Below are 115,343 nucleotides of genomic sequence, written 5' to 3'. Positions count from 1 at the left end.
GTGACATTCAATTGATTTTTGACATGTTCCCAATCGCCATTAACAAATACTTCAGGTTGGGTCTGTAAAATACAAGCGGCCAGTGATTCATCATGACCTTGAGCTCTTAATTGTAAAAGTAGACACTCCGTCAAGCCCCGAGCACCTATACCGGCGGGATGCAAAGACTGCAATATATCTATCGCTTGGTCAATCGTCGCTTCATCTTCATCCAACATCGATGATAATTCCGACTCACTCATCATAAGATACCCCGACTCATTCAATGCTTCAATTAAATATTGAACCGTTCTCCGTACAGCGCCGGACAGTGACAGAAGGCGAACTTGTGCCGATAAATCTTCTCGAAAGTTTTGCTGATTGGACACCGTTGCTTCAAGGATATCCGTCCGACTATCCGCTGTTCGATCCCACCCTCCAGACGGTATTGGCTGTTCATACCGATCAAATGGACGTTCAAGTTCTATCAGCGGATTATCAAGCGCTCGTTCCTCAATATATTCCGTTAGCTCTTGGTGGTTATATTGTAACAATGTAATGGCCTGAAAAAGCGCCGGGGTCATTTTTAATTGTTGCTCTTGCGTTTGAACTAATTCTAACGCCATGGTTATCACCCTCTAAATAAAATTATAAGCGCTTACATAAAGGAATGCCATGGTAAATATTAAGAATCATTGAAAGGATAATTTTAACACCCTTTTGTTAAAAAGGCTCCGTTAAACGTGATTGTTGATTTCCGGCCGCAGGCGTCTCACGCCTTCCTCTCCAATCAAAGAGTAAAGCATAAAAAAGCCCTTCTGTAATAAGATTACAAAAGGGCTTTCTTCAATCATTATTATTAAATAGTGCGCTCGGGAGGATTCGAACCCCCGGCACGTGGAACCGGAATCCACAGCTCTATCCAACTGAGCTACGAGCGCATATATATTGCTTCAAATGTTTGATGAAGACAATCTCTGTCTCACGCGCAATGAATAGTATACGACAAATGCCTATGTAAAGTCAAGGGTTAATTGCTAAATTGTTTTTATCTGCAAGACAGTCAGGCAACGACTCACTGTGGTTCTATGAATAGAGATGCATGTCTCATGAAAAACTAAGACAAAATCATAGAACATGGAGGATTGACATGAGAAAACATTATGCCGTTCTTATAGTAAGCGCCATTGTGCTTGCCTTTGGCATTTTTTTCGTTAATAATGACACTAGTACTGAAGCTAAAAGTGACAATCATGCGGTGATTACCAGTGTCAACCTTGATTGTAAGCAGTGTATGTCAAAGGCAGAAGCCGCCTTAGGTAAAATGATTGGCATTAAAGACTACAAGTTAAATGAAGATGAACAAGCGATATCAGTAACATTCAACCCTCATTCTATGCAGCCTGAATGGATTGTTCAAGCACTGGAAGCCGCTGGATTTAATCCTGGAGACATTCAATAACAAACAAGCGCTTATGGGCGCTTGTTTGTTAAGAGTGGATCAATCCACCTTTTGTTTTAAATTCCTGAGCAAAGGGTAAAATGGTCATAGAAATCGCCATGCATTTTCATTTGACCTTTTTTGACCTTTAATGTATGATGAAGTCATTAATTAAAAGGAGGAGACAATAAAATGCCATTAATTCCTACGGTCATTGAACAAACCAACCGCGGAGAACGTGCATATGATATTTATTCCCGTCTATTAAAGGATCGGATTATCATGTTGGGAACAGCGATTGATGACAACGTTGCTAATAACATTGTTGCACAATTATTGTTCCTTGCAGCCGAAGACCCTGATAAAGATATCTCACTCTACATAAACAGCCCGGGAGGCTCCATTTCCGCTGGTATGGGTATCTACGATACGATGCAGCACATTAAGCCAAAAGTATCCACCATTTGTGTTGGCATGGCTGCTTCTATGGGTTCATTCCTATTGACAGCAGGTGCTGAAGGAAAACGTTATGCTCTGCCAAACAGTGAAGTCATGATTCACCAACCTCTTGGTGGAACACAAGGTCAAGCAACGGACATCGATATTCATGCCCGTCGAATTGTTAAAATGCGTAAGAAATTGAACCGTATTTATTCCGAACGTACTGGTCAACCGATTGAAACCATCGAACACGACACTGAACGTGACAATTTCATGGATGCGGAAGACGCTAAAGCCTACGGTCTCGTCGACGAAGTTTTAACACCAGACCAAAAATAATCGTAAACAAGAGCCGCCTCTATTGAGACGGCTCTTGTTATTGGTTTGGAAAGATGACTGCTTTTAAATACGGAATTAAAAGTTGGATGCCGAGCATTTGAATTGATGCACACTCCCATAAGCAGCAAAGTATATATCAAATGCAGCCAAAAGCAACAATCCCTACGAAGAAAACTATTATTTAAACCTGTTCCTGTGATAAAAACTCATCTAATGTTGCAACAGCCTCATCAGCGTCAGTACCTTCAGCAGTGACTGTCACATCCATACCAAATCCGACAGCTAGACTCATAATACCCATAATACTCTTTGCGCTCACCTTTTTGCCATCTTTAATAAGACGGATATCGGAATTGAACCGGTTCGCCTCTTGAACAAACAAGGCAGCTGGACGGGCTTGCAAACCGTTTTTCAGTTGAACCGTCGCTTGAATTTCTTTCATCATCTCGTTTCTCCCTTCTTTTAGGACTTGATTGTCGATGGGTCATGGTTTCCCTTTCGAATTCGATCGGCAATGTCGGCAAGTTTCCGAAACCGGTGATTAATCCCCGATTTACTAATCGTTCCACCCTCATATAAATCCCCAAGTTCTCGCAATGTGACATCAGGATGTTTAACACGCAGTTCAGCGACCACTCGTAATTTGTCCGGAAGTTCATCAAGACCAATGACCCCGTCAATTAATTTGATATTCTCTACTTGCTGCATAGCAGCACTGACTGTTTTATTTAAATTGGCAGTTTCACAGTTCACCAGTCGATTAACCGAGTTGCGCATATCTTTGACAATGCGAACATCTTCAAAACTAAATAATGCTACATTGGCTCCGATAATACTTAGAAATTCGGTTATTTTTTCGCCCTCTTTCATATACAAAATATAACCGTTTTTTCTTTCAAGGATTTTCACATTAAGATCAAAGCGATTCATAAGCTCAGCGAGTGACATGGTATGATCCTCATAACTAGAGAATATCTCTAAATGATAAGATGACTCCGGATGATTAAGAGAACCACCAGCAAGAAAGGCTCCTCGTAAATATGCGCGCTTGCCATTTGAATCCTTAATCAGATCATTAGCGATTGCCCGTGTGAACGTAAAAGAATGATCGACAATTTTCAGATTACCTAGGATCTCACGCGCTTCACCGTGCAACCGGACAATATATACGTTGTTTTTCTTAAGACGCATTTTTTTACGCACTAGCAATTCAGCAGAAAAACCATACACATGCTTGATTAAAGAATAAATTCTTCTTGCAATGGCAGCATTCTCAGTCGATATATCTAAACCCAGCTGCTTATTAACGATGGAGATTGAGCCATTCATACGTATTAAGGCCGCCAATTCCGCGCGCGCGCAGCCATCATCCAATGCCAACTGTGTGAGTTCCTTCTTTGTTTCTGCGGCAAATGACACTTCATACCACCCCTCTTTTACACGGTTGGGTCTGATAAACGGAGAACACTCATTAAATTTTTAGCAATTTTGTCTTCATCATGACGAATGATAGAACTGTCAAATTTAACGAGATGGTCACTCACAAGATTAAAACCAAACGATTCGAGGCGTTGTCTGTCATAGAGAACAGGGGTAGCGCCTTCTAAAGCATAAAGTTTTAAAATGTCATCAGGGACTTCACGGTTATTCACGAATACATAATCAATACAACTACCGGGGTTAGGTAAATGATTAGATAAAGCTTCAATATGATCGGAAGCTGTATAAGCATCCGTTTCTCCTTGTTGCGTCATCACATTACATATATATATTTTTTTCGCTTCCGACCGGCAAATTTCCTCCCCAAGTTGAGGAACAAGTAAATTCGGAAGCACACTTGTATATAAACTTCCTGGACCTATGACAATTAAATCCGCTTCACGAATCGCTTCTAGACTTTCCTGCAATGGATGAACATCACTTGGGGTTAAAAACACGCGTTCAATTTTTTTATTATGTGTAGGGATCGCCGATTCACCTTGAACGACTGATCCATCCGTCATAACTGCATTTAAAAGAATACTCTGATTAGCCGCCGGCAATACCCGGCCTTTAACATTAAGAACACGGCTTAATTCGCGAATGCCTGTCGCAAAGTCCCCGGTAATATTCGTCATCGCAGCGAGAAGCAGATTCCCGAGTGAATGACCGCTCAAGCCATTGCCGTCAGTAAAACGGTGCTGCAAGAGCTCTTCAAATAACGGTTCCGTTTCAGCTAGTGCGGCTATCACGTTTCGGATATCCCCAGGCGGCGGCATTTTCAGCTCATGCCTCAGGATCCCGGAACTGCCACCGTCATCAGCAACGGTGACAATCGCCGTGATATCGAGCGGATGTTGTTTTAAGCCCCGGAGAATAACTGACAAACCGGTCCCTCCGCCAATCGCGACGACTTTAGGATTTTTTTTGATCATGATCGGTTACCTTTCCTTTTCTCATGTCCCTATGTGACACCGTGGTTGGATAATCATCAGAAATTTGTTCACCGATATGTTCCGCTAAAGCCACTGACCGGTGTTTACCTCCTGTACAACCAATAGCAATCACTAACTGAGTTTTTCCTTCCCGTTTATATTGCGGTAAGATGTATCGCAATAGATCCATGAGTTTTTCTAAAAACTGTTTTGTTTCTGTCCATTTAAAAACATAATCAGAGATATCTTTTTCCAAACCAGTACGGTGCCGCATATGTTCAACATAGTGGGGATTAGGTAAAAATCTGACGTCAAACACGAGATCACTATCGATCGGCAGACCGTGCTTATACCCGAATGAAACAACGTTAACATTAAAGACTTGATCATTTTTCTCGGAAAACGTGTCAATTAATTGGTCACGCAAATCACGCGGCTTAAGATTGGTCGTATCAATGTTATGTTGTGCCCGGCCTTTAAGTTCTTCAAGCGTCCGGCGTTCTTTCTTAATCCCATCCAAAGGCAAACCGTTGGGTGCCAGTGGATGTGAGCGACGCGTCTCCTTGTAGCGACGGACAAGACTGTCATCACTCGCATCTAAAAACAAAATTTGTGGTTTAATTTTATCTCGATTTCCAAGAGCATCAATCGAGGAAAACAACGACTCAAAAAATTCACCGCCGCGGAGATCCATAACTAAAGCCAACTTATTCAATGTATCCCCTGATTCCTCGACCATATCAATAAACCTTGGAAGCAATGTCGGTGGTAAATTATCAATACAGAAAAAACCGAGATCCTCAAAACTTTGAGTTGCCACGGTTTTGCCTGCTCCTGACATACCTGTAATGATGATCACTTGAATGTCTTTCTTGCTCATAACACCACAACCTTTTGTGGAGGGATTCGTTTTATGTTATAGCTGTTCATGCGAATACTTTTTAAATGCACAACTACTTGCCTATATTATACTACGATTGTTAATCACTCACAAAAAAGAAACAATGTCTTTTATGTGAAAAAATAGCATGGGCTAGGCCCATGCTCATCAGAAATTTTTATTAAAAAGGGGGTCAATTTCTTACCCTCCATACTACGCGAAGATTATTTCACACGTGTTACACTGTTTTTAAATGTAAATGACGTTTAAGAGGTTTGCTGCTTGTCGTTTAGTGTTTCAATATATTTCTGTGCCGATTGAGCTGCGATACTGCCGTCTCCCGTCGCTGTAACTATTTGCCGCAATTCGGTTTCACGAAGGTCACCGGCCGCAAAAATCCCGGGAACTTTGGTTTCCATTTGATCATTCGTTTCCACATAGCCTTCTTCGTTCGTAATGCCCAAGTTCAAAACAGCTTGATTCAGAGGCAGCATGCCAATATAAATAAATACACCGTCAATCTCTTTTTCGCTTTCAGTTCCATCTTGAGTATTAACAAGCGTCACTTTGCCGACTTTTCCATCGACATCATGGATCTCTTTAAGCGTATGATTCCAAATGAAATCAATTTTATCGTTATTGAAAGCACGTTCCTGTAAAATCTTTTGCGCACGCAACTCATCACGGCGGTGGACGATAGTTACGCTTTTTGCAAATTTTGTAAGATATACACCTTCTTCAGTAGCGGAGTCACCGCCGCCGACAACAATAAGGTTTTTATCTTTAAAGAATGCCCCGTCACAGACGGCACAATAAGAAACACCGCGTCCGGACAATTCTTCTTCACCTGGTACACCGATTTTCTTGTATTCTGCTCCTGAACTTACAATAACGGTTAAAGCTTTGTACTCCTTGTTTCCGGCCACAACCGTCTTATAATCGCCCTCATCGCGAATATCTTTAATATCGCCATAAGCATATTCAGCACCGAATTTCTTCGCATGTTCAAACATTTTATTAGAAAGATCGGGGCCAAGAATGTGGTCAAAACCTGGATAGTTCTCAACATCTTCGGTATTAGCCATTTGTCCACCAGGGATCCCGCGTTCAATCATGACAGTGTCTAGGTTAGCCCGGGAAGCGTAGACAGCTGCCGTCATTCCTGCAGGACCCGCACCGACAATAATGACGTCATAAATTTTATCTGTGCTTGCCATTCCAATCATCCTTTTCGTTAGTATTCAATGATTGTTATCGTTAGTATTTGTTTAGAACCTTATTATATGCTAATAAAGACCCTGGCTCAGCGTCCACTATAATGCTCATGATTCAACTGTATGGATGGACGCTTCTGATACTTTATTAATGTACTTCTTGAGTCGATAGCGTGTCACTTGGTAACGATCAGCGATTTGTTTTTGTGTGACCGTATTTTTATTTTGCTTCTTCCAAACATAATCAATTGCCGCCGCAAAAGCAAGCACATCGTCATCAGCATGCATGGCACCATCCTGCATCATTTGTTTCCAAAAGCCGTACATCTTATAATATCGAAGATCGGGCTTACCGCCATCCATGTGTTGTTGAATTGTCAGCATCACGTCAATCGCAGTCGTCTCAAAGTGATTACCGCTCAAACGATTTAACAGTTCCTGAGCAATGGTCTTGGTGTAACGGTCATCAAGATCATGGCGCCCGGCTTCATAACTAAGTAAGGCCCTTGCTTGATTGTCACCAAAATCATAAAGCATGAACATCGAAAACGTCTGCGATTCATAATCCCCTTCCAATAATTGTTGCTCCAACAATGAGCGAACAATGGGATTAATAGCTGCATCATCGGCACGAAACATTTCCCTTATTTTACCATATTCAAAAGCGTGAAAAGGGCTGTCCTTAAAAAAGTTGACCTTCCGCCAAGCAACCATAGCCTCTGATTCCCTGCCCACTTTATAAGCTGTGAGCGCTAACCAATAATAAAAAGCCGTTTCTAGATAACGATCATTCTTCTGAGCTTTTTTTAACCAGTAATAGGCCGCATCATACTCACCCATGAGAAAGAAAGTCGATCCCAATTTGCTTTGATGTTCTGGAAACATAGGATACAATTTTTTAAGCACCTCAGCTGCTTCAACCATGGCTTCGCGCCGGTCCAATTGAAAATAAAACGTCGCTAAGTTACATAAAGCATGGACATTACCCGAGTCAGCGGCCAAAACCCGATAAAGGGTATCTAGAGCTTTATCCACTTGTCCTTGAGAATAATAAGCGACTGCAAGATTATTGTATGCCGCCCAAAATTCAGGTTTATCATTAATAATTTTATCAAAAAAATAAATAGCTTTTTCGTAATGGCCGTTTTCCAATGCTTGCCGACCTTTCTCATGTTCAGTGACGTGCGGTTCTTCTTCAACTTGTTCCTGGCCTGATTCTAAAACTAACAATTTATATAATTCACGGGCTTCATTTATAAAAGTCCCATTTGGTTCCAACGCCATATACCGCTGTACCTCATGAATCGCCTCATCATAGTTTCCTAGATAGGCATGATTATTGGCGATAAAAAAGAAGCATTCGGTAATGCTATCATCAATGTCATCAACAACTTTTTTTAACAACCGAATGGACTCTTGATGGTTCTCAAGTTCAGCAAGAATGGCTGCTTGTTGACATAAATATTCAGGTTCATTAGGTTCAAAGGCAATCGCACGATTAACATATTTGCTAGCCCGGTGTAAATCGCCTCTATGATAGGCCGTCATCCCTTTTTGGTAATAATAATCACCGTCAGGGTTAAAAGCGATGACCCGTGCCTTCTTTCTTTGCTCGTCAATACTCATGGGCTCCCTCGTTTCCAATATATCTCCTTCTAAAGTATAACATATCTGTCCTACTTCACCAGACCTGTAAATGCGATATGCCATCATTTCGCGACATTTGCATTTTAAGGGTAATCCATGCTGAAATCAAGACCATTGTACTATAAGCCCGTCATAAAAAAAGTTCTCGCTGACCGGCAGCAGAGAACCCTTCTTTATTGATGGCGTACCTTCAATGTCGCCAAAACCTGATCGATGCTGATATTTTGTTCACGTAACAAGACCAGTACGTGAAAAATTAAATCACTAACTTCCCATTCCATCTCTTCCACCGACCGATTTTTGGCAGCGATAATGACTTCCGAAGCCTCTTCACCGACCTTCTTCAATATTTTGTCAATACCTTCAGTAAATAGATAGGTTGTGTAGGCGCCCTCAGGACGTTCCGTTTCTCTTGAAGCGATCACAGACTCCAATTGATTTAAAATCGAATAGCGTCCACTCTCATTGGGCACTGGCTCTTCTTGTATGAGTGAATCATTAAAGCAACTATAGGCCCCCGTATGGCATGCCGGACCTTTTGGCTCAACAAGGACCACCAAAGCATCCTGATCGCAATCAAAACGAAGATCCTTAACGGTTTGCGTATGGCCTGATGTTTCTCCTTTGTGCCATAATGCTTGCCTTGAGCGACTATAGAACCAAGTTTCACCGGTTGCCAATGTTTTTTCCAAGGACGTCCGGTCCATATAAGCTAAAGTCAGAACATCCTTCGAAGCCGCATCTTGGACAATAGCCGGTATTAGTCCGTTTTCATCGAATTGCAAGTGTTCCAGATTCATCGAATCCGCACTCCTTTTTTACTAAGATCGTCTTTAACATGTCTAATTGCCGTTTCTTTAAAATGAAAAATGGACGCTGCTAGCGCTGCATCCGCATGACCCTCGGTTAACACGGACTCAAAATGGTCTCGACTGCCCGCACCTCCGGAAGCAATAACGGGCACCGTGACCTTGTGACTTACCGCCCTTGTTAAAGGAATATCAAATCCTTCTTTAGCGCCGTCACAATCCATACTCGTTAATAAAATTTCCCCAGCTCCTAACGCCACAGCTTCCTCGGCCCACTCCATCACATCCCGTCCTGTTGAACGCCGTCCGCCGTGAGTATAGACTGTCCAACCACCTCGTTCAGGTTCATAGCGGGCATCAATGGCAACCACGATGCACTGGGACCCAAAATAATCGGCACCTTGTTGAATCAAATCAGGATGCTGAACTGCCGCCGAATTAATAGACACCTTATCAGCGCCTGCGCGTAACATCTTCTTCATATCTTCAAGGGTGCGAATCCCGCCTCCAACTGTAAAAGGAATTGCTAATGTCCTAGCTACTTGCTCGACCACATGCACCATCGTTTCCCGACCTTCATGCGTTGCTGATATATCCAAAAAGACAAGTTCATCCGCTCTTTCCGAATCATAGTAAGCCGCAAGTTCAACTGGATCACCCGCATCACGTAAATCTAAAAATTGAATCCCTTTAACGACACGACCGTCTTTAACATCCAAACATGGAATAATCCGTTTAGTAAGCATCTGCTTCCGCCACCTCTAGTGCTGACATGAATGGTATCTGCTTCGTATAAAGGGCTTTTCCAATAATCGCACCAGAGACCCCAGCAGCCTGATGGGCCTTCAACGCTTTTACATCGGCCAACGACGAAACGCCTCCGGAAGCAATGACTCGCTGACCCGTTGCTTCCGCGATCTCAACAATACTATGGATATTAGGCCCTGATAGCGTCCCATCTTTTGCGATATCTGTGAAAATAAATGTCTTTGCTCCGAACGCTGTTAATTCTTTTGCGAGCTCCTTGGCTGAAGTCGTAGATGTCTCTAACCATCCTTCAACCGCCACCATTCCCTCTTTCGCATCAATACCAATTGCTATTTGCTCACCATACTTTTTTACCATCGATTTTACGAAAGACTGGTCGGATATAGCTGCACTACCTAATATAATACGGTCAACACCAGCTTCTAAATAAGCCTTAATTGTTGCTTCGTTACGGATACCACCACCCACTTGAACGTTCATGGATAAGTTTTTAGCGATTTCACCAATGATCTTGTCATTAACCGGACGACCCTCTTTGGCCCCATCTAGATCCACCACATGCAGCCATTCTGCACCCTGGGCTGCATAGACTTTGGCCACATTAAATGGCGAGTCTGCATACACCGTTTCTTGATCATAATCACCTTGGAATAAGCGAACGCAGCGGCCGGAGCGAATATCGATCGCCGGATATATTGTGAATGCCATGTTCAACCACCTTTCAAAGACACAGTGAACAAAAATTATTTAAAATCGTCATACCTAAGGTACCGCTTTTTTCAGGGTGAAACTGCGTTCCAAATATGCGGCCTTGACCAATGACCGCTGGTACATCACCGTGATAATCGGCCGATGCCAAGCAGGTAGCGGATTCGGCCATGACTGCTTTATAAGAATGAACAAAATAAACATACGTTTCCTCGGTTTCTGCATATAGTGGTGAATCTTGTTGATGCCACTGAATGTGATTCCACCCCATGTGCGGCACTTTATAACGATGCCCCGTCTGTTCATCAAAACCAGCAAAGCGGACAACATGACCTGGCAATAGTGCCAACCCATCGGTTGTTCCATTCTCTTCACTTGTTTCTAACAATAATTGCATGCCTAGACAAATCCCTAATAATGGTTTATGCCGAACGTACTCGTCAATGAAACGATCGTGGTCTTGGTCCCGCAGGATGGCCATCGCATCATGGAAAGAACCCACCCCGGGAAGAATTAATCCATCTGTCCTTGCTAATTCATCGTGATTGGGACTGACAAGGTGTGGGATATGCAAACGATCCAATGCTGCACTCACGCTGAACAAGTTGCCCATCCCGTAGTCTAATACACCAATCATGATAGTTTTCCTTTCGTGGACGGAACACCTTGGACACGATGATCAGCAGCAGAAGCTTCATCCAATGCACGACCGAGTGCCTTGAATACGGCTTCAATAAGGTGATGCGTATTGTAACCATAATGGACAATGACGTGGAGATTGATTCGAGCTTCCAAAGCTAATTTCCATAAAAATTCTTGGACGAGCTCAGTATCAAAAGTCCCGACTTTTGCCGCAGGCCAATCTCCTTTGAATTCAAAATGAGGCCGATCACTCAAATCAACCACCACTTGGGCTAAGGCATCATCCATAGGGACAAATGCATTGCCATACCGTTTAATACCTGCTTTGTCTCCTAAAGCATCCTTCAAGGCTTGACCTAGACAAATCCCAATGTCTTCCGTTGTATGATGATCATCAACCTCTGTATCACCGCCAGCCTTTAACTTAATATCAAATAAGCCATGCTTGGTTAATAAGTCCAGCATGTGGGTCATGAATGGCACTGGTGTTTGAATATCTCGATTCCCATCTCCATCAATACCCAGTTCAAGACGAATATCCGTTTCACCGGTTGTTCGTGTAACCTGACTTGTCCGCATGCAATCGACCTCCTTTAACACGGGTTTCTACCGCTCTCGCGTGAGCTTCCAGTCCCTCAAAGCGGGCGATATCAGCAACTTTGTCTACATGTTGTAACAGAGCCGACTCACTATATTCAATGAGGCTGGAACGTTTAAGAAAAGCTTCCACATTGAGCGGGCTGGCATAGCGGGCCGATTGATTAGTTGGAATGATATGGTTCGGCCCAGCGAAGTAATCACCAATGGGTTCAGAACTATATGGCCCGATAAAAATCGCTCCGGCATGCTTAATGTTTTGAAGGGTCTCATATGGCGCACTTGTAACAACTTCCAAATGTTCAGGAGCTATTTTATTCACCAAATCAATACCGGTCGCAATCGATTCCGTTATTAAGATTTTTCCGTTTCGACGAATCGCTTCGGTGGCAATCGCATAACGGGGCAAATCCTTGACTTGTCGTTCAACTTCATCATTAACAGCCTCAGCCAAGCTCCGGTCCGGGGTTACTAATACAGCCATTGATAACTTATCGTGTTCGGCTTGTGATAGTAAATCGGCCGCCACCCATTTCGGTTTGGCTGTCTGATCAGCTAGCACAACCACCTCGCTGGGACCTGCGATACTGTCGATGTCACAAATACCGAACACTTCTTTTTTCGCAAGAGCAACGTAAATGTTACCTGGTCCGACGATTTTATCAACAGCCTGAATCGTCTCTGTTCCATAGGCTAAAGCACCAATCGCTTGGGCACCGCCAATCTTATAAATATGATCAATGCCAATTTCATGGGCGGCAACCAACACACCAGGGGACAGTTTTCCTTCGGGAGAAGGTGGTGACACAAGTGCAATCTCTTGAACGCCTGCTGCCAGTGCCGGGATGCAGCCCATAAGCACAGAAGATGGATAAGCCGCCGTGCCTCCTGGAACATAGACACCGACCCTATCCAGCGGCGTCACTTTTTGACCAAGCAAGGTTCCTGAAGCATCCCGTTCTGACCAAGACTCCGGAAGTTGTTTGACGTGAAAAGCCTTGATATTCTGAGCAGCCGCTTGGATCGTTTGTACGAAATTAGCCGGAACGGCATTATAAGCGTTCTCTATTTCTTCCGGTGTGACCCGAAAATCGTCATCAGTGTTATAAGTCACTTGGTCAAAGGTTTGTGTATACCTACGAACAGCCTTATTACCCTCAAGGCGAACGTCACGTAGAATCGCCTGGACAGATGTTTGTTGTTCATGCGTTCCAGCAATGTGCCGGTCTTTTAAAAATGACAGCTCACCTTTAGTGATCACGTCCATCAGTTAATCTCCCTTCAAAGCCGCGGCAATCTGCTCAATGAGCGGATCAATCCGGTCTTTCTTTATGCGATAACTCCCCGGATTCACAATTAACCGCGAAGTGATATCCATGATTTTAGCTGTTTCCACCAGCCCGTTCTCTTTAAGTGTCTGTCCTGATGAAACAATGTCAACGATACGGTCAGCCAATCCAACGAGAGGAGCCAATTCAATTGATCCATTTAACTTAATAATTTCGACCTGTTCGCCTTGTTGCCTGAAATAGTCAGCGGCCACATTCGGATATTTCGTTGCGATTTTTGGAGCAAATACCGGTTCTTCGGCATTTAAACCGGCAACCGCTAAATGACATGAACTAACCATTAAATCAAGAAGTTCATAGACATCTCTTTGTTCTTCTAACATCACATCTTTACCCGCGATGCCGATGTCAGCAACGCCATATTCCACATAGGTCGGAACATCCATGGGTTTTGCCATAATAAATGTTAGAGACTCGTCAGCGGTTTTCAAAATCAACTTACGAGAATCCTCAAACTGATCAGGCACATCGACACCAGCCTTTGATAAAATGGCTGTTGCTTCTGTAAAAATCCGTCCTTTAGGCATGGCTAGAGTTAACGGGAGCATTGACTTCCTCCTCTCGCCTATCTGTGAAATCAACGATATAATCAAATTTTTTCGCAAAAATATCAAGATCTTGGATACCACTAATGTTCTGCATCACCACATGAGTACAAGTAGCTCTTGTTCGTTCGGCATATTGTAGAGCCTCAGACCGCTTACTCTTTGTAAATAAGATACAAGTGCTCGATGTCTTTTTCTCTGGAACATCTAGTGCTTCTGTTAACCGATCCATACGGATTCCGAAACCAGTTGCAGGCGCAGGGCGATTGAATTTTGATAACAACCCGTCATAACGACCACCGTTACTGATAACAAAACCATTTTCACCGCCATAGCCTGCAAAGACAACGCCTGTATAATAATCAAGCTCACCAGCAAGCGTGATATCAATATCAATATCGTCGGCAACCCCGTAATCCTTTAAGGCTGCCAATACGTTAGACAAATGGTCAAAGACTTGCCTTCCTTTATCACCAGGTAGCAAAGCTTTAATGAGCTGCAATGTATCATCATTCGGTTTCATTCTAGACTGTAAAAACTGCTCAAGACTATCCAAAGTCGAGGCCGATAACGACAGTTCACGAATATGTTGCTGGAACCCAACATCATTTTTTTCATATAAGTAACGTCGCAGGATGTTAGCCTCTTGCGCATTATCAAGTAGATGGTTAAACAACGCTTCTATAAAACCCGCATGACCGACAGCTACTTTAAAACGATTCAATCCTGATGCTTTTAAAAGCTGAATCATTAAAGCCATCACTTCCGCATCAGCATCAGGGGTTTCGTCACCGATCAATTCAACCCCTGTCTGCTCAAACTCAGCGGGACGTGCCCCTTCATATTGCTGCTTGCGGTAGACAGAAGCTTGATAACCTAAACGGATCGGTAATGGTTCGGTCTTCAATCCGGATGCAGCCATTCGGGCAATCGGTGAGGTCATATCGGGCCGCAGCACGACAGGACGCCCCTGTCGATCATGAAATTTAAATAATTGTTCATCTCGTATCGCGGATGCCTGACCGACTGTTTCACTGTATTCCAAAGCCGGTGTCTTAACAAATGGATAACCCCATTGTTGGATCATCGCATTCAATGTTGTTTTTAAAGTCTGCCCGGCTTCATATACTTGCGGCAACGTATCACGCATGCCTAAAGGCTTTTCAAACATATATGTTGTCATATAATCACCTAATATAAAATTTACTTTAATTCGCTAATGTGATAACGGAATAAAACTTATGATTTACTTTACACAAAGTTGACTGCATCGTCAAGACTTTTTTCATAATTTATATAGTGGTTTAACGGAATTTGATTGATACACATAAATAAAAGATCTTGATTTAACTCAAACTAACCGGAGATTAACATCCTGTATTTGTATACACCGTCTGTGCTGGGAGTAAAAAGTGGAAGGAAGGGTGAGATTTTGAATATCTTCTTTTTGGTTATCACTGTTATCAGCGTTCCTGTAGCTGTAATCGGTGGTTTTATGGATTGGCCAGCCTTATTAATGTTTATCATTGACAGCGTCGCCGTTATAGGTTTGGCTTTTTATATAGGAAAGGCAACAGAAAACTTGGCGGTTGTCACGGGACCAAGTATTGGCGGACTGCTTAATGCCTCCTTTGGCAATGCCGCTGAAATTATTATTGCGGTCTTTGCTTTAAGCGAAGGGTTAACGCAAGTTGTTTTAGCTTCGTTAACAGGTTCTGTTTTAGGCAATCTGTTATTAGTCGGCGGGTTGTCTTTTTTTGTCGGTGGTTTACGAGCCAAGCGACATCAATTAAATGTCCACGAGGCAAGACATAATGCTGGACTCCTTTTATTTGCCATTGTTATTGCGTTTGTATTTCCCTATATATTTTCGAGCAGAGTTGAAGATAACGATACCCAAATCATGAGTATCATCATATCAATTGTTTTAATCATTATATACTTAGCAGGACTGTTCTTTAAATTAGTAACCCATCGTGGCGTGTTTAAAAGCAGTAGCCCAAAGGAAAATGAAAAAAGTGAAGCGGAAGAGGAGCCAGACTGGAATTTGTGGATGGCCATTGGCGTTCTCGTCGCATCTACTGCTGCAGTTGCTTATATAAGTGAAGACCTTGTTCACCGGATTGAACCTGTTGGTGCTTCATTAGGTTGGTCCGATCTCTTCATCGGGGTGATTATTGTTGCCATTGTCGGCAATGCTGCCGAGCACTCTTCAGCTGTTATGATGGCTTACCAAAAGCGTATGAACGTTGCCGTAGAAATTGCCGTTGGATCATCATTACAAATAGCAATGTTTGGCGCACCTATACTCGTTTTGATTTCTTTACTGTTAGGCGACTTCATGCCGCTCGTCTTTTCATCAACAGAGTTAATCAGTATGGTACTAAGTGCTTTACTCGTGATTAATTTAACGTCTGATGGCGATACCAATTGGTTTGAAGGTGCGATGATGTTAGGTGCCTATATTATCATGGGTGTCGGTTTTTACTTGCTTTAAGGCCCTTTTCGTATGGAGGGTTACATTTATAAAAACAGCCTAGTTTTAAGATAATAAAAAGGGATGGTGACCTCTAACGTTTTTGGATCACCATCCCATTTTTTTATGTATCGCTTGTTTGACGCGGGGTTTCGGATCCCAACAATTAAATTGCCAATCAGGCTGAGTATCATAACCTAGCCGCCTGCAAATAGGAACTTGTTTACCCTGCCTGTCGTCATGGCCAAAATGGCGGCATGATGCACAGGCATGGTAGTGATTGATTATGGCTTGCCGCTCATGTTCTTTCATCATCATTCCCCTTATTATCGCGATGGTCCCTCTCCTCTTTGGTGGAAACAATCGTCATTGGGTTACCGCCGACAAACGCACCAGCAGGAACATCCTTATGAACCAGCGTTCCTGCTGATATAATGGCGCCATTCCCGATCGTGACTCCGGGTAAAACCGTACAGTTCGCACCAATCATTACCTCGTCCCCGATTTCAATCGCCCCAAGCCGGTATTCATCAATGAGATATTCATGCGCTAAGAGCGTTGAATGATAGCCGACAATCGAATTCCGGCCGATGCTAATCATCTCTGGAAACAGAATATCAGGCATCACCATCACAGCAAGCGCCGTCTTTTCACCAATAGTCATACGCAGGCATTTCTGATACAACCAACGTTTAACACGCACTGATGGCGTATAGCGCCCCACCTGGATAACGAAAAAATTTTTAGCCACTTTAAAAAACGGAACGGTTCGATACAATTGCCAGAGCGAATTGGCCCCCTGTACTTTATAGCGCTTCGTTCTCCTCATTCGCATGCGGCCTCACAATCTCAAGAATCTCGTACATATCATCAATTAAATAATCCGGTGATTGGTCACTGATAACATCTCTGCCTTTAACGCTCCAGGAAACACCTATAGTATTTACACCTGCATGCTTTCCGGCCTGGATATCATGCGGACTGTCACCAATCATGTACACGCACGCCTGACTTGAACCCAATTGTTTCAATGCCAAATCAATCGGTTCCGAATCAGGTTTTGCATGGTTAACATCATCCATAGTTACGATCACATCGAAAAAGGCATCTAATCCTGTGAGCTTAAGTCCCATATCTACCGTTTTCCGACGTTTTGTCGTCACAATCCCGATTGGATACCCCTTTTCCGATAACGTTCGAATCGTCTCATAGACATTTGGAAACTCCGTCACTAAGTCATCATGATGCTGGATGTTATGCTTTCGATAAACCTGCACCATTTCGTCAGCTGATTCCGGGCTAACTTTCTTAAAACTATCTTCAAGCGGCTCTCCGATAAAGCCGACGATATCTTGTCTGGTAAATTGCCCAGGACAAAATCGATCAAGCGTATAAGTAAACGAAGCGATGATCAATTCGTTGGTATTAATTAATGTACCATCCAGATCAAATAGCAATGTTGGTTTCAAGTCATTGGCCTCCCTCTACAATGATGTTTCGACGCACAGGACATGCTAGGCATCGGTGTTCGCAACTTCTTGAGCCGGTGTTCCTTAATGACTTCCTGCTAAAAAATAGGCCGAACTTCGTGGAACGGCTAAAGTGCCCTCAATAGCTGCTGGCTTTGGCTTGCTTAGTTGCCGGTCGTTTGCGATTCCAAACAAAAGCAATCGCTCCTGTTAGAATCACCGCAACAACAAATCGGATCAGTAGCAACGGCCAAACAGGAATGCCTAATGGAACAAACACGAGTGTATCTTCAATAACAGCATGACAAGAAACGAGAAAAATAAACGCTAAATACAGGCTTCTCCGATCGACCCCATCGTCTTTGACCGCCTGTATCATGACTCCCGAACCATAAGCAAGACCGAACAAAAGCCCCGCTGCGAGCGTTGTTGATGTCTTCGAACTCATACCTAAAGCCCGAGTGATCGGTGCCATCCAGCTGGAAAACACCTTTAACCATTGCCTATCTTTTAAAAACTGAATAAAAATCATTAGGGGAATCACGATAACAGCCAGTTGAATAATGCCTGCGATGGCTTTTTCAATGCCTGACCATACGATCATCCAACCAACTGGGTCGGTTGTTTCACTCGAGGAAAGCATACCGTATTCAGCCATGTCCCCACCGCCATCCCAAAAATTTGCAATCAAAATTGCAGATACGATGGCTAGCCCGATACGAACCGCAAACATCACCCACAGTCTGACACCAACCTTAGCTGCGACCCCTGATTCTATAAAAAGATTATGAGAAAAGGACATCATCACTGCTAAAATAAGCACACTCTTAACTGTTAAATCAAGAGAAAGCACAGCACCGATCCCAGCATATAGGTTAAGACAATTCGCAAAAACCAAAGGAACAGCTGCTTCACCCGGTAGTCCGAGCCAATGCATCGCCGGGCTGATCCAGTGGATCAACTGATCAAATACAGCAGTATAACTTAATATCGTCATAATCAGCGTAATCGGAAATATTACTTTTCCTAACGCCCAAGTTGTTTGCAAGCCATTCTTTAGCCCGACTTTTAATGTGTTCATCAGGATCCTCCAAGATGTCTCTTTACTCATCCGAGATGTTTGTTTTCGAGTAGCCTTTCATACGTCGATAAATCCAAAGTACGATGGCTAAGATGATAAGCGCAATGGAAATGGCCTGAGCCATCCTAAGAGTGTCAGTCAACATTAAACTATCCGTCCGCATGCCTTCGATAAAGAAGCGGCCGATCGAATACCAAATAATATAACTCAAAAACACTTCTCCGCGCCCCAAATTCACACGCCATAAAATGACTAAAATAACAAAACCTAAAATATCCCATACGGATTCATATAAGAACGTCGGCGCATAATAGGCCCCATCAATAAACATTTGATTAACTATAAAATCCGGTAGATGAAGATTTTCTAGAAAAGCACGTGATACTTCACCACCATGGGCTTCTTGGTTCATAAAATTGCCCCAGCGTCCGATCCCTTGACCAAGGATGATACTCGGAGCAGCAATATCCGCCAATGACCAAAACGAATAGCCTTTCACTTTACAATAAATAATTGCAGTCAACACCGCACCAATTAACGCTCCGTGAATAGCGATACCACCATGCCAGACAGCAACGATCTCACTGAGATGATGGCTATAATACTCCCACTTAAATACCACATAATATGCACGCGCACAAATAATTGAAATCGGAATAGCAAACAATACCAAATCAACAAAGGCATCTTGTGGAAAACCACGGCGGCGCGATTCTTTAACAGCTATCAATAGCCCCAACAAAGCACCAAAAGCAATAATAATACCATACCAATAAACTGAGATCGGCCCAAGTTCAAAGGCGGTCCGATCCAAGGGTTCGATTTGATTCACGGTGACACCTCCAAATTATTCGTGATTTTTAATCGCATCGTTAAGACGTTCATTAAATTGCTTAGCTGTATTAATCCCCATTCGCTTTAGACGGAAGTTCATAGCCGCTACTTCCACAATGACAGACAGATTTCGTCCTGGTCTAACAGGGATCGTCAGGCGAGGCAGCGTTGTGTCGATGAAATCAATTTTGTCTTCCTCGAGACCCAAACGGTCATACATTTTTTGCTCATTCCATAATTCAAGTTCCATGGTAATTGAGATTTTTTTATAATTCCTAATGGCGCCTGCTCCAAACAAAGTCATTACATTAATGATACCAAGCCCCCTGATTTCCAATAGATGCCTGATAAGATCTGGAGCATTACCCACCAAATCATTGTCGCCTGTCTGCCTAATTTCGACGGAGTCATCAGCCACTAACCGGTGACCCCGTTTCACAAGCTCAAGCGCCGTTTCACTCTTTCCGACACCACTTGCTCCTGTAAGAAGTACACCGATGCCATAGATATCAACTAGAACGCCATGCACCGATGTCATTGGAGCTAAGCGTGCTTCCAAATAATTGGTCACTCGACTGCTTAAATGGGTTGTTTTTGATTTAGAGCGAAGCACTGGAATTCCTGCCTCATTAGCTGCCGATATGAGTTCTTCAGGTATATCCAAATTGCGGGTGATGATGATGCATGGTGTTTCTAATGTACACAATCGGTCCATCCGTGCGTTTCGCTCACTATCGGGCAAGGAATTAAAGAACGATAATTCTGTTTTGCCTAACAGTTGCACCCGTTCTGCCGGATAATATGTAAAAAAACCAGCCATTTCCAATCCTGGTCTTGAAATATCACTGGTCACAATTTCTCTATCAATACCCGAGTCACCCGAAATCATCTCTAAATCAAATTGATCTATAATCTCTTGAACGATGACAGTTGCCATATTCTCCCTTACCCCCTTCATAACTGTATTGCCCAATCATTATTTTATAACATTAATTAAGATTTGACGAGACTATGGTTAACCGTGTTAACCTCAGTCTCCTTTACTTTTCTTTTCAAAAATTGGTTTGATAATTAGGTTCTGCGTGATAAGATTAAGCACGGACATAACAATAGCAGCTATAATGGCACTGCCAAAACCGTCAATCATAAAGTGATTGCCCATAATGCCAGCCGTTAAGGACAAAGTCACCGCATTGATAATAAACAAAAACAGTCCCAAAGTAAACACGGTGACAGGCAAAGTCAACAATATTAAGACCGGTTTAACAATGACATTTAACAAAGACAGAATAATACTAGCAATGATGGCTGCCGTGACCCCTGAGAGGTGAAAATGATTCATGTAGCCGGCAATGACCATTAACAAGATTGTATTTACAATAATGGATATCAACCAATGTCTCAACATTTAATGCGGATCCTCCCCTGGAATAATAAATAAGGAAGCAATATACAATATGCCTAACGGAATACCCCCTGTCATGACAAATAAGACAAGGTAAATGAGTCTTATGACCGTCGGATCAACATGCAAGTATTCGCCGATTCCACCCAGAATACCGCCAAAAATCCGATTCTGCCGTGAACGATATAACTTTCTCATTTTTTAATCTCCCCTCCATACACTAGCCTGTACTTAATTCTATACTAATACAACAAAAGCCATGATACCAATTAAATATAGAATAGTGTTTAAACGTTGGAAAACTTATTAATCCATATTGTCATACTTCTTATCAGCAAATGCATCATGCAGGAACCGTGTCTGCTTCGTAAATCGTTAACTAATAGAGGGTCAGTGATAACAAAAAGGGTGCCCAAAAGTGTTATTCAAAACTTTTAGGACACCCTCCCAAAATTATAATGCCGTTTCTTTGCTTTTTATTCGCTCTTCCATTCGCTTCTTATCCCGCTCTAAGATAGGCTGCAGATATTGACCTGTATAGGAGCTTGGCGTTTCAGCAATCACTTCAGGGGTGCCAGTAGCCACAATGTAACCACCGCCGTCACCGCCTTCAGGACCGAGATCAATGAGATGATCAGCTGTTTTAATCACATCAAGGTTATGCTCAATCACCAAAACAGAGTCACCGTTCTCCACCAAACGCTGTAAAACCTGCAGCAATCGATCAATGTCATCGACATGCAGCCCAGTTGTCGGCTCATCAAGAATGTATAAGGCCCGGCCTTTTGTGCGCCGGTACAGTTGTGAGGCAAGCTTTACGCGCTGAGCCTCACCGCCCGATAGTGTTGTAGCCGACTGACCAAGCGTCATATAACTTAGCCCGACATCATTGAGCGGTTGTAGGCGGCGCTTAATCCTTGGAATGTTTTTAAAGAATTCGAGCCCTTGCTCGACAGTCATATCCAAAACATCTGCAATTGTTTTGCCTTTATATGTCACTTCCAAGGTTTCTTGATTGTACCGTTTACCATCGCAAACCTCGCAAGGGACATAGACATCAGGCAAGAAATGCATTTCAATTTTGATAATCCCATCACCACGGCAGGCTTCACAACGCCCGCCTTTAACATTAAAACTAAATCGTCCTTTCTTATAACCGCGAACTTTAGCTTCGTTCGTCTGGGCAAAGACATCACGGATCATGTCAAAGACGCCGGTATAGGTTGCCGGATTCGAGCGCGGTGTTCGCCCAATTGGGGATTGATCAATATCAATGACACGGTCGAGCTCGTCAACTCCCTTGATGGTTTTAAATGATCCTGGTTTTTCTTTGCGGCCATGAAGCTTCTGTGCCAAGCTCTTAAATAAAATATCATTGACGAGCGTACTTTTTCCCGATCCAGAAACACCGGTCACACAAGTAAAGGTTCCCAGAGGAAAATCAGCGCTGATATTTTGAAGATTATTTTCTTTAGCCCCCGTCACGCGTAAAGCCCTTTTCGTTGCTTGACGCCGTTCTTGAGGAACCGGGATGAACTTCTTGCCATCCAAGTATTGCCCAGTTAGTGAGGCATCATCTTGCTTTAATGCCTCCGGTGTCCCTTGGGAGGTTACCCAACCACCATGATCCCCTGCTCCTGGTCCAATATCAATGATTTGATCAGCCGCGAGCATCGTATCTTCATCATGTTCGACAACCAACAAAGTATTCCCTACATCACGCATATTTTCCAGTGTTCGAATCAACCGGGCATTGTCACGTTGGTGCAAACCAATTGACGGTTCATCTAATATATACAAAACACCCATTAAACGTGATCCGACTTGCGTTGCTAAACGAATGCGCTGGGCTTCACCGCCAGATAAAGTGCCCGCTGAACGGCTAACTGTGAGATAATCCAATCCGACATCGACTAAGAATCCTGTCCGGTTCGTAATTTCCCGTAAAATGAGCTGTCCAATAGTCTGCTCTTTTTCAGTTAAAGACAGCGATGAGAAAAAATCGCGGGAGTCTTTAATCGACAAGTCCGTTGCCTCACCTATATGTTTGCCTCCAACTTTTACCGCAAGTGCTTCCGGCTTCAAACGGTGTCCACGGCATTTCGGACACACTTTTTTTGACATGAACCCTTCCATCTGTTCACGAATAAAATCGGAACCTGTTTCGCGATAACGACGACTAATATTGTTTACGACACCTTCATAGTAAATCATATTTTCTCGAACTTGACCGCGATCGTTAGTATAGCGAAATAGAATACGTTCTTTGCCGCTTCCATATAAGATCTTATCCATTTGATCTTTCGGTAAGTTTTTGACCGGTTCGTCCATATCAATACCGAAATGGTTGCAAACACTTTCCAGCATTTGCGGGTAATATTGCGAACTGATCGGTTCCCAAGGGACGATCGCATGATTGCGCAGGGTCTTGTCTTCATCAGGTATAACTAAGTCCAAATCAACTTCTAACGTTGCCCCTAGACCGTCACAAGCAGGACAGGCACCGAAAGGACTATTAAATGAAAACAGACGCGGTTCCAATTCACCGATGGAAAAGCCACAATGTGGACAAGCATGGTGTTCACTAAACAGGAGTTCATCACCATCAATAATGTCAACAATGACTCGCCCTTCAGACAATCTTGCCGCTGTCTCAAGTGAATCGGCCAACCGTGATCTTATGCCGTCTTTTACAACAATCCGGTCGATAACGACCTCGATATTATGCTTCTTATTTTTTTCTAACTTAATGTCTTCAGCAACATCACGAATTTCGCCATCTACCCGTGCCCGAACATAGCCTTGTTTCTTAATGTCTTCCAATAATTTAACATGCTCACCCTTACGCCCGGACACAAGCGGTGCCAGGACTTGCATTTTTGTCCGTTCAGGCAGTTCAAGCACGCGATCTGCCATTTCACCGATGGTTTGCGAATCAATTTCAACGTCATGATAGGGACAAATGGGCCGGCCAATTCGTGCATACAGCAAACGGAGATAATCATAAATCTCCGTAACCGTACCAACCGTTGACCGAGGGTTTTTACTTGTCGTTTTTTGATCTATCGAAATTGCTGGCGACAGACCTTCGATGGCATCAACATCAGGTTTATCCATCTGACCGAGAAATTGACGGGCATAGGCTGATAAAGATTCTACATAACGGCGCTGCCCCTCAGCATAGATCGTATCAAATGCTAGTGAAGATTTACCTGAACCAGACAGACCCGTCAGAACAATCAGTTGATCACGTGGTATCGTAACATCAATATTTTTTAAATTGTGGGCTCTCGCCCCTTTAACGACGATGTTTTCCAAAGCCATTCAGGTCATCCTTCCGCTTTGAGCTCAATCATCATATCACGAAGTTCAGCAGCACGCTCAAAGTCCATATCTTTGGCCGCATCCTTCATGTTCTTTTCGAGATTATCTATAACTTTTTCGCGTTCCTTTTTACTCATCTGCTTAGGATCTAATTTAGATTGTTTTTCTTCATAACCTTGCTTATCTTCAGCTACCTGTGTAGCGCTAATCAAATCAGGAATTGCCTTTTGAATCGTCTGTGGTGTAATATCATATTTTTCATTATAGACCCGCTGAGAATCACGACGTCGATCCGTTTCTTGGATTGCGACATCCATTGACTTAGTGATGCGATCCGCATACATGATAACATGTCCACTCGCATTTCTCGCTGCGCGGCCAATTGTTTGAATCAAAGAACGTTCAGCTCGCAAGAACCCTTCTTTATCAGCATCCAATATAGCAACCAACGATACTTCTGGAATATCTATGCCTTCTCGAAGCAGGTTAATGCCAACCAGGACATCATATGTTCCCATGCGCAAATCTCTTATCAATTCATGCCGTTCAAGCGTCTTAATTTCGGAATGCATCCAACGAACACGAACGCCCATATCACTAAGGTAATCCGTTAAGTTTTCTGCCATTTTTTTCGTTAGGGTTGTCACAAGCACACGTTCATTCTTCTCAGCACGTTTGTTGATTTCCCCTAACAAGTCATCAATTTGGCCATCAATGGGTCGTACGTCAATGGTTGGATCAAGTAAACCGGTCGGACGAATGATTTGCTCGACTACCTCTGGGGAATGCTCCAACTCATAAGGACCCGGGGTTGCCGATATATATAAAATTTGGTTGATATGGTCTTCAAATTCTTCAAACTCTAACGGCCGATTGTCTTTAGCCGAGGGAAGACGGAAGCCGTGATCAACTAGAACTTGTTTTCGCGCTTGGTCACCCTTATACATACCGCGTATTTGTGGCAGCGTCACGTGTGACTCATCAACAATCATAAGAAAATCATCCGGAAAATAATCCAGTAAAGTATAAGGAGTCGAACCTGGCTCACGTAAGGCAACATGACGGGAATAGTTCTCGATACCCGAGCAGAACCCCATTTCTTCCATCATTTCCAAATCATAACGTGTGCGCTGCTCAAGTCGCTGAGCTTCCAATAATTTATCCTGCTCTTTTAAAGCTTTCAACGTATCTTGTAATTCAGCTTCAATATTTTTAATTGCCTTTTTCATCTTTTCTTCACGTGTGACAAAGTGTGAGGCTGGAAAGATGGCAACATGATCACGCGTCCCCATGACTTCGCCTGTTAACGCATCAATTTCCGTGATCCGGTCGATTTCATCACCAAAGAATTCAACTCTAATACAGTGTTCATCCCGGGAAGCCGGGAACACTTCAACGACATCACCGCGAACCCGGAATGTCCCACGGACAAAATTCATGTCATTACGTGCATATTGAATATCAACAAGTTCACGCAACATCGTGTCACGGTCTTTTTCCATACCCGTTCTAAGCGATAATAACATGGATCCGTAATCGGCTGGAGAACCCAAACCATATATGCAAGAAACACTAGCAACAATAATCACATCATCACGTTCAAACAATGCACTTGTTGCCGAGTGTCGTAATTTGTCAATTTCGTCATTAATACTAGCGTCTTTTTCAATAAATGTGTCTGTCTGTGGTACATAGGCTTCAGGTTGATAATAGTCATAATAGCTAACGAAATATTCAACAGCATTGTTCGGAAACAACTCTTTGAATTCACTATATAACTGTCCTGCCAACGTCTTATTGTGAGCAACTACAAGAGTTGGCTTATTCACTTCTTGTATAACGTTTGATATCGTAAACGTTTTACCTGTACCTGTAGCCCCCAGCAATGTTTGATGCCTTTTTCCATTATTAATCCCATCCACTAGCTCATCAATCGCTTGTGGTTGGTCACCTTGAGGCTTATATTTGGAACTCAATTCAAATTCCATGGTCAATCGCCTCCAATCTTTACTTACAGACATTATTATACCATAGCTTTCAGAGCAAATTCCAAGACATGACATCTATGTCCCATGAATATAACCTAATTATAGAACAAGCGTTCGAGATTAGCAACCTTTTTTAAAATACTTGTTTAATACACGATTGTTGCTTTGGGGCCGCATCCAAAATTTATAATTTTATAAAGCAGCCTTAATATAAAACAAGGATATCCCAGAAGTATAAAAGCGACTTAAGGGATATCCTGCTATTAATCTGAATGAATTTGCTTAGATAACCATACACCTATTAAGATGGATAGAATGGCGGGAAGCAAATACCATAAAGGATAATTAAGTTTATAAACCACTATACCAAATAATGCCAGAGCCAATAAAGGACCGACATAAAAATTGAAAGTGACTCTAATCACTAACACAGTCGCTATTCCTGGTACAAACAAAAATAATAGAAACGCCCACATGCCCATAATACTCCTCTATCTAAATTAAATCCTTTACGCCGATTTCACCCGACGTGAGGGTTCCAAAAACAACAAACCTATGTGATGCCAATCATTCTGATAAATCGTCCGTCTAACAAATCGCCGTTCATTTTGATAATCAATCATCTCCAACTGACAATAGGCCGCATTTATTTGTAAAGCATGATAGAATTCTTCTTCCGATTGAATCGGCACACCGTTAACTTTATGAACCACTTCTCCTATTTTAACCGCCATTTTTTCAGCAGGGGACCCCGGTACAATCCCAACAACCCGAAGACCGTTGCCTTCATCGACAAAGTAAAACGGCTGATTTTCCCGCTCATAATGGTGATAATAGACAAGCAATAGATGAAAGATAAGCGCAAACCCAGCTGCACAAGCAATCAAGACATGAAATTCGAAGACGATTCCTATCAAGACAGTAACGGTTGTTATCAATGTTGCCAGTCCCATCAAAACCCCTGTCCGCTTAACAGCTTGTTCAGGTAATGTATGGACAATAAGCTGCTGTAAGCCAATACCTACAGGGAACAACAGAAAACTAAACGAATCCCCTGATGCTAAAGGCCACCAACCTATATCCAAACCAACTGGCCCCCCTGGCACAAGGAATACCATAGGCACCACCCAATAATGGCTCACCTCATAAGCCCCGACTTTCTTCCCCCTTCTACTATTAATCAAACGAGGTGAGGGGAGTTTGCTACCCCAAATGATTGTTAAAAGACATTCAGATAGCAGAATAACGACCAAAAAGCCACCCAATGACTGAAGGCCAGTGTTCTGAATACCGTCAATCAGATGATTAAGCCAAGCCATATGGGTTGTCCAATCTGGAAGCAGCATAGACACAAATATCGTAAGAGCAAAGGCGACAGCCGGTGACGCCAGCCTAAATTGTAAAACGAGGATTAGAAACATATAGAATCCCATAAATAAGATAAATACTCCTGGCGCTAAGGCAACACCAAGCCCTATTAAAACAGCTGTCGCGAACATTCCAACCAATAATCCCGGAATCAGGTTCGTGAACACGACATTAGCTGCACCATAGACTTTTATCCCAAATGATAATCGTTCCCGCTTCACACGCTGGAAAGCTCCCAAAAATGAAATGAGAATTAGCAAATAGAAAAATGGATTGATGAAGATGGATAGTAACCCTTTAATTATATCTATAAACATGTTGTCTCCTCCGTCAAGCATTGTCACTAAGTTTCTTAAACGAAAAAAAGATACCCGTACACATGCTTACGGATATCTTTCGACACACAAGAGCTAACATCCTTCTTAGCCTTGATTAATTTTATCTAGCAAAGTATTAACCCCTTGTTGTAGCTGCATATCATTCTCAGGTTGATCAATCGCGTTAAGGACCTTCATTTCTAATTTGCTGGCCGTTTTCTGATCAACTGAACCATTAACCTCCAAGTCATTGACTTTTTGAAAGGCTCGAACAGCATCTGCCGTATCTTTACTATAGTAACCATCAGTGCGACCTGGACTATAGCCAAGACCTTTCAGCATTTTTTGGATGTTGCTGACTTTGTCATTTGTATCGTCATAACCGAGTACTTTGCCCTCTTTTATGGAGGTAGGATGTGTGTAATACATAGCCGATTGCTTGAACTTATTCGTTGGTTCGATCCCTTTTTCATGAATCCAATGGCCTTTTGGCGTTAACCATTTACGAACGGTTAATTTAATTTCACTGCTATCTTTAAACTGGGCAGCCAATGTTTGTACCGTTCCCTTACCAAACGATTGTGTCCCAATAACGGGGTAACCGCCGGCCTCTTTTAGAGCTCCTGCTAAAATTTCGGATGCCGATGCACTGCCTTTATTTATTAGAAGTGCCATTGGATAAGATTTACCTTCACCTGATTCAACTTTATAGGATTGCGTCTGACCCGCACGATCTTGGGTTTTGACAATGGTTGAACCTTTAGGCAATAGGATGTTACCTATGTTCAGTACACTTTCTAAGTAACCTCCGGGATTGCTCCGGACATCGATGAGCAGCCCTTTGATATCCTGACTTTCAAGTTGTTGTAAGTGTTCTTTAAATGCTTCATCAGTATTTTCATTAAATGAAGTGATTTCGATATAACCAATTGGTTCCTTCTCTTTCGTGATCACACGGGATTTAACCGTCTCCACTTTGATCTTGCCCCGATCGATATCAAAGTTGATAGGTTCACTAACACCCTTTCTCTTAATACCCAATTCCACAGTTGTCCCATTTTTCCCTTTAATTTTCGAAATAGCCTTGTAAAGACTCATACCCTTGATAGAGTCACCATTCACTGTGACAATTTGGTCTTGCGGTCTGAGACCTGCTTTATCAGCAGGGGTTCCCTCCATTGTAGTCATAATAGTCATGGCACCATTAATCATCTGGACTTTAACACCAATCCCTGAGAATGAGGATGATAACTGTTGTGAAAATTGTTTCGCTTCTTTAGAATCCATGTACGTTGAAAACGGATCATCCAACGATTCAATCATGCCTCTAATCGCCCCGTTATACAGATCTTTTTTGTCCACTTTCTGAAAATACTTTTCAGAAATGACATCAGCCGCCGCTTCAACCTTCTGCAAATCAAATGACTCTCCATCCTCATCACTTAAATGAATCTCGGATTCAGAAGATTGACCTAAGTCGAATACATTGATGGCCGCATACGATCCCGCTGCACCAACGATAAGACAGACTACCATTAGCAGGGCAACAATCTTGCCGGTAAATCTCATATCTCTGCCACTCCTTGTAAGAAAAAGCATCACATCCTAACAGATGCGATGCCTACCGTATTCAATCAGCCCAAGGCTGTCCAACTATTGATATTATACTATATGACGAATGGTTGAAAAGTATGACGCTGATTACGGAAGATAATTCAATGGATTAACCGTACCTGGATGTGGTGGTGGCGTCCACTGACCTTTATAGATTTCAAAATGTAAATGTTGACCCGTCGACTGACCTGTCGATCCCATCCATCCTATTTGTTGACCTTGTTGTACCTTCTGGCCCTTGCTCACCATTGGGCGACTACGCATATGAGCATAGACTGTTGTATATATGTTCCCATTTATTCTATGGTTAATAAATGCAACATTGCCATAACTACTAGAATGATAAGCTCTAGCGACAACACCGGATTGGGCAGCTTTTATTTTAACAGCACCATTAACCGCAATATCAATACCTTTATGCGTTCCGCCACGTGCTCCGTAATAATCACTAATAGCACCACGATTTCCGGCTGGCCAAATAAACATGCCATTACCTCCACCGTCAGATGATGATGCCGAATAAGCTTCAGGTTTCGATGGGCTATTGTTTTGCTTGTTGGCTTTTCGCCTTTGTTCTCGTTGCTTGGCTTCCTTAATTAATTGACGTACCGCAGCCTCTTGACCCTCAAGGGTTTTCTTTTTCTCTTTTTGAGTCATGATCATCTTTTCAATATGGCCCTGTTCTTCCTCAAGTTTCTTCATAAGACGTTTTTGTTCCGCTTTTTGATCGCTCAGCTGGGAATTGAGAGATTCTAAGGATGCCTTTTTCGATTGATTTTCTTTCAGTTTCTTTTGTATCGATGCTTGCTGTTTCTCGACTTCGGCTTTATCTTCTTTCTGACTCTTAATAATCTTTTTGTCTTGATCTGAGATTTTGTTTAGAAAAAACACGCGATCCAAGAATTCACCGAAATTATTAGAACCGAGCAGAACGGATAAGTAATCAACTGATCCACCATTTATGTACATCGATTTAATCCGGTCTTTCAAAATCTTCGTTCGTTTTTTGATTCTTTTTTTGATGCTTTTAATCTGCTTCTTCATTCTAGAGATATCTGCTTTGTTATTCGCAATCGTGTCTTCAATATCAGTTATTTGCTTTTTAGTTGTCGAAATTTTGCTTTTAATTTGGTCGATTTTTGCCTGCTTGTCCTTTTGCTTTTCTTTATTTTTCTCTAATTGGTCTTTGGCACCACTAAGTTTCTCGTCACTCTTATCTTGCTTCTTCTCAATATTATTAAGCTTATTATTTAATTTCTTCTTCGATTCAGCATGACTGACGCTTCCCCAAGAAAAGCTCGTAAACATAGAAACGATCACCGCGCCAACCACGATGTTACGCCAAAATTGTCTCATCTTCCTCCCCCTATTCTTCCATTGCCTTTTACACACTTAAAAACTTACGAACCGACTGCATACTGCCAAGAACGCCAATCAAGGCACCGAGTACCAATAAAATACTACCTAGCATTATAACCAAATCCTGGTAAGGGATCATTTCAAACATGGACATCATCCGGTCATTAAAATGCTGGTAAATATATTGATAACCGACAGCGACAGCCGCGACCGGTAATACAGCACCAAGAATCCCCAAGAAAAGCCCTTCCATGAAAAACGGCCATCGAACAAACGCATTCGTTGCACCCACTAGTTTCATAATTTCTATTTCTGTTCGGCGAGCAACAATTGTAAGTTTGATCGTATTCGTAATCAAAAATATGGATGTAAATAACAAGCCTACAACTAGGACTAGACCAACACTCTTAGCAATATCAACTACAGAGAATAGTTTTTCAACCTTGCCTTGGCCGTATTTCAATTCACCTACATGATTGAACTGTTTGATTTCTTTAGCAACTTTAGGTACTTGTTCAGGATTTTCTGTTTTAACAACATAATAGTTTGGTAGAAAACCGATATTATCCAAAGACTTAACATAGGATTCGGTTTCGTCACCCAAAGCGAGATTATTCAATCCTTCTTGATTTGTTTGATACTGGATGGACTGAACTTGATCAATTTGCTTAATCTGTTCTTTTAAATGCTTTTCATCACTACTATTCGCTGTGACATCAATAAAAGCGTGAATTTCCACGTCATCTTTCACCTGGTCGGCCATACTATTTAAATTCAAGATGACCATCATGAACAGACCAACCAGAAGCAGCGATACGGTCACAGCACTAACGGAAGCAAAGGTCATCCATCCGTTTCTTCCGAGATTTTTCAGACCTTCTTTAATGTGTCTGCCTAGCATTCTAAGCTTCATAGCTGTATTCACCTCGTTGTTCATCACGAACAATCATACCGCCTTCAATTTCAATCACACGGCGCTTTAAATTGTTTACAATTTCCCGGTTATGTGTGGCCATAACAACCGTTGTTCCATTATTATTAATTCGTTCAAAAACCTCCATGATCCCCCAAGCGGTATCGGGATCGAGGTTCCCTGTCGGCTCGTCAGCAACAACAATGGAAGGATTATTAACAATCGATCGGGCAATCGAAATTCTTTGTTGTTCACCGCCGGAAAGTTCCTGCGGAAGAAAACGCGCTTTATGTTTAAGCTTGACCAAATCAAGAACGTCCATGACTCGTCGGCGAATATTGCGTGGATGCTCTTCAATAACTTCTAAGGCAAAAGCAACATTCTCATAGATTGTTAGTTTTGGTAACAATTTATAATCCTGAAATACTACACCTAATTGACGTCTTAAGCTGGGAACGTGGCGGCGCTTGAGCTTGGCCACATCTTTTCCATCAACAATAATTTGACCCTTTGTCGGTTTTTCCTCACGGTACATCAATTTAATTAATGTCGATTTCCCTGACCCACTTTGCCCGACAATATATACAAATTCTCCTTTGGCGATATCCACATTGATATTGTTCACTGCCATAACACCATTGGTATAGGATTTCCAAATATCTTTCATCTGAATCATCAAATTATCACACCTTAATGACCGTTGGTTTCTTCATGTTGTCCATATGGGAGGTTTCTATTTTAATTTCGGTTATATTTTTCGTTGTTTTTATAGAAAAAATGAGAATGAAAGTGAGAGACTTTTATTTCAACTGGAGATTATAAGAACTTTAACTCTTAATGAACATTATAACACCACTATTAGACAAGTTAAGACAAATTTTTATTACATTTTCATTTCATAACATTAAACGTTTGTAATTCGAATGATGACTTTCTCAAAAATGATTCGTATATTTTTGATTGATTGGCGGATCCTATATAAGAGCACTATATATACTCGAAGTTAAGTGGTGATTGTGTTGTTTCGATCTTTCTTTCGACGAAGTAACCCTAAAATAATGGAGAACGCCCATTCATATACCAAGAAACAGCAGACACCATCATTCGAAGTCACCATTTACAAGGATCTTCAAAAGAATATCAATAACATTCAATCAATGATGGATAATCCCAGCGATCTTATTGTAAAGAAAGCTTCTTTAGGTGGATATGACAGAGATTGCGCAATTATTTACATAGATGGTCTTGTCAAAACCGACTACATATCACAAAGACTTATTAAATCGATTCATTCATTCAATAAGTATGTTGACGATAATATATCAAAAGATGATGGTGAAGCCATTATTAATGCCTTACAATATGATGCTTTGCCAGCGTCTGAGGTGGATCGAGTTAGAACTTTGGATGATGTCACTTTACCATTGTTATCCGGTAATACAGCGATCTTCATTGATGGTCTTGACCAAGTCATAATGGTTGATACCAAAGGATGGAAATCAAGAAGTATTGAACCTCCAGTTACTGAAGCGGTTGTTCGAGGTCCCCGTGTGGGTTTTATAGAAAATATTCGAACAAATACTAGTATGATCCGTCGGAGTATCCGTGATCCCAACTTACGGATGAAATCCATTAAGGTGGGCCGTCGATCCAAGGCGGATGTTACGATAACTTATCTTGACGGCGTGGTTAATCCTGCGCTTGTTAAAGAAACTGTCCGGAGACTTAAATCAATTGATTTGGATGATGTAGAGTCATCAGGTGATATTGAGCAATGGATAGAAGATAGTTTTTTATCTCCATTTCCACAGGTTCAACATACCGAACGGCCTGATCGAGTCAGGGCTGCACTTGTTCAAGGACGCGTTGGCATTCTTACTGATAATTCGCCATTCGCATTAATCGTCCCAGTGACATTTGGACAATTGTTCCATTCGGCTGAAGACTATTATGAACGTTGGCTTTTGGCGTCATTCATCCGGATGTTACGCTATATAGCTGCCTTCTTTTCAGTATTTCTTCCGGGGCTATACGTGGCCCTCGTGGCCTATCATCCAGGTATGATTCCGACAAAACTTGCCTTTTCGATTGCGGCTACACGTGAAGGGGTACCCTTTCCATCACTCATTGAGGCTCTCATCATGGAGGGAATTATGGAGTTGCTCCGTGAAGCGGGGTTACGTCTTCCCCAACCCATTGGTCAAACCATTGGTATCGTTGGTGGTCTTGTCATCGGAGAGGCTGCTGTTACAGCAGGCATTGTCAGTCCCATCATGGTGATCATTGTTGCTTTGACAGCTATTTCATCTTTTTCCTTACCATCGTACAGTCTAGCGATTTCATTGCGCCTACTTCGATTTGCAATTATGTTTGCAGCGGCCATATTTGGTTTATATGGCCTCGTGCTTATCTATATCATGATAAATGTTCATTTTACTAACATGAAAAGTTTTGGTATTCCCTATGCCACACCATTTGCGCCGCAACTATATAGTGACTTTAAAGACTTAGTTGTTCGCGTGCCTTTAACCATGATGAGTAGAAGGCCAAAGATGACACAAACTGGGGATCAAGACCGGTCTAATAGAAAGCGGGGTCGCCGCTAATGCGTTCATTTGAATACGGTGATCAAGAAATTAGTAATAAAGAACTCTTTTATGCTGTCGCGTCTATGGCCATTGGCGTAGGTATCTTAAACATGCCGCGTTTAGTCTCCTCATCCACGGAAAACGGAGATGGCATGATTTCTATTATTATTAGTGGCCTTTTCGCTTTTTGTATCGTGTTTTTAATTGCAAAACTGGCGACCCGTTTTCCAGGTGAAAGTTTCTATACTTACAGTTCACGTATTGTTACGAAGCCAATTGCAATAATATTAACAGTTTACATGACGATTAATTTTATTTTCATATGTGGCTATGAAATTCGAGTGATTTCCAATGTCGCCAAATTATATATATTTGATAAAACACCCATGGAGGTTATTGCGCTCATATTTTTACTCGTCGTCATCTATGCTGTCGCCGGTTCGTCTGTTGCTCTCCTCCGTTTAAATATGATGTTTATACCCATTATCCTTGTTATGATTATTATCATTCAGCTACTTAATATCAACTATATTGAAATTAAAAACCTACGGCCAATGTTTGTGACACCCCCAAGGGACATGATCAGGGGATCGTTGAATGCCTTTACGGCCATAGCAGGTTTCGAGGTCATTTTATTTTACATCGCATTTATTAACCGACCTGATAAGGCACCTAAATCAGCATCTCTTGGTATTCTTTTACCACTGCTGTTGAATTTAGCAACATATTTTTTCTGTGTGGGTGTATTTTCAACAACTGTTAAGGAAATTCTCTATCCTACCATTGAAATAGCTAAAGAAATTGATGCGCCTGTTAGTTTCTTTGAACGATTTGATTCTTTATTTTTTACAGTTTGGATTATGGCGATTTACACAACAGCAACTATGGCCTTTGACGTTGCCACGATTGCGATGAAGTCAATCTTTAATATTAAAAAATTTAGTTGGATTCTGGTTCTAGCTCCTATGATCTATTTGGTGGCCATGGCTCCGCAAACATTCCCGGAAATTGAAACTTTAGGCGTATACACGTCCATTTTAAGTTTCAGCTGTGGCACAGTAATCCCGTTACTCTTACTCTTAATTGCCAAGGTAAGGGGGGTTAAAAGTGGAAAGACAACCCGTCATGAAAAATCTTAAACGTATAGGTATTGCATTAATGATTGTCCCAATTCTTTTTTTAAGCGGTTGTTGGGATCGTGTTGAGATTGAGGATCGGGGCTTTGTTACCGGAGTTGGATTAGATCCAGTTGAAAATGTTCCACCTGATGAACAATTTAAATTAATCCAGCAAATTGTGGTTCCCGGTGGCGTGTCTACAGGGGCTAGCGGAAGCAGTGGCAGCGGGTCAAAGACCAAACCGTTTGAAAACATGGTGAGTAGCGGTGAAACCGTTATGGAAAATATTCATAACGTCGCTGCTAATACAAGTCGTTCACCCTTTTATGAACATCTAAAAGTCATACTCATTTCTCAAGAGGTGGCCCAAAGTATGGCCTTTGAAAATACGATTGACTACTTTATTCGGTCACCGGAAATGCGCCGGGGCATTAAGATATTGATTACAAAGGATCCAGCTCAAGATATTCTTAATTTAAATCCGCCAAGTTCTGATATTCCCGGCCTTTTTATTAATTCAATCACAGAAAATAGCTATAAAAACATGCAAATGTTACAACCCTCTCGGATTAGTGATATTAATGAAGACTTATATAACAAACAAAGTTTTATTATCCAGACAATCTTTTTACAAGGCTCTGACTTAAAAGTTGAAGGAGGAGCTGTCTTTAAAGGGATTTCCAACAAGCTTATTGGCTTTCTGACCGGTCAAGAAGTCGCCGGTTTAAAGTTTATTCGAGGTAAAGCAAGTGGCGGTGTCATCCGCCCCCCTTTTAACAACAAACACGTCTCATTTAAGATTGAGCGGGCCAAAAGCCAAATGAGTGCCAGTGTCAAAAGTAAAAGGGATATCACCATGAATCTTACTATTGGAACAGAAGGAGCGATATATGAAATTGGTACTTCTGTTAACTTATTATCAAAAACGGTCCTTAATCAAATTGAGAAAGCGATCGGTGAAAGCATTAAGAAAAAGGTCAAGCATACCATTACACGGCTTCAAGATGATCTTGTTGCAGATATACTCGGAGTTAATGACTATTTAAAAGTTCATAACTGGAAGCTTTGGAATAAAATACAGGGAGATTGGGAAAATGGTGACAAGTTGTTCTCGAAAGTTAAATTTAATATTAATGTGAATGTATCCTTGCGGAATATTGGTACAGAAAATCATACCGATGTTGAAGAACAATACAAAGCAGGAGGACAGAAGTAAATGCTATCCCATCTTATCGGAAAGTACCCGCCGTACCTTATTTTAATCTGTACCGTTCTTTCTTTTGTCGTTCCATATACGATCTATAAAATCAACCACTATCTTCATCAACTCGGCGATCCACCTTGGAAAATTGCTGAAAAAGAAGATGAACAAAAAAATGAGAAAAACCAGGTAAAGCAGAGTAAGGACAACACCTCATGAGATGTTGTCCTATTTGAATAAAAAAAATCGATCCGTCAAGAATAAAAATATTGGAGCCTATAGTCTTCCAAATATCAAGAACCAGCCAAGCTTTATCGACATAAATTAATTTTAAGTCAATGACTTTGGAAGTGTTAGGCCAATATCATTCGACTTTATAGCAAAAAAACTGTCATACCTTGCTTTAATTTGCATATTATATGTTATGGAGGTGTTCTGCTGTGAAGCAAACACATAAAGATCACAACTTTTGGCAACCCGATATTCCAACGGACACAGCTTTAAATCCCAACATGACTATCATGTCAGAAAAGTCGACCAACGGGCGGCCCTTTAACCAAGATAGCGATGAACAATCAAAGTCTGATGGCTGAGATACCCAACCCACAGGAGTTGCTAATCTTGGTGTTCGACAAGACATTGCGGTGTTCCCATTGGGGGACTCATCCCCCTCCCCTTGCAATCATTTGCCGGCGCAAGAAAGCAGCAAATGTCAGCCGCTAATCTTTTATTCCTCAAAACCTTCACCGACAATTTCCACAGCATTCGTTACAATCATAAAAGCGGTCGGATCTACAGCCTTCACCGTATGCTTCAACTTTGTGATTTCGCTTTGAGACACAGCACACATCAACATGGGCCGTTTATTCTCTGTAAACCCTCCATGAGCATCAATTCGAGTAATGCCCCGATCAATTTCTGTCAAAATGACCGATCTTAGAGTCGTTTGCTGATCAGAAATAATGTAAACTAATTTTGATGTATTGAATCCCATTTGGACAACGTCAATTAATTTTCCTGTCAAATACATACCTATCAATGCAAACAAAGCACTTTCAATCGATAAGTAAACCGCTGAACTGATAACGATCAAGCCATCGATACAGGCAACACATGTCCCCAATGAAATACCGGTATATTTATGAATGACTTGGGCCGCCAAGTCCGTCCCACCTGTTGAGGCATTGCCACGAAAAACAATCCCTAAACCAAGTCCAACACCAATTCCGCCGAACAAAGCCCCCAACAACTCATGGTGAGTGGCTGCGTCCCAGCCAGAAGTTATGTAAACGATAAACGGAAGAAAGATAGTGCCTACTAATGTCTTCAAAGCATACTGAAGATAACCAAAGGTACTCCCCAAGAGCGCCACACCTAAAACAAACAACGGAATATTAAGCGCCCATTGAACATAAGAGGCTTCCCACCCTAACGTCCAATGAACAATTGTACTAATTCCGCTGACGCCCCCGGAAGCTACCCGGTTTGGCAGTAAAAAAACATTAAAAGCAATGCCGACAAATGCTGATCCAATTAAAACATAGATGTAATCCATGAAAAGGCGTAAAACAGGCGATGTGCTCTGTTTCCTTATCCACTGACTGATAACCATCAACCCCTTACACGCGAATCATGCTCATAGTATAGCCAAAAACTATGATAACATAAAGCAACCTTAAAATAGGATGCTTTACGTTTCGTTCATGAGCGACCGTAAGTAGGCATCGATCAACGGATCCAAATCCCCATTAAGAACCCCTTGAGCATTACCGATATCGAGGCTCGTCCGGTGGTCTTTAACCATGGTATAAGGATGAAAGACATATGAACGAATTTGACTGCCCCATTCAATACTTTTTTGTTCGCCACGAATGTTTTCAATTTCTTGTTGTTGCTTTTCCAATTCTTGCTGATAGAGCTTGCCTTTCAGCATTTTCATGGCCTTTTCACGGTTTTTAATTTGTGAACGTTCCGACTGACACGTCACAATTGTGTTCGTTGGCAAGTGCGTCATCCGGACGGCCGAATCAGTGGTATTAACGTGCTGTCCACCAGCCCCGCTTGCCCTATAAGTGTCAATTTTCAGTTCCTCAGGTTTAATGTCAATATTAATACTATCATCAATCTCGGGTGTGACGTCACAAGACACAAACGATGTATGCCGGCGCCCAGAAGAATCAAACGGGGAAATTCGAACTAAACGATGAACCCCTTTTTCCGCCTTCAAATAGCCATAAGCATTATTGCCTTTTATATGAAGCGTCACGCTTTTGACACCCGCTTCATCTCCCGGAAGATAATCCAATGTTTCCACCGAATAATCTTTATCATCGGCCCAACGTTTGTACATACGTAACAGCATAGCTGCCCAATCTTGAGATTCTGTCCCCCCGGCTCCTGGATGAAGTTCAAGGATGGCATTGTTTTTATCATGGGGTTGATTTAAAAGCATGTTTCGTTCAAATTTGTTAAAAGCATCACGTAAGGAAACAAGGTCATCAGCAAGCTCACCTTCTAGATCAGCATCATGTTCTTCTTGTACTAATTCATAGGTCACTTTAAGGTTCTCAAAGCCTTCTGCAAGGGTTTGAAAATCATTGACAACCTCTTTTAAAGCATTAACCTCATTGATGACAGTTTGAGCTGTATCCTGTTGATCCCAAAATCCCGGTGCTGTCATTTGCTGCTCAAGTTCAGCAATCCGATTTTGCTTATCTGTTAAGTCAAAGAGACCCCCTGAATTCTTCAAGCCTATCCCGCATCTGAGCGAGTTCATTTTTAATATCTGCAAGTTCCATGATCATTTCCTCCAGCACCTTATTTAATTTAGGCTTTTTTCGTATAGATTGTTGCTATTTAGTCATATAAAGCAACAATCTTTTATAAAACAGCCTTTTACTTTCCGTGGCAATGCTTATATTTTTTTCCGCTTCCACAAGGACACGGATCATTACGACCGGTCTTTTCGCCTCGTTCAACCGGTGATTTCTTTTTCGTTCTTTCTTCTCCGTCTTCCTGTGGATTGACCGCCTCACCTTCGGCCACTTTCTGACGTTCAAGATTATTTTCAATTTCCGCTTTCATAATATAATTAACGACTTCTTCTTCAATGGATGCAACCATTTCTTCGAACATTTCGAAGCCTTCCATTTGATATTCACGGAATGGGTCATTTTGCCCGTATGCACGAAGATGAATGCCCTCACGCAATTGTTCCATGGCGTCAATATGATCCATCCATTTTGTATCAACCGCCCGAAGCATAACTACTCGCTCAAATTCCCGCATATGCTCACTTGTGAAGCGTTCTTCTTTTTCTTGATACTTTTCAACGACCTTATCATACAGGAGTTCAATCATCTCTTCCGGATCCTTTCCGTTTAGATCCTCGACGGTGATAACCCCATCATCAAAAAAGGTCCCATTAGCATAATCCGCAATCGGCTGCAAGTCCCATTCTTCCGGCACTGAGTCTTCCGGTGTGTGAGCATTAACAATGCGTTCAATGACCGATGTGATCATATCTTTGACAACATCACTAAGATTCTCTGACTCCATAACATCAGCACGTTGTTTGTAAATAATATCACGCTGCTGCCGCATAACATCGTCAAACTGCAGCACTTGCTTACGAGCATCGAAGTTATTACCTTCGACTCGTTTTTGCGCGGATTCCACAGAACGACTCACAAGCTTACTTTCAATCGGCTGATCGTCCTGCATGCCCAGACGTTCCATCATTGATTGCATCCGTTCTGATCCGAAACGCCGCATCAACTCATCTTCCATGGAAAGATAAAATTGCGATTGTCCCGGGTCACCTTGCCGGCCGGAGCGACCTCGAAGTTGGTTATCAATTCGACGTGACTCATGCCGCTCTGTCCCAATAATATAAAGACCGCCAAGCTCCTTGACACCATCGCCTAGTTTAATATCCGTTCCGCGTCCAGCCATATTGGTAGCAATCGTTACGGCATTAGGTTGCCCCGCGTTTTCTATAATTTCTGCCTCACTGGCATGATATTTGGCATTCAATACATTATGCTTAACACCGCGCTTCTTCAATAAATTTGAAATCAATTCGGAAGTTTCCACGGCGACTGTACCAACGAGCACCGGTTGTCCTCTTTTATGAGCCCGTTCAATCTCATCAGCAACGGCTTTAAATTTGCCTTCTTGTGATTTGTAGATTAAATCAGCATGGTCAACACGAACAACAGGTAGGTTTGTCGGTATAGAAATAACATCCATATTATATATGCTTTGAAATTCTTCTTCCTCTGTTTTAGCGGTACCCGTCATACCGGATAACTTATTATACCTTCTAAAGTAGTTTTGGAAAGTGATGGTCGCAAGGGTTTTACTCTCCCGTTGAATCGGAACACCCTCTTTAGCCTCAATCGCCTGGTGCAAACCTTCACTAAACCGGCGTCCCGGCATCAAGCGACCTGTAAATTGGTCAACGATCACAATTTCCTCATCTTTGACAACATAATCCGTATCCCGGTGCATGATGGCATGGGCTTTTAATGCTTGGTGCACGTGATGATTCAATTGAACATTACTGTAGTCATATAAGTTGTCCACATTGAAAAAATTCTCCGATTTTGTTATTCCTTCTTCGGTCAGTTGCACTGATTTAGTTTTGATATCAATGGTATAATCATCATTTTCCTTTAACAAACGGACAAACTGGTTTGCTTGCGTATAGAGCAACGTCGATTTTTCAGCATTGCCAGAAATAATTAGCGGTGTCCGTGCTTCATCAATCAGTACAGAATCGACCTCATCAATAATCGCATAGTTAAGCTCACGTTGAACTTTTTCCTCTTTATACAGCACCATGTTATCGCGTAGATAATCAAAGCCATACTCATTGTTTGTCCCATAAGTTATATCTGCATTATAAGCCTCTTGCTTCTCCTCATGAGACATGCCGGAAACGTTGAGGCCAACCGTTAGCCCGAGAAAATCAAACAATTCACCCATTTGTTCGGCATCACGGGACGCTAGATATTCGTTGACTGTGACAAGGTGAACCCCTCTGCCGCCAATCGCATTCAAATACATTGGCATCGTGGCAACAAGCGTTTTCCCTTCACCTGTCTTCATTTCCGATATATTACCGTCGTGCAAAGATATTGCACCGAGCAACTGGACGTAGAACGGGGTCAGACCGAGCACGCGCGTTGAAGCTTCACGAACAACGGCGAAAGCTTCAGGCAAAAGATCATCCAGTGTCTCACCTTGATCTAACCGCCTTCTGAATTCCTCAGTTTTTTCCCGGAGTTCAGCATCACTTTTTTGCTTCATTTCATCTGAAAAACTTTCAATTTTATCTGCTGTTTTTCGAAATTTATTTAATTTCCGTTGCGCCGGATCACCGACGATCTTTTTCAATAAGCCCATGATTGAACACCTCTAATATTGTAGAAAACTCACCATGATCACAATTTATGAAATATACGATACGTCACTCTATCATTTTAACAATTCCCGGGGGCGTTTACAATTCGCAAGGGATAAGTATACAGCTATCTATTTAAACATTCATCCATAAACAAGGATTTTAACGTCACATCAATGTTGCACAACTTCATACAACTGTATGGCTTAAGTTCATGCACTGAAAAAAGGAAGCAGGTTTGCCCTGCTTCCCTTAGCCATATCACTATTTTTTTGTTTTCAAATGACTATTGCTGACCGCCGAATTGTTGCTGTGATTGAGCAACAAGACGTTTGGTGATTTCTCCGCCTACAGAACCGTTGGCGCGAGAAGTGGTGTCAGCACCAAGTTGAACACCGAATTCACCGGCAATTTCAGTTTTCATTTGATCAAGTGCTTGTTCAACACCTGGCACTAAGATTTGGTTACTATTGTTGTCTGCCATCAGTGTTCACCTCCCTTTGTACATTAACTATTGTGTGTTTTTTTCAAGAAACTATGCGCTTATCTTCAAAGGTATTTTTTTCCCTCTCAAAAAAAGCTGAGGACTTATTTAAGTCCTCAGCTTTAATCTTATTCTGATTTAAGGTCTTCGATGGAATCAACATCCATATATTCTGGTACGGTAAGACCCAATTTTACACCTTCAAGATTAGCACCTAGATCTTTAACGTCGTCTTTATATTGCTTTTGGTAATCAGCATGGGTGATTGGTAGCCATGCACATACCGTTGCATCAGCACCGCTATCGCCACCTTTTGAGACGGCTGACCACATAGCACCTGCTGCCAATTGCTTAAGTTCAACCTTATATCCTAAATCTTCTAATGCAACTTTGACTACATTGTTACTCGCAATGGCTGATGCCCATGCAACATATGCAAGTCTAATGTTTTTACCATCAACCTTCTCGACGTCTTTCTCCCATGCCTTAACTTTATCTGGATGATCCTTAATCCAAGCCTTCGCTGCTTCTGCTTTAGATTTGCCATCCTGAATCGAAAGCATAACAGAGTTTAAATCTTCCATTGACATTTTAAACTGATCTAAAAATTTGTAAGCATTTGGATTTTCTGATTTGTAACCTTTTGTAACAACTGTGTGTATAGCTTCAGACTCACCAAAAACTTTCTTAGGATCTTTCAAGATTTTCAAGTCATATTTACTAAACATCCAATGTGGCTTCCAACCTGTTACCACAATAGGCTTTTTATTTTTAAAGGCCTTGTCAAGTTCTGCTGTCATGGCTGAACCGGAACTTGTCTTAACGTTCCATTTATCCAAACCGTATTCTTCGACCGCTTTTTGAGAGTTTTTGACAACACCAGCACCTGGGTCAATACCTGTGATGGTGTAATCAACCTTTTCACCAACGGATTCTGAGCTTGAACTATCACTATCGCTTCCCGAATTTTCGTTTGAACCGTCATCAGATCCGCTGTTGCCGCAACCAGCAAGCGCCAGACCTAGTACCATGAAGACGGCAAGAAATGCTGTAGTGAATTTCTTCATAAATTGTTTCCCCCTTAATTAGTTTTGTTTTGCTATATTTTGTGAAATCCGGTCTAACACAATTGCGATAATAACAATCGCTAAACCAGATTCAACACCAATGTCAATACGCAGCTGTGTTACAGCTAAGTAAACTTGCTCCCCAAGTCCTGGCGCACCAACTAGTGATGCAATAACAACCATGGACAAAGCAAGCATAATCGTTTGGTTAATCCCTGCCATAATCGTTGGCAGTGATAATGGCAATTGAACTTTAAATAACTTCTGCCAAGTCGTTGAACCAAACGCCTGTGAAGCTTCCATTAGATCTTCAGGCACTTGTCGGATCCCCAAGCCCGTTAATCGAATTGTAGGTGGAATCGAGAAAATAATTGTCGCAACAACACCTGGTGCCATACCAATACCGAATAAGAATATCATCGGAATTAAGTAGACAAAAGCCGGCATCGTCTGCATGAAGTCCAATATAGGTGTAATAATCTGTTTGGCCCAGTCATTTAGTCCAACCAAAACGCCAAATGGAACACCGATAATGATGGAAAGAATCACTGATGAAAAGACGAGTGCCAGTGTTTTCAACGTGTCATCCCAATAACCTAAATTAAAAATTAAATATAACCCAATGATTGTAAAAATCGCGACACCCTTGCCACTGCGCCAAAACGCAATCGCTGCGATAATTAATATAAATACAAAAGGATGGAATAATCCGAAAAAGCTTTCAATACCTCCAACTGTACCCTGTATAAAGCTCGCCAGCCACTCAAAAAATCCACCGAAACTGGCTACGACCCAGTCAATAAAGTCGGATACCCATGATCCAATTTCTATCTTTGGCAAAAATGGTGTTTGATCGTTCATTCGTTCACCTCATCTCCGTTCGTGATCTCACTGCTGTCAGCCATCACATCGATAATAGCACTACGCTTAACAATCCCTCTTAAGCGGCCGTCTTCGACAACAGGGACTGGTACGTTAGAATTAGAAACGACATCGAACATATCATTAAGTAACGTATCCGGTGTCACAGATTCAACGTCCTGTACAACCTCTTCTAACGATTTGCCAGTTTCAGCGGCCTTTTTAGCATCATCAGCAAAAAGAACACCCAGAAATTGCTTGTTTTTATCGATGGCGTATATTGAAGACAGACCTTCGTCTTTCATCAACCTAAGCGCCGTACGCGGACCGCGATCAACATTAACCCGTTCAGCCCGTTTCATAACATGCTCGGCTGAAAAGACCTTAGTGACATCAACATCTTCAACGAACTGCTCAACATAGTCATTGGCAGGATTCATCATGATTTCTTCCGGTGATCCAATTTGAACAACGGAACCGTCTTTCATCAATGCAATACGATCACCAATTCTTAAGGCCTCATCAAGGTCGTGTGTAATGAATACGATCGTTTTTTGCATCCGCTCTTGAAGGTCAAGCAGTTCATCCTGCATATCTTTTCTTATTAGTGGATCCAATGCGCTAAACGCCTCATCCATAAGCAGGACATCGGCATCATTAGCCAATGCACGTGCCAAACCAACACGTTGTTGCATACCGCCACTTAACTCATCTGGACGTTTGTCTTCATAACCTTTCAATCCAACGAGTTCAAGTGAATTCACAGCTTTTTCATTCCGTTCAGCTTTCGTCACACCTTGAATCTCAAGTCCATATACAGTGTTCTCAAGTATGGTCCTATGCGGAAATAAAGCAAAATTTTGAAAAACCATGCTCATTTTCTTTCTTCTGAGATCACGTAATTGCTGTTTACTCATCTGTGTGACATCTTCATCATCAACCAATATCGAACCTCCAGTCGGCTCGATCAAACGGTTCAACATTCGAACCATTGTTGATTTACCACTACCTGACAACCCCATAATAACGAAAACTTCGCCATCTTTGATATTAAAGTTTGCCTTATTAACCCCGACAGTCATTCCGGTTTTATCAAGAATATCATCTTTGGAAAGGCCATTATCTAGTAACTCAATACCTTCTTTAGGGGCTTTACCGAAAACTTTCGTAATATCACGAACTTCAATCTTATCCATTGGTTCACCTCAATCCTAAACGCACTCATTCATTTTATACTTTCATATAAGTTCCCCAAAAAAGATTTAATAAACATATTTTTTGTTCGACTTACTTTATCTATTTTACATATAAGTCGTTATATTAAACAAACAGCATATAAAATACTAATAGTTCATTTAAAACATACAGTTCATACTGAACAAAAATATAATACTAATTCCTCAATATTGCTCCAAATTACCCAAAATTCCTCGTCTATCTCATGGTTTTCATATAAAAAAAATACGGTATTATAAAATTAGACGATTATAAAGCTTTAGACGGGTGTGAGTGAATGAGCATACAGAAACCGACAGATAATCAAATGGCCATTAAAAAAGCGCGGGAACGAGTGATTGAAACCATTTCGCAAAATATGTACTTATACGGGGTAACTCCTTCGATTGGTCGCTTATATGGCACCTTATTTTTTGAAGACCGGCCGCTGACACTCGATGATATGAAAGAAGAGCTACAAATGAGTAAAACCAGCATGAGCACTTCCGTCAGGGCACTAACCGATTTGAACATGGTAGAAAAAGTATGGCAAAAAGGTGTCAGGAAGGACTTGTATACAGCTAAGAAGGACTGGTATCAAATATTTATTGATTTCTTTACTCACCAATGGCGGAAAGTCATTCAATCTAATCTACAGTCTATCGATGAATCATTGAGTGAACTGCAACAAATCATCGACCATCACGATTTAACCAGCGTTGAACAACAATTGGCCATGTCCGACATCGAAAAACTCCAATCCTCTAAGGAATACTATTTGTGGCTCGACAAACTATTTGATTACTTTGAATCACAAGAAATTTTTGAAACAATTGAACGAATGGAATAATAGAAGCGATTGATAACGGTCTTGGAGAACCAAGACCGTTTTGATTTGCATGATTATACTTGCCTATGCAAAATGGGTAAAGAAATAATAAAACAAGTACCGATTCCTAATTGACTTTCTGCCGTTACTGACCCGCCATGTTCCTCAATAATATCCTTACAAACAGATAAGCCCAAGCCCGTTCCGGATGACTTTGTTGTATAAAACGGTTTAAAAATATAATTTAATGTGGATTGATCCATACCAGCCCCATTGTCATTGATATAAATATGGATAAAACCGCGATTTATTTTGGTATGTATGTTAATTTCTCCATGGGTATCGCTGGCATTCTCAGATGTTGCCTCAACGGCATTTTTTATCATATTGACTAAGACTTGCTTAATTTGCTGTGTATTGACTTTAACATTAACATGTTCGACAGGTAATTGATAGTCAAGTACGCATTTGGCATTTAACGCTACACTTTCACATAGAATAATGGTGTTTTTAACCAGTTGACATACAGAGACAACGGTCCTTTCTTGATCAGACGGTTTGGAAACGCACAAAAATTCACCAATAATTTGATTAGCACGGTCCAACTCTTCAAGCGCCACATCGGCATATTTATTATATGTATCATCTTCAGTGTAAGATTGCAGTAATTGGACAAACCCCTTCACAGTTGTTAATGGATTGCGAACTTCATGGACAAAGTTTGCCGCCATTTTTCCGATATTAACTAGGTGTTGATCTTCCTGCACGCGTTTTTCAATATCATGAATATGTCGCTTCAATTCATCAATGGTTTGTTTCATTGCCTTTGATTGATTGTCTATTGGAATACAAAATAGTTCAATCCTTTTTGGGCCAGAGATTTGCTTGAAGACGTTAAAAGGTTTGAACCCCGCTACAGTTCTTAACATTAACTCAATCGGGACATCGGTATCATCTTGTGACAAATGATCATAAAATGCTAATTCATTACGGTTGATAATATCACTTAAATCATCAATATCCCCAAACTGTTGCCGGGCTTTACCTGAACAGCTTATAATGTTGGCATTCAGATCAAGTAGAAAATAAGGAAATGGATACTGTGATATCTGCTTCACCGGGCTTTCACTTATCATTTTCATGGTATTTTTTAACCCCCTTATTTCTCAACTTTTTAAAACGTATGTCTTGCTTAAAAAAATAGTTTTCAACGTATTTCATTTACCCGAATGTGTAGCAAGCCAAACTCATTTTTATGCACTTTTTTTAAATAGGCTGTTATACCTAATTTATGATAACTAAAAAACCTCTCTTCTACTTTCTCTGAAGGATAGAAAAGAGGTTTAACCGCTTAGGATATTTTTTTGTCTTTAAATTGGCGGATAAGCCTTTCAAGCTGATCCCTCGCCTTCGTTATCGCTTGCCATTTTTCTTCCCTAGATCCCTCTAAATTATATGGTTCTGGGAATCGCCAATAAAACTGATTCACATCCCTTGGTTTTGGACATTGCAATTCGGCTTCTTTTGACAATGTGATCATAGAGTCGGCGTTCATCAATAATTCCATATCAATCAACTTCGATGTCTGATCTGTGATATCAATATTAATATTCTCCATCGCTTTGACTGCCCTTGAATCTATACTATGTTTGTCAACACCTGCTGAAAAGATATAGTATTCTTCCAAATAGTACCGGGCAATACCCTCTGCCATTTGACTAAACATTGAATTGCCAATATCAATAAAATATAGAATAGGTTTCTCCATGTATTGACTCCTTTCTGCTGAAATTGATTTAAAATTTTAAAAGAAAAAAATGTCTAAGGACGGAACATTATCCACTCCTTAGACACTCATTAGCAAATCATATTATTAAAATTGAGTTGCATAAGGACAAAATTGCCACTTCTAGATAGTAGAGATGCCATAAAACCAAACCCTGATTTTCACTATAGTGTTCCGAGACTAACTTCAGCATGATTTCTGAAATCTTAAAACAACGAATGCCCTACCTCTCATTCGTCCTTACGGCTCCGATGACCGTGCCAGTGTGAATTATTCTTTCAAAAACGTTCTTAGTCTAAATAATATAAGGAAATTTTAATTATGGGTGTTTCCAGAGAGGAAAAAAGATGGTTTCTACTGGAGGAAAATATTACTTAACTTATCTAGATTTTAATTATAGCTTACTTTATTTAATTTGTCAATTTAAACTTTTTAATAGTCAAGGAAACCAAGCTGGTATAAATCTAAAATAGGACACTCAGGAAGCCGAACAATAAGATATAAAGCCAGTTCTAAGCGTCGTCAAAATTCGTAGACGCCTGCGGGAACAGCACGAACGCCTTAGAATGCTTTTTTAGACTGCGACGAAGCATCTTGCTTCTCTGAATAGGCTTGAAGATGCAGAAGCACGAACCGAAGATCCACTTGGTCAAGCGGTTTTCTTGACCAAGTTAGCTAAGGCCGTGCCCCGCGGCAAGCGAAGGATTTTGACGAAGCGATGACAGGAACGACCCTTTAAACAAATCATCCGAACGGATTAATCAACACGTTCGGATGATTCTGTGACTATTATACTTTTGTTCCAGCCTCATTCCCTTTTGATAACTACCCAAAAAATTGACTGAATGATCTAAAGCGTTAGTCCAACCGTTTCCGATGTACTTTTTCCCCGTCAGCTGTAAACAGAACGCGATGATCCTCGACCGTTGTTTCCAAGTTAACCGTTCGTCCCCAAAGCTGATGGATGAGTCTCAGCACCTTCTCTAAATACTTGATATCTAATTCCGTCCCTTCATAATAATGCTTGAGATAAAGTTCACCGTTTTTTAGGTAATCACCGTCTTGAACCGCAATATAAGGGAACCCACCGTTGACACGCGTAGCCACTAATTGATCCCGAACCTCCGTCCAATCTTTGCTCGTAATTTTGTATTCATCACCCTGCTCTTCATATAAAAATAAATCCTCACGTTCAACCAAGTCTTTATTCATGTAATTACGGATAAAGGACTGATCGGATTCCAATTCACGAACTTCGAAAATTTTCTCTCGTCCTCTGTTCGGTTTAATGCCCATGTTCCGCATCTCTTCCGTTGGGTTATCATACCGTTCTTCAATATCCTCTAAAATCTTTAATCCCATATAATAAGGATTAATTTGATTCTGGCTTGGCTGGACGATATTGGCGTTTAACTTAGCGAAGTCGATCGCTTCATCACTTGTTAAATCAAGCTCTCTTAATATTCGCTGATGCCAATATGACGCCCAGCCTTCGTTCATGATTTTTGTTTCCAGCTGCGGCCAGAAGTAAAGCATCTCTTCGCGCAACATGGTCATAATATCACGCTGCCAATTTGTCAGTTCACGACTATGTTCTTCAATAAACAGGAGCAAATCTTTCTCCGGCTGTTCAGGAAACCGTGGAGAAACTTTCGCGGGCAGAGTTTCTTTTACATCCTTATCCATCGTCAACAAATCTTCGTAGGACGATTGAGGATGAGATTGCGTCTTATGATTCTTAGTATGGACCGGTTGGGCAGCTGATTTCACCAATGATGGATCAATGTGCTCATTAATGGAAAGTACAGCGTCTATAAACGTTTCGACTTGCTCTTTACCATACTCATATTCGTAATGCTTAATGCGTTCAGCCGTCGCGCTCATGCTTTCGACCATGTCACGACGGGTATTCTGAAACCGGATGTTGTTTTTGAAGAAATCACAATGGGCAAGGACGTGAGCGATAATCATTTTATTTTGAATCAAACTATTGGTATTTAATAAAAAAGCATAGCACGGATTGGAATTAATCACGAGTTCATAAATCTTACTTAATCCAAGGTCATATTGCAGTTTCATTTTGTGATACTGCTTACCGAAACTCCAGTGTGAAAACCGCGTCGGCATCGCATAAGCACCAAATGTATAAATAATATCCGCGGGACAAACTTCATAACGCATCGGAAAAAAATCAAGACCAAAGCCATCAGCAATCTCCGTAATTTCATCAATTGTTCGATCCAATTCCTGACGTGATTCAGGTTTCAACACGACCATCCCCTTATCACCTTTTAACACAATGTATGTTGATGTCATTATATGAATGAATAGGGTTAGGCGTGTCTACAACTGCTCTGTCTCTTTCGTTTATTAAATAAGGACAAAAAAACACGCCACCTCAGTGGCGTAACAGAAAAATTATTTTAATATATCATCATTGCAGTCGTTTTGGCGGTGTATCATTATGCCCTTTTTGCTGAACTTCTTTAAAGATATCAGACTGGTCACTAGACTGTGCTAAAGTCTGATTCATTCGATTTAGCTTTTGATTCAGCTCCGTTAACAAGTCATCATCATTTAACAAATGGTTAAGGGCTTCCTTTAATTCACTTATATCTGTAGCCAATGATTGCAAATCCTTCTTGAGCGCAGGCTGATAGTCCTGTTTGAGTTCATAGCCCAATTGGCCGTTTGGTTCCAACGTGGCCCATTTAACATGGCTCACCTTCTTAATATTTTTCTGCCTCAACTTCATTTCAAGTTGATCAACTGTTAACCGTAGATGGCTCAAGTTTTTTTCATTGAGTGTTCCGTTCTCAATTAATGGAACAGACTTTCCTGTTATGAATTTTTCAATACTATCTGATTTGAGTTGGCCAAATTCCATAGCGATGAGGGTCACCACTAATACAGCACCTACGCCGAAAGTCACCCATAAGTTTTTTCCAGAAACAGGTTGAATCAATAAGGAACCAATCGCAATCATCAGCACGGTTTGCGCAAGCGTCATTTGAGCGATTGATTTGCGACCGGCAATCCGCAAAAGAAATGTGCCTACGATGACCATCAAAACGGCTTTCCAAATCCAATTAAAATCTGCCATACAGAATACCCTCTCTTAATTATAAATTCTTTCATTAGTCTTTGCTCATTTATTTAACTTATCCATTTAACTTATCCCTGAAAAATCTCGTTATTTCAAGTGTAAATTAGGGTAAACTAATTGTACGATGAATATCATAAACATGAAGGTTTGATTATAGGAGGTAAATTATGGCATTTAATGTTGCTCAAAAACTCATTAAAGACCACCTTGTTTCAGGTGAGATGACGCCCGGAGAAGAAATTGGACTGAAAATTGACCAAACCTTAACCCAAGACGCAACGGGAACCCTGGTTATGCTTGAACTTGAAGCCATGGGTTTAGACTACGCCAAAACAGAGGCTTCGGCTCAATATGTTGACCACAACTTAATTCAGGAAGATAGTAAGAACCCTGATGACCACTTATTCTTGGAGAGCTCTACACAACGATTTGGTCTCCATTTTAGCCGGCCAGGTAACGGCGTGAGTCACCCAGTGCATATGCAAAGGTTGGCCAAACCCGGCAAAACATTACTTGGCTCTGACAGTCATACATGTGCCAATGGCTGTATGGGGATGTTGGCCATTGGCGCCGGTGGTATCGATGTCGCTATGGCTATTGCTGGTGAACCCTTTTATGTAAAAATGCCCAAAGTCTGGGGCATTAAATTAACAGGAGAGTTACCTGATTGGGTCAGCGCTAAAGACATTATTTTTGAATTATTACGTCGCCATGATGTTAAAGGCGGTGTCAATCATGTCATCGAGTATTATGGACCTGGGTTAAAAGATCTAAGTGCTATGGATCGCCACGTTATTGCGAATATGGGCGCTGAACTTGGAGCGACCGGAACAGTCTTTCCTGCTGATAACGAGGTCAAACGCTTTTTAAAAGAGCAAGACCGTGAAGATGAATGGACAGAGCTTTTGGCCGACAATGGTGCAACCTATGATGTAGATGAGGAAATCAATCTTTCCGAATTGGAACCGCTTATCGCAAAACCGTCGAGTCCAGGTAATGTCGTTCCAGTCCGAGAAATTGCTGGTGAAACGATTTATCAATCTTACATCGGTTCATCCGCCAATCCGGGTTATCGTGATTTTGCGATTGCTTCCGAAATGGTGGCTGGACGGCAAATCGCCAATCGTACATCATTCGATATTAATCCAACCTCAAGGCAAATGTTGACAGACCTTGCCCAAGATGGTCACGTGGCAAACTTCTTAAGTGCAGGAGCTCGTTTGCACCAAGCTGGATGTAATGGTTGTATCGGCATGGGGCAAGCACCAGCGACCGGACGAGTTAGCTTGCGGACGACACCGAGAAACTTCCCGGGACGTTCAGGGACAAGAGAAGACAGTGTCTACTTATGTAGCCCTGAGACCGCAGCGGCTTCGATCTTAAAAGGTGTTATCACAGATCCGCGTACTCTTGATTTTGATTATCCAAAGGTTAAGGAACCTACGGATCCAACTGTCAACGATCAACTCTTGGAACAACCTTTGCCGGCCGAAGAAGCCAAGAAGGTTGAACTTATTAAAGGACCGAACATCGCGTCTATTCCAGAGATGGATAGCATGCCTGATCAATTAGAATTACCGATCTTATTAAAAGTGGGCGATAACATTTCAACAGATGAAATTCTCGCCGGCGGCGCCCGTGTGCTACCATACCGGAGTAACTTGCCGGAGATCAGCAAATTCACCTATGAAATTGTTGACGATACCTACTATGATCGGGCTATGGATATTAAAGAAGAAGGCGGCCATGCCATTGTTGGCGGCTTTAACTATGGGCAAGGATCCAGTCGTGAACATGCTGCGCTTGGCCCAAGATATCTCGGATTACGTGTGGCGCTTGTCAAAGACTTTGCCCGGATTCATTGGCAAAACCTCGTTAACTTCGGCATTTTACCGCTGACATTTACAAATGAAGATGATTACGACAAATTAGAGCAAGGTGACGTCCTTGAATTCACTGATTTGAGAAATAAGATACAAGAAGGTCAAGCATGGGACGTTAAGATTAAGGGCAAAAACCAAACTGTCAATGTCAAACACGCATTATCCGAGCGACAGAAGGATATGATGTTAGCCGGCGGTTTAATTAACTGGGTTAAAAACAAACAAAAATAACCATGAACCTCTCGTATCATTTTGATCTTCACGTGAGAAACTAACGTGGAAACGGATCATAAGGAGAGATGGTTATGCCGCACAAAGATAGGATCTGTAAAGCTTGTGATGGTGAAGGCTTACTAATGGATGACGAGGAATGGCGTTACACATGCTCTGTTTGCGGCGGTGACGGCATTATCGATCCAGGAGAAAGTTTGAAACCATCAGAACCGTTTTCTGTTGACGAAATGAACCGGACATTGGAATAAGATTTTTGCACCAGCATAACGCTGGTGCTTTTTTTGCATGATTTTAATGATTGTGGGCAAAATAATTCTAATCTTATACGAGGTGCTTATCATGTATAAAATTTTAGCAGCATTGGTCTTATTGATAGGAATCAATGGAGCGAACAACATTCCCCAGGTAGATGCGGAGACCCAACAGGCACCCGCGTATGCTAAGTGGGGTAAAATTGCGGTAAAAAAAGCGCAGGAAAAATACTCAAACGCTCAAGTCGTTGATTATCTTCACATTGGCAGAGAAAAGCAATCAAATGACGAGGCCGTTGAGAAATTTAAGTTGTGGTTGAAGCAACAGAATAAAGAATTTGGCGTTTATGTTAATGTCACATTCAATCCGATGAGTGGACAGTTTATTAACATCACTTTTAAGGAAACGGGGCATTGATACAAATCCCATTTGTCCCATTGAAAAGCTTTCAATGGGATGAATGGCGTTTTATGTTGATTATTCGGTCATCTGCTCTTGATAATACTTCGTAAGTGTCACAACCATGGCCCCCATCTTCGGCTTATCCGGTTGAATAATTTGCTTAATTCCCAATTGACTTAATGCTTGAGCGGTTACTTGACCGACAGCGACCCCCAACACTTTTTCATTAAAGGACTGAATGAGGGTATCTTGGTGCTCAGAATCAGCAAAAAGATTCCGTACCTGGGTCTTACTCGTAAAAATGACTGCATCCAAAGATGCTGTCATGATAGCCTCCCGTAAAGCACTGAGGGTTTGAATATCAGGGGATAAATACTGATAAGGTTGTGAGAGATAAACGGTCATGTGTTCATGTTCCAGTTGATCACGTAACACAGCATCATCTTGGTTGTACGATTGTAAAAACACGCGACGGTCGCCAAGGTCTTCAAGCATCAATGCTTCGAACAATGTATCCATTGTGCCGTCTTCGGATACGAGTTCCGGTTGAATTCCCCATTCTTTTAAAACAGCGTTCGTCTTACTGCCTCGTACAGCCAGGTTACTCTGGTGAAGCACATGGTCAAACGCCTCTCGATGGTCAAGCTGATCAGCGGCCGCCCGCAGCGTTTCAATGCCAATCCCTGTAGTTAGAACCAGCCAATCAAATCGACCTTCCAAAAGCTGCCTAACATCCATTTCTGCAACTTCATGTTCCAGCCATTGTTGACCTTGAATCGGGAAGCTTAACGAGGTGCCCCCATTTTTACGAATCAATTCAGATATGGCATCTGTCTTCCTCGTTGCCGCCAATCCAATCAAGCGACCTTCAAGCCCTTTCATTTTTCTGCCTCCACTCTTAACCAATTAAGGGTTTGTGTTTGTTTCTCCGGCTTCATATAAACTTCAGACAAGAGAGTTGATAGGATTTGATGTTGTTTATCTTGAGATAATGATGATGACTGCAGTAGCTGACGACACTCATATAAAAAGTCAAGATATGCCACATAACGTTCATCATATTTGGCTGCTAAATCGTTTTTTATGCTTTTTGCTAACAACGGACTGGCACCGCTCGTTGACACACTTATCGATAGTTTTCCTCGTTTAAAATGAGAAGGAACATGAACATTCCCAAGCTTTGGGTTATCCACGACATTAACTAAAGCTTGTGAACCTGCTGCTTCACAGACGGCACAATTCACTTTAGGGTCATTCGTTGCAGCAATGATGATAAAGGCGGCTGACACGTCCTTCTCTTCAAAGAGCTTGGGCTGCCAATCGATTAAGGCTTGCTCATATAGCTCCCATATCCCATCAGTTACATTTGGACTAATAATGGTTAATGTTACACCTGTTTCCAATAGCGTCTTAGTTCGTCTTTCGGCAATCCGACCGCCGCCGACAATAACCGCCCGTTTACCAAATAAATCAACAGTTAATGGTAAGGGGCTCATGTTATAAAATCCCGATTAAACTGAAACGATTCGTTAACCCGATCAACCAATGCATCCTTAATATTTGGATGATCACCTAGGTGACGGCACAAAACGATATCTTGTGATAAATGGTTCAAGCCGTTAATGGTTTCTTCCATTGATTGCATCAGTAGACCTGTAAACCATAAGTACGGAACGACAAAAACCTGTGATGACCCATGGTCAATCGCATCACGAAGGCCCTCGTCAAACGAAGGAGTACAGGCAGCCAAATAACATGTTTTTATCCGTTCAACGTTCAAGGTATCCGCCAGGGTGAACGCGATTGATTCAATCTTCTGTTTGATTGCCGGATAACGGCTTCCCCGCCCCACAAGTACAATCGAAGCGTCCTGATGAATAACAGAGCGCTGTTCCCGTATACGTGTCACCAAGATATCCGTCAAGCGTTTCTGAACGCCAAGCGGCTGACCATATGTGAATGAAATATTAGGAAATTGTTTTTGCGCCGCAGCCACCTCATGAGGAATATCAACGTAATAATGTTTCGCATCAAACAATAGGACCGGAACAACCGATATAGCCGACGCGCCCAAACTCACTAATCTTTCAATTCCTTGTTGAATTGTAGGATCGGCTAATTCCAAAAAACAGATGTCTTGTAATGATGCATTAATACGAGGCTTAACGGCATCAATAAACGAAATAGCTTCTTTAAGCGCTTCAGGCAAGCGACTACCATGACTAACGTATAAGACACCTTGCATACAAAGCCCCCTTCGATGATTTAAAATCGTCCATGTTGACTTTCTATCAAATGCCCCGATCTGAAAGCTTTACTTCAGGATGTTGCTGCCTGAACCATTGTAATGAAAATTCATTTTCAAAAATAATGACCGGGCGATCCTGATGGTCATACACAAGGGTGCTACGTGATGAACGGAGTGCTTGTTCAGGAACGTCAGTATCAAGAAGCCAACGCGCAAGCTCATGCGGCATTTGATCCATTACGAGTTCAACGCCGTATTCAGCCTCCATCCGGTAGATAAACACATCAAACTGCAATTTTCCGACGGCTCCAAGAACATACTCTTCAAATTTAGGGGTCTTATATATTTGGATCGCGCCTTCTTGAGCGATTTGTTCCAATCCTTTTAGGTAATGTTTTTGCTTTAACGCATTTTTCGGTCGAACTTTAGCAAAGTGCTCGGGTGGAAATTGAGGTAACCTGCCGAAATTGAAGGTTTCCTTCGTTCCACATACTGTGTCGCCAATTTGATACATTCCCGGATCATATAATCCGACAATATCACCGGGATAAGCATCATCGATGACTTCACGGCTTTTGGCAAAAAATTGTTGGGGCTGTGCCAACTTATTTTGTTTCCCTGTTCGATCCAGCCACGTCGTCATACCTCGCTCAAATTTCCCAGAGCAAATCCGCAAGAAAGCAACACGGTCGCGATGGGCTGGGTCCATGTTTGCCTGAACCTTAAAAACAAACCCAGAAAATACCGGATCTGACGGTTCAAGATACCCTTTATTGGTTTCACGACCAGATGGTGCGGGTGCGATCTTCAAGAAATGCCGCAAAAAAGTCGGTACGCCAAAACTTGATATAGCACTGCCAAAAAACACCGGTGTTTGCTTACCAGCCATTACAGCATCCATATCAAACGTATTTCCAGCTTCTTCGACCAACATCAAATCTTCAGTACATTGCTCAATCGTGTCCTGATCAACCACACCATCAAGAGCGCTCGTCAAATCATCATAACCCGAGACCTTGACTGTATCATGTTCATCCGATTCATGGTATAACTCAATTTGTTTATTTAGACGATCATAAACGCCAGCGAAAGATTGCCCCATGCCAATAGGATAATTAATCGGCGTCGATTCAATCCCCAAAACCTCTTCAATTTCCTCAAATAGTTCAATCGGTTCTTTTCCTTGCCGATCGAGTTTGTTCACAAAGGTGAAAATGGGAATCCCACGCTCACGACACACCTTAAATAATTTGATTGTTTGCGGCTCAACGCCTTTGGCCGCATCAATAATCATGACAACGCTATCGACGGCCATTAACGTCCGATACGTATCTTCACTGAAATCTTCGTGCCCCGGTGTATCGAGAATATTTATTTTGTAGTCATCATATTCAAACTGCATGACACTTGATGTAATAGAGATGCCACGTTGTTGTTCAAGCGCCATCCAATCAGAGGTTGCAAACTTCTTTGATTTCCTTGACTTGACCGTTCCGGCCGTTCTAATCGCTCCGCCAAGTAACAATAATTTTTCCGTTAACGTCGTTTTGCCTGCATCCGGGTGAGAGATGATCGCAAATGTTTTCCGCCTGTCAGCGGCTTGTTTCAATTCTGTCATAGGGCCGACTCCTTTTCGTCTTCCTATAATCTTCTCATAAAATATAAATTATCACTGTTGTCAAATTTAACATATTTACTGTTCCATTTGTAGCTCTGCCTTCTTAGCGCAAATGATTTGAATCAAACCATTCATTAAGATAAAATGAATATAATGAATCTAAATTATTTTAAATTTAACACATAAGCGGTGAAAGATGTTGTTAGAATACACAGGTGAACGCGTCATACCTGACCAGATGAAGCCGACAAACGGCCTTTACCTTGAACACATTGCACGCTATTACTTTTCTAATCCCTATGCCCACGGACGCGTGCTTGATTTCGCTTGCGGCTCCGGCTATGGCACCCAATTCATTGCCAAAACTCGAAGGCGTGAAGTATCAGAAATCATCGGTGTCGATATATCTGAAGAGGCTATTCATTATGCTAAAGGACGTTATAACCATCCCTTAGCCTCCTACCAAATAGCCAATGTTTTAGACCCCGACTTACCACAAAAACTCGGTACATTTGATACCCTATTAAGTTTTGAAACGATTGAGCACGTGCCTGACGAACAACAATTCATAAAGCAAGTTTGGCATTTGTTAAAACCCGGCGGAACCCTTGTATTATCAACGCCGTTTGGTCAAGGGAAACACAAGCCTTCAAGCGAGCCATTCCATTATTTTCAATTAACACCCGATGAATTTGAAGCCCTGTTCAAAGATTTTGATGATGTTGAAATCTATCACCAACGAGGCGTAACAATCGAACCCCCGAGGAAAGGTGTCCGTTATTTTCTAGGTGTAGCCGTCTGTCGAAAGCCATGCTCATAAACCAAAGAGGCCTTGTTCACACTATTCATAAGGAACGGAGGATTGGAGTCGACACCTATGGCTATCAAAACGTTATGTAAGAAGTGTAACGGCACAGGCACTGTCGCAAAAAAATTTTTGTTCTTTAATCGGTCTAAGGGAGAATGTCCCTATTGTAAAGGTGAAGGGACGCTCGATCGCAAACATTTATCACATCCACAATATCACTAACCCTCTGAACATACCGCTCAGAGGGTTTCTTTTGGCTTCCAGCATTGTGAGTCAGTTCAGCATGCAACAGGGTTCTTAGCCCCCTCCTTGCTTAAGTCGAAATCCCTTACGTTACCTGGCGTCCCCACGCCTATATATACTAACAACATTTTGCCAATCATAAGCCTCATAATACCCCAAGCTTGTATCGATATGATTCACCACTTGCCTTGCGTTCTTTCCATTCTCATTTGCCATCCAAATCTTCGCTTTCTTACGGTTGGAACGTACCCACAATAGCTGATCGCCATCACGTAAGTAAATTGGAGCAAAGTCCCCCCAACCTTTCTGCGGTTGAACAAACTGCTTTTGTTTCCCTGACTGACTGTCAATATAAAATAACGTCGGCAAGGCTCGTTGGTCTGGATCGTTCTTCCACTCCTGTTCCTTAGCTCGAGCGACAACAAATTCATTCGAACCTATCCAAGTAAAGTCGCGATCCACAAATCCCTTAGGTGTCAATGTATGCTGATTAGCTGCCGGCATTTCCTTAACAGATAACTGCTTATTTTTTACCGCAAACCGGCCGGTACCATCTATATACGCCAATTTGTCACCCACCGGTGCCCACTTAAACCAATCAGGATTCAGTAACATTTTGTCTAGCCGAATAAATGTATCAGCATTCTTAGATAAAACAGCTAAGGTGTTACTGTCTGCCGAGGCTGACGCGGTTGGGTGAGCAATAAAAGCGATCCAATCACGTGTCGGGGACCATTTAAACTGACTTGTTCCAACGGCAAAAAAATCAGTTGATTGCTTAGGCAGGGAGTAAAACAACTGGGAGCGACTTTGATTCATATTGGCATTTAACGGGACTTTGAATAATTTAACCGAATCCCAGCCCGTCGGTAATAGGCGTGACTGAGAGGATACCAAAAAACCCTTTCCGTTTGGCTCCCAAGCGTAATTCGCCACCCCTAACGAAACCCCTAAATTTTTAAAATCATTCCCAGGTAAATGTTCAGTTTTGGCCACCTTTAAAATATTATTTGACTGGTAAGCTAAAATATCGGCTGTCGGTGACCACCTTAGATTGCTACCATGGCTTGTAATTGTTTTCAGTTCTTCCGTACGTAAATTATACACTTTGATCATACCACCAGGGCCACCGTCTTGAAATGCAAGCCACCGGCCATCATGCGACCAAAGTGGATGAGAAGCTTTGGCATTTTCGGTAACTTGTGTCGTTTGTCCGTTATGATGAATCCAAAGATTCTTTTGATAAATATAGGCAATTTTTATATTAGCATCACGGGCTTTCGTTAAATGAACAGGAACCAAAACAATGGCAATCACCATCACCAGTAAAGTTAATACCATCCTTCTGTCATGTTTCGTCATACCACACATCCTTACTGAATGGGCTTACCTTTATAGATTGCCATTGTGGTCCTCTGATTATGAATTTAACGCTTTAAAATTGCATCCACACTTGCCATGACGGATCCCTTCACTACTTGGAGATGATCTTGAGCGATTTGTAAGTTCGAGCCTTTAACACCAAAGTAAAATTTAATTTTTGGTTCGGTCCCTGATGGACGCAGGCAGAACCATGAGCCATCCGTCAGCTTATATTTAAGCACATTGGACTTCGGTAAATCGATGGTTTCAACGGTTCCTGACGAAATCAACTGCCGTTTTGAGCTTTGATAATCTTCAATCACCTCAACCGTTTGACCCGCCACTACTTTTGGCGGCTCGCTTCTAAATTCAGACAAGATGTTACCAATCCTTTCAGAGCCCTCTTTACCTTTTAACGTCAAAGATTCAAGACCTTCTTGGTAATACCCGTATTGTTCATAAATCTCCATTAAGGCGTCATATAAGGTCATCCCTTGCTGCTTATAAAAAGCCGCAGCTTCTGCCGCCATCAAGCAAGCTTGCACTGCATCTTTATCACGGACAAAATCACCGATTAGATAACCATAGCTTTCTTCATAGCCAAACAGGAATTGATGGGACTGGTCTTTCTCATATTGACCAATTTTTTCACCGATAAATTTAAACCCGGTTAAAGTGTCAACAGTCGGGATATTAAAACTAGCGGCAATATCACGTCCGATTTCCGACGTTACAATCGTCTTAAGAACAATCCCATTATCAGGCAATGCGCCTTTAGATTGCTTTTGCGTTAAAACATAGTGTAACAAAACGGCACCTGTTTGATTGCCAGTTAATACCGTGTACTCGCTTTGGTTATTTTTTACGGCAACCCCCACTCTGTCAGCATCTGGGTCGGTTGCTAACAACACATCAGCATTAATAGTTTGACCTTCAGTTATCGCATATTTAAACGCTTGATGCTCTTCGGGATTAGGCAAATCAACGGTTGAAAACTCAGGATCGGGATCCGCTTGTTCCTTGACAACAGTGACATTATTAAAGCCCCAGTGAGCTAATCCCCGGGTTACTGGGTGATAAGCAGTCCCGTGAAGCGGTGTAAAAACAATCTTTAAATCATCGGCCATTTCTTTAATGATATCAGGATTCATCGAAATCGTTTCTAATTGCTCTTGATAGGCCCGGTCAATGGTGTCTCCAATTACCGTTAACAGGCCTTTTACTTTGAGATTCTCGATGTCACCTGCAGTTACAGCTAACTCATCTTTAACACCATTAACATACTCAATAACCTCATTGGCTTCGTCTGGAGGTAATTGCCCACCTTCCTGATTATAGACCTTATAACCATTATATTGAGGTGGGTTATGGCTTGCGGTAATTACAATGCCGGAAAATGCGTTTAGGTAACGAACGGCGAAGGACAACTCCGGTGTCGGGCGTAGTGATTCAAATACATGCGTTTTAATCCCATGTTGACTGATCGTTGCTGCTGCTTCATAAGCAAATTCCTGTGAATGGTAGCGGGAGTCACAGGCGATCACAACTCCATCTTTAACTGCCGATTCACCTTTGCTTAATATGTACTGGGCCAATCCCTCGGAAGCTTTGCGAACCGTATATATATTTAACCGGTTTGTTCCCGGGCCTAGTTCACCGCGCATACCACCGGTTCCGAAAGTTAAATTTTTATAAAAGCAGTCTTCCAATTGCGATGGATCATTAGCCATTTGGTCAAGTTGGGCCTTTAATGTTGGATCTAAATCCTCAGCAGCCAACCATCTTTGATAAGTTGATTTCCAGTCCATTGATGTGAATCCCCCTTGAGCGGTTTAATGATATTTCCATTATAAAATAAACTCAAAAATCATGGAATAGCCGCCGATATAAAAAAGAGAACCCATAGCGGGTTCCCTTTTTGTTGAGGGCCATGTTATTGAGGCTCAGATGGCTTAGAAATACTTGATAAAGCTTGACCGGCATCATTTGGTTCGTTATCTTGCGTTAAGTCCCCAAGAGCTACCATGCCGACAAGTTCGTTGTTTTCCGTAACCGGTAAACGGCGGAGCTTATGCTCGGCCATCATGGTTGAAGCCTCATTAACATCCATGTTGGCGTCACCCATTCTTACGTTGTTTGTCGACATACATTCGGAAACCTTTGATTGCTCATTATTTTCCTGTGCTGTCGAACGCAAAGTAATATCACGGTCAGTAATCATACCTTTAACTTGACCGTTCTCAACAACTGGTAACGCTCCAATATTATATTGACTCATCAACTGTGCAGCCTGCTGAACAGATTGCCCAGGTTCGACAGAAATGACATCTTTTGTCATGACACTACCTAATTTTTGTCCCATGATGAGTGCCCCCTTTCACCTATATTGTGTTCGATTACTCTGGTTTTCATTTATCTTAAGCGCGATTTTTTTATGAAAAAAATTGTGACTACCAGCAAATTATTTTGCGCAATGAATGCTATCTGTCATCATCTTGATCATGAATTCCTTCATTATCGATCTCAATACTTTGACCATCACTCACAGCGACAATCGTTCCCATTAAATCAGTACGGTAGGTCGGAATCTTTAAATACTTAAGCCGTTTGATAACCGCTTTTGAAGGAAAACCGTAACGGTTATTCCTCCCAACCGAAATCACTGCATAATCAGGATTAACCGCCTTAAGAAAGGGCAGTGTGGTGCCCGTGTTGGCGCCATGATGTCCGATTTTGATCACATCAGCCCGAATGTCGACATTTTTTGTGAGTAATTGGGTCTCACTCTGTTCCCCGGCATCCGCCATAAACAGAAATTCATTTTTGCCATGAATGAGTTTCATCACATAACTATAATCGTTCATCTTGTCATACTTGCCCTTTAGAGGAGCAATGATTTTCATGGTGACGCCTTTTTCAATGTTAATTTTGTCGCCCGCTTTAGCTTGGAAGACCATAATTTTCTTTTCATCAATCACTTGTTTCAGACGATTAAAGGTTTTCGTCTTATTTTTTAAAGGGGGCATGTAAAACGACTGAACTTTGATTTGCTCAAGAACATCAGTGACACCGCCAATGTGGTCATGATGAGGATGTGTGATCATTAAAGCGTCAAGCACATCAACATCGTTGGCTTGTAAATAATTTACGATCTGTTCTCCGGAATTTTCATCGCCTGTGTCGATTAACAAGTTCTTATGCTCAGACTGTATAAGAATACTGTCAGCCTGTCCGACATCAATAAAATGGACTTTAACTTTGGACGACTCTGCCGCTACCGCAGCATTGGGCATCATTAGGCACAGCAGCATAAATACCAGAAATATTCGCGACAACCACATCATATTTTAATTCCTCCTAGGTTTAGACTACCCACCGAGAATTCATTTTTATATGAAGATGATTATAGAAAAATTTGGAATTGACATCATCAAAAAAAGCCCGCCTTTATGCGGGCTATTGATGAACCGATGGTTGCTTAGCGAAAAAGTATTTCATCGCATGATAGACATCACTTTTTTGTTTTAAAACATAATGTTGAAAAGTCTCGTCTTGGATGTTTTGAAAAGCTTGCATGAGTGCTGACTTCCTATTATAAGGGTTGATTTCACCGTAACCGAAAAATTCAGCCACATCCATCAACTCTCGTACAAGTTGAACGCACTTGGAATTGTCTGACGTTAAATTGTCACCATCGGAAAAATGAAATGGATAGATATTATAAACAGCTGGTGAATAACGATCTTCAATCAGCTCCAATGCCTTTCGATAAGCTGATGAACAAATTGTTCCACCACTTTCACCTTTCGCGAAAAATTCCTCTTCTGCCACCACTTTAGCTTCTGTATGATGAGCAATAAAGGCAATCTCGACCGTTTCATATTTTGTACGGAGGAACCGCGTCATCCAAAAGAAAAAACTCCGGGCAATATACTTCTCCCATATCCCCATTGAACCACTGGTATCCATGAGAGCCATAACGACCGCTTTACTCTCCGGGGCTTGATGTTCTTCCCAAGTTTTAAATCGCAGATCGTCGTCCGTAATGGGTTGAATTGTTGCCTGACCTTTCATGGCATTACGTTTGACCGCTGACAAAATTGTTCGCCGTTTATCAATATTGCCCATCAATCCTTTACGACGAATGTCGCTAAATTCGATATCTTGGACAACAACTTGATCCTGTTGTTTCTTTTTTAAATTCGGTAATGCCAGTTCTTTAAAAAACATATCCTCGATTTCCATCATCGATACGTCAGCTTCATAATAATCAACCCCTGGCTTTTCACCTGCCTGGCCAGCTTTATCTTTTCCTGATGATTTCTGGTTTTGCGGAATGCGTCCGAGAACATCGCCGACCTCACTTTCACCGTCGCCTTGACCGACTTGCTTCGTTTTCTCATGGTTATAACGGATTTTATATTCGTCTAATGATCGTATAGGCAATCTCGTCAGATTTTTTCCATTCGAATACACGATATTTTCTTCACTAATTAAATCAGGGAGATTCTGTTTGACAGCTTCCTTGACTTTATCAGCGTGCCTTTGTTGATCATCAAAACCTTTCCGGTGTAGATCCCAGTTTTCTTCTGATATCAAATAATTACCCAAGATGGCTACCCTCCTTAATTGGTGACTGTCCAAACACTGTAACATTCAGTATGACTTGTAAAAGGAGATTATTTTATCTTATGCAATTAAAGACGTGGTTTGCTCTAGGTACCAAAATTTTTTGGCTAAAAAAAACTCCCGGTTATACCGGAAGCATGTCCTTGATATTAATGCATAAATTCGAATTGACGGATGGGCCAGTATCTTAAATTAACTTTACCAACGACTTGATCCATATCAACAAAACCAAATACACGACTATCCGAACTCACACGCCGGTTATCACCCAGCACAAATAATTTTCCCTTAGGTACTTTCTTGTGATCGGTATAGTCTTTCAAATTGAAGTCCTCCGTCAAATGACCGCTCTTTATTTGCTCTTTGTAAGGTTTTAAATAGGGTTCTTTAACGGCTTTGCCATTGACATAGAGCACATCATTCTCATAACGAATTGTATCTCCAGGCAGTCCGATTACTCGTTTGACATAGTCCTCTTTATCATTATGATGGAAAATCACCACATCAAATCGATCCGGCTGACTAATGTCATAGTCAATTTTATTGACAATTAAACGATTACCATCCTTTAATGTTGGCATCATTGATTTGCCTTCTACAATATAATTTGTAAAGAAAAACGATTTAATTACAATGGCAATAATAACAGCAAGTCCTAATGCTTTAAACCATTCAACAGCTTCACTCTTGCTTTTTTTCCGTGTCATTGGCAAAACCCTCCACATATGTTCCTTCTCTATACTTTACCACCGGTTCTATTAAAAAAACAAGGAACCAGCGGACGGGACTCACTTTGGTGAAGCCTGCAAAGTGACGTCCGCTCCGCTATTAATGTTTACCGGTTCAATAAGCTTCCGACATACTTTAATAATTCGTTAGCTGATGTTAGATTGTAACCATACTCTTCAACTAACCGGCGAGTAACCTCGTTCATGCGCTTAAGCTGGGTTTCATCCGGTGTTTTGGACGAGGTTGTTATTTTAACCACATCTTTCAAATCAGCGAACAGCTTTTTCTGAATAGCTTCACGTAACCGTTCATGGGACTGATAATCGAATCGTTTTCCTTTCCGTGCGTAAGCGGAGATTCGAATGAGAATTTCTTCACGAAAGGCCTTCTTAGCATTCTCAGAAATTCCGATTTGCTCCTCGATTGAGCGCATGAGTCTTTCATCTGGATCCATCTCTTCACCTGTGATCGGATCATGTATTTTGTTGTTATTACAATAAGCCTCCACGTTATCTAAATAATTATCCATGAGGGTTTTTGCAGATTCTTCAAATGAGTAAACAAAAGCCTTTTGTACTTCTTGCTTGGCAACTTCATCGTACTCTTTTCGCGCTAAGGAAATAAAATTCAAATATTTGTCTTTATCTTCTTTTGAAATGGATGGATGTTGATCAAGACCTTCTTTTAAGGAACGCAATACATCTAACGCGTTAATTGACGGAACATCTTTTTTAATCATCGCCGACGAAATCCGGTTAATCACATAGCGGGGGTCAATCCCCGTCATTCCCTCATCAGCAAATTCATGTCTTAATTCTTGTCGATCAACATCATTGAACCCTTCCACGTTTTCACCATCATATAGACGCATCTTTTGTACCAAGTCAATTCCGCGCACATTTGGTTCCTTCAAACGTGTTAACACGGAAAAAATAGCTGCTGTCCGCAAAGCGTGTGGAGCAATATGAACTTCACCTGACAAATCACTGTCATGAATCATTTTTTCATAAATGCGTTCTTCATCACTTACCTTTAGGTTATACGGGACAGGCATGACAATCATCCGTGACTGCAAAGCCTCATTTTTCTGATTGCTAATAAATGATTGGTACTCTGCTTCGTTCGTGTGAGCAATCACCATTTCATCGGCACTAATTAAGGCGAAGCGCCCCGCTTTAAAATTACCTTCTTGGGTTAGTGAGAGTAAATGCCACAGGAACTTCTCATCGCACTTAAGCATTTCTTGAAATTCCATTAATCCACGATTGGCTTTATTCAATTCCCCGTCAAATCGGTAAGCACGAGGGTCTGACTCAGAACCATATTGAGCGATTGTTGAAAAATCAATGCTTCCCGTAAGATCAGCAATATCCTGTGACTTAGGATCAGATGGGCTGAACGTTCCGACACCCACACGTTGATCCTCCGAAAAGAAGATGCGCTCAACAGGAACATCTTCAATTTTTCCATCATAATCTTTTTCTAGGCGCATAGCGTTTAATGGTGATAAGTGCCCTTCTACCTTTATACCATATTCTTGGTAAAATTCATTTCTTAGATGGTCTGGGATTAAATGTAAAGGGTCTTCATGCATGGGACAATCTTTGATGGCATAAACGGCTCCTTCTTCTGTGCGTGAAAATTGTTCCAACCCTCGTTTGAGCATCGTGACAATCGTCGATTTACCACCGCTTACTGGCCCCATTAGCATTAAAATCCGTTTCTTAACATCCAACCGTTTGGCAGCTGGATGAAAGTATTCCTCAACTAAGCGTTCGAGCGTCTCTTCCAATCCATATATGTCATCATCAAAAAAATGATAATGATGATGACCGTCCTTTTCCGTCACACCCGCCGACTTAATCATATTATAGACCCGGGCATGGGCCGGTTGGGCAACCCAAGGTTTTTCCTTCAATAATTCCAAATAATCAGCAAAAGTGCCTTCCCACTTCAATTGTTCCTCATTGTTACGGTGCTGTTTGACCTGATCCAGAAACTCCATGAAATCCCCCCGGTGTAAAGCGGTGTATTACATCCTATGCATCAGGGGTGGAAAGGATTAAAATAAATTGCTAAATAATTTAGGATAGGATTAGACAAACCGGGCTTTAACCGCTTGCTCCAGTTGGGACATCGCCCGCTCCAATATGGATCGTGGACAGCCGAAGTTTAAGCGGGCAAACCCTTCACCTCCCGGACCGAACCATATGCCATTATTTAAACCAAGCCCCGCCTCATGAATCAAGAATTGATCCAGTTCATCAGCTGATAATCCTAATTCGCGGAAGTCCATCCAGCCAAGATAAGTCGCTTGCGGCATCTTCATCTTAATTTGTGGAATACGGTCAGAAAGAAACTGATGGACAAACTTAGCATTGCCCTGCAAATAAGTCAAAAGTTGATCAAGCCATTCATCACCATCATTATAAGCAGCTATTAAAGCCTCAATACCAAAGATATTTAACTTATCTTTGACGCCTGCACGTTCGGAAGCCGCCTGGAAGTCTGATAATAACTGCTTATTTTTAATCAGAGCGACAGATGAAAACAGACCAGCGAGATTAAAGGTTTTACTCGGTGCAATAAACGTTACTGTACGGTCTGCGATAGATTCAGACAGTGTGAATAACGGCGTGTGAGCTTCTCTGTCAAAAACCAGATCTGAATGGATTTCATCGGAAATGATGATGATATTATGTTTCTGACAGATGGCTGCCAATCGTTCTATCTCATCCTTCGTCCACACCCGTCCAATCGGGTTATGCGGACTGCATAAGATAAGCAGCTTGGTCCGGTCATCGATCTTTGCCTCCAAATCGGCATAATCCATATAGTAGGCCCCATCCGACTCAATCAATGGATTTTCCACAACACGTCTACCCTTGTTTTCAACCGCTGAAAAAAATGGCTTATAGACAGGCGGTTGAATAATAACTTTATCTCCAGGTCCCGTAAAGGCATCAATCGCATAGGAAATGCCAGGTACAACTCCGGGCGTTGCCGTGATCCAATCTGAAGCCACAGTTGCTCCGAAACGCCGGTTCATCCAACCTATAATTGCATTATAAAAAGCATCTGGCAACCCGGGATAACCAAAAATTGGATGTTTCGCACGTCTTTGAATCGCCTCTATGACCGATGGTGGACTGGCAAAGTCCATATCAGCAACCCATAACGGTAATATATCCTCTTTTCCAAATATGGATTGACCATAGTTCCATTTAACAGAATTCGTGTTAGTGCGATTGATTTCAGTATCATAATCAAAAATCAAAGTGAATCCCCTCCAATTAAGTGACATACCCGTCTATGTAAGCATCTACGTCTACTTTTTACTTTATCCCAAACCATACAAATGGTCAACGAATAGCGCTGCTCTCCGTCCTACAAGTAAAAAGGGATTCAATTCCAACATGTATACTTTTTTTATTAAATTCGGTATAATAGAAGTAGGTATAGGCGATTTATATTGGAAAGGGGCTACCGTCATGAAGACATTTTTGATTTTAGCCGTTACGGTTAGTTTCCTCACGGCAATTTTCACTGCTGGGTACAATGATAAACCTGAGTCGCACGAATAATGATGTGAGGCAAAAAAGCTGCCCCGCTTATTGGCGGGACAGCTTTTTTACGTTTACGACAAATCGGGAAACCCTTGTTGTCTTAAAGCTTCATAAAGCATGATGGCGGCTGTATTAGATAGATTGAGTGAGCGCATCACGTCAGACATTGGTAAACGTAAACACCGGTCTCTATTGTTCTCAATCACTTCATCTGGCAATCCATCCGTTTCACGTCCAAAAACAAATAGAAAGTCTTGGCTAGTATCTGAATAATCGAATTGAGTATGAGGAATGTCACCGAAATTCTCTACATAGAAAAAACGACCATCTGGAAAGTTGCTACACACCTCTTCTAGTGAATCATGATATCGAATGTCAACGTGCTGCCAATAATCCAACCCAGCGCGTTTGAGCATTTTATCATCCGTTGAAAATCCGAGCGGACGGATCAAATGTAATGTGGAATTAGTCGCTGCACATGTACGTGAGATATTCCCTGTATTCGACGGAATTTCAGGCTGATATAACACAACGTGTATGCCCATTTGTTTAAACACCTCTTTAACTGAACCTGTCAACCTTCATATTATAACACTAGCTTTCCTTATATAAAAAGCTTAGTCATCCTTAATGTGAAAAAATTGATATTGAATGTTCTCCGTCCATGCCGTGGAATCCTCGTAGGACCAGTACCGATGCCTTGAATCCGTCGTGTGGGCATTCACGAGCGGCATATCATTAGCATCCTTTTCAGTCACAATAGTGGTATGATCAAACCGACCGTCACCTTCAAAATCATAGCAGACCACATCGCCCGGCATCAGCTCTTCAGGCCGATCCACCGTAACCACTCCCAGTTGATTATTAGGGGAACCAAGATACCAACGTAAGGCATGAGCTACGCTCCAACTGTAACTCCAATTTGTATCGGTACACCACCATCCTTTTGTGCGATTATATTGTCCATGCATCGGCGCACCACCTGCTTTTAAACATTGAGACACATAGTTAGTGCAATCCACATCAAACGACTGATAGGCCGGATTATGGGTATTCCACCAGCGATCCGCATATTTCACTACCTGCATTCGATCATAACCCGGGAATCCCCCCTTCTGCTTTTTTCGATCATTCAGTACCGTGGACCGCTCTCCATCTTCTCGATTATTATTTTGATCACACTTATGAACATCAACTTTCAAATCACCGACTAACTGTTCATCCTTGAATTCGGCTCGCCGGGGAAGCCACTGCTCTTCGATATAAAACTGATCTTTTTGTTTAACAACAAATTGAAGATGACGCATATAACGAACAAACCTTAAATTTTGGAATTGTTGAACACCTAAAATTTGACCTCGGATGTTAGCCTTGGTAATTTCTGCTTTCCGTTCTTTCAACAACTGTTTTTTTCGAACAATGCTGCTCTGTTCAGCTTCATCTAAGAGCTGATACCGGTCATATGCTTGATCGACCCAAAATTCACCGGTTTTTTTGAGATGCGATCTTAGTGCTTTCATCCATTCCATATGCCCGCCCCCTTCCATTGCTATAAAGTATGCTTACATGGGCCGACATGATGACTCACCTCAGCAATACTGCGGAAGTATGAACCGTTAAACAAACGTTTGATTAAGTTTGGAAAGGGGTGGAGCCAGGAGGCAACGTGCTCTCTGCGGGAAACCGTTTATGGAACACCACACCGCTCATGAGCCCATCAAAAAGAGCTCCCTCAGGGATATATGAGAAAGCTCCAATGACCGTATTCATATCCTATTTTTTCTTCGCCAACCAAGAGGCGACTTTTTCCGCTTTATCATCTGATATTAAGCCCGGAGGCATTCCACCGCCACCATTTTTAATTTGGTCTGAAATTTCATCCTGAGATAGCTCGCTGCCGATGTTTTTCAAAGCCGGTGCGGAAGCGCCTTCCAAATTATCGCCATGGCAACTTGTACAATTATTACTAAAGATTTTTTCAGCACTCGCTGAGGAGGTTGATTCAGAAGTTGATCCGTTAGAAGAATCTTCAGATGATGATTCATCACCACTACTTCCACAACCTGATAAAACTAATCCAAGGCTGGCTATACCAATGACCAATAACTTTCTTATCATATCCTTCCTCCTCTATCTATTTCTACATTACCCGAAATAGCCCTAAAATATTATGTTATATCACGATTATCATAATAAGAATTTCCATTTTAGGACGCTTTTCAAATGGCCTTCTCTAATTGTAGTAACTGATGTTTTATGTCTAAGCCACCGCCATAACCGACAAGTGAACCATTGGTTCCAATGACACGGTGACACGGAATGATGATCGGTATCGGATTGCGGTTATTGGCTGATCCAATAGCGCGAACCGCCTTAGCTTGACCAATGGATTCCGCAATATCTTTATAAGTTTTGATCTCGCCATAACCAATCTCCATGAGTACTCGCCATACTTTTTTCTGGAAGGGGGTCCCCATCAGTTCTAAGTCAATTGAGAAAGTCTGCCGATCGCCATCAAGATATTCCTGAAGTTGTTCAACGATCGGATGGGTGCACCCTTGATTAACAGCAATTTCGTTATGCAACATATGATGTTTCGCCCAGCCCTGAATCGTAGGTAAGGTTGCGTTAAGATCACCAAACGCAATCTTACATAACCGTGTATCGATACTGGTAATCGTCAAATGGCCGATAGCACTATCCATTTCTTCAACATTAAGACAAGGTCTTTTACTCATAGGATATCTCCTCTTTTCCTTGGCCTATTGGTTCGTCCGTTTCCCTTCAATAGACACGCTGGCTTGCTTACATTCATCAATGACGGTCTCATCTTCCTCAACCGTTAATGCTTGTTCTAATGCGTCCTTAATTGTTGCCCGTTGCACGCTATCAGCCGCTTCATAGATACGCCCTAAGGCCCACGCTGCCGTTCCGCGGATAACCGGCTTGGGATCCTGATGCAGACGCTGGGTTAAATCATCAATGGCACTCACTTCTTTATAGTTACCTAGCGCGATCACGGCATTTCTTTGAATCGGCTTTTTGCCGCGCCAAGATCCTGACATGGTTCCAAACTGTTTTTTAAATTGCTTCTGACTAATAGTGAGCAGAGAAATAAGCTCTGGTTTGACGCGTTCCGGATCAGGTTCCATTTCTTCATGATTGTGAACATTAACCCCGCGGTTATACGGGCACACTTGCTGGCAAGTGTCGCATCCATAGACACGGTTGCCGATGGATTGTCGATAGGGCTCCGGAACATAGCCTTTCGTCTGGGTTAGATAGGCAATGCACTTTTGCGCATTCAGCTGTCCCCCTTGAACAAGGGCTCCTGTGGGACAACGATCAACACAGAGATTACAGTCACCGCATAAGTCTTCTAACGGTTCATCCGGTTCAAACGGAATGTTGGTCACCATTTCACCCAAGTAAACATAAGAGCCAAATTCCTCCGTAATTAAATTTGTATTTTTCCCTGGAACACCGACGCCGGCCCGTTCAGCTACAGCCCGATCTGACAGTTCACCCGTATCAACCATGGATGTCACCTTCGCCCCAGGGACCTTGTCTTTAATAAAAGTTTCTAACGCTTCTAAGCGGTCTTTTAAGACATAGTGGTAATCTGTCCCCCATGAGGCCCGGCAAAAGCTTCCTCTCCGATCGCCTCGGATATTCTCCGGTTTTTCATCCATTTTTGCCGGATACGCCAAGGCAACAGAAATAATGCTCTGTGCGTCATCCATTAGCAATTCCGGCTCCGTTCGTTTTTCAATATCTTTTTCTTCAAATCCGGTATGATAGCCGAGATTTTTTTGTTGATAGAGACGCCGTTTCAAACTCGTAAAAGGGTCGGCCGTCGTAAAGCCCACTTTATCTATTTGATGATTTCGACAAAATATTTGGATATCCTTTTTTAACTGCTTAAAATCTGTCACGACACAACCCTCCTCTTCTCGTCCTTTTAAATTGAAAGGTTAGGCATGTTATGATTAAGGTAAAAGTATGATTCAGGGGTGTAAAGTGTGACAATTGATATTGAAATTGACCAAGCTATCAAAGCACAAATCCCACAGTTTAAAATCGGTGCAATCACCTACCATGATATCGCGGTCAGTGCCTCACCGCAAATGTTTCAAGGGCATTTTCAGCTTTATCAAGAGGAAATGATGTTGTCATTAGAGGAAAAAAATGTAGCTGACATTGGTGGTATCCAAGAATGGCGGCAAGTCTTCAAAACATTAGGGACGGACCCATCACGATACCGGCCCTCTCACGAAGCCCTGTATCGGCGTTTAAAAAAAAGGGATCAGCTCCCAATGATTCATTCAGCTGCCGACGTCAACAACTTCTTTTCCCTGCAATTTGAGATACCACTAGGGATTTACGATGCAGACAAGCTGGATGGCGACATTGCTATTAGGATGGGGACGGATGAGGATATGTACGAGACCCTTAACGGCCGAACAACATCCATGACTGGAAAAATATTAAGCGCAGATACACAAGCTCCCTTTGGCAGCCCAATAATTGACAGCAAACGCACAATGACGACGGAAACAACCACAAACGCATTACAAATCATTTACCTGAAACCATCCATGTCTGAAAAAGAAGCACAAGACATGTTGGCTTCAATTGCCGACATGTTCATTCAAATTAACGGCGGCAAATCTGAGCAGCATATTATAACTTAAAATGAAGGCTATAAAAAAGGATGGCAGCCAGTGTGCCATCCTTTTTTGATTCAATTGCTTATTATTCATTAAGGTCTTCTAAATGCATAAGTTTCTGTATCGGTTTCGTTATGCATAATAAGACTACCCCTAAAATCATGGCGACAATACCTACATAAAGGTAGATTTCAAAGTAACCTAACTGTGTCGTGAGAATGCCGACTTTAGCCGCCAAATAGTTAGCTGCTGCATTACTTAGAAACCATATCCCCATGAGAAATGATGCGTATTTTACCGGCGACATTTTACTAACTAAAGACAAACCAATCGGTGATAGACAGAGTTCACCTAATGTGTGTAATAGATACGTGAAAACCATGAATAAGGCACTTGCTTTCATGGTAATGTTGGCTTCATTACTGCCTGTAATCGAGACAGCTGTAATCATGACCATAAAACCTAAACCAAGAAGCATCAACCCGAAGGCCATTTTAGTTGGAATCGAGAAGTCACCGCGTTTTGTTTTAGATAATTTAATCCATATGGCTGAAACAACCGGTGCTAGTAACAAAATAAATAGTGGGTTCAATGACTGAAACCAAGACGTCGGTACTTGATAACCCAAGATGGTTCGATCAATAAATTTTTGCGTATATAGAGTGAATGAAGCACCTGCTTGCTCAAAACCAACCCAAAACATGATAACAAACACAGCCAGTATAAAAATAACGCCAATGCGATGTTTCTCATGTTTTGTTAAAGGTTGAGCTTTACTGGATGTTTCAGTAGCATCCTTTGAACGTGCAGGTTTTTTACCTAAATCACCTAAATATTTTTTCCCTAAAATGTTAAATAGCAATTGACCGATAATCATACCAATCGATGATGCTAAAAATGCAAAATTATAACCAAAGTGTTCAATACCGTTGCTCGTCGAATGAAAAAGGTCACCATATAAATAACCTGCAACTAATGGAGAAAATAACGCACCTAAGTTAATACCCATATAAAAAATTGTAAATGCTGAATCCTTACGAATATCATTTTTACTATAAAGTTCGCCAACCATTGTTGAAATATTTGGTTTAAAAAAGCCGTTACCAATAATCAGACATGCTAGTCCAAAATACAAGCCCCATTCAGAATGGAAAGCAAATAGAGAAAAGTCACCTATGGCCATAACTGTACCACCGATTGTGATCGCTGTGCGTAATCCCATAAAATGGTCGGTTAAATAGCCGCCAAGCAGCGGAGTTAAGTAAACAGCACTTGTGTAAAGTCCATATAACCCCAAGGCATGTTCATCCGACATACCCAATCCACCACTAATAAATTGGGCTGTTAGATAAAGGACAAGTATCCCTCTCATGCCATAATAACTATATCTTTCCCACATTTCTGTCATAAATAATAAATATAACCCGGGTGGATGTTTCTTTTTCGCAGGCCCTTGGTTAGAATTTATGGTTGTATCCAAGATAACTCCCTCCAGATCATTGAATGATGTTTCTAAGCATGGTGAATATTATAATAAAAAATCTGTCGAATGTAGATACAAAAGAGAAATGTTTTTATTTTAAAATGATTACCAGTCTTCCCAAGATAGAAAATGGACTTCTGTCAATAAAGTGGACAAACTTTCACGAAAAAACTTTTAATCCATACGTTAAGTTAGGCATTGGTCTTCCCTTTAAACGAGAACCGAAATGAATCAACACGCAATAATTAAGCTCATGAGTCGAGTAAGGGGTATTTGAATCAAAGGGAACACGGCCTATAGTCGCAACTTGACATGGAGCCTCTACGGGCGTGAGTTCCAGGCCAAGGAGCCAGCTATTATAAAAGATTGGCTCGCCGTCGAGGCTATCACGCCCGCCACTCCAAATAAAGTTGCTGGTTGTATTTAGGCTGTTTTGTCCTGCTTTCGCTCCGTCAATGCCCAATAAGCCCGTTCATATTGATTGGGTGAGACATAGCCGAGCGTTGAATGACTTCTTCTCTCATTATAAAAGCTCATGATATAGTCCCAGATGTCTTTTTTGGCTTCTTCACGACTTCTATATTGACGACGATAAATACGGTCTTTCTTAATGGTCGCATGAAAGGATTCAATGCATGCGTTGTCATAACAGTTGCCACGCCGGCTCATACTGATTTGAATATTGTGTGCATTTAGGCACTCAATATATTCTTTGGATGCGTACTGACTGCCACGGTCCGAATGATGAATGAGCTTGTCTGAAGGATGTCTCAAACGGATGGCTCGGTTAAGCGCCTTTAAAACCAACGCTTTGGACAAGCTTTTATCAATATGCCACCCAATGATTTTACGCGAATATAAATCCATCACACTAGCTAAATATAACCATCCTTCTAATGTCCACACATAAGTGATATCGGTCACCCATGCACGGTCAGGCTGTTCTGGATTGAAATGACGATTCAATAAATTTGGATAAATGGGATGACTGTGATTCGAGTCTGTTGTTGTCACAAAACGTTTTTCTGGAACCGCACGGAGCCCCCTTTCTCTCATATATCTCCCCACTGTTTTCTCCGAAACATGAATGTCTTGTTTTCGAAGTTCATGGGTGATTCGTGGGCTTCCATACGTTTCACGATACTCATAGAAAAGTCGACAAATGACACCCTTCAAACGTTCCTTTTCTTTTTCACAATCACTTTGATGGGGTCGCATTTTAAGCCATTTATAAAAGCCACTTTTCGAGACTTCTAGAACTTGGCACATCTTCACGACTCGAAACTCGTGGCGATGTTCATTCATGAAAGCGTAAATTATTTCTGGTTTTTCATGAAGATGTGCGCCGCCTTTTTTACGATTTCGTTCTCCTCTTTCAATTCCTTAATTTGATCCAGCAATTCCTTTTCCCGTTTCTTGTGCTCACTAGGGGTGATATAGTCCAATTCCTCGGCTTTCAACTGTTTTTTCTTCCGATAATCACGGACCCAACGCGTCATCGTTTTATAAGGGAGATCCATTTCTCTAGATACTTCCGCCGCTTTTTTGCCTTCATCCACAACCATTTTGGCAACATATTCCTTGAATTCGTCATCATAATGTTTTCCCATCTTTAGACACGCTCCATTCGATTGATAATTTCATTGTAAAAATTCTCTCTGTAGCGTGTCCACTTTTTAGACTAACTCTAAAAAGTATCTGTTCTTTTACGGAATAACCCTATTATGTAATATATTTAATTAATAGGACATAAAATTGGGGCTTATACACCTTGATTTTTACGTATCTCTCGCCCCATTGTTGTGAATCGTTATCCTAGCGGAAACACGCCTCTTCTAGTATCATGGTGAATAAATGAATTATTAGTAAAGTAGGTAATCAACATGACTTTAACCAAATCGAAAAATGTCAATGATATCAACACTTTAACCAGCCAACTTGCTCATCTCTATTATGAGGTCCAACAAAACAAAGATGGTGAAACAGCCGCCAAAATTGCGGAATTGATTAATAAAACATCAAATAACGAATTAACGATTGCTTTTTGCGGACATTTCTCGGCTGGAAAATCCAGTATGATCAATCACCTACTGGGGGAATATTTACTACCTTCTAGCCCTATTCCGACAAGTGCCAATCTCGTCAAAATCAAGTCGGGAGAAGCCTCTATTCGTCTCCATTTCCAAGACGGTGCTCCAATGGATATTCCTTATCCGGATGATATGAACGATATTAAAAACTATTTTATCGATGGAAAAACGGTTCAGTCCGTTGATATCACGTCACCAAGCGCACGTCTTCCTGAAGGTGTTGCTGTTTTGGACACACCTGGTATTGACTCAACCGATGACGCCCACCGGCTTGCGACGGAATCCGCATTGCATATGGCCGATGTGATTGTCTATGTTACCGATTATAATCACGTCCAATCTGAAATGAATGCAAATTTTTTACAACGTCTAGGGGAGCAAAATAAATGCATTGATCTCATTGTCAATCAGGTCGATAAACACTCAGAAGCCGAACTTGATTTTAATGTCTATCGCTCTAGAATTGAGGCGTCATTCACTGATTATGGCATTCATTCTGAGCATATTTTTTACACATCATTGCTTGCACCTGAGCATCCCGAAAATCAATCCTCTCTATTACAACAGCGGCTTCAGAATGTATTTGCTGAGAAAGATACGCTTCTTATAAATAATGTACAAAATTCAGCTCAACAATTAATTGCTGAGCACATAGATGCATTGAAGCAGCGCTATGCTGACCAAAGACACGATGATGAACAGATTATTGCAGATTTATCACAGGAAGAATTAGAAACTCTGCAAACAACGATTGAACATAAGCAAACAGTATTACGCGATTTGCAAGCCCAACCCGACCAGCTAAAGACATCCATTAAATTAAAATTAAACAAAACGATTGGCAACGCTATTTTACTCCCTTATGAGACACGGGAGTTAGCCAGAGAGTATTTAGAATCGAGGCAACCGGGATTTAAAATGGGGCTCATTTTTTCTAAAAACAAAACCGAAACGGAACGCCAGCGACGTCTTCAGGTTTTTTATGAAAATCTGTCTGAAAAAGTAGGTGCCCTCGATCGTACAGTCAAGCAGCTGCTCGTCGATGAAGCCAAACGCTTTGATATCAATGATGAATCATTTTTTCGTTCCATATATGACATGCATGTCCCGTTTGAATCTGCTATGCTCGCTGATGCAGTTCAAGAAGGCGCCACAGTAAGCGGAGACTACATTTTAAAATATCGGGATAAAATCATTGAGTTGATCAAGGACCTATACAAAAGTCATGCCCTTACTAAGTTCGACGAGGCCGGAGAACGCCTGAAACACAACGTGCGGATTGAGGCAACGCAACTGGAACAAGAGATAAAAATAGCTCAAAAACAATATGAGGCTTTCGATGACCTTCATAATTTGGATGCTATGATGTCACATTCTGAAGCAACACTTAGAGATATTATGGATGGCCGTGCCCAATCGATTGATGAAGATACACAATCTGACCTAATCAATACGCTCACAACTCAGCCGAAGGCAATATCGGGCCAGATCAGCGACATTCAACAACAACGTCATATTAACGATACAACCCCCAATCAACAGAGCGCTGAACCGGGAACGATCGATGAAGATGACCAGCCAATTGAAGCTGATTTCAAAAACCAACTGCAAAATGCGGCCAGTCGTCTGAACAAGGCTGGACATATAATTGAATCGATTAAAGGCCTGCAAAACACAGCCCAGCGAATGTATGATCGTGCTGAGCGTTATGAACATCGACAATTAACGGTATCGTTATTCGGGGCATTCAGTGCCGGGAAATCATCGTTTGCTAATGCCTTGCTGGGGGATAACGTCCTTCCTGTATCGCCGAATCCGACAACGGCCACGATTAACCAAATCATGCCGATCGACGCACAGCATCCACATGGAACGGTCATCATTACATTTAAAACAGTAGAACAAATGACAGCCGATATCAACCAGGCCCTTTCGCCTTTCAATGCAACCATCAATAACCTGCATGAATTATTATCGGTTGCCCAAGGTTTGAACCGAACGAACCTTTCCGCTGATGCTAAAGCTCAGGCAACGTTTCTTGATGCTGTCACCAGCGGATTAGATCAACTGGAGCCATTCTTAGGTCAGGACATCACCGTGGATCTCTATGAATTTAGTGAATACGTTGCTGATGAACTCAAAGCGTGCTTTGTTGAAAAAGCGATCCTCTATTATGATTGTCCATTGACCCAAGAAGGCATCACATTGGTCGATACTCCCGGAGCTGATTCAGTTAACGCCCGCCATACTGGCGTTGCGTTTGAATACATTAAAAACGCCGATGCAATACTATTTGTCACTTACTATAATCATGCCTTCACCCAAGCCGATCGCGAATTCTTGATTCAACTTGGGCGCGTTAAGGACACATTCGCTATGGATAAAATGTTTTTCATCGTGAATGCAGCCGACCTTGCATCATCGAAGGAAGAGGTCAACGATGTCGTCGGTTATGTATCAAGCAATCTCGTATCCTACGGTATTCGTCAGCCGCGGCTTTTTCCAGTCTCAAGCCAATTAGCGCTCACAGGCAAACAGCAGGGATACGAGGATACTTTAGAGCAATCCGGCCTACCACAATTTGAGACAGCCTTTCACCGCTTTACAGCTAATGAATTAACGAACATGGCTGTCGATGCAGCGGACGGCGATATCAAGCGCGCATTAGACACCGTCCATCAGTTTATCGAAACAGCGAACGCCGATGAACAAGTTCGTGAGGAGCAGCGGCAAGCTAATACTACTGCTTGTGAAACCATCACCACTGAAATAAATAAGCTTGATACGACACCAAATGAACAGGCCATTAACCAAAAGCTTGATACGCTGCTCTACCATGTCAAGCAGAGGGTATTTCTACGGTTCGGCGATGACTTTAAAGCGACATTTAATCCATCGGCATTGAATGCCAATGATGTGAAATCAGAGGCTTTACGACACTGTATGGAAGAACTCATCCAAGTTGTCGGCTTTAACCTCACTCAGGAACTAAGGGCAACATCGCTACGAATGGAAAAAGCAGTTACAAACCAAAATGAGAACTTTTTTGCTAACATGGATAAAATCGTGACTGCTCACTCACAATCTTCCATTTCACAACCGGAAAATGCCGCCATACCAACCCCTCACTTTGAGGAAGGTTTGCAAGGTGTTAATGTCGATCAGTTCAAGTCGTCTTTAAAGCTATTCAAAAACCCTAAACAGTTTTTTGAACAAAACGGCAAAGAAACGATGCGCGAGGCACTGTTAGAACAATTCCGTCCGCTTGTTTCATCTGACTTGGAAACGGCTAAAGCTCAATTACACGAACAATATGTCAATGCCTTTGTTGACCAAGCTAGAGCCAACCGAGATCAGGCGACTTTACAAGTCAACGAGTATTTCGACGGCTTACAAGCATCACTATCACTTGATATTGATACTGACACATTAAATCAAGCGAGAAATCAATTACAACGACTGCTCTAAGTTGAGAGACTGTTTTATAAAAGATTGTTGCTTGAAAAAATGTTAAATGCTATGAGTTACCGGAATATACGTAGACTCCTGCGGGAACCGCGGTCAAAAAGCAACACCCCATACGAAAAGAGTCAATTGGGAAACGGATGAATCACTTTAATCTTGTTTATACTGAAGCTTAAAGATGATGATACAGTAATGGAGGGAACGTTGTGACCGAGCGGGAATCGCGAGCGTACCTTGAGAACGAACTTAAGCACATTAAACAGTGGGAAAACAGCCAGAAAAAACTTTGGTTTTGGGAACGCCTCGGCCGACTCCCTTTCAAACTTTTGGATAAGATGACACCGGCATTTATCCAAAAGAAAATCGGGCAAGCCATTGATGAGCTCAGTTATTATATTCAATCCGGCGGTCGCTATTTGATTAGCAAGAATCGAATCACGGAACGATTTAACGGAGTACAGACGCCTGATGACATTGCACGTTTACCTTTATCAAAGATGGATGCAATTGCTGAAGATTACGGCCAATCACGAGCAAAGTTTGCTACTTTTCAAGGTGCAACAACGGGTATCGGCGGCATGTTCACCCTTGCCGTCGATATCCCGGCCTTGCTCGGTTTATCGTTGAAGACCTTGCAGGAAATCGCCATTTGTTATGGTTATGACCCAGAAGATAAAAGCGAACGCATTTTCATCGTCAAATGCCTGCAGTTTGCTTCTTCTGATATTGTCGGGAAGAAAGCAATCATTGAAGAATTAAGTGACTTTCATTCCGACAATAAGGAGCAGCAAACCGCTTCTCAACTGCAGGGATGGCGTGAAGTTGTCATGACTTATCGGGATCATTTCGGATGGAAGAAACTCCTTCAACTCGTCCCTATTGCCGGGATCATTTTCGGGGCGATGGTCAATAAATCAACACTTGAAGACGTTGCTGAAGCAGGAAGAATGCTCTATAAGAAACGAAGGATTCTTGAAAGGCTAAAGAGAACTAATTAAATGCCATATTCCCTTTTTTAAATGTCTCCGGACCAGGATAGTCTCTATTCTCACAGGGGACATTACGAATACGGAGGTGAAATCATGGCTAAGGAAAAGAAGAATACGGAAGAGTTTAATGCTGAACTATACGGAATGGGACTATACGGAACAACTGCAAATATTGAAGTAGAAGGTTACAACATGTCTGGTGATATAGAGAACGCCGGACACCTCGACAAGGGCTATAAAAAAGATAAAGAACATATGGGTGCCCAAGCATCTGTGGAAAATTCCGATTCTGAAGAGTAAAAGCTAACTGGCCAAAGAGACAAGGGGGACGATTCACTCCTTGTCTCTGTAATACCCACAATATACGTAACATGCTAATATCTAGGCATTAATACAAACATATTGAATACACAATATAACAAAAATATTAGTGTTAAAATGACAATACCGATAAAGGCGAAAATAATCGTCGCTGTTGACTTTTTTCCTTCCATTACAGCAGCAACAAAAAAAGAGAAAAAGGCAAGAAAAAACGGATATCGATATTGAATACCTAATGAATGGAAAAGCCCTTCCTTAGGTTCATATGACAATTGTCGGTTTATCTCAACGAAGTACATGGAAATGATACCAAAACCGAATAAGATTAATACTATACTAATAAAACTAATAAACTTGTGCAATAGGCCCTCTATGGGCGCCCTCTTGTTATCCCGCCCAATGATTAGAATCTTTTGAATTACTTTCATTGTCATCTTTCAGCCTTCTTTTTGCTTCTAATATTTTTGGATCGGTTTTCATAATGGCAAAAATAACGATCCCTATAGCTGTTAATAAAAATATAAAGACCGGACCTGTAAGTAAGACATCCATGATAGTGATTTGCATGTTATTGTTCATGACCCAATCAATTTTGTTTGAAAAATATTTTGCGGCTTATTCCAATCTTTAAACCCTTAAAACAAAAAAAGACGCCTTTGCTTTTGCAAAAACGTCTTGATTACGCTTATAAAATAAGTGCCGATGGTGGGAGTCGAACCCACACTCCAGAGGAACACGATTTTGAGTCGTGCGCGTCTGCCAATTCCGCCACATCGGCGTATGGTGCCGAGGGGGGGACTCGAACCCCCACGGAGGAAGACCCTCCCCAGGATTTTAAGTCCTGTGCGTCTGCCAATTCCGCCACCCCGGCGTAAGTTTTATTTTCACTCCAAGGCTTGTCTATCACTTGGAGGCGGCACCCGGATTCGAACCGGGGAATAAGGGTTTTGCAGACCCCTGCCTTACCACTTGGCTATGCCGCCAAAATGGAAATTATAAGATCAAGTGGAGCGGAAGACGGGATTCGAACCCGCGACCCCCACCTTGGCAAGGTGGTGTTCTACCGCTGAACTACTTCCGCAATATGGCTGGCCCAGCTGGATTCGAACCAGCGCATCCCGGTACCAAAAACCGGTGCCTTACCGCTTGGCTATGGGCCATCATTATGGGGCGGATGATGGGGATCGAACCCACGAAATGTCGGAACCACAATCCGATGCGTTAACCACTTCGCCACATCCGCCGTGACATTAAAGTGGCAGGGGTAGTAGGAATCGAACCCACATCGGAGGTTTTGGAGACCTCTGTTCTGCCGTTAAACTATACCCCTAAGTTAGTGGTGGAGGGAGTAGGATTCGAACCTACGAACCCGAAAGGGAGCGGATTTACAGTCCGCCGCGTTTAGCCACTTCGCTATCCCTCCGTATTAAGTCAATCAATACATATTATATGATTATTATAAAAAAGTGTGAAATGCCGGCCGAGGGACTCGAACCCCCAACCTACTGATTACAAATCAGTTGCACTGCCAGATTGTGCTAGGCCGGCATTTTAAAATGGTGGCTCGAGACGGAATCGAACCGCCGACACGAGGATTTTCAGTCCACTGCTCTACCGACTGAGCTATCGAGCCATAATACTAAGCATATAAAATGGCGGGTCTGACGGGAATCGAACCCGCGATCTCCTGCGTGACAGGCAGGCATGTTAACCGCTACACCACAGACCCATATGTAAAAATAAATATTGTGGTTGCGGGGGCAGGATTCGAACCTGCGACCTTCGGGTTATGAGCCCGACGAGCTACCGAACTGCTCCACCCCGCGTCGTTACAAAGATTACGGATGATGTTATTTCTCAGAAGTTATTGTTCGTATTCACTTTTTCAATCTCGGCGTGAATACTCAGCGCTGTCTACTCGACGATGCTTTGCTTGAGTGCTCCACCCCGCGTCGTTACAAAGATTACGGATGATGTTATTTCTCAGAACTTTCTATAAATGAATGTTTGTATTCTATGGTGGAGGATGCAGGGCTCGAACCTGCGACCCCCTGCTTGTAAGGCAGATGCTCTCCCAGCTGAGCTAATCCTCCAAAAGACACATTAATAATTATATTAAATTTTGCTCGGAATTGCAAGAGCTAATTTATGTAATTATTGGTGACCCCTACGGGACTCGAACCCGTGTTACCGCCGTGAAAGGGCGGTGTCTTAACCGCTTGACCAAGGGGCCCTTACTTATTTTAAATGGCGGAGAGCGAGGGATTCGAACCCTCGGTACGGGGAACCGCACACACGATTTCCAATCGTGCTCCTTCGACCACTCGGACAGCTCTCCGAATATGGCTCCGCAGGTAGGATTCGAACCTACGACCGATCGGTTAACAGCCGATTGCTCTACCACTGAGCTACTGCGGAATAATGATTTAGCTTGGCGGCGTCCTACTCTCACAGGGGCAAAGCCCCAATTACCATCGGCGCTGAAGAGCTTAACGACCGTGTTCGGGATGGGAACGGGTGTGACCTCTTCGCCATCACCACCAAACTAATATTTCCTTTTCATTCTGTTCAAAACACTGATATGTATGGATTGAACATTGAAAGCTAGAAACGAAAGTAGAAACCGCATCTCTTTTAGGATAAGCCCTCGACCGATTAGTATCCGTCAGCTTCACGTGTCACCACGCGTCCACACCGGACCTATCAACCTCATCATCTCTAAGGGGTCTTACTGGCCTAACGCCATGGGAAATCTCATCTTGAGGGGGGCTTCATGCTTAGATGCTTTCAGCACTTATCCCGGCCACACTTAGCTACCCAGCTGTGCTCCTGGCGGAACAACTGGTACACCAGCGGTGTGTCCATCCCGGTCCTCTCGTACTAAGGACAGCGCCTCTCAGATTTCCTGCGCCCGCGACGGATAGGGACCGAACTGTCTCACGACGTTCTGAACCCAGCTCGTGTACCGCTTTAATGGGCGAACAGCCCAACCCTTGGGACCAACTTCAGCCCCAGGATGCGATAAGCCGACATCGAGGTGCCAAACCTCCCCGTCGATGTGGACTCTTGGGGGAGATAAGCCTGTTATCCCCAGGGTAGCTTTTATCCGTTGAGCGATGGCCCTTCCATGCGGTGCCACCGGATCACTAAGCCCGACTTTCGTCCCTGCTCGACTTGTAGGTCTCGCAGTCAAGCTCCCTTATGCCTTTGCACTCTGCGAATGATTTCCAACCATTCTGAGGGAACCTTTGGGCGCCTCCGTTACCTTTTAGGAGGCGACCGCCCCAGTCAAACTGCCCACCTGACACTGTCTCCGAACCGGATCACGGTTCTAGGTTAGGATATCCGAATCGTCAGGGTAGTATCCCACCAGTGCCTCCACCGAAGCTGGCGCTCCGGTTTCTCTGGCTCCTACCTATCCTGTACAAACGATACCGATACCCAATATCAAGCTACAGTAAAGCTCCATGGGGTCTTTCCGTCCTGTCGCGGGTAACCTGCATCTTCACAGGTACTATAATTTCACCGGGTCTCTCGTTGAGACAGTATCCAAGTCGTTGCACCTTTCGTGCGGGTCGGAACTTACCCGACAAGGAATTTCGCTACCTTAGGACCGTTATAGTTACGGCCGCCGTTTACTGGGGCTTCGATTCGCTGCTTCTCCCGAAAGGGATAACAGCTCCTCTTAACCTTCCAGCACCGGGCAGGTGTCAGCCCCTATACGTCACCTTTCGGTTTAGCAGAGACCTGTGTTTTTGGTAAACAGTCGCTTGGATCTTTTCACTGCGGCTCATCCAGGCTCATCACCCGGACGAGCACCCCTTCTCCCAAAGTTACGGGGTCATTTTGCCGAGTTCCTTAACGAGAGTTCTCCCGAGCGTCTTAGGATGCTCTCCTCGCCTACCTGTGTTGGTTCTGGGTACGGGCACCTACCGCCTCGCTAGAGGCTTTTCTTGGCAGTGTAGGTACAGGCCCTTCGGTACTTAAATTCCCTCCTCATCACCGCTTGGCTATAAGATGGCGGGATTTGCCTCACCATCAGCCTTACGGCTTGAACGCACGCTTCCATCCGTGCGCTGGCCTTGCCTTCCTGCGTCCCCCCGTCACTCGGACGGCGGCAGGTGGTACAGGAATTTCAACCTGTTGTCCATCGCCTACGCCTTGCGGCCTCAGCTTAGGCCCCGACTAACCCTGAGCGGACGAACCTTCCTCAGGAACCCTTAGGCTTTCGACGGAAGGGATTCTCACCCTTCTTTTCGCTACTCATACCGGCATTCTCACTTCTAAGCGCTCCAACAGACCTTCCGGTCTGACTTCAATGCCCTTAGAACGCTCCCCTACCATGACAACGTCATCCACAGCTTCGGTGATACGTTTAGCCCCGTTACATTTTCGGCGCAGCGCCACTCGACCAGTGAGCTATTACGCACTCTTTCAATGATGGCTGCTTCTAAGCCAACATCCTGGTTGTCTGGGCAACGCCACATCCTTTGCCACTTAACGTATACTTAGGGACCTTAGCTGGTGGTCTGGGCTGTTTCCCTCTCGGCTACGGATCTTATCACTCGCAGCCTGACTCCCGAGGCTAAGTCTTTGGCATTCGGAGTTTGACTGAATTTGGTAATCCGGTGAGGACCCCGCACTCAATCAGTGCTCTACCTCCAAGACTCTTCCCTCGAGGCTAGCCCTAAAGCTATTTCGGGGAGAACCAGCTATCTCCGAGTTCGATTGGAATTTCACCGCTACCCACCGCTCATCCCCGCATTTTTCAACATACGTGGGTTCGGGCCTCCATCCAGTGTTACCTGGACTTCACCCTGGCCATGGGTAGATCACATCGGTTTCGGGTCTGCAACCACAAACTCATACGCCCTGTTCAGACTCGCTTTCGCTGCGGCTCCGCCTCTTCAGCTTAACCTTGCTTGTGATCGCAACTCGCCGGTCCATTCTACAAAAGGTACGCCGTCATCCCCCGAAGGGGACTACGACTACTTGTAAGCACACGGTTTCAGGTTCTCTTTCACTCCCCTTCCGGGGTGCTTTTCACCTTTCCCTCACGGTACTGGTTCACTATCGGTCACTAGGGAGTATTCAGCCTTGGGAGATGGTCCTCCCAGCTTCCGACGGGGTTTCTCGTGTCCCGCCGTACTCAGGATCCACACCCGTGTCATCCGGCATGTCGATTACAGGGCTATTACCTTCTTTGGCTGGCTGTTCCAAGCCGATTCATCTATACCGACGCCCCNGTGATGGTGTGTCCTACAACCCCAAGAGCCGCGCTCTTGGTTTGGGCTGGTCCCGTTTCGCTCGCCACTACTCAGGGAATCGCGTTTGCTTTCTCTTCCTCTGGGTACTAAGATGTTTCAGTTCCCCAGGTGTGCCTTTCATACCCTATGAATTCAGATATGAATACGACCCGTTCAGGGTCGCGGGTTGCCCCATTCGGAAATCTCCGGGTCAAAGCCTACTTACAGCTTACCGGAGCATATCGGTGTTCGTCCCGTCCTTCATCGGCTCCTAGTGCCAAGGCATCCACCGTGCGCTCTTCATAGCTTAACCTATGAGATGCTTTGTTTCTACCTTCGTTATCCAGTTCTCAAGGTTCAATATCATCAATTCTATTATGCATATTAACAAATAATGTATAAACACACAATAGATTATTATTTCCAAATAAGAAATATGGTGGAGCCTAGCGGGATCGAACCGCTGACCTCCTGCGTGCAAAGCAGGCGCTCTCCCAGCTGAGCTAAGGCCCCAATTCATGGTGGGCCTGAGTAGACTCGAACTACCGACCTCACGCTTATCAGGCGTGCGCTCTAACCGACTGAGCTACAGGCCCATATTTCCATTGGGAACGAGAGATTCCTCTCTCAAAACCAAACAAAACTCATCAAGCGCTGAAGCATAGTCAAGGATCATCACCGACAATCTGTCGGTAGGTTCGGCTCGCAAATGCGAGTCCATGTATCGTTCTTATATCCTTAGAAAGGAGGTGATCCAGCCGCACCTTCCGATACGGCTACCTTGTTACGACTTCACCCCAATCATTCGCCCCACCTTCGGCGGCCGAAGCCGACTTCGGGTGTTGCGGACTCTCGTGGTGTGACGGGCGGTGTGTACAAGGCCCGGGAACGGATTCACCGCGGCATGCTGATCCGCGATTACTAGCAATTCCGGCTTCATGCAGGCGAGTTGCAGCCTACAATCCGAACTGAGAGCGGCTTTAAGGGATTCGCTGAACCTCGCGGTTTCGCTGCCCGTTGTGCCGCCCATTGTAGCACGTGTGTTGCCCAGGTCATAAGGGGCATGATGATTTGACGTCATCCCCACCTTCCTCCGGTTTGTCACCGGCAGTCACCTTAGAGTGCCCAACTGAATGCTGGCAACTAAGATTAGGGGTTGCGCTCGTTGCGGGACTTAACCCAACATCTCACGACACGAGCTGACGACAACCATGCACCACCTGTCACTCTGTCCCCCGAAGGGGAACGCCCTATCTCTAGGGTTGTCAGAGGATGTCAAGACCTGGTAAGGTTCTTCGCGTTGCTTCGAATTAAACCACATGCTCCACTGCTTGTGCGGGCCCCCGTCAATTCCTTTGAGTTTCAACCTTGCGGTCGTACTCCCCAGGCGGAGTGCTTAATGTGTTAACTTCAGCACTAAGGGGTTGGACCCCCCTAACACCTAGCACTCATCGTTTACGGCGTGGACTACCAGGGTATCTAATCCTGTTCGCTCCCCACGCTTTCGCGCCTCAGCGTCAGTTACAGGCCAGAGAGCCGCTTTCGCCACTGGTGTTCCTCCACATCTCTACGCATTTCACCGCTACACGTGGAATTCCGCTCTCCTCTCCTGTACTCAAGCTCCCCAGTTTCCAATGCCCCTCCGTGGTTGAGCCACGGGCTTTCACATCAGACTTAAGAAGCCGCCTGCGCGCGCTTTACGCCCAATAATTCCGGACAACGCTTGCCCCCTACGTATTACCGCGGCTGCTGGCACGTAGTTAGCCGGGGCTTTCTGGTCAGATACCGTCAAAGCGCCATCATTACCTATGGCACCTGTTCTTCGCTGACAACAGAGCTTTACGATCCGAAGACCTTCATCACTCACGCGGCGTTGCACCGTCAGACTTTCGTCCATTGCGGATGATTCCCTACTGCTGCCTCCCGTAGGAGTCTGGGCCGTGTCTCAGTCCCAGTGTGGCCGATCACCCTCTCAGGTCGGCTACGCATCGTCGCCTTGGTAAGCTTTAACCTCACCAACAAGCTAATGCGCCGCGGGCCCCTCTGTAAGTGACGACAAAGCCGTCTTTATTCATCGCACCATGCGGTGCGATGATCACATTCGGCATTAGCTCCGGTTTCCCGGGGTTATTCCGAGCTTACAGGCAGGTTACCCACGTGTTACTCACCCGTCCGCCGCTCGATCCATCCTAATCACTCCGAAGAGATCATAGAATATCTCGCGCTCGACTTGCATGTATTAGGCACGCCGCCAGCGTTCGTCCTGAGCCAGGATCAAACTCTCCATAAAAGTTGTTGCGTTTGACCCTTGGCTATGTTTGAAAAGAGGTTCCTTTCAAACAGCGCTTGAGTTTTGTTTAGTTTTCAAAGAGCAATCCATTCGTTCACTTATGTTGTTGCTCATCAAAGCGACCTTTATATTATATCAAGCTCCGATTGTGATGTCAACAACTTTTTTGCGAATGACACTTTCGGTTGAAAGCGACGCTTATCATTATATCAGAGGCAATTGAGCGTGTCAATAACTTTGTTTGATATCTTATCTGCTGTTCAAAAAACAACTTTTATAAATTAACAAGATCTCAACCTTTTTGTCAAGAGCTTATCATCAATTTAATTTACAAGTTCCGTCGCGAAAAAGCGACAATAGTTATATTAACAACTTTTTTGGGTAACGTCAACAACTTTTATTAAAATAATTTTTGTTGTTACCTAGCTATCTGTGGTGCGGAATATAATGTACCATTATAGTATCTTGGCGTCAATATGTTTTTTGTCTGTCTTAACAACAAGATCATGTGCTATACTTTGGAATAGGAGGTTGTCTTATGTTAAAGAAAATGAGCAAAATCAACAAATTCCGAACCTTCGCAATGATACTTGTCTTTGCGGGAATTGGAATCATGTATTTAGCCTTATATTTTAAATCAAATTTTGCCCTAATGAGTACTTTTATGGTCATAGGTTTTATCGCTGTCATTTTGAGTTCCGGTATTTATCTCTGGGTCGGCATGCTATCGACAAAAACGATTCAAGTTCAATGCCCGAATTGCGGGAAGCCTACGAAGATATTAGGCAAGGTTGACCTATGTATGAGTTGTAATGAACCGCTGACTGTTGACCGCAACCTAGAAGGTCAACCTTTTGATCCAAAGTATAATAGGAGAAGTTACCAAAAGGAACATCCCCATAATACTTAAAAAGCTGAGTCCGACCATTCCGGACTCAGCTTTTTACTGGCTTATGATTTTCCTGACAATCTGGGCAAACACCGTATACTTCCATTCTGTGCTTACCAATATTAAATCCTGTCACATGTTCTGCTAAATGTTCAACTTCATCAAGTCCGGGATAGTGAAAATCAACAATCTTGCCACAGGTATTGCATATCACATGATAGTGATCAGATGATGCGTAATCGAACCGGCTTGAGGAATCACCATAGGTCAATTCTTTAACGAGACCTGATTTCTTAAAGACCCTTAAATTATTATATACTGTAGCGACACTCATATTTGGGAATTTGGACTCCAAAGCTTTATAAATATCATCTGCGGTTGGATGGGTCATGGATGTGATTAAATACTCAAGTATGGCATGACGCTGAGGTGTGATTCGGACGCCTGATTGCTTAAGCGAATCAATGGCTTCCCGTAGTTCCTCTTCAGCCATCGCCATGCACCTCTCTTTCAAAGATTTATTATTACTTTATAATCTTTATAATTTATTATATTCAGTTTACATTGAATGGCTGCGTGGTGTCAATTTAGTGCACCTGTTAATCATTACCTATAAATCTTTATGCAATACGGGTTCATCAAAATTAAGCTTAGAATTGACATAACGACCAGCTACGAACAAAAGATCCGATAGTCGATTCAGGTAGGACAAAACAAGCGGATTAGTATCATCTAATTGAACAGCTAAACGTTCCGCTCTTCTAACAATGGTTCTTGCCACATGCAGTCCCGCCCCCGCAGAACTACCTCCAGGAAGAATGAACTGTTTTAACGGCTTTAGATGTTGGTCCCATTCATCAATATAGGTTTCTAGAGCATCAACATGCTCCTTAGTTAGCTGCCAATACACATCTTTATCCGGTGGTGTTGCCAATTCGGATCCTACATGAAACAGAATGGTTTGTATTTGATTCATTACGTTAATAAACGCATCTTTTCCTGAAAACTGGACCCCGCCTAAATGACTGACGGCCATTCCAATCATTGAATTGGCTTCATCACATGTTCCGTATGCATCGACTCGCACATCGTCTTTTCTTACCCGTTTTCCGTAAATGAGTGATGTCGTTCCTTTGTCTCCAGATCTTGTATACACACGCACGATTAATACCCCCTATTCATATCAACCCAGTTAACGAAATCTCGTTCACCATTGATATATTTTCGCAAATTACGTTTGAAAATATCAATGGCCCGTGGCTGATACTGTGATGTTATCGCCGAAAAATGAGGGGTGATGGTAACCTGATCCATAGCCCAAAACGGATGCTCAGCATCTAAAGGTTCCTCTTCAAAAACATCTAGCACAGCATGAGCAATGTCCCCTTCGTTAAGGGCCTCAAGCAAATCAGCTTGACGGACTGTTTGTCCGCGGCCAATATTAATGAATATAGCCGATGACTTCATTCCTTCAAACTGTGTCTTAGTTATCAGTTGTTCGGTTTCGCTAGTGTAAGGAAGAATGGACACAACAAAATCAGCCGCCTGCAATGGTTTTATCATTTGTTGCATCTTATACATTTCATCAATATGATTAGCTGATTTTCCTGTACGGTTAATCCCGAGGGTATTCATGCGAAATGCTTTGGCAAGACGGGCCACCTCACCGCCGATTGCCCCGGGGCCAATAATAGTCATTGTTTTTCCAGCCAATTCAGACATTGTTACCGAACGATCCCAAACATGGGCTTGTTGATTATCATACCATGTATCCATATTTTTTATTGTCTTAAGCAAAACGCCTAGAGTATATTCTGCCATGGGTATTTTGTGAATCCCCCGTGCGTTCGTTACGGTAATATTTTGATTTAAAATCGTTTCTAGTGGCATTTTCTCGACGCCTGCTGAAATGACCATTATCCACTTTAAGCGTTCGGCACCGTTAATGATTTCAGCATCCAGGTCTTCTCCATATGTTATAAGTATGTCGGCCTGTTGCAAATCATGCTTCGCTTCATTCATTGATGTGTGAAAGGAAAAGTTAATCCTAGGAAATTCTTGATGAAGCTCTGCGCGTAAATCACGCCTGATTTTAGCTGATGTAACCACGTTCATAAAATAACCTCCCCAAAGATAAGGAGCGCAGAGTTATCCCCCGCACTCCATCTACAATCATTTATACTACGTCGATTGACTTCCCTGCTAAAAATGATGTGGTCGTACTTAGCGAAGCGGGGAAGCGCTCCTTCAATATCCTTGTGACTCATTTATATTAAGCTAAATTTTCTTTAACATACTCAAGAACTTCATCAACGTGTCCATCAACCTTAACTTGCGGCCAGACCTTTGCAACACGACCGTCTTCATCGATAACAAAAGTCGAACGGACGATGCCCATAGATTCATTACCGGCTTTTTTCTTTAGCTGCCAGGCACCATAGGCTTCTGCAACGTCATGTTCGGTATCAGCCAACAGTGTAAACGGCAATTCGTGTTTTTCTGTAAACTTTTGGTGTTGCTCGACGGGATCAGGACTAACACCAAGCACAACCGTGTTCAAATCTTTAAATGCGGCGTTCTGATCACGAAAGTCACACGCTTCTGTCGTACAACCCGGTGTCATATCTTTTGGGTAAAAATACAAAACGACATTTTGTCCTTTGAGATCCGCTAGATTAACATCTTCACCATTAGTTGATTTTAAAGTAAACTCTGGGGCTATTTGGCCTGCCTCTAATACCATAAGTCATCCTCCTTAAAATTAATCAGAAATTTTAATACCAAGCTTGCCAAATTGACTACTGTCCTCAAGCTTATCCATAGCTTGTTTAACATCTTGCAAATCCACCACAGAATCAACGACAGGACGGATGTGATGAGCTTCAATAAATTGAATCATATCTCGGAATTCTTCGCCGCTTCCCATAGTTGAACCAAGCAGATTATATTGACCATAGAAAAAGTCACGAAGATTCAATGTAATTTCATCCCCGGCAGATGCACCGAAAACAACAATCGTACCGCCTTTTTTCAGAACTTCCAAAGATCGTTGCCATGTTGCCGCACCCACACTATCAATAACGATGTCGATTTCCTCGTCTTGTAAAGCTTCAGCCCAATCATCATTCGTATTAATGGCCAAATCGGCTCCTATTTCCACAGCTTGAGCCAACTTTTCTGGATGACGAGAAGTAACAATGACGCGGGCCCCCTTAGCTTTGGCAAACTGGAGCAAATAAGTTGCAACACCGCTGCCAATCCCAGGAATAAAAACGGTCTGTCCATCTTGAATCTCGGCCCGGGTAACAAGAGCCCGATAGGCGGTTAATGCCCCCAATGGAAGGACACCGGCTTCATCCCACTCAAGGTAAGCGGGTTTTTTCACGACATTGTCAGCGGGTACGGTAACATATTCAGCAAATGTCCCGTTATCAGGAAAGCCAAGAATTTCAAATCCTTTCGGAGGTGCGTCACTTTTCTCATTCCAACCTAGACTTGGAATGATAACAACATCATCCCCTGGGTGCACATGTCCCACACCAGTCCCTACAGATTCGATAACGCCGGCGCCGTCAGATCCAATAACCAGTGGCGGATGTTCTGTCGTGTGCCGATTTAAGACGAACAAATCACGATGATTTAAACCAGCTGCCTTTAATCGGACTCTTACTTCATTCTTCTTGACTTCCGGTTGTTGTGTATTGGAATATTCTAAGCCCGCGTAACCAGACTCTCCATTATGTACAATTGCTTTCATTATAAATCACTCCCTTTACAGTCATTGCGACTACGTCGCGACGCACAAAATATGCTAGTGTTTACTCTCATTTTCTCAAAACTTCGTCAACTTCTCAATCATGACACCTTATACCCGTAAGTATGTTATATTGTAGCAAAAGATACTTTGAGAGTTTGATTATTATGCATATCGAAACGATAAAAAAACAAATTAAGCACCAAGGTCAGAGCATCATGGGTGAACGTGACGCTAGAAAAGCAGCAATTCTCATTCCCCTCGTTCACTATCATCATCGTTGGCATTTGTTATTTGAAGTCCGTTCATTGCAACTCAAAAGCCAACCAGGTGACATTTGCTTTCCCGGCGGTAAAATCGAATCATCAGATCAAACACCGGAGTTCACCGCCATACGTGAAACATCCGAAGAACTCGGAATTCACGAGCATCATATTGAAACCATTCAAAAAATGGATCTCTATGTACCATCCAGTCATTTAATTGTTTACCCCTTTGTTGGTATCATTCACACATTAGATTACCAAATTAATAGAGATGAAGTTGCTGAGACGTTCACTGTACCCTTGGATGAACTTCTTAATATAGAGCCTGCCCAGCATAACGTTGATTTAACCCCAGAACCGAAGAGTGACTTTCCTTATCATAAACTAGCACTCGGGGAAAACTACCAATGGCGAAAGCGGCCCATGACGGAACTATTTTTTGACTATAAAAATTATAGTATCTGGGGAATGACCGCTCGCATTCTTCAGTACTTTTTAGATGAACTTCGAAAAGAACCTCATAATGAAAAATAGGGTGCCCCATATTCTGGGACACCTTATTTTTAGGTATAAAGGCACAGGTTACTGCCTGAACAACCAATTATTCCGCAAATCACAACAATAGTCGGTGTTTAAAACCCATCGAACGGTCGATAAACCTTTTTTGACCACGTGTTACAATAAAAGGAATACAACGGACAACTCATGGGGGATGGCTTGCCCTTCGAAAGGGGGTGATGCCATTGACAGTATTCGAGGCGGTATCGTTAATGATTGCCTTTGGCACGTTTGTTGCCATACTGTCACAGTCAAAACGTAAATAGACCTCCCTTGGGGAAAAGGCAAGTGGGAGGTCTTGTTCTTCTGCGTAAGCCACCCCTGTGTTGGGGCATAAAGTCCGTTGTATGGGATCTGAACGTTACCGCGTCTCAGATCCCTTTATATATGTATTCCCGAAAACACAGTCTATGAACATCATATCACAAAATTTTTGCCTGTCTATATTCAAAAAACAATACCTAAGGCTTCGTGTTAAAATAACATGGAGACATAGATAGAAAGGTCTGGTGAGTACATATGGGTCGTTTAGAAAAAACAGAAGCCTTGTATGAAGATGCTCAAGCTAAAATCGTCGGCGGTGTCAATAGCCCTTCCAGAGCCTATAAAGGTGTTGGCGGTGGTACACCCGTTTTCATGGAGAAAGCTGAAGGAGCCTACTTTTGGGATGTTGATGGCCAAAAATATATTGACTTTCTTGGTGCATATGGGCCGATTATTACAGGTCATGCCCATCCCCATATCACAGAAGCCATTCAAGATCAGGCTGCTAAAGGTGTCCTTTATGGGACACCAACAAAGCTTGAAAACCAATTTGCGGATATGTTGATCGACGCCATTCCCTCATTAGAAAAAGTCCGGTTCGTTAACTCAGGTACCGAAGCTGTAATGACAACCGTTCGTGTTGCAAGAGCATATACTGGAAGAGATAAAATTTTGAAATTCGCAGGAAGTTATCATGGGCATTTTGATCTTGTTCTCGTCGAAGCGGGATCCGGACCCTCGACACTTGGTTCACCGGATTCCGCCGGTGTGACGCAAAGTAGTGCCAATGAAGTGATCACAGTCCCATTCAATGACCTTAAAAATTATGAAAAAGCGATTGAGCATTGGGGAGACGAGATTGCAGCTGTCCTCGTCGAACCAATTGTTGGTAACTTTGGCATCGTTGAACCTGAACAAGGATTTTTGGAAAAGGTCAAGGAAATCGCCCATGAAAATGGTTCATTGCTTATTTTCGATGAAGTGATTACCGCTTTCCGGTTTATGTACGGAGGTGCGCAAAATTTACTTGGGATTGAACCTGATATGACCGCTATGGGTAAAATCATCGGCGGCGGATTGCCAATAGGTGCCTACGGAGGTAAAGTCTCAATAATGGAGCAGGTAGCACCACTTGGACCCGCTTATCAAGCCGGTACAATGGCCGGGAACCCTTTATCGATGGCATCTGGCATTGCCTGCCTTGAAGTCCTTAAAGAACCTGGCGTTTATGACCAGCTTGATCAGCTTGGCAGACGACTTGAAAAGGGCATTATACAAGCTAATGAAAAATATCAACTACCCATTGTGTTAAATCGACTTAAAGGTGCGATGACCCTTTATTTCAGCGATCATGATGTCAAAAACTACGAAGATGCTCAGAAGACGGATGGTGATCTATTCGGGCGCTTTTTCAAACTCATGCTCGATCAAGGTATTAATCTGGCACCATCCAAATATGAAGCATGGTTCCTAACGATCGCACATACCGAACAAGATATTGATCAAACGATCGAAGCCGTTGAAAAGGCTTTTGAACAATTAGCTGGGGTCTGACCCCACACACAAGCGATCCGTTTTTTAGCGGATCGCTTTGTTTTATTTCTTCATTTTTGGATCAAGCGCGTCCCGAAGACCGTCTCCCATCAAATTAAATCCAAGCACAGTCATCATGATGGCCACCCCCGGGAATATCATCGTCCAAGGGGCATCCGTAAGGTAATCTTGGCTGGATGAGAGCATGGACCCCCATTCCGGTAACGGCGGTTGAGCACCAAGTCCAAGGAAACCTAAAGCCGCAGCATCCAAAATGGCCGTTGCCACACTAAGTGTCCCTTGAACAATAATTGGGGCAAGGCTATTGGGAAGAATATGATGGAACAGAATCCGTGTATCTTTCATTCCTACCGACCGTGCAGCTGTTATAAACTCTTCTTCTTTTAAACTCAGCACCTTCGATCTAATCAAACGCCCAAAATTAGGAACATTCACAATAGCGATGGCGATCAAGGCATTCATCAACGATGGTCCAAGAATGGTAACAATAGCAATCGCTAAAAGAATACTTGGGAAGGCTAGCATGATATCGAAGATTCGAGATATGACCATATCGACCCATTTTCCATAATAACCTGCTAAAATACCAAGACATATTCCAATGATCACGGATCCAATGACGGATAAAAAACCAACTAATAAGGATATCCGCGCACCATAAATCATTCTTTCAAATATATCACGGCCAAAATCATCCGTCCCGAACCAATGTTCAGCAGATGGTGCTTGCAAACGATCAGCCAATATTTGCACATCATAGCCTTTCGGGGCAATCCAACTGGCGGCAATGGCTAAAACAATAAAAGCGAGGATGATCAAGGCCCCTAGCATTGCCAACTTATTGCGTCGAAACACTTTAAAAGCTTCCCGCCACGGGGAGACAACTTGATGATCTTCAGGTTCCACAGGGGCCGGTTGCCGACGTTTGTTCGTTGCAATATCAGACATGCTCGGATCCCCTCCTATTTGTATTTGATTCGCGGATCGAATACAGCATATAGCAAGTCCACGATAAGATTAATAATGACGAAAATAAAGGCAATAACCAATATTCCTGACTGAACCACCGGATAGTCTCTGTAAACTATGGCGTCATAGACATAGCGGCCAATACCCGGCCAACTAAAAATCGTTTCTGTTAAAATCGCACCGCCTAATAATAATCCTGACTGTAAACCAATCACCGTCAGAACAGGTATAAAGGCATTTTTCAGACCATGTTTATAAACGACCCAGAACATCCGCTGCCCTTTAGCACGAGCCGTCCGTATATAATCCGAACGCAAGACTTCCAACATACTTGAACGAGTCATCCGGGCAATAATCGCCATTGGAATCGTTCCCAATGCAATACTTGGCATAATTAGATGTTTCACCGTAGACCAAAATTGTGCCATGTTGCCATGAATGAAAGTATCAATCAATAAAAAATGGGTGATCGGTTCCACTGGATTTCGAATATTGTCACGACCGATTGATGGTAACCACTCAAGTTTAATCGAAAACCACCATTGCTCCATGAGACCAAGCCAGAATATCGGCATCGATATACCTACTAGAGCGACAATCATGGCCGCAATATCAAAAATTGAGTTTTGCTTCCATGCCGAAATAATTCCGGCATTCACACCAATAATCACCGCAATGATCATCGCACAAATGGCTAATTCAGCCGTTGCCGCCAAATGTGGCCATAGCTCCTGACTAATTTCAGCTTTGGTTCGAAGTGATGTGCCAAAGTTACCCGTTAATAAATTTTTGACATAATCGACATATTGAACATACCAGGCATCATTAAGTCCTAAAGATGCTCGTAAATTTTCAATAGCTTCAGGGGTCGCTTTAGTTCCAAGCATGACCTTGGCTGGATCTCCCGGAATTGCTCTAATAATTGAGAATACAATTAACGACATCCCAATCAGAACTGGAACAAGTGATAGCAATCGACGAATCGTATAGGCAAACATTATTTCACCTCCACGGCATTTGAAATGAAAATGAGGAGTGTACCCGCACACTCCCCACAGTCAATCACTACTTCTTAAAATAAACCGTATTGAGCTTATCCGATCCTGTCGGATGCGGCTTAAAGCCTTCGATTGTCTTTTTACCAACCAGAGCCGGTGTCGAGTGGGCTACAGGAATCCATGGTGCGTCTTTATGAATGATCTCTTGAGCCTGTTTATATAATTTATTTCTTTCTTGTTCATCGGTTAACTTTTGTGCCTTTTTGAGAAGTTCATTGACCTCAGCGTTATCATAACGGGCATAGTTGTTGCTACCGATTGTATCTTTGTGTAACAAAGTGTATAAGAAATTATCAGGATCACCATTATCACCGGTCCACCCCAGCAAGAACATAGGCGCCTCGCCTTTTTCCACTTTTTCAAGATAGGTGGCCCATTCCATCGACTGGATCTCCGTTTCAACACCGATCTGTTTTAAATTATTCGCGATCGCTTCAGCAATCTTTTTCGGCTGCGGCATGTAAGGACGCGGATTAGCCATTGTCCAAAATTCCGTTTTGAAACCATCAGGATAACCGGCCTCTGCCAATAGTTTTTTAGCTTTATCTAAGTCAAACTCATAATCTTGAATACTATCGTTGTATCCGGCAATGCTTGAGGGCATTGGATTTTTCGCTGGCTTGGCCTTACCAGCATAAAATGCATCAATAAGGGCTTGCTTATCAACAGCATGGCTTAATGCTCTCCGTACCTTTGGATCACTCATCGGTCCTTCCGCTTGTGTATTAAAGCCTAGATAACCAACATTCATTGGCGGACGGTAAAAAGCTTCAAGGTTTTCATTACCATTGACTTCTTTAATATCACTAGGATTAACTCCATCCATCAAGTCAATTTCGCCGCTTTTCACAGCGTTTAAGCGTGATGAATTATTAGGAATGACTTTAAATACCACCCGATCAAGTTTGGGTTGCCCTTCTCGCCAATAGCTATCATTTTTGACTAAAGTAATCGTATCTTTCGCTTTCCACTCTTCAAATTTAAACGGACCGGTGCCCACAGCAGCCTCTTTTCCGTATTGATCTCCGTATTTCTTAACGGCTGTTGGACTAGCAATCGCGAACGGAGACATCGCTAGGTTTTTTAAAAATGGCGCTTGAGGCTTTTTAAGTTCAAATTTGACTTTATAATCATCAACAGCTTTCACATTTTTAATAATACTGTCATCACCGGCACCAAACATAGAAGCATAATAAGCGAAATCTCCTTCTTTCCACCGTTCGAAATTAAATACAACCGCTTCGGCATTAAAGTCGGTGTTATCATGAAACTTAACGCCTTCTCGTAGCGTCAAGGTATAGGTCTTGCCGCCGTTACTAATTTTCCAATCTGTGGCTAAGCCTTTTGTTATATCAGTTGTCTGTCCGTCATATTCAATTAAAGTATCATAGATATTTTTAGTAACCTTAAACGATTCACCATCCGTTGGAACAGCCGGATCCAGCGATTGGGAATCAGCTCCGCGTCCAAAAACGAGGACATTGCTGCCATTATCTTGACCCGTATCCTGACTCTGATCCTCACTATTGTTGTCAGAAGTCGAAGATGAGCACCCCATAAGTACTAAAGACAATGTCATTAACGCGACCAAACTAGCGATTGACAACCGACGCATCGTCTTCCCCCTTTGATTCATTCATGATTCATACAAGTGACAGGCTGTAAAATGACCGTCTGCCACTTCTGTAAATACTGGACGGACCTTCGAACACTTCTCCATAGCGACTGGACACCTCGTATGGAAGGCACACCCTTCAGGCGGATGTGAAGGACTAGGCACATCCCCCTGTAATACCACTTCCTCCGTTTGATTGTCTGGATCAGGAACAGGAATGGCTGATAAGAGTGCTTGGGTATACGGATGCTTAGGACGGTTATACACATCATCCGCAGCAGCCATCTCAACCATTTTTCCGAGATACATCACCCCCACACGGTCGCTGACATGATGGACAACACTGAGATCATGGGCAATGAAAAGAAAGGTTAAATCAAATTGCTCTTGCAAATCATCCATCAGATTAATGACTTGTGACTGAATGGAAACATCCAAAGCGGAAACCGGCTCATCGGCAATGATTAATTTAGGGTCAACAGCCAAAGCTCTGGCAATGCCGATTCTCTGGCGTTGTCCGCCGCTGAATTGGTGCGGATAACGTTTGGCATGGTAGCTGTTTAAGCCGACCACTTCTAACAACTCTCTAACCCTTTTTCTTCGTTCCTGCTTATTGGCGAGATTGTGGACAATCATAGGTTCTTCAATGATTGTTTCCACAGTGTGACGCGGGTTGAGTGAAGCAAATGGGTCTTGAAAAATCATTTGCATATCCTTACGCATGCTCCGCATTCTTTTTTTATCAAGTTCACTCAGGTCTTCACCCGCAAAAACAATCTGACCTTCTGTTGGTTCCAGCAATCGCATCAACATCCGCCCTGTCGTCGATTTACCACACCCTGACTCACCCACAAGGCCCAGCGTCTCCCCTCTTTTTATTTCAAAGGATACACCGTCAACGGCTTTAACCTCACCGACTGGCTTATTAAAAACACCGCCTTCTATCGGAAAATACTTTTTTAAATCACGTACCGTTAATAATGTCTCACTCATATTGCTCCTCCCTAATTTCCTTATGCCGTAAACAACGGACGCTATGATGTTCACCCGTCATTTCCAGTTCAGGAGTGACGGTTAAACACTGATCAGTTGCGAAATCGCACCGGGGAGCAAAATGACACCCTTGTTGAATCGAACCTGGGTTCGGTACATTCCCTTGAATCGAATATAACCGATCCTTATGTTTACGCATATCGGGGACTGATTGAATCAATCCTTTTGTATAAGGGTGCTGCGGATGCTTGAAAATATCTCTAACATACCCCTGCTCTACAATCTTTCCGGAATACATCACCACAATTCTTTCGCACATTTGTGCAACAACACCTAAGTCATGTGTAATCAACATAATCGCTGTACCCGTGTGACTATTTAAATCTTTCATTAAATTTAGAATTTGCTTTTGTATCGTGACATCAAGGGCCGTTGTCGGTTCGTCAGCAATAAGCACTTTCGGATCACAGGCCATGGCTATAGCAATCATAACCCGCTGACGCATACCTCCTGAAAGCTGATGCGGATAATCACGCAACATTTCCTCAGCTCTTGGTAAGCCTACTAACTCAAGAAGTTCGACTGCCTTTTCCCTTGATTGTGACTTAGACCACTTATTGTGAAGGCGTATGGCTTCAAGGAGTTGATCACCAATGGTATAAACTGGATTAAGTGATGTCATCGGTTCCTGAAAAATCATGCCAATGTCATTCCCTCTAATCCGGCGCATTTTCTTTTCTGGCAACTTGGCTAAATCCTGACCATCATATAAAATCCGGCCGTCAACGATGTCTCCGGGTGGTTTCGGCAACAACCCCATAATCGATAAGGACGTCACACTTTTACCACAGCCGGATTCGCCAACGACACCAAGGATCTCTCCTTCATTAATAGCAAAGTCAACACCGTCAACAGCTGGAATTTGTCCATCATCTGTAAAAAAGTGAGTCCTTAGCCCTTCCACTTTAAGCACCGCATCTGACATACATTTCCCCCTTTCATAGCCGTATCAACAATTATCTAAATTATTTTTATTGTTTGGACAAATATATGTGATGAATAACTTTAATATGATTGATTTTTGTACACACAAAAACACCCCCATTATTTTTAATGAGGGTGTTCTGGCTAGATTATATCGAGTTAGGTTAATCTTCCAACTGCTGCACTTGAAACAAGTCATAATAGATACCGCGCTCTGCCATTAATGCATGGTGGTTGCCGACTTCAGCAATTCTGCCGTCTTTCATAACAACAATTCTGTCGGCATGAGTGATTGTTGACAAACGGTGGGCTACAATAAACGTTGTCCGATTTTTCGCTAAGGCATCCATAGATTCCTGGATCAAATGTTCACTTTCTAAGTCTAAAGATGAGGTCGCTTCATCAAGAATCAGCAAAGGCGGATTATTAAGAAAGACGCGCGCAATAGAAACCCGCTGTTTCTGACCACCTGAGAGTTTCACCCCACGTTCACCAACTTCCGTATTATAACCGTTCGGCAAAGCAGTGATGAAGTCATGAGCGTTCGCTTTCTTCGCAGCCTCAATCACTTCATCATCTGATGCGTCTGGATTTCCCATAAGAATATTTGCCTTGATCGTATCGGAAAACAAAACACTATCCTGCAAAACCATCCCGATTTTGTCACGCAGGCTCCGGACTTGTAGATCTCGAATATCTTCACCATCTAAGCGGATGGCACCTTTAGTCACATCGTAAAACCGCGGCATCAAGCTTACAAGAGTTGACTTCCCGCCACCCGACATACCAACGAATGCGATCGTTTCGCCGGGTTCGATTTGCAAATCAATATCTTTTAAAACCTCACCGTCTTCGTGTTCATATTCAAAATCAACGTTTGTAAACTCAATATGGCCTTTGACATTATTGAGCGGTTTAGCATTAGGCCGATCAACAATGTCATACGTCTCATCCATTAGCTCAAACACACGATCCATGGACGCAATCGATTGTGTTAAGACTGTTGAGGAACTGACCAGACGCCGTAGTGGCCCATAAAGTCTTTCCATATAACCAAAAAAAGCCACCAACGTTCCGATTTCTGCAATACCGCCCGTAATCACAAAGTAACCGCCAAAACCGATGACTAGTAATGGTGCGATATCGGTGACCGTATTGACAACCATAAACGTCTTGGCATTCCAAATCGTATGGTCAAGCGCACGATCAAAGAAATTTTGGTTTCGATTTTTAAATTGTGTCTTCTCAAAGTCTTCCAATGCAAAACTTTTGATGACATTCATGCCCTGTACCCGTTCGTGTAAATGCCCTTGAACTTCTGCAAGTGCCTGGGAACGGTTGCGTGTCAACTCCCGCAATCGAGTATAAAAGACCTTAATTGCAATACCGTAAAATGGAAACATCGACATGGATACCAGTGTAAGTAATGGATCCATCGTAAACATGATCACAAGAGCAATAAGAATAGTTGCCATATCTAACCAAATATTCATTAGACCAGTCATAACAAAATTTTTCGTTTGTTCCACATCGTTAATGACACGGCTAATGATTTCCCCGGCCTTTGAATTAGAAAAGTACCGTAAGCTCAGTTTTTGTATATGATCAAACAGGCGGTCACGAAGATCAAATAAAACTTTATTTCCCGTCCATTGCGCAAAATATTGCCGGTAATATTCTACCGGCGGCCGCAAAACGACGAAAACAAAAAAAGCAACCCCGAGGACATATAGTAGCTTTTCCAGCTTGTCGGAGCGGCTTATGGGTGCATTGATGACATCATCAATCACAAATTTTAAAAGCAACGGTAACAATAACGGGATACCGAATTTCAAAATACCAAAAAAGACCGTTATGATAATTTGCTTCATATAAGGCCGAACAAATGTCATGTACCGTTTAATACTGCCCAGAATTCATCACCTAGCTTTCACATGCTGCTTAAAAGCGTCGTACCATTTATCAGTAAACTGCTGATTGAATGGTCCCTTTCGCTTCTCAATCCAGTCAATTAATTCACTAACGTGAGATCTCAATATATGATCCAATTGATCAGGATAATTCATTTCTTGCTTGTGCTCAGAGTATTCATCCTCATCTAAAAGCCGATAGGACATATTTGGAAACACCTTGATATCTAAATCATAGTCGATATATTTAAGAGCTTCGCCATCCCAAGTAATGGGTGAACCGAGGTTACAATAGTAATGAACCCCAGTCTCTCGAAGCATCGCAATCACATTAAACCATTTTTCCGTACTAAAATAGGTAATCGCTGGCTCCTTAGTATACCATTGTTCCCCATTGGATTCGGTCACGGTCGTTCGATGATTCCCACCAATAATTGTGTTTGTTGAACGATATAGCACCCAAGTTTCATCCCAAACGCGGTGCAACGTACCATCATGTTTATAACTTTGAACTTCGATCACATTACCCGGGTGAGGAAAGCGCATTAGTTTCTTCCTTTCGGTCAACCTAACATAAGGTATGTTATTATGTTGCTCTTCAATTTTCAAATCATTTGTTTATTAACGGCTCCGTTAAAGCATAGCTATTATTTTTAGGAGAATTGACCGCATCTGAGACAGGATGTGCATCCATTTCTTCAGAGGGATATGATATCATCATCGTTTTAAGTTGATTTAATTCCGTCTGTGGGTTCAGCCACGCTTTTTCTTGTTCTTTATTAAGAATGACAGGCATCCGGTGATGTAAGTCAGCCATCATCGTATTTGCCTTCGTTGTTAAAATTGTACAAGTTGACAAGCGCTCGCCGCCTTGTTTCCATACTGACCATAGACCGGCAAAGGCAAACACACGACGATCCTTTAAATAGATATAATAAGGCTGTTTTTGTCCGCCGATCTTTTTCCATTCATAGAAACCATCAGCTATGACAAGACAACGCCGCTTTTGTAGAGGCTCACAAAAACTTGGTTTCTCCGGTGCCGTTTCCGACCGGGCATTAATCATTTTATGACCTATCGACGGATCTTTAGCCCAAGAAGGTACGAGTCCCCAGCGCAGTTTTCCTATTTTATTTCCCTTATGGCCTTTGACAACAGCGACGACCTCTTGTGATGGTGCAATATTATAACTCATATCCAAGTTAAACTCTGCAGGATAGGCAATATTAAACCGATTAAAGAGTTGTTCTAAATCGAAAGTCAACGTAAATCTGCCACACATGGGTACGCCTCCGATGCTTCATTATGTACAATCATATCGTTTTTCTGATTCTAAAAGCAATGGATAGGCCCTAGAAACATAAGAAAACTTGACTTATCGTCAAGCCTTAATTTTACTTTTAACTACAAAAAAATGGCTCCTTATCCCAGTGATAAGGAGCCATTGTGTAAGGTGATGTTACTGTTGTCCCTTTTGTTGGGACTTTTGGTTTTGCTGACGAACTTGTTGTGCGTCAGTTTGTGCAGCTTGAGATTGACCTTGTTGGCCAGCCTGAGCTTGCCCTTGTTGTGCATTTTGTTGTTGCACTTGTTGAGCATCAGTTTGGCTGCCAGCTTGGGAAAGCGCCTGTTTACCTTGTTGAGCAGCTTGTTGGCCTTGTTGTTGCTGCTGTTGTTTGTTCTTTGCCATACTATATCACCTCCACGCCTATTAATGTAACCACGACATTTTCCTTTTATGTAGTGAGAACACAATTTTTTAGTAAAAAAGGCGTTCACAATTTGTGAGACGCCTTTTCTTTACGACATGTATTCCAATGCCTGCGATTGTGCGGAAATCCCTAAATCGCTCTTAATTTTTGTATGACTTTTTGATGGGAGACAGGAAAAGGATATTGATCCAAATCTTCTTGATTGACCCAATAGCCGCCAAAGGATTCCTGTAATTCACGATCAAACGTACGAGCTTTATAAATGTCCATATGCCACTTGATATGTGTAAATGTATGAGTGAATTGTATACCTGTGCTCTCCAAAGACAATAGGACATCTTGCTTTTCTAGAACATCTGAGATGGATTCATTGGGATGATTGAATGCCACCATTGGAAATTCCCAAAGACCTGCTAACAGTCCCTGATCAGGTCGTTGTCTAATCAACACATCACCGGTGTCATTTTGCACAAACAAGACGCCATAATACTCATGTCTTTGTTTGGCTTTTTTCTTTTTAACGGGATATTCTGTTTGTACCCCTTCATCAAAGGCCAGACATTGCTCACGGACAGGGCAATGCTCACATAATGGCTGTTTTGGCTTACAAATTAAAGCTCCTAGCTCCATTAATCCTTGGTTAAAAGCGGAAGCTTCATGTTCAGGAATGATGTCAGATAAAATGCGTTCAAACGTTTGTTTCGTTTGCTGCTTACTCGTATCGTCATCGATTAATAAGACACGGGACATCACGCGCATGACATTGCCGTCAACGGCAGGTTCCGGTTGGTTAAATGCGATGCTCAGGATGGCACCAGCTGTGTAAGGACCGATGCCTTTAATGGATCGAATGTCCTTCTTATTATCAGGAACATGACCTCCGTAACTCTCAACAACTTCTTTAACCCCTTGATGAAGATTTCGAGCCCTTGAATAATACCCTAAACCTTCCCAGGCCTTCAGGACCTGACTTTCATCAGCTTGAGCTAAGATTTCTGGTTCAGGAAATTGGTTTATAAATGCGTTAAAATAGGGAATAACTGTGTCTACCTGCGTTTGCTGAAGCATAATTTCGGATATCCATATATAATAGGGATTATTCGTTCTTCTCCAAGGTAAGTCCCGTTTGTTATCCTTGAACCATCGGACAAGGTTCTGACTAAAATCAGGGTTAATCATCGGTGATGTCAAAACTGATTCCTCCAAAATTTGATGAGTAAAGAAAACTTGGACTCATAAGATGCGAGTTGAGTTTGGCGTTTTCAAAGACGTGACGTTCTTAACCGAACATCGTTTTTGAAGCGTTTATATTTTCTTTAAGTGCAAAATAGGCTCACGGGTTGTCCGGCCGAATCATAGATTACAATAGCACCCATTTTTATTAAGGTAGACATCATGAAAGGAGATCCTGACCATATGGACACCGGCACGCACGTTGTCATGGGCATCGGTCTATATGCATTAACGTCTGTTGACCCAGTCGTAACCACACATGCTGCGACAGATAACGCTCTATTATTTGCAACCATTGCCGCCTCAGTTATTCCGGATATTGACACCGTGCTTAAGGCAAAGGATAACGCCACATATATCCGTAATCATCGCGGTGCGACACATTCAATTCCTGCAACTTGTTTGTGGCCCATTGTTTTAACAGGTGTCATACAAACCTTTTTTCCCGAAGCCAATCTATTTCATATTTGGATCTGGTCGTTTCTCGGGGTGTTTTTACATGTCTTTGTTGATATCTTTAATGCCTATGGCACACAGGCCTTAAGACCTTTAACGTACAAATGGATTGCGTTAGAAAGCATTAATATATTTGATCCATTGATATTCGGATTGCACATTGCCGGATTTGTGCTTTGGTATTTATTTGCTGCTCCCGTTGTCATTTTTTTAACGATTTATGCTATATTAATTATTTATTATATCTGGCGTATCATAGCTCGGAGGCGCGCTGAACACCAAGTTCAATCAACCATCAATGGAGCATTGAACGTCCACCTTTCACCAACCATTCATTGGACTCAATATCATATGGCTGCTCAATCTGAGGACCAATATTTCGTTGGTGAACTTAATAGAGGCAAGTTAACCATTATAGACACATTTGACCGCAAGCCGATTCCTGAAAACGACCTATTTCACCTTGCTGAGCAGGATGAAAACATCGCCGCCTTTCAATCGTTTTCTCCCATTTATAGATGGGAATGGGCAAAAAAGAACAATCTGCATGAAATTAGATTTATTGATCTCAGATATTTAACTAATAATGGAAAACACTATCCATTTGTCGCGATTGCTCATATCAATGAGGACCATGGTGTGATTGCTTCTTATACAGGTTGGGTTTACAGCGAAGCAAAACTGCAAAAGAAGTTAAATCAGACAGCGCACCAAGTTTAAATTTTACCGCACTTGTTTCAAAATCGATATTGGGTAAGCGACAACGTTATCAGAATCCTGATGCGTGCCCCAAGCAAATACGCCGTTCATATAAGAAATGGTAAAAGCCGTTAATTCTGGATTAACGACGACTTGACAGACATCACCGGGATTGAAGGCACTAGGATCCAATAAATAAGCTTCAGCCATCTGAGCTTTCCGTTGCTGAACAGCAAAATCATTCACCATGCCCATTTGTTCAGCTTTCCTCGCCTTCTCCTTGAGTTCGGCTATTTCTAAACGTAATTCATGTTTGCTCATGTCACTGTAACGGCGTTCCATAGCTTCATCTCCCTTTCTAATAAGTTATTCATCATCCAACGCCTCTTGGAGAAATTGCTCGATAAGATCTCGTGTGAAACCTTTTCTATATAAAAACTGCATCACTTTCTGACGCAAGTCATGTCCTTCGAATTTGGCTTGATATTTACGAAGGGCCTTCTCCCCTTGATACTGAATCGCTTCCCGTTCCTGACCATCATCTAATGTGCTGATTTCATCCACGACAGCCGGGATAACTTGATGTGTGAACCCTTTCTGTAATAAAAAGGCTTGTACTTGTTGTTTTCTTTCCGTCGCGGATTTTCTTGTTTGTTGCGACCATTTTTTTTGGGCTGCCTTAAGCGCATTATCAAACTGATCTTGAAAAGGATATTCCGAAAGTGCCGTTTCAGCTGTTTGCCTTTGCACACCTTTTTGACGCAACTCTTGAAGAATGATGTTAGGGCCTTTGTTACTCAAATTTTTTCGAGAACGGACAAAAGCAGCAGCAAAAGCGGCATCATCTAAAAGTTTTTCTTGTTTCAGACGTTCAACCACCTGACCCACCCGTTCATGATCATAGCCTTTTTTAGACAAGTGGTCGCCCAATTCCTTAATCGTTCGCATACGGTACGATAAATAATGAATCGCCAATTGATAGATTTGATTGAGCTCCGCTCGTTCCTTCAGCTGTTCCATGTCTGTTGCCGTCAACTCTAAATCCTTTCGCAAAGCTTGGGAAACCAGAACATCTTCGTGAATATCGAAGATCGTTTCCTCTCCCTCTTCGGACATAACATGAACATGATAATGACTTTTATTTTTTTCATTCACTGCGATTTTTGTTACCAGATAAGTCATAGGATCACCATCCATATCATAACAAAAATCTGCTGTATAAACAGTTTAAAGATTATAAATTAATGTTAATAGGAAAAGCTATAAACAAGGAGTGATAGACATGAGTAAAAACAAAAGTGAAAACAAAATGCGTGACTGGTATAACTTAAACAAAACTCAATCTGTTAACTATCAACGGGAATTCAAACGTGCGGACCGATCCTATGATCAGGGAAAAAAATCTTAACGGAGGTTGTTATTAATGACTGAAAAAGAGCAACGCGACATGAACCCTACGGCTAAAAACGAAGATACCAACTATCCAGATCCATTAGATCAAGACGACCGTGAAGCAATGGAACGGGCTGAAAATGCCGACAGCCGGGCAAAAAAACATCGAAAATAAGCAACAAGGATCCGCGCCTAGGAAGCGCGGATCTTTGTTGCTATTTATATTCACCAAGGACATCAACCGCTTTTTCAATTAACGATGTATCGACAGCTTTATCAAAATTTAAGTTCCCTTTGATGGCCCCGCGTGATTGATACCATTTATATTGATCCTTAATATTGTCAACGAACATGCGGCCATTTGGATTCAAGCCAGTCACGCGTACTTTTTTCCAGATTTCCGGATCCTGTAAAGACGTATGCTGAGTCATAATCTTAATGATCTCGTCTTTTCCACCCTTATTTTTAACAAAGGCGTCATTATAATCACGAACCCCTTTTAAATAGGCAACCATGAAGCGTAAGGCTACCTTCTGGCGCTCATTAACAAACTTAGGTGAGCCTAATACCATGGCAATCTGTGCTTTAGGAGCATAATCGGTCGCATCACCAAATGGAACATGCACACCTTGCTGAACGCCTTTCGTTATGAGTGGTTCAATTTGTAATGCGGCATCAATCTGCTTATTAGCCATTGAACCCGTCATATTCCCGAAATTCGACATTAATTCAAATTGAACATCATCACGCGTTAGACCAGCATGCTCAAGCATCTGGCTGAAGATGTAATCATCAACGCCGTTCTTAGTAGAAACAGCGATAGTCTTCCCTTTAAAGTCTTTGTATGATTGAATCTCATCTTGAAGCCCTTTTCTAATCACAAATGAAAAATAGGATTGACCCTTTATATTATGACCTTTGTCAGCAATCATTTTAACATTAATCCCTTGTGCAATGGAATTGAAAAATGAGGCGGAGGAAATGCCGCCGGCGATATCAATTTTTCCTGCCGCCAATGCCGGCATCATTTGGTCACTGTTCGAGAACTTCGTAAACTCGACATTGATATTATAGTCTTCGAAATAGCCTTTTTCTTTTGCGATATAGAACCCGGCTCCCGATGCCGATCCGTCTTCAGCAATCGTCACCGTTGCTTCTTTCTCCAATGGTTTTAACTCTCCATCGACAGGTTCAGCCTTCTTTTTAACCCCTGTTTCACCAGATTGATCATTTGACCCACATCCAGCTATGACAAACATGATTAGCGGGATTATCATGACAAGCGCCAATCCCTTTTTAAACATATATGAACCTCCTTATTATTTTGTTTTATTTGCCCCCATTTATATCATTGGCGGGTGGCCGCGACCGCCTGTTGCAGGTGATTCCATATATCCACAAATTCCTCGTTCATGTCAGGATTAGACCGTACCATTTCCATCGTCCGGGGTCGCGGCAGATCTACATGCTTTTCTTTAACAATCTCACCGGGCTGACCATTCATGAGTAAAATTCGATCACTCAGAAGCAACGCTTCATCAATACTATGTGTGATGTATAAAACGGTTTTCTTCGTTTCAGCCCAAATATTCAGTAGTTCCTCTTGTAAAATAAATTTGTTTTGCTCATCAAGAGCAGCAAAAGGTTCATCCATTAAAAGAATTTCCGGGTCATTGGCAAAGGCTCTCCCAATGCTGACTCTTTGCTTCATCCCACCGGAAATCTCTGATGGATAAAGGTGGCGAAAGTCTTTTAGACCGACTTTGTCTAAATAATAATCGGTCCGCTCCTCTCTCTCCGCTTTCGGAACGTGCCGCATATTAAGTCCAAAGGCGACATTCTCTTCCACCGTCATCCATGGAATGACGCCTTTTTCTTGAAAAATCATTGATTGTAACGGACGATCATGATCACTAGAAACGATATTAAAATCACCCGTACTGGTATCTTCCAAGCCCGCCAAAATTTTTAGCAAGGTCGTTTTTCCACAACCGCTTGGACCAATGAGGCAAACAAATTCACCATCTGCAATATCAAGATTAATATTATTTAAAGCAACAACCTCGGAATCCTTTTTAAAGAAAATCTTATTTAAATCACGAATCGTGATTTTCGTGTCCCCACTCATGAGATGACCTCCTCCACAAAAATACGTTTACTGCCACGGTATAAGCTTACGTTGAATCCATCGCAATAGGATGGAAAATAGGTACCCGAAAAATGAGATCAGAATTAATCCGACAAACATGGATTTGAAGTCAAAGATCTTAAACGACGTCCAGATAAGATATCCAATACCGGATTGAGCGGCTATCATTTCCGCAGCGACAATTGTGAGTAAAGCAATGGCCTGCCCCATTTGAATCCCTTCCATCATCACTGGGAGTGAACCTGGTAACGCAATTTTAAAGAAATAGTCCTTCGACTTGGCCCCATAGTTCTTAGCCACTTCGACATATACCCTATCAATATTACTCACACCCGCAGCTGTATTAATAGCAACTGGGAAGAACACACTTAAACCAATGATCACGATCTTTGATAAATCGCCAATCCCAAATATAATGATCACAAGTGGAATTAGAGCGATGGTCGGAATCGGCATCAAGGCCATAATTAAGGGTTGTAAGGCGTAACGAACCGGCATATACATACCAATTAACAGCCCAATGACAATCCCTGGGACCACACCGGCCAAGAAGCCGAAAAAGATCCGGTATAAACTGATACCTATATGGGTGAACAATTCCCCGCTCATGGCCATGTCATAAAACGTCTGTAAAATCGCCGTTGGCGGTGGGAAAAACCGTGCATCGATCATATTGGTGCGCGCAAAAATTTCCCATACAACAAGTAAGAATAATGGTGAGACAACGGTTAATGTCTGTAGGAATCGCTGTCTTTTTCTCTCTTTCCTCCAAAGCTGCCGTTCCACCTCATATGAGTCATCACGGCCCATGCTCACTTGTTCATTCTTCATAACCTCACCACCTCTAATAATCCCATCATATGCACATGTGCCTAGTTCGTGACAGCATAGAAAAAAGATAGCTGGAGGAACGGCTTTTATATAGGAAGTTTAATTTTTGCGTTAATTTGTGAACAAGTCATGATAAATTGTCAATAATTCTGTGGATATGTGCATAAGTGTGTTAAGCCTTGATTTCAAAAGCTGTCGATTTTGGATAAAAAGTGTGGATAGAAATGATTTTGATTGTGGATAATGTGGAACATTGCTGTGCATAACCGTCATTACTGGGGTTGTTCTGTGGAAAACACTGTGGAAAGTGTATATAACTTTTTTATATAAAATAATTTCCTTCTTAGGATCTATAGAGTAATGATTTGTGCTATGTGCATTATCACCCTTACTTAAATTTCAATTAGAATTTCAATTTTAAACTATTAAATGGTCATTATTAAACAAGTGTATTAACTAAACGGCTAGAATATCCTTTTCTCAGGCTGTCGAGAAAGTCTCGACAGCCTATTTGTAATGTAATGGACCAAACTCACCTATATTCTACTTTTACTGTCGGAGCAATCAGCCATGATTGCACCCCACTTTAAAAATAAAAATTCGTCTTGACAACGGAATTCATCCTAACTCATAGAATTGATTAAATAAACATAACAAGTAGAAAACTTTATTTTAAAAGTGAAAAAACATAAACCTACTTGTTTATGTTTTTTGTGAGGATTATTTTGTTTCACTTTTCAGGAAATATTTTAAATCGATGTTAATGCACAATCTGTTCTTGCTAGGGGACTTCCATTAGCTAAAATGCTAAAGAACAATTTAGGTAACCATTGATTTTCTACGAAATAAGCATGTCAAAAAATATACTAATAATAGGAAGACCAATAAGAATTAAAACTCCTATCCAAATTGAAACCTCTTTTTTATTCAAGTAATTAATCTTTTTGACTAAATACATTAGAGCTCCAGATATTAAACCAATAATAGCGTATTTCAAAAAACTCCTACCTGCTATATCTTCTAAAACAGTACCTCCAAAATTTATTAAACAAAATAAAAGGATGTAAAAGACCAAAAATCCTAATTTCATAGATTCTCTCCTTTATGTAATAATCATTCCAATGATAACATTATCAGAATTTGATACAAATGAAAAAGGATTCCTCATGGTCATTATCTACACAGTTTGATTCCCTAAACTTTCCCATAAATACAAAGCAGCATAGCTATTATAAGGACGCCATTCCTGACTCATCACCTCAATCTCGGATACTGACGGTTTACGCTCTAATCCCAGCAGACCTTTTATAGCATTTTGCAAACCGATATCTTTAGCAGGCATTAAATCAGAACGCCCCATCCCTGATAACAACAGACTTTGCGCCGTCCAAGGACCGATGCCTCTGACTTTGACAAGCGTCTTGATAACATCCTCATCACTTTCATTATGTAAACTCGGTAAATCTAGTTGACCCTCGGCGATCATTCGCGATGTATCAATGAGATATTCCGACTTCCGTTGACTAAATTTCAACTCACGTAACTGTTGATAATCAAGTGCCGCAACAGTTTGTGGTTGTGGATAAAACCACACGCCTTCATGTTGAAAACCGAAAGTATGAACGAAACGTTCCGTCAACATATGAGCGACCTTTAAGTTCAACTGTTGGTGAATAATACTCGTCATCAGTGACCGGTACAGAGAGAAATCTTTAATTACCGGCGTTCCATAGTAGGTCGTAAAAAGTGACTCAAGCTGTGTTCCTTGGAAATGATCAATAACTGGCTGTAGAGGTTGATCCCAATTAAAAATACGGGTTAGTTGCTGTATCGTCTCGTGCTCCTCACCATTTGAAGTAACGCGAAACGAAGGTGACTGGAGACGGCCCGTTGCCTTAACATGAACAACAATGGGTTCATCATCTTGCCAGAGTGGAACACTTATA

Annotated in this window: 107 protein-coding genes, 19 tRNA genes, 3 rRNA genes and 1 pseudogene (2 of these 130 running past the window's edge); 24 read left to right on the top strand and 106 right to left on the bottom strand. The window is 42.3% G+C overall.

Annotation, left to right across the window (positions count from 1 at the left end; genetic code table 11):
* Both rpoN and B9Y89_RS02895 read right to left on the bottom strand, forming a co-directional pair.
* Positions 1 to 605, bottom strand: the 5' end (the start) of a protein-coding gene (gene rpoN, locus B9Y89_RS02900; RefSeq protein ID WP_085521340.1) for an RNA polymerase factor sigma-54. The gene continues 706 nt to the left of window position 1, outside the view; only the first 605 of its 1,311 coding nucleotides appear in the window; its start codon is at positions 603 to 605; the stop codon falls past the left edge of the window.
* A 241-nt stretch (positions 606 to 846) separates the two neighbouring features.
* A tRNA-Arg gene (locus tag B9Y89_RS02895) sits at positions 847 to 920 on the bottom strand.
* A gap of 209 nt (positions 921 to 1,129) precedes the next feature.
* Between B9Y89_RS02895 and B9Y89_RS02890 the strand changes: the two genes are divergently transcribed.
* Together B9Y89_RS02890 and clpP are read left to right on the top strand one after the other, a co-directional pair.
* Positions 1,130 to 1,441 carry a heavy-metal-associated domain-containing protein gene (locus B9Y89_RS02890; protein WP_176222078.1) on the top strand — a complete coding sequence of 104 codons (312 nt, stop codon included), beginning with the start codon at positions 1,130 to 1,132 and terminating at the stop codon, positions 1,439 to 1,441.
* 171 nt (positions 1,442 to 1,612) lie between these two features.
* A complete protein-coding gene (gene clpP, locus B9Y89_RS02885; protein ID WP_085521336.1) occupies positions 1,613 to 2,200 on the top strand; it encodes an ATP-dependent Clp endopeptidase proteolytic subunit ClpP in 588 nt (195 codons plus the stop codon).
* A gap of 181 nt (positions 2,201 to 2,381) precedes the next feature.
* Here the strand turns inward: clpP and B9Y89_RS02880 are convergent, their stop codons facing one another.
* From B9Y89_RS02880 to B9Y89_RS02815, 14 genes are all read right to left on the bottom strand, one after another.
* A complete protein-coding gene (locus B9Y89_RS02880; RefSeq protein WP_085521618.1) occupies positions 2,382 to 2,642 on the bottom strand; it encodes an HPr family phosphocarrier protein in 261 nt (86 codons plus the stop codon).
* 20 nt (positions 2,643 to 2,662) lie between these two features.
* A complete protein-coding gene (whiA, locus tag B9Y89_RS02875) occupies positions 2,663 to 3,619 on the bottom strand; it encodes a DNA-binding protein WhiA (RefSeq protein WP_085521334.1) in 957 nt (318 codons plus the stop codon).
* 17 nt (positions 3,620 to 3,636) lie between these two features.
* A complete protein-coding gene (locus B9Y89_RS02870; RefSeq protein ID WP_085521332.1) occupies positions 3,637 to 4,614 on the bottom strand; it encodes a gluconeogenesis factor YvcK family protein in 978 nt (325 codons plus the stop codon).
* A complete protein-coding gene (gene rapZ, locus B9Y89_RS02865) occupies positions 4,595 to 5,494 on the bottom strand; it encodes an RNase adapter RapZ (RefSeq protein WP_085521330.1) in 900 nt (299 codons plus the stop codon). Before rapZ ends, B9Y89_RS02870 begins: the two co-directional genes overlap by 20 nt.
* A 266-nt stretch (positions 5,495 to 5,760) precedes the next feature.
* Positions 5,761 to 6,711 (bottom strand): thioredoxin-disulfide reductase, encoded by a 951-nt coding sequence (gene trxB / locus B9Y89_RS02860; RefSeq protein WP_139822685.1) that lies wholly within the window; start codon positions 6,709 to 6,711, stop codon positions 5,761 to 5,763.
* Positions 6,712 to 6,816: 105 nt separating this feature from the next.
* Positions 6,817 to 8,352 carry a tetratricopeptide repeat protein gene (locus tag B9Y89_RS02855; protein ID WP_176222077.1) on the bottom strand — a complete coding sequence of 512 codons (1,536 nt, stop codon included), beginning with the start codon at positions 8,350 to 8,352 and terminating at the stop codon, positions 6,817 to 6,819.
* A 176-nt stretch (positions 8,353 to 8,528) separates the two neighbouring features.
* Positions 8,529 to 9,155, bottom strand: coding sequence for a bifunctional phosphoribosyl-AMP cyclohydrolase/phosphoribosyl-ATP diphosphatase HisIE (gene hisIE / locus B9Y89_RS02850; protein ID WP_085521325.1), 627 nt, complete (start codon positions 9,153 to 9,155; stop codon positions 8,529 to 8,531).
* Positions 9,152 to 9,910: an imidazole glycerol phosphate synthase subunit HisF gene (hisF, locus tag B9Y89_RS02845; RefSeq protein ID WP_085521324.1), complete on the bottom strand. Its 759-nt coding sequence runs from the start codon at positions 9,908 to 9,910 to the stop codon at positions 9,152 to 9,154. The genes hisIE and hisF overlap by 4 nt, the downstream gene beginning before the upstream one ends.
* Positions 9,900 to 10,640: a 1-(5-phosphoribosyl)-5-[(5-phosphoribosylamino)methylideneamino]imidazole-4-carboxamide isomerase gene (hisA, locus tag B9Y89_RS02840; protein WP_085521322.1), complete on the bottom strand. Its 741-nt coding sequence runs from the start codon at positions 10,638 to 10,640 to the stop codon at positions 9,900 to 9,902. Before hisA ends, hisF begins: the two co-directional genes overlap by 11 nt.
* 13 nt (positions 10,641 to 10,653) lie before the next feature.
* Entirely contained in the window at positions 10,654 to 11,277 is a 624-nt protein-coding gene (hisH, locus tag B9Y89_RS02835) for an imidazole glycerol phosphate synthase subunit HisH (protein ID WP_085521320.1), read from the bottom strand.
* Entirely contained in the window at positions 11,274 to 11,861 is a 588-nt protein-coding gene (gene hisB, locus B9Y89_RS02830; protein ID WP_085521318.1) for an imidazoleglycerol-phosphate dehydratase HisB, read from the bottom strand. Before hisB ends, hisH begins: the two co-directional genes overlap by 4 nt.
* On the bottom strand, positions 11,827 to 13,146 hold the full coding sequence (gene hisD / locus B9Y89_RS02825; RefSeq protein ID WP_085521317.1) for a histidinol dehydrogenase: 1,320 nt from the start codon (positions 13,144 to 13,146) through the stop codon (positions 11,827 to 11,829). The genes hisB and hisD overlap by 35 nt, the downstream gene beginning before the upstream one ends.
* A 3-nt stretch (positions 13,147 to 13,149) precedes the next feature.
* On the bottom strand, positions 13,150 to 13,776 hold the full coding sequence (hisG, locus tag B9Y89_RS02820) for an ATP phosphoribosyltransferase (protein ID WP_085521315.1): 627 nt from the start codon (positions 13,774 to 13,776) through the stop codon (positions 13,150 to 13,152).
* Positions 13,748 to 14,956, bottom strand: coding sequence for an ATP phosphoribosyltransferase regulatory subunit (locus B9Y89_RS02815; protein WP_254901171.1), 1,209 nt, complete (start codon positions 14,954 to 14,956; stop codon positions 13,748 to 13,750). Before B9Y89_RS02815 ends, hisG begins: the two co-directional genes overlap by 29 nt.
* A gap of 249 nt (positions 14,957 to 15,205) precedes the next feature.
* On the opposite strand from B9Y89_RS02815, the gene cax reads away from it, so the two are divergent.
* Positions 15,206 to 16,270: a calcium/proton exchanger gene (gene cax / locus B9Y89_RS02810; protein ID WP_085521313.1), complete on the top strand. Its 1,065-nt coding sequence runs from the start codon at positions 15,206 to 15,208 to the stop codon at positions 16,268 to 16,270.
* A gap of 87 nt (positions 16,271 to 16,357) precedes the next feature.
* Here the strand turns inward: cax and B9Y89_RS02805 are convergent, their stop codons facing one another.
* From B9Y89_RS02805 to ftsE, 16 genes are all read right to left on the bottom strand, one after another.
* On the bottom strand, positions 16,358 to 16,561 hold the full coding sequence (locus B9Y89_RS02805) for a hypothetical protein (RefSeq protein WP_085521311.1): 204 nt from the start codon (positions 16,559 to 16,561) through the stop codon (positions 16,358 to 16,360).
* Positions 16,548 to 17,078, bottom strand: a complete 531-nt coding sequence (locus B9Y89_RS02800; protein ID WP_085521309.1) for an acyltransferase — start codon at positions 17,076 to 17,078, stop codon at positions 16,548 to 16,550. The genes B9Y89_RS02805 and B9Y89_RS02800 overlap by 14 nt, the downstream gene beginning before the upstream one ends.
* Positions 17,056 to 17,718, bottom strand: coding sequence for a pyrophosphatase PpaX (gene ppaX / locus B9Y89_RS02795; RefSeq protein WP_085521307.1), 663 nt, complete (start codon positions 17,716 to 17,718; stop codon positions 17,056 to 17,058). The genes B9Y89_RS02800 and ppaX overlap by 23 nt, the downstream gene beginning before the upstream one ends.
* A 139-nt stretch (positions 17,719 to 17,857) precedes the next feature.
* Complete coding sequence (locus B9Y89_RS02790) at positions 17,858 to 18,799, bottom strand: nucleoside recognition domain-containing protein (RefSeq protein WP_139822684.1); 942 nt, start codon at positions 18,797 to 18,799, stop codon at positions 17,858 to 17,860.
* A gap of 22 nt (positions 18,800 to 18,821) precedes the next feature.
* A complete protein-coding gene (gene lgt, locus B9Y89_RS02785; RefSeq protein ID WP_085521305.1) occupies positions 18,822 to 19,631 on the bottom strand; it encodes a prolipoprotein diacylglyceryl transferase in 810 nt (269 codons plus the stop codon).
* Between the two features lie 15 nt (positions 19,632 to 19,646).
* Positions 19,647 to 20,570 (bottom strand): HPr(Ser) kinase/phosphatase, encoded by a 924-nt coding sequence (hprK, locus tag B9Y89_RS02780; protein ID WP_085521303.1) that lies wholly within the window; start codon positions 20,568 to 20,570, stop codon positions 19,647 to 19,649.
* A gap of 93 nt (positions 20,571 to 20,663) precedes the next feature.
* Positions 20,664 to 21,041 (bottom strand): phage holin family protein, encoded by a 378-nt coding sequence (locus B9Y89_RS02775; RefSeq protein ID WP_085521301.1) that lies wholly within the window; start codon positions 21,039 to 21,041, stop codon positions 20,664 to 20,666.
* Positions 21,042 to 21,236 carry a PspC domain-containing protein gene (locus B9Y89_RS02770; protein WP_085521299.1) on the bottom strand — a complete coding sequence of 65 codons (195 nt, stop codon included), beginning with the start codon at positions 21,234 to 21,236 and terminating at the stop codon, positions 21,042 to 21,044.
* A gap of 255 nt (positions 21,237 to 21,491) precedes the next feature.
* Positions 21,492 to 24,362, bottom strand: a complete 2,871-nt coding sequence (uvrA, locus tag B9Y89_RS02765; RefSeq protein WP_085521297.1) for an excinuclease ABC subunit UvrA — start codon at positions 24,360 to 24,362, stop codon at positions 21,492 to 21,494.
* A 5-nt stretch (positions 24,363 to 24,367) separates the two neighbouring features.
* Positions 24,368 to 26,356: an excinuclease ABC subunit UvrB gene (uvrB, locus tag B9Y89_RS02760; protein WP_139822683.1), complete on the bottom strand. Its 1,989-nt coding sequence runs from the start codon at positions 26,354 to 26,356 to the stop codon at positions 24,368 to 24,370.
* 257 nt (positions 26,357 to 26,613) lie between these two features.
* Positions 26,614 to 26,826 carry a DUF2198 family protein gene (locus tag B9Y89_RS02755; protein WP_176222076.1) on the bottom strand — a complete coding sequence of 71 codons (213 nt, stop codon included), beginning with the start codon at positions 26,824 to 26,826 and terminating at the stop codon, positions 26,614 to 26,616.
* A 33-nt stretch (positions 26,827 to 26,859) separates the two neighbouring features.
* A complete protein-coding gene (locus B9Y89_RS02750; RefSeq protein WP_085521292.1) occupies positions 26,860 to 28,035 on the bottom strand; it encodes a PDZ domain-containing protein in 1,176 nt (391 codons plus the stop codon).
* A 105-nt stretch (positions 28,036 to 28,140) separates the two neighbouring features.
* Positions 28,141 to 29,604, bottom strand: coding sequence for a S41 family peptidase (locus tag B9Y89_RS02745; RefSeq protein WP_139822682.1), 1,464 nt, complete (start codon positions 29,602 to 29,604; stop codon positions 28,141 to 28,143).
* Positions 29,605 to 29,736: 132 nt separating this feature from the next.
* Positions 29,737 to 31,005: a murein hydrolase activator EnvC family protein gene (locus B9Y89_RS02740; RefSeq protein WP_085521288.1), complete on the bottom strand. Its 1,269-nt coding sequence runs from the start codon at positions 31,003 to 31,005 to the stop codon at positions 29,737 to 29,739.
* 28 nt (positions 31,006 to 31,033) lie between these two features.
* Positions 31,034 to 31,921 carry a permease-like cell division protein FtsX gene (ftsX, locus tag B9Y89_RS02735; protein ID WP_085521286.1) on the bottom strand — a complete coding sequence of 296 codons (888 nt, stop codon included), beginning with the start codon at positions 31,919 to 31,921 and terminating at the stop codon, positions 31,034 to 31,036.
* Positions 31,911 to 32,597 carry a cell division ATP-binding protein FtsE gene (gene ftsE / locus B9Y89_RS02730; protein ID WP_085521284.1) on the bottom strand — a complete coding sequence of 229 codons (687 nt, stop codon included), beginning with the start codon at positions 32,595 to 32,597 and terminating at the stop codon, positions 31,911 to 31,913. Before ftsE ends, ftsX begins: the two co-directional genes overlap by 11 nt.
* Positions 32,598 to 32,937: 340 nt before the next feature.
* On the opposite strand from ftsE, the gene B9Y89_RS02725 reads away from it, so the two are divergent.
* From B9Y89_RS02725 to B9Y89_RS18930, 5 genes are all read left to right on the top strand, one after another.
* The gene (locus B9Y89_RS02725; protein ID WP_085521282.1) at positions 32,938 to 34,527 is read left to right on the top strand and encodes a spore germination protein; all 1,590 of its coding nucleotides are present in this window, start codon (positions 32,938 to 32,940) and stop codon (positions 34,525 to 34,527) included.
* The gene (locus B9Y89_RS02720; RefSeq protein WP_085521281.1) at positions 34,527 to 35,648 is read left to right on the top strand and encodes a GerAB/ArcD/ProY family transporter; all 1,122 of its coding nucleotides are present in this window, start codon (positions 34,527 to 34,529) and stop codon (positions 35,646 to 35,648) included. Before B9Y89_RS02725 ends, B9Y89_RS02720 begins: the two co-directional genes overlap by 1 nt.
* Complete coding sequence (locus tag B9Y89_RS02715; protein ID WP_085521279.1) at positions 35,617 to 36,843, top strand: Ger(x)C family spore germination protein; 1,227 nt, start codon at positions 35,617 to 35,619, stop codon at positions 36,841 to 36,843. Before B9Y89_RS02720 ends, B9Y89_RS02715 begins: the two co-directional genes overlap by 32 nt.
* Positions 36,844 to 37,047 (top strand): hypothetical protein, encoded by a 204-nt coding sequence (locus B9Y89_RS02710; protein ID WP_085521277.1) that lies wholly within the window; start codon positions 36,844 to 36,846, stop codon positions 37,045 to 37,047.
* A 221-nt stretch (positions 37,048 to 37,268) separates the two neighbouring features.
* Positions 37,269 to 37,421 (top strand): hypothetical protein, encoded by a 153-nt coding sequence (locus B9Y89_RS18930; protein WP_176222075.1) that lies wholly within the window; start codon positions 37,269 to 37,271, stop codon positions 37,419 to 37,421.
* 134 nt (positions 37,422 to 37,555) lie between these two features.
* Here B9Y89_RS18930 and B9Y89_RS02705 read toward each other — a convergent pair whose 3' ends face one another.
* The 7 genes from B9Y89_RS02705 to B9Y89_RS02675 all read right to left on the bottom strand — a co-directional run bounded on the left by B9Y89_RS02705 (position 37,556) and on the right by B9Y89_RS02675 (position 45,843).
* A complete protein-coding gene (locus B9Y89_RS02705) occupies positions 37,556 to 38,440 on the bottom strand; it encodes a YitT family protein (protein WP_085521275.1) in 885 nt (294 codons plus the stop codon).
* Between the two features lie 78 nt (positions 38,441 to 38,518).
* A protein-coding gene (gene prfB / locus B9Y89_RS02700; protein WP_217807166.1) for a peptide chain release factor 2 occupies positions 38,519 to 39,626 on the bottom strand; the annotation gives its coding sequence in 2 pieces (ribosomal slippage) (positions 38,519 to 39,553 and positions 39,555 to 39,626; 1,107 coding nt in all).
* Between the two features lie 97 nt (positions 39,627 to 39,723).
* Positions 39,724 to 42,240, bottom strand: coding sequence for a preprotein translocase subunit SecA (gene secA / locus B9Y89_RS02695; RefSeq protein ID WP_085521273.1), 2,517 nt, complete (start codon positions 42,238 to 42,240; stop codon positions 39,724 to 39,726).
* Positions 42,241 to 42,521: 281 nt separating this feature from the next.
* On the bottom strand, positions 42,522 to 42,719 hold the full coding sequence (locus B9Y89_RS02690) for an alpha/beta-type small acid-soluble spore protein (protein WP_085521272.1): 198 nt from the start codon (positions 42,717 to 42,719) through the stop codon (positions 42,522 to 42,524).
* Positions 42,720 to 42,847: 128 nt separating this feature from the next.
* A complete protein-coding gene (locus tag B9Y89_RS02685) occupies positions 42,848 to 43,786 on the bottom strand; it encodes a glycine betaine ABC transporter substrate-binding protein (RefSeq protein ID WP_085521270.1) in 939 nt (312 codons plus the stop codon).
* A gap of 18 nt (positions 43,787 to 43,804) precedes the next feature.
* On the bottom strand, positions 43,805 to 44,647 hold the full coding sequence (locus B9Y89_RS02680; protein ID WP_085521268.1) for an ABC transporter permease: 843 nt from the start codon (positions 44,645 to 44,647) through the stop codon (positions 43,805 to 43,807).
* A complete protein-coding gene (locus B9Y89_RS02675; protein ID WP_085521266.1) occupies positions 44,644 to 45,843 on the bottom strand; it encodes a quaternary amine ABC transporter ATP-binding protein in 1,200 nt (399 codons plus the stop codon). The genes B9Y89_RS02680 and B9Y89_RS02675 overlap by 4 nt, the downstream gene beginning before the upstream one ends.
* A 317-nt stretch (positions 45,844 to 46,160) precedes the next feature.
* On the opposite strand from B9Y89_RS02675, the gene B9Y89_RS02670 reads away from it, so the two are divergent.
* Complete coding sequence (locus B9Y89_RS02670) at positions 46,161 to 46,712, top strand: GbsR/MarR family transcriptional regulator (RefSeq protein ID WP_085521264.1); 552 nt, start codon at positions 46,161 to 46,163, stop codon at positions 46,710 to 46,712.
* Between the two features lie 53 nt (positions 46,713 to 46,765).
* Here B9Y89_RS02670 and B9Y89_RS02665 read toward each other — a convergent pair whose 3' ends face one another.
* The 4 genes from B9Y89_RS02665 to B9Y89_RS02650 all read right to left on the bottom strand — a co-directional run bounded on the left by B9Y89_RS02665 (position 46,766) and on the right by B9Y89_RS02650 (position 51,580).
* The gene (locus tag B9Y89_RS02665) at positions 46,766 to 47,833 is read right to left on the bottom strand and encodes a two-component system sensor histidine kinase NtrB (RefSeq protein WP_085521262.1); all 1,068 of its coding nucleotides are present in this window, start codon (positions 47,831 to 47,833) and stop codon (positions 46,766 to 46,768) included.
* A 209-nt stretch (positions 47,834 to 48,042) separates the two neighbouring features.
* Positions 48,043 to 48,459: an arsenate reductase ArsC gene (locus B9Y89_RS02660; RefSeq protein WP_085521260.1), complete on the bottom strand. Its 417-nt coding sequence runs from the start codon at positions 48,457 to 48,459 to the stop codon at positions 48,043 to 48,045.
* An 876-nt stretch (positions 48,460 to 49,335) separates the two neighbouring features.
* Positions 49,336 to 50,745 carry a SpoVR family protein gene (locus B9Y89_RS02655; protein ID WP_085521612.1) on the bottom strand — a complete coding sequence of 470 codons (1,410 nt, stop codon included), beginning with the start codon at positions 50,743 to 50,745 and terminating at the stop codon, positions 49,336 to 49,338.
* 166 nt (positions 50,746 to 50,911) lie between these two features.
* Positions 50,912 to 51,580, bottom strand: coding sequence for a DUF421 domain-containing protein (locus tag B9Y89_RS02650; RefSeq protein WP_085521259.1), 669 nt, complete (start codon positions 51,578 to 51,580; stop codon positions 50,912 to 50,914).
* 170 nt (positions 51,581 to 51,750) lie between these two features.
* Here B9Y89_RS02650 and B9Y89_RS02645 point away from each other — a divergent pair, with 170 nt between their 5' ends.
* The 3 genes from B9Y89_RS02645 to B9Y89_RS02640 all read left to right on the top strand — a co-directional run bounded on the left by B9Y89_RS02645 (position 51,751) and on the right by B9Y89_RS02640 (position 54,369).
* The gene (locus B9Y89_RS02645; RefSeq protein ID WP_085521257.1) at positions 51,751 to 53,697 is read left to right on the top strand and encodes an aconitate hydratase; all 1,947 of its coding nucleotides are present in this window, start codon (positions 51,751 to 51,753) and stop codon (positions 53,695 to 53,697) included.
* A gap of 74 nt (positions 53,698 to 53,771) precedes the next feature.
* The gene (locus tag B9Y89_RS18925) at positions 53,772 to 53,948 is read left to right on the top strand and encodes a hypothetical protein (RefSeq protein ID WP_176222073.1); all 177 of its coding nucleotides are present in this window, start codon (positions 53,772 to 53,774) and stop codon (positions 53,946 to 53,948) included.
* A 91-nt stretch (positions 53,949 to 54,039) separates the two neighbouring features.
* Positions 54,040 to 54,369, top strand: coding sequence for a YqzG/YhdC family protein (locus B9Y89_RS02640; protein ID WP_254901169.1), 330 nt, complete (start codon positions 54,040 to 54,042; stop codon positions 54,367 to 54,369).
* A gap of 60 nt (positions 54,370 to 54,429) precedes the next feature.
* Here B9Y89_RS02640 and B9Y89_RS02635 read toward each other — a convergent pair whose 3' ends face one another.
* From B9Y89_RS02635 to B9Y89_RS02620, 4 genes are read right to left on the bottom strand one after another with little or no spacing between them, the layout of a single operon-like run.
* On the bottom strand, positions 54,430 to 55,236 hold the full coding sequence (locus tag B9Y89_RS02635) for a uroporphyrinogen-III synthase (RefSeq protein ID WP_085521255.1): 807 nt from the start codon (positions 55,234 to 55,236) through the stop codon (positions 54,430 to 54,432).
* Positions 55,233 to 55,850, bottom strand: a complete 618-nt coding sequence (locus tag B9Y89_RS02630; protein ID WP_085521253.1) for an NAD(P)-binding protein — start codon at positions 55,848 to 55,850, stop codon at positions 55,233 to 55,235. The genes B9Y89_RS02635 and B9Y89_RS02630 overlap by 4 nt, the downstream gene beginning before the upstream one ends.
* Complete coding sequence (locus B9Y89_RS02625; protein WP_085521251.1) at positions 55,847 to 56,599, bottom strand: sirohydrochlorin chelatase; 753 nt, start codon at positions 56,597 to 56,599, stop codon at positions 55,847 to 55,849. Before B9Y89_RS02625 ends, B9Y89_RS02630 begins: the two co-directional genes overlap by 4 nt.
* 46 nt (positions 56,600 to 56,645) lie before the next feature.
* A complete protein-coding gene (locus tag B9Y89_RS02620; RefSeq protein WP_085521249.1) occupies positions 56,646 to 58,220 on the bottom strand; it encodes a peptide chain release factor 3 in 1,575 nt (524 codons plus the stop codon).
* A 196-nt stretch (positions 58,221 to 58,416) separates the two neighbouring features.
* On the opposite strand from B9Y89_RS02620, the gene B9Y89_RS02615 reads away from it, so the two are divergent.
* Positions 58,417 to 59,040, top strand: a complete 624-nt coding sequence (locus B9Y89_RS02615; protein WP_085521248.1) for a methyltransferase domain-containing protein — start codon at positions 58,417 to 58,419, stop codon at positions 59,038 to 59,040.
* Between the two features lie 321 nt (positions 59,041 to 59,361).
* Here the strand turns inward: B9Y89_RS02615 and B9Y89_RS02610 are convergent, their stop codons facing one another.
* The 13 genes from B9Y89_RS02610 to queG all read right to left on the bottom strand — a co-directional run bounded on the left by B9Y89_RS02610 (position 59,362) and on the right by queG (position 73,492).
* Positions 59,362 to 60,633: a TolB family protein gene (locus tag B9Y89_RS02610; protein WP_085521246.1), complete on the bottom strand. Its 1,272-nt coding sequence runs from the start codon at positions 60,631 to 60,633 to the stop codon at positions 59,362 to 59,364.
* 65 nt (positions 60,634 to 60,698) lie between these two features.
* On the bottom strand, positions 60,699 to 62,441 hold the full coding sequence (locus tag B9Y89_RS02605) for a phospho-sugar mutase (protein ID WP_085521244.1): 1,743 nt from the start codon (positions 62,439 to 62,441) through the stop codon (positions 60,699 to 60,701).
* Positions 62,442 to 62,566: 125 nt separating this feature from the next.
* Positions 62,567 to 62,995: a CBS domain-containing protein gene (locus tag B9Y89_RS02600; protein WP_085521242.1), complete on the bottom strand. Its 429-nt coding sequence runs from the start codon at positions 62,993 to 62,995 to the stop codon at positions 62,567 to 62,569.
* A 118-nt stretch (positions 62,996 to 63,113) separates the two neighbouring features.
* Positions 63,114 to 63,977 carry a ComEC/Rec2 family competence protein gene (locus B9Y89_RS02595; protein WP_085521240.1) on the bottom strand — a complete coding sequence of 288 codons (864 nt, stop codon included), beginning with the start codon at positions 63,975 to 63,977 and terminating at the stop codon, positions 63,114 to 63,116.
* 112 nt (positions 63,978 to 64,089) lie between these two features.
* Positions 64,090 to 65,247 (bottom strand): sporulation protein YhbH, encoded by a 1,158-nt coding sequence (yhbH, locus tag B9Y89_RS02590; RefSeq protein ID WP_085521608.1) that lies wholly within the window; start codon positions 65,245 to 65,247, stop codon positions 64,090 to 64,092.
* Positions 65,248 to 65,411: 164 nt separating this feature from the next.
* Positions 65,412 to 65,969, bottom strand: coding sequence for a signal peptidase I (gene lepB, locus B9Y89_RS02585; protein WP_085521238.1), 558 nt, complete (start codon positions 65,967 to 65,969; stop codon positions 65,412 to 65,414).
* Positions 65,970 to 66,097: 128 nt separating this feature from the next.
* On the bottom strand, positions 66,098 to 67,996 hold the full coding sequence (locus tag B9Y89_RS02580; RefSeq protein ID WP_085521236.1) for a PrkA family serine protein kinase: 1,899 nt from the start codon (positions 67,994 to 67,996) through the stop codon (positions 66,098 to 66,100).
* A 90-nt stretch (positions 67,997 to 68,086) separates the two neighbouring features.
* Positions 68,087 to 69,268, bottom strand: a complete 1,182-nt coding sequence (locus tag B9Y89_RS02575) for a MalY/PatB family protein (RefSeq protein ID WP_369596711.1) — start codon at positions 69,266 to 69,268, stop codon at positions 68,087 to 68,089.
* A 360-nt stretch (positions 69,269 to 69,628) separates the two neighbouring features.
* Positions 69,629 to 70,102 (bottom strand): tRNA (uridine(34)/cytosine(34)/5-carboxymethylaminomethyluridine(34)-2'-O)-methyltransferase TrmL, encoded by a 474-nt coding sequence (gene trmL, locus B9Y89_RS02570; protein WP_085521234.1) that lies wholly within the window; start codon positions 70,100 to 70,102, stop codon positions 69,629 to 69,631.
* Between the two features lie 72 nt (positions 70,103 to 70,174).
* Positions 70,175 to 71,086 (bottom strand): amidase domain-containing protein, encoded by a 912-nt coding sequence (locus B9Y89_RS02565; protein WP_254901168.1) that lies wholly within the window; start codon positions 71,084 to 71,086, stop codon positions 70,175 to 70,177.
* A 244-nt stretch (positions 71,087 to 71,330) separates the two neighbouring features.
* Positions 71,331 to 71,675 (bottom strand): cytochrome c551, encoded by a 345-nt coding sequence (gene cccB, locus B9Y89_RS02560; RefSeq protein ID WP_176222072.1) that lies wholly within the window; start codon positions 71,673 to 71,675, stop codon positions 71,331 to 71,333.
* A 101-nt stretch (positions 71,676 to 71,776) separates the two neighbouring features.
* Positions 71,777 to 72,295, bottom strand: coding sequence for a methylated-DNA--[protein]-cysteine S-methyltransferase (locus B9Y89_RS02555; protein WP_085521233.1), 519 nt, complete (start codon positions 72,293 to 72,295; stop codon positions 71,777 to 71,779).
* Positions 72,296 to 72,319: 24 nt separating this feature from the next.
* The gene (queG, locus tag B9Y89_RS02550) at positions 72,320 to 73,492 is read right to left on the bottom strand and encodes a tRNA epoxyqueuosine(34) reductase QueG (RefSeq protein WP_085521231.1); all 1,173 of its coding nucleotides are present in this window, start codon (positions 73,490 to 73,492) and stop codon (positions 72,320 to 72,322) included.
* An 87-nt stretch (positions 73,493 to 73,579) separates the two neighbouring features.
* Here queG and B9Y89_RS02545 point away from each other — a divergent pair, with 87 nt between their 5' ends.
* The gene (locus tag B9Y89_RS02545; protein WP_369596710.1) at positions 73,580 to 74,251 is read left to right on the top strand and encodes a B3/B4 domain-containing protein; all 672 of its coding nucleotides are present in this window, start codon (positions 73,580 to 73,582) and stop codon (positions 74,249 to 74,251) included.
* A 61-nt stretch (positions 74,252 to 74,312) separates the two neighbouring features.
* Here B9Y89_RS02545 and B9Y89_RS02540 read toward each other — a convergent pair whose 3' ends face one another.
* Complete coding sequence (locus tag B9Y89_RS02540; RefSeq protein WP_085521229.1) at positions 74,313 to 75,707, bottom strand: peptide MFS transporter; 1,395 nt, start codon at positions 75,705 to 75,707, stop codon at positions 74,313 to 74,315.
* A 426-nt stretch (positions 75,708 to 76,133) separates the two neighbouring features.
* Positions 76,134 to 77,320, bottom strand: a pseudogene (locus tag B9Y89_RS02530) (IS3 family transposase).
* Between the two features lie 273 nt (positions 77,321 to 77,593).
* Between B9Y89_RS02530 and B9Y89_RS02520 the strand changes: the two are divergent.
* The 3 genes from B9Y89_RS02520 to B9Y89_RS02510 all read left to right on the top strand — a co-directional run bounded on the left by B9Y89_RS02520 (position 77,594) and on the right by B9Y89_RS02510 (position 82,554).
* Positions 77,594 to 81,268, top strand: a complete 3,675-nt coding sequence (locus B9Y89_RS02520; RefSeq protein ID WP_085521225.1) for a dynamin family protein — start codon at positions 77,594 to 77,596, stop codon at positions 81,266 to 81,268.
* A gap of 203 nt (positions 81,269 to 81,471) precedes the next feature.
* Positions 81,472 to 82,263 carry an EcsC family protein gene (locus B9Y89_RS02515; RefSeq protein WP_085521223.1) on the top strand — a complete coding sequence of 264 codons (792 nt, stop codon included), beginning with the start codon at positions 81,472 to 81,474 and terminating at the stop codon, positions 82,261 to 82,263.
* Positions 82,264 to 82,347: 84 nt separating this feature from the next.
* Complete coding sequence (locus B9Y89_RS02510) at positions 82,348 to 82,554, top strand: hypothetical protein (RefSeq protein ID WP_085521221.1); 207 nt, start codon at positions 82,348 to 82,350, stop codon at positions 82,552 to 82,554.
* A gap of 74 nt (positions 82,555 to 82,628) precedes the next feature.
* Here B9Y89_RS02510 and B9Y89_RS02505 read toward each other — a convergent pair whose 3' ends face one another.
* The 22 genes from B9Y89_RS02505 to B9Y89_RS02400 form a co-directional block, all read right to left on the bottom strand.
* The gene (locus B9Y89_RS02505) at positions 82,629 to 83,009 is read right to left on the bottom strand and encodes a hypothetical protein (RefSeq protein ID WP_085521220.1); all 381 of its coding nucleotides are present in this window, start codon (positions 83,007 to 83,009) and stop codon (positions 82,629 to 82,631) included.
* Positions 83,010 to 83,272: 263 nt separating this feature from the next.
* Positions 83,273 to 83,353: transfer RNA gene (locus tag B9Y89_RS02500), tRNA-Leu, on the bottom strand.
* 3 nt (positions 83,354 to 83,356) lie between these two features.
* Positions 83,357 to 83,446, bottom strand: a tRNA-Leu gene (locus tag B9Y89_RS02495).
* Between the two features lie 37 nt (positions 83,447 to 83,483).
* A tRNA-Cys gene (locus tag B9Y89_RS02490) sits at positions 83,484 to 83,558 on the bottom strand.
* Between the two features lie 23 nt (positions 83,559 to 83,581).
* Positions 83,582 to 83,656: transfer RNA gene (locus B9Y89_RS02485), tRNA-Gly, on the bottom strand.
* 4 nt (positions 83,657 to 83,660) lie between these two features.
* Positions 83,661 to 83,735 (bottom strand) — tRNA-Gln (locus B9Y89_RS02480).
* 6 nt (positions 83,736 to 83,741) lie between these two features.
* Positions 83,742 to 83,818: transfer RNA gene (locus B9Y89_RS02475), tRNA-His, on the bottom strand.
* Positions 83,819 to 83,831: 13 nt separating this feature from the next.
* Positions 83,832 to 83,905: transfer RNA gene (locus B9Y89_RS02470), tRNA-Trp, on the bottom strand.
* Positions 83,906 to 83,912: 7 nt separating this feature from the next.
* A tRNA-Tyr gene (locus B9Y89_RS02465) sits at positions 83,913 to 83,998 on the bottom strand.
* Between the two features lie 51 nt (positions 83,999 to 84,049).
* Positions 84,050 to 84,123, bottom strand: a tRNA-Thr gene (locus B9Y89_RS02460).
* A 9-nt stretch (positions 84,124 to 84,132) separates the two neighbouring features.
* Positions 84,133 to 84,208 (bottom strand) — tRNA-Phe (locus B9Y89_RS02455).
* Positions 84,209 to 84,228: 20 nt separating this feature from the next.
* A tRNA-Asp gene (locus B9Y89_RS02450) sits at positions 84,229 to 84,304 on the bottom strand.
* 20 nt (positions 84,305 to 84,324) lie between these two features.
* Positions 84,325 to 84,401 (bottom strand) — tRNA-Met (locus B9Y89_RS02445).
* A gap of 191 nt (positions 84,402 to 84,592) precedes the next feature.
* Positions 84,593 to 84,668, bottom strand: a tRNA-Val gene (locus B9Y89_RS02440).
* A 65-nt stretch (positions 84,669 to 84,733) separates the two neighbouring features.
* A tRNA-Glu gene (locus B9Y89_RS02435) sits at positions 84,734 to 84,808 on the bottom strand.
* 15 nt (positions 84,809 to 84,823) lie between these two features.
* A tRNA-Ser gene (locus B9Y89_RS02430) sits at positions 84,824 to 84,913 on the bottom strand.
* Between the two features lie 5 nt (positions 84,914 to 84,918).
* Positions 84,919 to 84,993: transfer RNA gene (locus tag B9Y89_RS02425), tRNA-Asn, on the bottom strand.
* 11 nt (positions 84,994 to 85,004) lie between these two features.
* Positions 85,005 to 85,120 (bottom strand): 5S ribosomal RNA (gene rrf / locus B9Y89_RS02420).
* 90 nt (positions 85,121 to 85,210) lie between these two features.
* Positions 85,211 to 88,134: ribosomal RNA gene (locus B9Y89_RS02415) — 23S ribosomal RNA — on the bottom strand.
* Positions 88,135 to 88,258: 124 nt separating this feature from the next.
* A tRNA-Ala gene (locus B9Y89_RS02410) sits at positions 88,259 to 88,334 on the bottom strand.
* A gap of 6 nt (positions 88,335 to 88,340) precedes the next feature.
* A tRNA-Ile gene (locus tag B9Y89_RS02405) sits at positions 88,341 to 88,417 on the bottom strand.
* 146 nt (positions 88,418 to 88,563) lie between these two features.
* Positions 88,564 to 90,111, bottom strand: a 16S ribosomal RNA gene (locus tag B9Y89_RS02400).
* Together the 16S, 23S and 5S rRNA genes with 18 tRNA genes alongside form the textbook arrangement of a ribosomal RNA operon.
* Positions 90,112 to 90,649: 538 nt before the next feature.
* On the opposite strand from B9Y89_RS02400, the gene B9Y89_RS02395 reads away from it, so the two are divergent.
* The gene (locus tag B9Y89_RS02395; protein ID WP_085521218.1) at positions 90,650 to 91,021 is read left to right on the top strand and encodes a DUF2614 family zinc ribbon-containing protein; all 372 of its coding nucleotides are present in this window, start codon (positions 90,650 to 90,652) and stop codon (positions 91,019 to 91,021) included.
* Between the two features lie 25 nt (positions 91,022 to 91,046).
* Here the strand turns inward: B9Y89_RS02395 and perR are convergent, their stop codons facing one another.
* From perR to B9Y89_RS02370, 5 genes are all read right to left on the bottom strand, one after another.
* A complete protein-coding gene (gene perR, locus B9Y89_RS02390; RefSeq protein WP_085521599.1) occupies positions 91,047 to 91,493 on the bottom strand; it encodes a peroxide-responsive transcriptional repressor PerR in 447 nt (148 codons plus the stop codon).
* A gap of 117 nt (positions 91,494 to 91,610) precedes the next feature.
* Entirely contained in the window at positions 91,611 to 92,162 is a 552-nt protein-coding gene (locus B9Y89_RS02385; RefSeq protein WP_085521216.1) for a cob(I)yrinic acid a,c-diamide adenosyltransferase, read from the bottom strand.
* 2 nt (positions 92,163 to 92,164) lie between these two features.
* Positions 92,165 to 93,115: a D-2-hydroxyacid dehydrogenase gene (locus B9Y89_RS02380; protein ID WP_085521214.1), complete on the bottom strand. Its 951-nt coding sequence runs from the start codon at positions 93,113 to 93,115 to the stop codon at positions 92,165 to 92,167.
* A 157-nt stretch (positions 93,116 to 93,272) separates the two neighbouring features.
* Positions 93,273 to 93,743 (bottom strand): thioredoxin-dependent thiol peroxidase, encoded by a 471-nt coding sequence (gene bcp, locus B9Y89_RS02375; protein ID WP_085521212.1) that lies wholly within the window; start codon positions 93,741 to 93,743, stop codon positions 93,273 to 93,275.
* Positions 93,744 to 93,761: 18 nt separating this feature from the next.
* Positions 93,762 to 94,757: a zinc-binding dehydrogenase gene (locus B9Y89_RS02370; protein WP_085521210.1), complete on the bottom strand. Its 996-nt coding sequence runs from the start codon at positions 94,755 to 94,757 to the stop codon at positions 93,762 to 93,764.
* A 164-nt stretch (positions 94,758 to 94,921) separates the two neighbouring features.
* On the opposite strand from B9Y89_RS02370, the gene B9Y89_RS02365 reads away from it, so the two are divergent.
* The 3 genes from B9Y89_RS02365 to B9Y89_RS02360 all read left to right on the top strand — a co-directional run bounded on the left by B9Y89_RS02365 (position 94,922) and on the right by B9Y89_RS02360 (position 97,396).
* Complete coding sequence (locus B9Y89_RS02365; RefSeq protein ID WP_139822679.1) at positions 94,922 to 95,554, top strand: NUDIX hydrolase; 633 nt, start codon at positions 94,922 to 94,924, stop codon at positions 95,552 to 95,554.
* Positions 95,555 to 95,757: 203 nt separating this feature from the next.
* On the top strand, positions 95,758 to 95,844 hold the full coding sequence (locus tag B9Y89_RS19525) for a putative holin-like toxin (protein ID WP_139822697.1): 87 nt from the start codon (positions 95,758 to 95,760) through the stop codon (positions 95,842 to 95,844).
* 253 nt (positions 95,845 to 96,097) lie between these two features.
* Positions 96,098 to 97,396: a glutamate-1-semialdehyde 2,1-aminomutase gene (locus B9Y89_RS02360; protein ID WP_085521206.1), complete on the top strand. Its 1,299-nt coding sequence runs from the start codon at positions 96,098 to 96,100 to the stop codon at positions 97,394 to 97,396.
* Positions 97,397 to 97,438: 42 nt separating this feature from the next.
* Here B9Y89_RS02360 and nikC read toward each other — a convergent pair whose 3' ends face one another.
* The 10 genes from nikC to mutY all read right to left on the bottom strand — a co-directional run bounded on the left by nikC (position 97,439) and on the right by mutY (position 107,828).
* Positions 97,439 to 98,344: a nickel transporter permease gene (gene nikC, locus B9Y89_RS02355; RefSeq protein WP_085521205.1), complete on the bottom strand. Its 906-nt coding sequence runs from the start codon at positions 98,342 to 98,344 to the stop codon at positions 97,439 to 97,441.
* Between the two features lie 14 nt (positions 98,345 to 98,358).
* Positions 98,359 to 99,363 (bottom strand): ABC transporter permease, encoded by a 1,005-nt coding sequence (locus B9Y89_RS02350; protein ID WP_085521203.1) that lies wholly within the window; start codon positions 99,361 to 99,363, stop codon positions 98,359 to 98,361.
* Positions 99,364 to 99,430: 67 nt separating this feature from the next.
* A complete protein-coding gene (locus B9Y89_RS02345; RefSeq protein ID WP_085521201.1) occupies positions 99,431 to 101,038 on the bottom strand; it encodes an ABC transporter substrate-binding protein in 1,608 nt (535 codons plus the stop codon).
* Positions 101,039 to 101,059: 21 nt separating this feature from the next.
* A complete protein-coding gene (locus B9Y89_RS02340; RefSeq protein ID WP_085521199.1) occupies positions 101,060 to 102,031 on the bottom strand; it encodes an ABC transporter ATP-binding protein in 972 nt (323 codons plus the stop codon).
* Positions 102,024 to 103,016: an ABC transporter ATP-binding protein gene (locus B9Y89_RS02335; protein ID WP_085521198.1), complete on the bottom strand. Its 993-nt coding sequence runs from the start codon at positions 103,014 to 103,016 to the stop codon at positions 102,024 to 102,026. Before B9Y89_RS02335 ends, B9Y89_RS02340 begins: the two co-directional genes overlap by 8 nt.
* 163 nt (positions 103,017 to 103,179) lie before the next feature.
* A complete protein-coding gene (locus B9Y89_RS02330) occupies positions 103,180 to 104,907 on the bottom strand; it encodes an ABC transporter ATP-binding protein (RefSeq protein ID WP_139822678.1) in 1,728 nt (575 codons plus the stop codon).
* A gap of 27 nt (positions 104,908 to 104,934) precedes the next feature.
* Complete coding sequence (locus B9Y89_RS02325) at positions 104,935 to 105,471, bottom strand: DUF402 domain-containing protein (RefSeq protein WP_085521194.1); 537 nt, start codon at positions 105,469 to 105,471, stop codon at positions 104,935 to 104,937.
* A gap of 64 nt (positions 105,472 to 105,535) precedes the next feature.
* A complete protein-coding gene (locus B9Y89_RS02320; protein ID WP_085521193.1) occupies positions 105,536 to 106,207 on the bottom strand; it encodes an SOS response-associated peptidase in 672 nt (223 codons plus the stop codon).
* A 177-nt stretch (positions 106,208 to 106,384) separates the two neighbouring features.
* Positions 106,385 to 106,615: a hypothetical protein gene (locus tag B9Y89_RS02315; RefSeq protein WP_085521191.1), complete on the bottom strand. Its 231-nt coding sequence runs from the start codon at positions 106,613 to 106,615 to the stop codon at positions 106,385 to 106,387.
* 151 nt (positions 106,616 to 106,766) lie between these two features.
* Entirely contained in the window at positions 106,767 to 107,828 is a 1,062-nt protein-coding gene (gene mutY / locus B9Y89_RS02310; RefSeq protein WP_254901167.1) for an A/G-specific adenine glycosylase, read from the bottom strand.
* Positions 107,829 to 108,053: 225 nt separating this feature from the next.
* Here mutY and B9Y89_RS02305 point away from each other — a divergent pair, with 225 nt between their 5' ends.
* Positions 108,054 to 109,046 carry a metal-dependent hydrolase gene (locus B9Y89_RS02305; protein ID WP_085521189.1) on the top strand — a complete coding sequence of 331 codons (993 nt, stop codon included), beginning with the start codon at positions 108,054 to 108,056 and terminating at the stop codon, positions 109,044 to 109,046.
* A 3-nt stretch (positions 109,047 to 109,049) separates the two neighbouring features.
* Here the strand turns inward: B9Y89_RS02305 and B9Y89_RS02300 are convergent, their stop codons facing one another.
* Together B9Y89_RS02300 and recX are read right to left on the bottom strand one after the other, a co-directional pair.
* Positions 109,050 to 109,367 carry a YfhH family protein gene (locus B9Y89_RS02300; protein ID WP_085521187.1) on the bottom strand — a complete coding sequence of 106 codons (318 nt, stop codon included), beginning with the start codon at positions 109,365 to 109,367 and terminating at the stop codon, positions 109,050 to 109,052.
* A gap of 24 nt (positions 109,368 to 109,391) precedes the next feature.
* Positions 109,392 to 110,207: a recombination regulator RecX gene (gene recX, locus B9Y89_RS02295; protein WP_176222071.1), complete on the bottom strand. Its 816-nt coding sequence runs from the start codon at positions 110,205 to 110,207 to the stop codon at positions 109,392 to 109,394.
* A 100-nt stretch (positions 110,208 to 110,307) separates the two neighbouring features.
* Between recX and B9Y89_RS18665 the strand changes: the two genes are divergently transcribed.
* Both B9Y89_RS18665 and B9Y89_RS18920 read left to right on the top strand, forming a co-directional pair.
* Positions 110,308 to 110,433, top strand: coding sequence for a YfhE family protein (locus B9Y89_RS18665; RefSeq protein WP_139822677.1), 126 nt, complete (start codon positions 110,308 to 110,310; stop codon positions 110,431 to 110,433).
* A 15-nt stretch (positions 110,434 to 110,448) separates the two neighbouring features.
* Positions 110,449 to 110,592: a hypothetical protein gene (locus B9Y89_RS18920; protein ID WP_176222070.1), complete on the top strand. Its 144-nt coding sequence runs from the start codon at positions 110,449 to 110,451 to the stop codon at positions 110,590 to 110,592.
* Between the two features lie 40 nt (positions 110,593 to 110,632).
* On the opposite strand, the gene B9Y89_RS02290 is transcribed toward B9Y89_RS18920, so the two are convergent.
* The 5 genes from B9Y89_RS02290 to B9Y89_RS02270 all read right to left on the bottom strand — a co-directional run.
* Entirely contained in the window at positions 110,633 to 111,721 is a 1,089-nt protein-coding gene (locus B9Y89_RS02290; RefSeq protein WP_085521184.1) for an ABC transporter substrate-binding protein, read from the bottom strand.
* Positions 111,722 to 111,765: 44 nt separating this feature from the next.
* On the bottom strand, positions 111,766 to 112,545 hold the full coding sequence (locus B9Y89_RS02285; protein ID WP_085521182.1) for an ABC transporter ATP-binding protein: 780 nt from the start codon (positions 112,543 to 112,545) through the stop codon (positions 111,766 to 111,768).
* 27 nt (positions 112,546 to 112,572) lie between these two features.
* A complete protein-coding gene (locus B9Y89_RS02280) occupies positions 112,573 to 113,397 on the bottom strand; it encodes an ABC transporter permease (protein ID WP_254901166.1) in 825 nt (274 codons plus the stop codon).
* A gap of 838 nt (positions 113,398 to 114,235) precedes the next feature.
* A complete protein-coding gene (locus B9Y89_RS02275) occupies positions 114,236 to 114,487 on the bottom strand; it encodes a hypothetical protein (RefSeq protein WP_085521180.1) in 252 nt (83 codons plus the stop codon).
* Positions 114,488 to 114,574: 87 nt separating this feature from the next.
* Positions 114,575 to 115,343 carry the 3' portion of a DNA-3-methyladenine glycosylase family protein gene (locus B9Y89_RS02270; protein WP_085521178.1) on the bottom strand. The gene runs 104 nt beyond the window's last position, so the window shows 769 of its 873 coding nt (coding positions 105–873); its start codon lies beyond the right edge, outside the window; it ends in the stop codon at positions 114,575 to 114,577.

The organism is Tuberibacillus sp. Marseille-P3662, from assembly GCF_900178005.1.
GTDB lineage: Bacteria > Bacillota > Bacilli > Bacillales > Sporolactobacillaceae > Marseille-P3662.
Note: the sequence above shows the minus strand (reverse complement) of the source record. Positions and strands in the feature narration are given on the sequence as shown.

Excerpts from the sequence above, each read along its gene's own strand:
- B9Y89_RS02890 (WP_176222078.1), top strand. The coding sequence starts at position 1,130 with ATGAGAAAACATTATGCCGTTCTTATAGTAAGCGCCATTGTGCTTGCC.
- clpP (WP_085521336.1), top strand. The coding sequence starts at position 1,613 with ATGCCATTAATTCCTACGGTCATTGAACAAACCAACCGCGGAGAACGT.
- B9Y89_RS02880 (WP_085521618.1), bottom strand. The coding sequence starts at position 2,642 with ATGAAAGAAATTCAAGCGACGGTTCAACTGAAAAACGGTTTGCAAGCC.
- B9Y89_RS02870 (WP_085521332.1), bottom strand. The coding sequence starts at position 4,614 with ATGATCAAAAAAAATCCTAAAGTCGTCGCGATTGGCGGAGGGACCGGT.
- rapZ (WP_085521330.1), bottom strand. The coding sequence starts at position 5,494 with ATGAGCAAGAAAGACATTCAAGTGATCATCATTACAGGTATGTCAGGA.
- trxB (WP_139822685.1), bottom strand. The coding sequence starts at position 6,711 with ATGGCAAGCACAGATAAAATTTATGACGTCATTATTGTCGGTGCGGGT.
- hisIE (WP_085521325.1), bottom strand. The coding sequence starts at position 9,155 with ATGAATCTGGAACACTTGCAATTCGATGAAAACGGACTAATACCGGCT.
- hisF (WP_085521324.1), bottom strand. The coding sequence starts at position 9,910 with ATGCTTACTAAACGGATTATTCCATGTTTGGATGTTAAAGACGGTCGT.
- hisA (WP_085521322.1), bottom strand. The coding sequence starts at position 10,640 with ATGGCATTCACAATATATCCGGCGATCGATATTCGCTCCGGCCGCTGC.
- hisH (WP_085521320.1), bottom strand. The coding sequence starts at position 11,277 with ATGATTGGTGTATTAGACTACGGGATGGGCAACTTGTTCAGCGTGAGT.
- hisB (WP_085521318.1), bottom strand. The coding sequence starts at position 11,861 with ATGCGGACAAGTCAGGTTACACGAACAACCGGTGAAACGGATATTCGT.
- hisD (WP_085521317.1), bottom strand. The coding sequence starts at position 13,146 with ATGGACGTGATCACTAAAGGTGAGCTGTCATTTTTAAAAGACCGGCAC.
- hisG (WP_085521315.1), bottom strand. The coding sequence starts at position 13,776 with ATGCTCCCGTTAACTCTAGCCATGCCTAAAGGACGGATTTTTACAGAA.
- B9Y89_RS02815 (WP_254901171.1), bottom strand. The coding sequence starts at position 14,956 with ATGACAACATATATGTTTGAAAAGCCTTTAGGCATGCGTGATACGTTG.
- B9Y89_RS02805 (WP_085521311.1), bottom strand. The coding sequence starts at position 16,561 with ATGAAAGAACATGAGCGGCAAGCCATAATCAATCACTACCATGCCTGT.
- B9Y89_RS02800 (WP_085521309.1), bottom strand. The coding sequence starts at position 17,078 with ATGAGGAGAACGAAGCGCTATAAAGTACAGGGGGCCAATTCGCTCTGG.
- B9Y89_RS02790 (WP_139822684.1), bottom strand. The coding sequence starts at position 18,799 with ATGAACACATTAAAAGTCGGGCTAAAGAATGGCTTGCAAACAACTTGG.
- hprK (WP_085521303.1), bottom strand. The coding sequence starts at position 20,570 with ATGGCAACTGTCATCGTTCAAGAGATTATAGATCAATTTGATTTAGAG.
- B9Y89_RS02775 (WP_085521301.1), bottom strand. The coding sequence starts at position 21,041 with ATGTTGAGACATTGGTTGATATCCATTATTGTAAATACAATCTTGTTA.
- B9Y89_RS02770 (WP_085521299.1), bottom strand. The coding sequence starts at position 21,236 with ATGAGAAAGTTATATCGTTCACGGCAGAATCGGATTTTTGGCGGTATT.
- uvrA (WP_085521297.1), bottom strand. The coding sequence starts at position 24,362 with ATGGCTTTGGAAAACATCGTCGTTAAAGGGGCGAGAGCCCACAATTTA.
- B9Y89_RS02755 (WP_176222076.1), bottom strand. The coding sequence starts at position 26,826 with ATGTGGGCGTTTCTATTATTTTTGTTTGTACCAGGAATAGCGACTGTG.
- B9Y89_RS02750 (WP_085521292.1), bottom strand. The coding sequence starts at position 28,035 with ATGTTTATAGATATAATTAAAGGGTTACTATCCATCTTCATCAATCCA.
- B9Y89_RS02745 (WP_139822682.1), bottom strand. The coding sequence starts at position 29,604 with ATGAGATTTACCGGCAAGATTGTTGCCCTGCTAATGGTAGTCTGTCTT.
- B9Y89_RS02740 (WP_085521288.1), bottom strand. The coding sequence starts at position 31,005 with ATGAGACAATTTTGGCGTAACATCGTGGTTGGCGCGGTGATCGTTTCT.
- ftsX (WP_085521286.1), bottom strand. The coding sequence starts at position 31,921 with ATGAAGCTTAGAATGCTAGGCAGACACATTAAAGAAGGTCTGAAAAAT.
- ftsE (WP_085521284.1), bottom strand. The coding sequence starts at position 32,597 with ATGATTCAGATGAAAGATATTTGGAAATCCTATACCAATGGTGTTATG.
- B9Y89_RS02720 (WP_085521281.1), top strand. The coding sequence starts at position 34,527 with ATGCGTTCATTTGAATACGGTGATCAAGAAATTAGTAATAAAGAACTC.
- B9Y89_RS02710 (WP_085521277.1), top strand. The coding sequence starts at position 36,844 with ATGCTATCCCATCTTATCGGAAAGTACCCGCCGTACCTTATTTTAATC.
- B9Y89_RS02705 (WP_085521275.1), bottom strand. The coding sequence starts at position 38,440 with ATGGTTATCAGTCAGTGGATAAGGAAACAGAGCACATCGCCTGTTTTA.
- B9Y89_RS02690 (WP_085521272.1), bottom strand. The coding sequence starts at position 42,719 with ATGGCAGACAACAATAGTAACCAAATCTTAGTGCCAGGTGTTGAACAA.
- B9Y89_RS02685 (WP_085521270.1), bottom strand. The coding sequence starts at position 43,786 with ATGAAGAAATTCACTACAGCATTTCTTGCCGTCTTCATGGTACTAGGT.
- B9Y89_RS02680 (WP_085521268.1), bottom strand. The coding sequence starts at position 44,647 with ATGAACGATCAAACACCATTTTTGCCAAAGATAGAAATTGGATCATGG.
- B9Y89_RS02675 (WP_085521266.1), bottom strand. The coding sequence starts at position 45,843 with ATGGATAAGATTGAAGTTCGTGATATTACGAAAGTTTTCGGTAAAGCC.
- B9Y89_RS02670 (WP_085521264.1), top strand. The coding sequence starts at position 46,161 with ATGAGCATACAGAAACCGACAGATAATCAAATGGCCATTAAAAAAGCG.
- B9Y89_RS02665 (WP_085521262.1), bottom strand. The coding sequence starts at position 47,833 with ATGAAAATGATAAGTGAAAGCCCGGTGAAGCAGATATCACAGTATCCA.
- B9Y89_RS02660 (WP_085521260.1), bottom strand. The coding sequence starts at position 48,459 with ATGGAGAAACCTATTCTATATTTTATTGATATTGGCAATTCAATGTTT.
- B9Y89_RS02650 (WP_085521259.1), bottom strand. The coding sequence starts at position 51,580 with ATGGCAGATTTTAATTGGATTTGGAAAGCCGTTTTGATGGTCATCGTA.
- B9Y89_RS02645 (WP_085521257.1), top strand. The coding sequence starts at position 51,751 with ATGGCATTTAATGTTGCTCAAAAACTCATTAAAGACCACCTTGTTTCA.
- B9Y89_RS18925 (WP_176222073.1), top strand. The coding sequence starts at position 53,772 with ATGCCGCACAAAGATAGGATCTGTAAAGCTTGTGATGGTGAAGGCTTA.
- B9Y89_RS02640 (WP_254901169.1), top strand. The coding sequence starts at position 54,040 with ATGTATAAAATTTTAGCAGCATTGGTCTTATTGATAGGAATCAATGGA.
- B9Y89_RS02635 (WP_085521255.1), bottom strand. The coding sequence starts at position 55,236 with ATGAAAGGGCTTGAAGGTCGCTTGATTGGATTGGCGGCAACGAGGAAG.
- B9Y89_RS02630 (WP_085521253.1), bottom strand. The coding sequence starts at position 55,850 with ATGAGCCCCTTACCATTAACTGTTGATTTATTTGGTAAACGGGCGGTT.
- B9Y89_RS02625 (WP_085521251.1), bottom strand. The coding sequence starts at position 56,599 with ATGCAAGGTGTCTTATACGTTAGTCATGGTAGTCGCTTGCCTGAAGCG.
- B9Y89_RS02620 (WP_085521249.1), bottom strand. The coding sequence starts at position 58,220 with ATGACAGAATTGAAACAAGCCGCTGACAGGCGGAAAACATTTGCGATC.
- B9Y89_RS02615 (WP_085521248.1), top strand. The coding sequence starts at position 58,417 with ATGTTGTTAGAATACACAGGTGAACGCGTCATACCTGACCAGATGAAG.
- B9Y89_RS02610 (WP_085521246.1), bottom strand. The coding sequence starts at position 60,633 with ATGACGAAACATGACAGAAGGATGGTATTAACTTTACTGGTGATGGTG.
- B9Y89_RS02605 (WP_085521244.1), bottom strand. The coding sequence starts at position 62,441 with ATGGACTGGAAATCAACTTATCAAAGATGGTTGGCTGCTGAGGATTTA.
- B9Y89_RS02600 (WP_085521242.1), bottom strand. The coding sequence starts at position 62,995 with ATGGGACAAAAATTAGGTAGTGTCATGACAAAAGATGTCATTTCTGTC.
- B9Y89_RS02595 (WP_085521240.1), bottom strand. The coding sequence starts at position 63,977 with ATGATGTGGTTGTCGCGAATATTTCTGGTATTTATGCTGCTGTGCCTA.
- lepB (WP_085521238.1), bottom strand. The coding sequence starts at position 65,969 with ATGACACGGAAAAAAAGCAAGAGTGAAGCTGTTGAATGGTTTAAAGCA.
- B9Y89_RS02580 (WP_085521236.1), bottom strand. The coding sequence starts at position 67,996 with ATGGAGTTTCTGGATCAGGTCAAACAGCACCGTAACAATGAGGAACAA.
- trmL (WP_085521234.1), bottom strand. The coding sequence starts at position 70,102 with ATGGGCATACACGTTGTGTTATATCAGCCTGAAATTCCGTCGAATACA.
- B9Y89_RS02565 (WP_254901168.1), bottom strand. The coding sequence starts at position 71,086 with ATGGAATGGATGAAAGCACTAAGATCGCATCTCAAAAAAACCGGTGAA.
- cccB (WP_176222072.1), bottom strand. The coding sequence starts at position 71,675 with ATGATAAGAAAGTTATTGGTCATTGGTATAGCCAGCCTTGGATTAGTT.
- B9Y89_RS02555 (WP_085521233.1), bottom strand. The coding sequence starts at position 72,295 with ATGAGTAAAAGACCTTGTCTTAATGTTGAAGAAATGGATAGTGCTATC.
- B9Y89_RS02520 (WP_085521225.1), top strand. The coding sequence starts at position 77,594 with ATGACTTTAACCAAATCGAAAAATGTCAATGATATCAACACTTTAACC.
- B9Y89_RS02510 (WP_085521221.1), top strand. The coding sequence starts at position 82,348 with ATGGCTAAGGAAAAGAAGAATACGGAAGAGTTTAATGCTGAACTATAC.
- B9Y89_RS02505 (WP_085521220.1), bottom strand. The coding sequence starts at position 83,009 with ATGACAATGAAAGTAATTCAAAAGATTCTAATCATTGGGCGGGATAAC.
- B9Y89_RS02395 (WP_085521218.1), top strand. The coding sequence starts at position 90,650 with ATGTTAAAGAAAATGAGCAAAATCAACAAATTCCGAACCTTCGCAATG.
- perR (WP_085521599.1), bottom strand. The coding sequence starts at position 91,493 with ATGGCTGAAGAGGAACTACGGGAAGCCATTGATTCGCTTAAGCAATCA.
- B9Y89_RS02380 (WP_085521214.1), bottom strand. The coding sequence starts at position 93,115 with ATGAACGTGGTTACATCAGCTAAAATCAGGCGTGATTTACGCGCAGAG.
- bcp (WP_085521212.1), bottom strand. The coding sequence starts at position 93,743 with ATGGTATTAGAGGCAGGCCAAATAGCCCCAGAGTTTACTTTAAAATCA.
- B9Y89_RS02370 (WP_085521210.1), bottom strand. The coding sequence starts at position 94,757 with ATGAAAGCAATTGTACATAATGGAGAGTCTGGTTACGCGGGCTTAGAA.
- B9Y89_RS02365 (WP_139822679.1), top strand. The coding sequence starts at position 94,922 with ATGCATATCGAAACGATAAAAAAACAAATTAAGCACCAAGGTCAGAGC.
- B9Y89_RS19525 (WP_139822697.1), top strand. The coding sequence starts at position 95,758 with ATGCCATTGACAGTATTCGAGGCGGTATCGTTAATGATTGCCTTTGGC.
- B9Y89_RS02360 (WP_085521206.1), top strand. The coding sequence starts at position 96,098 with ATGGGTCGTTTAGAAAAAACAGAAGCCTTGTATGAAGATGCTCAAGCT.
- nikC (WP_085521205.1), bottom strand. The coding sequence starts at position 98,344 with ATGTCTGATATTGCAACGAACAAACGTCGGCAACCGGCCCCTGTGGAA.
- B9Y89_RS02350 (WP_085521203.1), bottom strand. The coding sequence starts at position 99,363 with ATGTTTGCCTATACGATTCGTCGATTGCTATCACTTGTTCCAGTTCTG.
- B9Y89_RS02345 (WP_085521201.1), bottom strand. The coding sequence starts at position 101,038 with ATGCGTCGGTTGTCAATCGCTAGTTTGGTCGCGTTAATGACATTGTCT.
- B9Y89_RS02340 (WP_085521199.1), bottom strand. The coding sequence starts at position 102,031 with ATGAGTGAGACATTATTAACGGTACGTGATTTAAAAAAGTATTTTCCG.
- B9Y89_RS02335 (WP_085521198.1), bottom strand. The coding sequence starts at position 103,016 with ATGTCAGATGCGGTGCTTAAAGTGGAAGGGCTAAGGACTCACTTTTTT.
- B9Y89_RS02330 (WP_139822678.1), bottom strand. The coding sequence starts at position 104,907 with ATGACATTTGTTCGGCCTTATATGAAGCAAATTATCATAACGGTCTTT.
- B9Y89_RS02325 (WP_085521194.1), bottom strand. The coding sequence starts at position 105,471 with ATGCGCTTTCCTCACCCGGGTAATGTGATCGAAGTTCAAAGTTATAAA.
- B9Y89_RS02320 (WP_085521193.1), bottom strand. The coding sequence starts at position 106,207 with ATGTGTGGCAGATTTACGTTGACTTTCGATTTAGAACAACTCTTTAAT.
- B9Y89_RS02315 (WP_085521191.1), bottom strand. The coding sequence starts at position 106,615 with ATGGCAAAGAACAAACAACAGCAGCAACAACAAGGCCAACAAGCTGCT.
- B9Y89_RS02305 (WP_085521189.1), top strand. The coding sequence starts at position 108,054 with ATGGACACCGGCACGCACGTTGTCATGGGCATCGGTCTATATGCATTA.
- B9Y89_RS02300 (WP_085521187.1), bottom strand. The coding sequence starts at position 109,367 with ATGGAACGCCGTTACAGTGACATGAGCAAACATGAATTACGTTTAGAA.
- recX (WP_176222071.1), bottom strand. The coding sequence starts at position 110,207 with ATGACTTATCTGGTAACAAAAATCGCAGTGAATGAAAAAAATAAAAGT.
- B9Y89_RS18665 (WP_139822677.1), top strand. The coding sequence starts at position 110,308 with ATGAGTAAAAACAAAAGTGAAAACAAAATGCGTGACTGGTATAACTTA.
- B9Y89_RS18920 (WP_176222070.1), top strand. The coding sequence starts at position 110,449 with ATGACTGAAAAAGAGCAACGCGACATGAACCCTACGGCTAAAAACGAA.
- B9Y89_RS02290 (WP_085521184.1), bottom strand. The coding sequence starts at position 111,721 with ATGTTTAAAAAGGGATTGGCGCTTGTCATGATAATCCCGCTAATCATG.
- B9Y89_RS02285 (WP_085521182.1), bottom strand. The coding sequence starts at position 112,545 with ATGAGTGGGGACACGAAAATCACGATTCGTGATTTAAATAAGATTTTC.
- B9Y89_RS02280 (WP_254901166.1), bottom strand. The coding sequence starts at position 113,397 with ATGAAGAATGAACAAGTGAGCATGGGCCGTGATGACTCATATGAGGTG.
- B9Y89_RS02275 (WP_085521180.1), bottom strand. The coding sequence starts at position 114,487 with ATGAAATTAGGATTTTTGGTCTTTTACATCCTTTTATTTTGTTTAATA.